The following is a 115,343-nucleotide window of genomic DNA, read 5'->3' as shown; positions in this document are numbered from 1 at the left end:
AAAGTTGATCTGGAAAATCTGTAATAATCGCATCAACTTGAAGATCAACGAAACGTTTCATATCCTGAGTACAATTTATCGTATATGGACGGACCAAAATTCCGTGCTGATTGCACTGCTCAATCATTTCTTCAGTTACCACAGTATAAATGGGATGAAGGGCAGAAGCACCAAAAGTTTTAGCATATATCCAAGGTTTATATAAATGCTCTTCATATAATGCAGCTATGGACCAATTGGGGCGAAATTGATGTAAATAAGCTAAGCTTGTATGATTAAATGAAGAAATGACTACTTGCTTTTCTAACCCAAAATGTTCAACTTTATGAACCACCGTCTCTTCTAAGCCCGAATAAAAAATCACATTATTTTTCAACTCTATATTTAATAATAACTCGGTATTACTTGCTAACTCTAGTACCTCATCAAGTGTTGGTATAATCTGATCTGAATACTCTTCAGAAAACCATACTCCATTCTGGAATTGGCGAAGCTCAGCGATTGTGAAATCTTTAATCCAACCCTGCCCAGTTGTCGTACGATCAATCTTTTCATCATGAATGACCACGACTTCCCCATCGAGTGTTAAATGCACATCAAGCTCAATGCCATCTGCTTTTGTCTTGATAGCCCACTGGAAAGCAGCTAAAGTATTTTCGGGAGCCTTAGCGGAAAAGCCCCGGTGTGCAATGACTTTTGTATTCATTATCAATTCACCCTCAATCGCCCATTTGAAACTCTTCTATAGATTAGTATGTTCGCATCGCTAATTGGATCAAAGTTCGTACAATCGCACCAGTAGCTCCTTTTTCATAAACTCCTTTTTCTTCGGGACGTAATATTGTCCCTGTTATATCCAAATGAACCCATGGAGTTTCCCCTACAAAATGCTTTAAGAAAATCCCACCTTGTATACTGACAGCTCCCCATCCACCAAAGTTTTTTAAATCGGCAATCTCACTCTGCATTAATTCTTCATACTCTTCGTAAAGTGGTAACTCCCAAATCCGTTCTCCAGTAATTTTTGAAGCATATAGTACCTCGCTACTCCAATCCTGGTTATTTGTCATCATGGCAGATACTTCATGACCAAATGTACTATAAACTGTTCCGGTTAATGTTGCTACATCTACCAATTTAGTTGCTCCTAATTGCTTGATATAAGTAAGAGCATCTGCCAAAACCAGACGACCTTCCGCATCTGTATGCGTGATTTCGATCGTTTTGCCACTATAAGTTGAAATAACATCTCCAGGACGATATGCATTGCTATCTATCATATTTTCACATAAAGGAATAACTGCAATCACATTGGTATGAGGCTTAATCGCTCCAATTGCTTCCATTGCTCCCAAAACGGCCGCGCCACCAGCCATGTCCACTTTCATTTCACTGAGAACATGAGCATCTTTTTTGATTTGCAATCCTCCACTGTCATAAGTCACACCTTTCCCTACTAAGCCAATCACATCTGTACAATCTGGAGCTCCATTATAAGATAAAACGACCATTTTCGCTCCATACTTACTTCCAGCAGAGACTGATAATAAAGCTTGCATCTTCTTTGATATTAACTGATCTTCTTCCAAGATCTCGATGGAAAGTCCACTTTTCTCTGCAATTTTTTGGGCATACTGGGTAAAAGATTCTGGGTTTAGGCGATTAGCCGGCTCATTCGTAAGGAAACGTGCTAGATTGGTAGCTTGTGAAAAAATAATTCCTCGTTCTACTCCAATTTCCACAGCTTTTTCTGGAAAGCCCTTACATGACAAAATGATATTTGGTTCACTATCCTGTTTATGCTCTTGATAAGTATGATGTTGATATGTCCCCAATTCAATTCCTTCAACTAACGATTGAATGATATCTACTGGATTAAAGTGTTGAATCATATAGGAAGGGCTGCTTATACTCAGCTGCTTGAGCCCTATTTTTTTCGCTTTACGCGCTGCAATAGCTACCGCATCTTTCAATTTAAAAAGATCTACCTTTTCTTTTTTACCAAGTCCAGTGATGAATACACGTGTCATCGGCTTTTTATTCCAGTCCCGTAAAATCGTCACTTCTCCAAACTTCCCAGTAATTTCTCCATCGATCATCAATCGAGAAATATGTCCTTCTAACATATAGTCCACTTCTCTTAAATCTTCGGATAGAGTGACACAATCTTCCGTATAAAAAAGAATCATCGCGTCGGCAGCCAGCTTGCTGATAGACTCATGCGAAAATTTCCAATTCATGCCTACGCCTCCCTATATTCTTCTTCATAAAAATTTAACGTGTACTTTTATAAAAGTACACGTTACAATTTCGACAAATTTAACCACAAATCCTTTCTATCCTTAGGGAGACAGTCTTTCACATAATAATCATAATGCTTCTAACATTAACATTTCTCTGCGAATTTTTTCTAATCTCTGTTTACATTCATCAACTTTGACCTGACTATTCTCCATCATCGCTTCATATAATTGGGCAAGTTCATAGTCTAACTCTAACCGAAGGACAGGAATTCGTTCTTCAGGGGCTCGACAACGAAAAGCTTTAATGACATCTTCCATAGTTATCATCGCAGCACTGTTACTAAAAACATAGACAAGCGTGGCCATTTTTATATTTTCATTTTATCATTGCTTCTTCTTTTTACTTACCAACGACCTTTATTACTACATCGATTTTATTTTCTAGTCCACTGTCTGTACAAATCTCCGCTTAGCAAAAAATGGTTCTCTGTTTTTTACATACATAGGTTAATCAATAGCCCTATTTAGCTTTCACTTTTCACCCTATTTTAATACTTGTATTATAGAATATTTTTCTGAAAAGGTTGATAATTTATCTTTGTCTGCGGATCATTGTTCATGTTTAAAGTAACAGTATTCACCTCCTTTTCCTCAATCGATCATTTCCTTCCATTCCATTTCAAGGAAATGAACAATCTGGCTACAGGATGCCCCCTATTCTGAGGAAATAAACCTATAAAACAAATTCCATTACTCCTAAGATAGTGTACGAAATTTTAAAGATTACGGAACGGTATTTGTATAGATAGCTTTTTTTTCATTCTTCATAGTAAAGTATTTCTAAATGAATCAATTTATGATTTTCAAGCGTAAAACTAGCTAACAGTCAATAAGATATTCAAATTTTTTTATTTTCGACTTTACTATGGTAAGATAAAAGCAATCTACAAAAAATAGATCGAAAGATCATTTTTGCTAGTTAGACCCAAAGTGATTGATTGAATGGATGGTGGAAATATGTCGATTCCTCGTTTTACTAATACCGATTTTGCAGTCTTTCAAGTAGAAGGTTTAGAGTCGAGAATGGCTAAATTAAAAGAGCATATTCAGCCCAAATTTGCAGCAATTGGTGAAGAAGTGGCTACATTTCTGACCACCCTCATCCAAGATCCATTTTATATACATATTGCTAAACATGCCCGTCGGACTGTGAATCCACCTGATGAGACATGGGTAGCTTGGGCGACAAACAAACGCGGCTATAAAGCTTACCCACACTTTCAGTTCGGTTTAAGAGATTCACACCTATTTATATGGTTTGCTTTAATCTATGAGTGTGATCGTAAGCCAGCTTTTGCTCGTCAGTTCTTAGCAAAGTTTGATGAAGTATGGCCTAATATCCCCAAGTACTTTTACATTTCACAAGACCATACTCGTCCTGAGGTCACCTCTGTTAATAATCTTCAACCCGATGAGGTTAAAACGATCTTAGAACGCTTAGAAAAAGTAAAAAAAGCGGAGTTCCTTTGTGGTACCCTTATTCCAAAAGAAGAAGCAGTTACACTAAGTGGAGAGATGCTAATCAATAAAATCGAAGATACATTTAACAAGGTATATCCCCTCTATCAACTAGCATCTACTTTATAAAAAAAGCCAACGGATCAACCTCCGTTGGCTTTTTGAATGGTTGGTTTCAGTTCTAATTGATCTTGTAATTCTTTGGTCACCCTTGCTAATTCTTGTTCGGAGACTAGTTCGATATAATTTCTCTGAGGGTCCGCAGTTGATTTAAGTTGAATCGTTTTAATTTTATTTCTAGGTATCTCACTGTATATATTCTTAAGATCTAAAAACTGATTAGGCTTAAAACTATAAGTAAAGTTATTACCAACTGCTTGTACAAGCGAATTAAATTTCGCTATCGATTCAAAACTAACCATCTTATCCATTAATTGATGTATAACTTCTTGTTGTCGCATATTTCGTCCTTTATCACCTAAAGGATCTTGTTTTCTCATTCGGACATAAGCTAAAGCTTGAGCTCCATTTAAGTGACTTTTCCCTGGTTTAAAATGAGCCATTTGCCCACCGATCATTTGTTGTTTAAACTCTCTTTGAACTGTTACATCTACACCACCTAATGTGTCAACAATATCGGTAAAGCCTTGGAAGTTAATCCTCGCATAATAATCAATTGGGATATTCAGCCAGTTTTCAATCGTCTTACGAACATTTTGGACCATATCTACATTTTTTAATTTTCCATAATAAGCAGCTGCATTAATTTTGGCTTTTTCATCCGTATTGGCAATTGGAACATAGGTATCTCGTGGAATACTTAACACTTTTGCTGATTTAGTTTTCGGATTAATTGCTACAACCATCATCACATCTGGACGCCAATTCGTTGACTTAGCTCCTCGTTGGTCGGTTCCTAACAGTAACATGGTAAAGGGTTCTTCCATACTGACTTGATTATCTCTTAGGTCTGACTTCCCTTTATCATCATGACCTTTAGCAATTGCTCCCCACGTTTGCGTTACAATATATCCCACTCCAACCAAAATAAGCAAAACAAAAGAAATAGTAACTCTCCATATTGTTTTTTTACTTTTCTTATTATATTTTTGACTTCGTTTTCGACGTGGAGTATATGTATTAAAGTCTTCATGATCATGCTCTCTTTGCTGCCTTGATCGCTTATCTGAGTGCATAAATTAACTCTCTCTCCCTTTTTGAAGTTTAAATAAGCATCATTCCTTGCCGGTTAATTCATAACCAGATTCTAATCTTTAAACTATATCAAAGGAAGGATTATTCTTTTTTTGGGATATCCATAAATTCTAATTTAAATTATAGCTAAAAAATGAACATATCTTTATATAAAATGTGTATATTTTTTATCATTATCGGGGATCCTATGTTCTATTTTGGATATAATAAAAAATATTAAAGAATTAACACCCAATTTTTATATTTATACATAATGATCCCTATTATTATAACCAATATATGTTATATATTATTATAATTCAAGAAAATACATCTTAGTTTTGTATAAAAATACATCGTTTTTTTCTTTTGTTCTTGCCTACTTTCTGTTATACTATCCGTCGTGCTAATTAAAAGAAGGCAGGTGGGGACCTATGAATCCAAAACAATCGACAACACCATTATTTACAAAATTAAGAGAACATGCCAGTCGAAATCCTTATCAGTTTCATATTCCTGGACATAAAAAAGGACATGGAATGGATCCGGAATTCCGTGAATTCATTGGTCCAAATGCCTTATCAATCGATTTAATCAATATCGAGCCATTAGATGATCTACATCATCCACACGGTATGATTAAAGAAGCGCAAGAGCTAGCTGCTGAAGCTTTTGGTGCTGATCATACCTTCTTTTCTGTACAAGGAACGAGCGGAGCCATTATGACGATGGTTATGTCTGTTTGCTCCCCTGGAGATAAAATAATAGTCCCTCGAAATGTTCACAAATCGGTTCTTTCTGCTATTATTTTGGCGGGAGCTCATCCGATTTTTATTCATCCAAAGATGGATAAACAATTAGGTATTGCACATGGAGTAACCGCATATCAAGTAGAAAAAGCAATATCCCAGCATCCAGACGCCAAAGCAGTTTTAGTCATTAATCCGACCTATTTTGGTATTGCTGGACATCTACAAGATATTGTTGATCGTGTTCATCGCTTTGGTATTCCCGTACTTGTTGACGAAGCACATGGAATCCTTACACACTTTCATGATCAACTCCCCATTTCTGCTATGGACGCTGGGGCGGATATGTCTGCCACAAGTGTGCACAAATTAGGAGGATCACTAACTCAAAGCTCTATCTTAAATGTCAAAGAAGGTCTAGTAAATCCTCACCGAGTTCAATCCATCATTAGCATGCTAACAACTACATCTACATCATATATCCTTTTAGCCTCTATCGATGCAGCACGTCGCTATCTAGCAACAGAGGGAAAGGAAGTCATTGATAAAGTTTTACAGCTTGCAGACTATACTCGTAGACAGATTAATGAGATACCAGGGCTTAAGTGTATGGGAAGAGAATGGCTAGATAATGATGCTCTTTATGACTTAGATGAAACAAAATTAACGATTCATCTCAAGTATCTAGGCATCACTGGTTATGAAGCTGAAAAATGGCTGCGTAAACATCATAATATTGAAGTTGAACTAAGTGATTTATATAATATTTTATGTTTAATCACACCTGGGGATAATGAAGAAACAGTCTCGGTATTAATCCATGCCTTAAACGATTTATCCAATCATTTTTATACACCAGAACAGACACTTACGATTCCGATATCCATTCCAGATATTCCAGAATTAGTACTCTCACCTCGTGATGCCTTTTATAGTGAGACCATTAACATCCCACTTAAAGAAGCAGCGGGACGTATTATGGCTGAATTTATTATGATTTATCCACCCGGAATTCCTGTACTCCAGCCAGGTGAGCGTATTACTGCAAATAATATTGAATATATACTAGAACACATTGAGGCAGGACTTCCAGTACAAGGTACAGAAGACCCTACCCTAAAAATGGTAAAAGTTATTAAATAATCGATTAGCGACCTCCAACTATCAAGTGAGAGAGTCGCTTTTTTCTGTTTAACCATAAAACAAAAGCTTGGTTTTTCTTTTATTTATCGAAAAACCAAGCCTTTTTATCAGATCAGTTCACTTTTTCTTCTTCTTCATCACAGTCACAGCAAGTTCCATAAAGGGTTCCTACTTTATTACTTTCCATATAAGAAATCACTTCATCGCATTTTTGACAAACAATAATCTCCATCAATTTAGCCTCCCACCCCAACAGGATATAACATTTGTACCTTCCGTATAACGTCTTATTATATCCAAAGTATAATATGACATACTAATCATGTCAATATGATATATTAATATCTCGTATTAGAAATCATTGGGAGTGTTTTTTAGGCCCTATTCAAAAAAAAACTGTTGACCCGATCAATTGGTCAACAGTTTAAACTACTTCATTCTTTCAGACATCGATTAATCATTAATGTTCTGACTCAGCGTCAATTAATGTAGATGGTAGGTTATTACGTAAAAATACCGCTAGCTCTTCTGCTTCTTTCATCGATTTAAGATTAAAGTTGTCTTTGAGGTACTCCAGATCATCTACATCTTCTATTGAGAGTAACGAGGAGCGACCTGTTTGCATACAAATAACTAACGGTTTCCCAAAAAACATATGGGTATACACTATCCCAAAGTCATATCGACCCAAATCAGAAACAAAACCTACGAAACGGACTCGTGCTTGCTCCGATTCGTCATATAATCTTTCATGGCTCATCCGATCTCCTCCTCGTTATATTTTTTTGAATATTCCCATAAGATTATAAAAAAATCTCCTATTTTATATAGCTATACAATTTCCTTCTTATTTTTTTAAATATACCCGATTCTTTACTTAGTTAAACATATGACCTTAATAATAACTTTCTTTTACCTTTCGCTCAAATAATGTAGCTAGTTCATGGAATAAAGAAAGATCTTCATCATCCATTTCATCTTGCAAATTGCCTTGAACCACTAATTCTCCTATCAATTGATGCCCACGATAAAATGGCGCTACCGCTAATAATCTTGTCCCTACTCGTTTCATCATCACTCCAGCATGTAAGGCTCCCAAACTCAATATCTCTTCACCAAAGGGGATGACTAAAGGGAGTGCATTTGAACCATGACAGATATAGCAGAAAAAAGAATACTCATTTGTTAAATAAATTGAAACAGACTGATATCCCGCCACTTTCTCATATAATCGCTTACAAACAAATTGATATAGCTCTTTAATTTGTCCATGACAATTATCTGATACAACCCCGATTTCCGCGCGGAGCTCATCCAGTAGATCCGCCTTGTTCATCGAGATTCATCCCCTTACATCTTTATTATAAAAATTTTATCACAAGAAAGATTGATAGACAATTGACAAAAATGTGTATTTGACAACCTTATGTGAAATGCTAATATGAGGATAATCATGTTGTTTTAAGGGGAGAAAAAGTTTGAGTAAAAGCGCTTACATCAAATTGGTAGAAGGTTCCAAACAGAGTGAAATTACTTTGGATGATGTAAAAAAATTATTAGCTTATTACAAGGAGATGACAGCTTATACCGGTCAACAACTTGGCTGGGATTATCAACAGGCTGCTTTTCCTTATACCATCGAAGAGAAGGAGCAAGATGGAATTCAGTACTTAATGCTTAAAGGAATTGAACCTTCTCAATACTACTACTTATTAATTGGCGTTTCTCAGGAAAAGGATACAGGATATCATTATATCCAACTCGTTCTACCTGATCGTGCAACTCATGGTGATTGTACCAAAGCCAATGAATATTCTCGCTTTCTAGCCAAACAACTTGAAGCCCAGTTACAATTGTTAAATGGACGTACCATGTATTTTAATACACGCAAATAATAAACGAAGGGGGATCACATTCCCCCTTAAAACTTCTAAATTGATTTTTACTAGAAAGGCTATCCTCTTAGTCCGTCACATATCACACTTCGAACCATAAAATTTTCCATCCTTATCTAGTAAGCTCTAACCACTCAAAGCCATACATTGTAAACATAGCAAAACCACTCCCTAGACAACTGCCAATGAGAACATCTGAAGGATAATGCAAAGCAAGATAAATTCTTGAAAAACCTACTAAGAACGCGATAGGTAAAAGAATATAAACATAATTAGAAAGATGTAAAACAAATGTAGTTACAACTGAAAAGACTGCTGTAGTATGTCCTGATGGAAATGAATAGTCTGTTAAAGGATTAGGAAATGTATGTAGTTCCGAAAACTTTAAGTAAGGACGGAGACGTGGTAGCAAATTCTTAAAAAGCTGAACGATCAATTGACTACCCGCTAAAGATACAAATCCTTCTACTGCCCACATCTTAAATTCTTTCGAGCTAAAGATCAGCCAGCATAATAAAAAAGAAATCGTACCTGTTGCTCCTCCTAAATGAGTAATTCGTGGCATCATGATATCTAATAAGCGACACTTCCATTGGCGATTAAAATAAGATACTATTAACCCATCATATCGAATCAGCCAGGCAACAAAGCTTTTCATTTGCCTAACCTCCGTCCAAAACAAATTTCTTTTATGGCTTTATTATAAGTGGTTTATATAAAGGAAAATTAAATAAATGATCTGATTTTCTTTATTTCAATTCATATAGCTTATCCTCATTTAACAAAACAGAGGTTGCCTTCTAAATCAGCCGCTCATTGCTTCCTCACTCACTCCAACCAATATCATTCCATCAAACTTCTTAAAGGTTCCACTCTTAAAAGCTCTTGTCCCTAGGGAGAGAAGTCGATCCTACACAAAAGTGATTCGCTCTCGTTTTAGGAATGATCCAGGTTTTGGATCGAATGATGCAACTTGCTCAAAACATAGTTCATTTTATCATAAAACCCTATTTCATAGATAATAAAAACAACCCCTTATTCTTTTGAACGAGGGGTTACAGCTTTATCTACCTTATATGGAATTAGTTTTTTCGGAAATACTTTTTCTAGAATGCTACGTCTTTCGTCTAACGTATAATATTTCCAAAACCATTCTCCGTAGATAAATATATCCAAATGAAGATGAAGACCTTCTTTATTTCCTAATACACCATCACTTGTTCCTGAATTACCTACATATCCGATCAACTGCCCTTTTTTAACCTTATCACCAACTTTTACTTTATCCGAAATCCGATCCAAATGAACATAACGAGCTAGGACGCCTTTATCATATTGAATCCACACAGAGCGACCACGGAGCTTATCTAAAATATATTCAGGTGTCCGATCTAATGTAGCAGCTTGTTTAAGCAATTGATCGCGCTCCTCTTCAGACATCTCATGATACTCATGATCAGCTCGAACAATCACTCCATCAGCCATTGAGAGAACAGGAGTGTTTTTGGTAATCTCTACTCCTGTTGTATAACTATACCAATCAATCCCCTCATGTACTCCATTCCTATAGGTTCGAGGAGCGCCTGGTAATTGAGTATCTTTGGTACTAACATGTGCACCATGAATGGGCTTTTCTAAAAAAGAAAGATATGAAACCACTTTATTTAAAGGAATACGTTGATTAGCTATAGCAGGGGAATGAATCGAGTTTTTATCATCCTTCAGCTCTTTTTCAATTTGTCTAATCGACTCATTCGTGATCCAGAATTCATTTTTTTCTTTTAACATTCCTGCCTCTATCGGCACAAAGTGACCATTTATTTGCATAACAGGTATTTCCTGTAATAATATTACTTTTTTCTTATTATGTACAAATGTAACCTTACCATCTATATAATTCATATCCATAACAAATTTCCATCGTTTCTCCAGATTAGAGATCGGTATATAGGTAAAACCGTTTTTTGTTAAGCTTTTGGGCTTCACTAAATGTGTCGTTTTAGCTGGATGTGTTTTAGCTGGATGATCTGAAGAATGAAGCCAAACCACTTGTGGTGGGAAAAAGATAACGATTAACATGATCAAACAGATTGATGTCATTAAAATCATCGTTTTTCTATTCATTTCAATCCCCTTTTATCTTAACAAGGTTATTACTACTATCTTTTACCAAACGTTACGATTGATAGTTAGGCCATATAAAAGGCTTAAACCTTTATACAACAACTGGTTATATAAGTTCTTGAAAAAGAAGTATAGTATTTTTTTTAATAAAATGTCAAATAACATCTATCCTAAATAGTTGACTTCACTATTATATAAAATAATATCCCACTTTCATGAGAAAAAGAAAGTGGGATGCTTACATCAAATATCAGGTACATCAGTTCCTGAGGCGAAGATATCATAATGTTTTCCTACAATTTTAATAATGCTACCTTTTTCTTTAATAATGGAAACTTCTTGTAAATCAATTTCTACCCTTTTGCCATTATTCGTTATGATAGTCACACGCAATTCACTATAAAGAGCTGGTTTCCCTATCCCTTTCTTCTTCAGAAAAACTCCCCCTTTTTTATTCATCTAGGTATAGATTACGAATTCAACAAATTAACATTTGAGTAAAATTATTCCAATTAGTAGTCTATATCTATATGACTAGTTTGACAATACCAAACTTTAAATTTTTTTTGTTTTCGATTAAACTAAGTTTATCCAAATTTTTTAGGGAGGCTACATGAGGTGAAAAAAATGTTTCCCTAATGCTTTTTATTTTAATGAGCTTAAATCCCTACTAATCATGACGGAGGAGTTTTTCAGAAAGTGGTTAGAACTAAATGGCAAGATATTTATCAACAGCTGAGGGAGCGCATACTTCGCGGAGAGTTAAAACCAGGGCAAGCCTTCCCCACTAACTTTGAGTTAATGAAAGAATTTAATGCACACGCAGCTACTGTCCAAAATGCTGTAAATGCCCTAATCCGTGAAGGACTTGTCTTTTCTGAAGAAAATACAACAAAAAAGAGAACTGTACGTTCGATTCCTTATCGATCGCATCGAAGAGGAGACTTTATCCGGGAACATCATGATATAAGTAACGAAATGATTATTCAACTAAAAATCATTGAACATGAAGAAGAACTACCTCAATCTATTCGTACCCAAATCCAACCACCCGTCCTATTTTCTCATACTCAACAACTTCGCGACGAAATGATTGTAACGATTGCACGATCTTATATTACCAATATACTACCTTTAGATAAATTACAATCACGACTAGAGAAGTCTCACGCAATGCTCTATCGTACAATGAAAACACTTGGATTCCGTTCGCTAATCTGTGATGAGACATTGGTCTCAGATCTCCCTTCACCTAATGAAACTGACGAGCTGCAAATTCCCAAGAACACTACTATTCCAATAGTGAGGATTCAACGTAAAGTATTTGATCATCGTGAGCAGCTACTACAAATATGCTGGATGATCAACCGAGCTGATTGTTATGAATTTCAATATCGCTTTCGCTTGTAGATTTAAATAAAACCACCACTTCCCTTTTAGGACGCGGTGGTTTTACCACTTTATAGTCATTTTAATTATATGAATCGTTCCATACAACCCATTACCTCTATTATTTAATAGTCGACAGAGACTAGATAGCATAATGGACCTCGAATGAAGCACGAATCCCAGACTCAATGGCTCCCTGAATCCAGCCATGGTAGTGTGAACCATGTTCCCCAGCAAAGTGAATTCTTCCTTCCGGTGAGATAATATGAGGAAAAAGTTCGGATTCTTGTTCTGGCTTATAAAAAACAAAAGCCCCTGCAGCATACGGTTGATGATGCCAACTTTGGACGACTCCTTTAATATAGTCATCCATAATATCTTGTCCATGGATGACGGCTAAGTTTTGTAAAGCATACTGAATTTTCATTTCATCTGACCAACGATCCCAAAACAATGCATTATCCTCCCATGTATAACTGGCTAAAACAACCCCATTTTTTTGCCCAAAGCCATGACTCGGATAGTAAATAGACTTAATCGGCAAATTGGTTGTTGTCTGTCCACCATACATCCCCTCCTTTTCCCAAAACCGATTCTTAAACTGGATCCCCATTTTGGTAGATGGAACATAATGAAGTTCTCGAATCGCTCTCCATTTATTATGAGAAAAAGAATAAGTTGGCTCTACATCAATCGAGCGTAATACAGAAAATGGAATAGCGACAATCGCATAATCGGCCGTTACTATAAAAGGCTGACGTGTTTTAGTATCAACCGAGTGTATCGTGACTTTCTTTTGATCTTGTTTAATTCTAGTAACCTCTTTTTGAAAAAATAAATTCTCTTCCACTAATGGTATGAATGCTTTTGGCAACTGATCAAATCCGCCTACAATCTCATAGAATCGGATATTAGGATTTGTGAATATCAAGTAATCCCGAAATAACTCTAAAAAAGCAAACTCTGACATTCCTTCATTTGCCGTAAGAATAATAATCTGCTCAATCGCTCCTAATGAAAGTTTAATTCCAAAAGGATTATGCCTAAGAAAGGTGTCCAAAGAATACTTATCAAATTCCTTTATGACAATATAACTATTTCTTTTAGGATCTTGATTGATCAAGTTTACTAAGGGTTGTATCGCCATGTTAAATAGATCAGAAAAAATCTTGTTTCGTTCATGAGGGAATACAGGATATTTTAAAATAGATGGATTCCGCTCATATGTTTGAAGCCTCGTCTTTATGCCATTTAGATGTAAAATATCTCTTGGTGTAGAATTAACAAAGCGATTCAAAGGTAAATTAAACTTACGAATATATTCCATAGTCAAATAATGACTATCTGGAATACGCATAGGACCTAAATCGATATATTGCTCCTGAGTAAAAGGCTGACGTACAGTAAGTACACGCCCCCCCACTCTATTCGTCGCTTCTAGAATCGTTACTCGATGTCCAGCTTCTTTTAATAAGGATGCAGCAACCAATCCTGCCATTCCAGCACCAACAATCACCACCTTATGTGGTCGCTGTCCTTTTTGAAGTCCGTTCCGAATAATATCAATCATTTGATGCAGCGGCAATTGGCTCAACTGGTTCACCTCTCCAAAACATTTATCATATACACCCTCCTTTCTCATCCTATGATTAAAAAAGTTGATTATGTAAAAGGGAGATTCAAAAACTAGTAAAATATAGGAGTGAACATTGATAAAGGAAAAAAGGCTTAGGAAAAACCTCCAAAGCCTTTTTTCTATCTCTTTACTTTTCCAACAGAATACTCCAAAGGAACACACTTTTCCAATATAGTCCTTGTAAATAGTATCGGATTAATTTATACTAGGGTTGTTCAAGAAAGTTTCTCTTTCTCTTTAACTATTGGTTTAATTTAAAAAACAGTCGCAAAAAAGGCAGAGGGGAAGTCCTCCGCCTTTTTTGTTGCAATTAAAGAGAAGGGAAAATTACAACTACCCAAAAATTCTAATATCCCTGTCGTTCGAATCATTCGAAAGGTATTTGATCTTAACAACAACTTGATTGAACTTTGTTCACTTATTTATAGAGCTGATTGCTACGAATTTTCCTATAGCATTAATTTCCGAGAGGAGAAGATCTAATGAATAAAACTGATCAAGAATTCATGTGGGAAGCAGTTTTAGAAGGTGGACTCGCTCAAGGGAAAACAGGAACGAATTCTCCTGTAGGTGCTATCATTGTGAAAGATGGCGAAATCGTTGGAAGAGGTCATACCCTCATGCAGAAATAAATGCACTTATGGCTAGAGATAAGGCGGTAAACTCCACCGTCTTGTACATTGGAGCCTTGTGCACATTGGGGCGAACAGGTCTATGTTGTGAAGCATTCGTACAGGCCGGAGTGAAAAGAGTTGTTATTGGAATTCGTGACCCATACTCTAAAGTTGATGGAAAAGGAATTGAATACCTCCAAAAGCATGGTGTAAAGATCATGGCAGGACTTTATACTAAGGAAATTCAAGAGGACTTAAAATAATTTCTTGAGAGAGTTAAAAAAGGACAACCATAATTATGAGTTGTATTACTCTTATTAGCTAAATATAAAAATGGATCCTTGATTTATACCAAAGACTCATTTTTATTGATATGATTGTATATATATCTTTTAAAGTTGGTATTATATAAACTCAAATAGTTTACTCCGCTCCCCCCTTTACTCTCTCTTAATTTTTCATCTTGTTGTGAAACCCATTTTGATTCAACCTGCTAAAAAGGATCTACCTTAGGGTTACCTCTGAAATATTGTTCCCTAAATACACTCCTTGCCAATTTTCTTGTAATACATTTGAATCCAGAAGGAACTAATAATTTTAGACTAAGATAACAGCTACTTGTTCTTTCGAATTAAATCTTTTTTGTATAGTATTTAGCAAAATCTCTTTAACCATATAGGCATAGTCATATATATTTAATTTTTTTTGATGAGTCAGGAGAGAGAGTATCAACTTTTATAACATGAGTTTGTCCATTACTGAATGTTAAAAGATGTCCTGCTGGTAATTGATAAATATTATAGAAATGACTTTTTTCTGGTGCAACTGAATCTCCCATACAAGTTGATACAAAACTCCGAAAATCAAGTTGATAATCATAAGATTGCTGGAAACAAAGTAAGTTTAAAACATGAGATGACCATATAAGGCTTCTTTCATGTTTGAGATAATATAGGGAAGATTTACAAATTAAGCTTTTATAAAGATATCCTTTCTGTAATGTGTTATCCCAACATGCAAGTTGAAATGCTCCATCTATTTCTCTTAAGATAGAAAAACAAAAGATTTACAACCGAGATCAAAGGAATTTCAGAAAATCTTAGGATTAACCCTGAGCTTCCCACCAAAAGCCGTTGAATACTTTCTTTAGATTGTGTGTATATTAACTAAATATTCTGATGTAATTAACATAAAATTAGGATAAATTTACATAAAAAAATTGGTATAAAGTTTAACAAAAAAAGACCTTACCAATAAAGGCAAAGTCTTTTTAAGGGATATATTATGACTGTATTTTTCTTAGTTCACTTTCACCGTATTTTACAAAAAATCCAAAGCCATTTTCACTTAATTGACTAAGTTGTTTATTTGTATTCTTTTTTTGTTCTGTAAGAGTCACAATGTAACCTTCTTCACGCCAATATTTTGCCTGACTAAGTAATTCTGAGAATTCATTGGGAGAAAGGTTTTTGGGGTATAAAAACGCAAGTCTATTTTCCTTCTTGGGTATTTCAAAATTCGTATCCTCAATTATTGATAGGATTCGCTCAAATCCAATGGATATACCACAAGACGGCTCTGGTTTTGAAAGATACTTTCCTGACATATCATCATACCTTCCACCACCAGCAATTGCACCACCAAATCCTTTACTTTCAATTTCAAAAATAGGTCCTGTATAATAACCCATACCTCTCACCAAAGTAGGATCAAACTTGATAGATGCTCCACCTATTAATTGGTCTTGAACAGTTTGGAATATCTGCTGAAAAGAAATTATTACTTGTTCAGTGATAGACTTTGGTAATAGGTTAATCTGTTCACTTAATGAAGCGGTTGTAAATATTTGATGTACTGCTTCAAAAAAGATGGATACCTGTTTTGAGTTAAATCCTTTATTTAAACATTCCTGCTTTACACCATCTAAACCAATCTTATCTAGTTTGTCTAAAGTGATAAAAAAAGTACTGTGATCTTCAGGTTTGATATTGGCTGCATCAGCAAGACCCGTAAGGATCTTTCGATCATTTAACCGAATTGTATGTTCTTCAAATCCAATTTGTTGTAACACTTCAGAGGCTGCCAAAATCAATTGAATTTCAGCCAAAATACTACTATCACCAATGATATCAATATCACATTGGTGAAATTGTCGGAACCGTCCTTTTTGTGGTCGATCCGCTCTCCACACTGGGCCAATTTGAATACTTCGAAATGGATATGGGAGCTTACTACGATTATTTGCATAAAATCGGACTAATGGAACCGTTAAATCATATCGCAGTCCTAAATCAACTAAATCGTCGATAGCTTCTGCTTTATCGAGCTGTAATTTGTCACCTCTCTTAAGGATTTTAAAAATTAACTGCTCATTTTCGCCACCTTCTCCGCTTGTCAGTAACTCAATTCGTTCAGCATATGGTGTTTCAATTTTATTAAATCCATACTTCCTATATGTATCGATAATGATTGATGAAAGATACTCCCTTAATCTACATCCTGAGGAAGAAGATCGCGCATTCCCCTTGCGGGATTCGGATTAATTTTACTCAACTGTTTTCCACCTTTCTATGACTATACTTTAGTAGCTTCTATTTCTATTTACTATTAATTTTCATACTGCATATTTACTAAGTTATTAAAATTTGCAATTAAATCACGTAAAGGATACGGTTTTAAATTATAGCTATCCAAATCATCTATAGGTGACCAGAAAAATTCTAAATGTGATTCTTTTGAAGTAGGGTTATTTAACAAATGTAAGCTAGGACAGTCAACTTCAAATACTTGATTGATTTCACAATTTAGTTTTCCTTTACTCTCCCATTTATGTTCCACTAGTCCTAAAAAACGAACAATGTTACAATCTATGCCTAATTCTTCTTGAATTTCACGTTTCAAAGCATTTATGGCACTTTCACCAAACTCAATATGACCTCCAGGTAAAAAGGTATGTTCTTCTCCTATATATGGGCAAGTAACACTTTATCCTCTTTCACAATGACTGCCCTAACTAAATGATGAAAATTTGGAATCACTAAAAACCACTCCTTTATTAATTAGAAATATATCATTATTATGACTACATAAACAGCATGATATAATCGCAGAAAATATCTAGAAGAGTCCAATCTCATTTGTTATTAACTAATTCCCGAAAATATTCAGAAACCATTCATTCCCAAACTTGTCTCTTGGTGAATGTTCCAAACCGATATAATTATTAAGACTCTTGCTTTGTTTCTCTTTCCTATCCAATCCTGGAGTAATTTTGGTTGTGATAATAACCTGAGGTTCGTCACCAAACTTTTCTTGGTAAAACCATCCCAACATCTCATTAAAAAGCTGATCTGATCCAATTATGGTTAAGTCAGATTTAAGCATGTATGAATCATATCCTTGAAGAACGGGGTAAATTTTGCTTGTTTCGACATATACTTTATTAGGATAATTGTATCTGGAAACCGATAAAATACAGCTAGCACAAAAAACATTAGAAATAGCAGTTAAGTTGGGTGAAAAGAGCAAGAATAATTTTGTATTTTTGGAAGCACTTGAAGCAATGGGAGATTGCCTCGTAAAACAAAATTTAAATACAAAGGGACAAATCCTATATGAAAAGGCTTTAAAAATAGCCGAAAAACATTCCTTTCTAGAGAAACAAAGTCTTATTTTAATAAAGCTAGCTAAATGTTTCGAATAACGAGACCTGATTCAATATAATATGTAGACCAATATTTCAAAATTGCCGTATAATTACTAGGGAGGAGGAGAAGAAACGAAAAAGTAAAGTTACAAGAAGAAATACTCCCTGCAAAATTATATTCAAATGATGATCCTCCTACAGATTAACGAAATTACAAAGTGAGGTGAGAGTTTGAAACGTTACTATCTTTTTAAATCTTATGCTGGAGATCCTCCTACAGATTGATTTGAACTACTCTAACATAAAAAGTAGAGTATGAAATGTTACTATCCTATAAGCCTTATGCTGGTGACCATCCAATAGATTGATTTGATTTACTCTTTTATAACTATATTTTTCTATTGATCCATTTAAAACTATTTTATCTAATCACTTTCCTTTCAGTTTATTTATAGAAAATTCACAAAAAATATTCCCCACCAGTTGTACCCAGTGAGGAACTTTGTTACATTTATATTAGGTCTTGAATTACTTGGATCGCTCGGTTGCCGCCGAGCGTTTAATTTTTTCTACCATATTCCTTACATTCGAAATCAGCCGATGATAGTCCAGCCCTTCTCGCTGCTTTGTTCTTACATAATGAGAACTTAATGCTACATAGCGAACATATGAATAACCTTGTGGATCAACCAAGAGAAACTTTTGTGTGTCCACATCGATCAACCGACTTCCTACAAATTCTCCCTTCATCACCAAACATAATCAATCACTCCAGTAGAATTAATGTAGGTTCCTCCACTTCCTTTTAAGAATGGATAATCTTCAAGCAAATCGGAAGTAAACTGTATCCACTCTTCTTCATTCAAAACAACTAATTCTTGAATCTTAAAAATCCTTTTTGGTAGAGCTGTTGTTTTCAGCTTTTCATGAATGTCTTTTAAATCAACAGCTCTATAAACAAATTCTCCTCCTTCATAAACTGTTTTGTCTGTGCTTAGAATACTTATCATGGACACAGTCCCTTTCTCAATCTACTTCTGGAAACATCTGTAATTTAACATTATGTAATGGTTATATCAACACATACAACAAAAAAATAATAAGTCGCTTAGCCAGATGCAACCAGTATCGTCATTCCTTCTGATACTTGACTCGCACTATAGGAAGTATCTGATCCTAATTGAATCGCTTGATTTCTTAACTTTTGAAAGTCTTGTGCGGTAGCTCCCGCAAGTGCTTGGACTTTTGACATCTGAGCATCAAAGTCCGCCGTGGTCTTGACAGCACTGCCTAATCCAGCTGCAATTCCCAGACCAGCAGCAGTAATTCTTGTACCTGCCACTTGCATTTGATCAAAGGCATTTCCCATCGATTCTCCCGCTTGATCTGCCATCACTATCACCTCCTCAAATCTGAGTAAAAGTCTGTGAACCTCCCCATGTTTTTGCAAGATGATAGGTTTACAGACTTTTTTGTTTTTTGATATAATGAAAGTGCTTGTAAATGCTGATATTTACAAAAGGGTTTGAATTGTATCCATCGTGGAATTGAAACTGGTTTACATTTCTCATTGAAACCTGCTCGCAAGCAGTTTGAATTGTATCCATAGTGGAATTGAAACATACCTTTACCAAATAAAGACTCAACAGCATACCAAGATAAGAAACATCTCCTTTTATCATAAAACTTGATCAATAAATACAGCCTTTTCTTCCTCAGCCTCGATACTATTTATTCTTTTATGGACTTCAAGTAGTGCAAGCAACTTCCGTTTGACTACATCTCCAAAATGTATCTTCATTGAAGCCTAACATAACCAAACCAACATACATTAACAAAGCCCAATCCCATCCGTGGTCTTCGTGGAGGGTTCGGGCTTTTTTCTGTGCTATCATCCTTTGTTAAATGAAAGTAGCTTCTGAATGAGAGTTCGCTCAAAATCCGTAGGGATAAGATAGCCCCCTGCGGTATTGGTCTGGGCTGCTTGTATTTTTCCTCTTCTTCAGCGGTTAAATCTCTTTTTTCTTCATAGGCTTGATCTAAGATCTTATGAGCTTCACTTACTAAGGCAGCTCGTGCTTGCCGCATCTCTACAATATCTCTCATCTTTTTCCTCCTAATAAAAAAAGCTCTTCTATGGGCTAAGTTTTTCAGCTAACTCTAACCTTTTACACAATAGATTGACATGAACAGATGGCTGTTGCTTAGAAAGGAATTCTGTATATACTTCTTGTATAGACCTTATTCCAACGTATGTAGATGGATAAACGGGAAAAGGAGTAGGGGAGATCTCAATTAAGTTGACATCAATCAAGGTACGAATGATATTCTCTGGATCAGATTGATCCCACTGATCTTCTATGACCTGAGAACCAAAGAGACCCCTTCTACATCTCCCCGCTTAATCGATGCAAATATGTCCTTCCCCCAAGAAGTATCAGGGAGATCCAGCTCAAATCGTAGCCCTTGCTCATCCTATTGGAGTCGCAGCGACCCACTTTTACTACTCCCTAGTGGATAGTTCGAGTCATGATTCCACAAGGCTTTGATGTTATTTTCTTGAATAGATTTAGAAAAAGCCCCGGGTTGAATCTGTTCTCGAAATCCCCATAATGGCATAGGCAACTTATGAAATCTTGCGGCATAACCACCTATTTGCATCTTTCCATTGTTAGTACGGATATCTAAATCTGAAATAGGCGATTGCCTTTGTTCTAATTTCATTGGTTACCACCTTTAAATAGAATAAAGTCTGTGAACCTCCCGGGATTTTTACAGGATTGGAGGAATTGTTTAATTTCCTTAGACTCTATAGACGCTGCAAACTTACCATAATTTTGAATGAAAAATTATAACGATGGAGAAGAAAACGTAAGAAGTATCGATAGCTTGCTCAGTGTATATATCTTAGAAGCGAAAATAAATAAAAATCACAAAATGTTTGAGGAAGCTATTAAATATATTAAAAATGGAGGAATTGCTTATAACAAAATACCTTTTAAATGGCCCACCAGATAACTTCGTGATCATCTGCCTCAAATAATGGTTGATCCACCACCAGATCAACCATTAAGGTGCACTTAACTGATAAAGGGATAGTTCTACATATTGTCTTAAAGAAGAAAAAATAAAATTATCTTTCCTAGTGATCCATTATTTTGATACATGTCTGGATAAAACGGATTATCTATACTGCATCGTTGCATCATCCAGCGTATTTATTACTATCAAATAGGAAAAATCATTATTTACATATCCTTTGAAACTAAAATAGACGAACCTATAAAATGACTGAATAGGTTCGTCTTTTATTTGAAACTCTACTTTTTGATAACACTAGTGCTAAAAAAATATCCCAACATAACCATTTGTCGTTAAATTGGCATTAATTAACCATATTTCCTCTTTTCTATAACTTTCTTTTCCACCCAAATACTTTATCAAGAGCTAAAACATGAGCCGCAATAAGATCCAGTTTCTCGGTTTCTTTTAAAATAACTGAATCACATTCTGAATCAATAAATCCGTTCTCAGTCAAAAGTGCAGGCATGTTGGTTTCGCGACAAACATGAAGATCTTGCTGTTGTGACTTACAATCCTTGAAAAAGGATAGTTTTTCCATGATGCTACCATGTAGTTTAGTTCCTTTAACATATAATCTTTCACATCATTATGTGGTCAAAATGTGGTCATTTCCCCATTTTCGCACTATTTTTCCCAAACCAGCTTCCAAGCATAACAAAAAACCCCTTGAATATCAAGGGATTTGGTTGGTGAGAAGTACTAGGATCGAACTAGCGACCTCTACTGTGTCAAGGTAATTCGCTTACTAACTCTAGCTAATCAAAGTACATCGAAGCCAATATTAGTGCGGACTTTAGTTTTTTCGTAAGTCTCAAAGTTACCTTTAACTTACCAAATTGCGTGGTCATTATGTGGTCATTAAATAGGGTTTACTTTATATAATTAGTTTCTTTAAGCTGTAATTACATAGTCAGAAAGTCGACCGAATAGATCAACAAAAATGATACGTTTATTTTCTTTTATAATATTTTTTCTCTTACCCACTTTTCAGATAGTTATTCTAAAATCAAGAGCCCATTGCTATATTTTTTTATTAGCTCTACACTTAACCCTTCACCTGCATAGGAAAGGAGAGGAGAGATTTCAACTGATTTACCTTTAATCATTTCTAATGGTACACCTGATTGTATTAGCCATTTATGATGTAAGTCTAATATTAACTTTTTAGCTGTACTTGGACTATCTGGTCCCGTTTTATTTTTAACAGGAGCAAATTCTTCTTCTCTAATTACTTGAATACTTGTCATATAATCTGCATATGGAAACAGATCAAATATAAATAACTCAAATTTAAATACATCTACATTTCCATTAGAAATATTCAAGTTCTTTCGAGCAACTCTGTAGGGTAAATCATAATCAGCTATTTCTTCTATAAAATCCTTATGAAATAAGTGCACAGAAATATTTGCTTGGTTAAACATTAATTGTCCTGTAGATATTTGTTTATATTTCATGCTCTCAGGTAATTCGGTATACTCTATTACACAAGGACGACCATTTTTTAGTCCAAATACCCCTACCTTTTCATCTGGATTTCTTTTCTCAACAAATTTACTAGCGATTGGATTACCCTTCATATGAGAATATCCAATAAAACCTGGATCTGCTACTTTTATTAATGCATTATCAATATTATAATAAAATAACCACTCTATTCCCCTTTTATTTAGGTCATTCAATCCTCCAGATCTTTTTAAAGCTGAAAAGCAACAGCCATTCCCATTTGGAACCAAATAAATTTCTTTTGGGCTTTTCATTACTATTTTTCCATTCAAATCCAAAGCTGGTAGAACATCTTGCTGAAAGAAAAAAATATCCTCCTGTGGATATCCAAAAAAAGAATTTAATTCAAAGAAAAGGACAGTTGCTTCATGATTTTCTGGACTAGTCATGATATACCAAGGAATAACTCTATTTGCCTTATTAGATAGATTCAATAAGCGCTCTGCTTGAAGTTGATACAAAGACTTTTTTGAGGGTAGTCCAATATCATAAGTACCTTTTGGACCTTCATATCCCAAACGACTACCTTGACCTCCTGCAACAACTAATACTCCAACTTTTCCTTGTTTGATTAGGTTCATACCTAATTCAAAACAATGATCTTTCATCTCATTACTAAGTTCTTGCCAATTTACAGACTCTAACGGATTAAATACAGCCTCTTCAGTATTATTATTTAAATTATTTTCAACTTGTCTATATAAGTTTTCCATTTGCTTAAAGTCAATACTATCTATTTGGCTTAGCAATATTTCCTGCTCTTCAGGTCTAAGGTCAGATAAATGATTAAGCAAATGTTCTTGTTGATATCTTAATAATATATTTCTGATCTTTTTATATTTCATATGATTAACCATATTTAATACACTCCTTTTTAGTTAACATTCCTCCATAGCTTAACTTTTACTTCTGTAATATATTTGTAATAAAAGGTCCTCTCTGTAACTTATTTGTAATAAAAGATATCCTTATTATATGCTATTAAGCTTAATAACATCAAGAAATTAAAAGTCAGATTATATAAAAAAAACACCGAAATGGTGATTTTTAATTTAGGATAAATAATGTCTAAACATTTTACATCTCATTTTTAGTCTTTAGTGATTATACTGTCCAATTTACCTTTAAAAAATCAGATAATGATTCTATCGATAATTCATATGGATTATATAGAGCAATGCTTAAATCAGCACGACCTATCATCAGATCTTGTGGAGTTCCTAATGCAACATGAACAATAATCTTATTATGTTTGGACAAAATATTCAATAATGAACAAAAGGACTTAATTTCACAATCATCGCAAAAATAAAGATCATATGTTCCAATAATAATATATTTATCATGAGTAAAAAGAGGTGGAATTTCTTTTTTTCTTAGATCAATTTCAAAGTAGTGTCCCGGAAAATAGTTTAGTATTTTCTTGATATTACTTGTACTTTTCCATGAACTATCAGCTCGTGTCTGTTTCATAGGAAGTATATTAAAAACTAATATTTTCTCATTTAGTTTAAGCCTTAATGGTACAATATTTCCCTTATCTTTAAAAACTGTTAGGCATCTATTAGATATTTTCTTAGCTAATCCAGTATGTATCTTGTTAAGCTTATTCAATGAAATATCAGGTAATTTATTAATCCCAAAAGTTTTACGTAACATCCAAACTCTCTTTACTGATTCATTTAATCTCTGTTCTGAAATTTTTCCTGTTAAAATACTCTGTTTTAGTGCTTCATATACCTTAATTTTTAGTGTAGCTGATCTTTCATTACTTTTTTGCATAGCATTAGAATCATACTTTTCCTTAGAAAAGTCTGGATCAATTAATATAATGTCTGCTCCAACTTCAAACGCCCTTACTGCTATTTTTCCAATGTCTCCATAAACTTTATTTAAAATAGGTATACTAATATTTTCTGTAATTATAACACCATTAAAGCCCAAATCTTGTCTTAAATAATCAATAACTTTTTTTGACATAAATGCAGGATAAAAAGGATCAATATCTTTCACAATTAGATTACTAACCATTATACTTGACACATTTGCTTTGATAGCCTCTATAAATGGAATTAAATGTGCAGGAGAAATAGAAGGTATAATAGGAATATCTATATGGGAGTCGACATTGGAATGCCCTAGACCTGGGAAATGTTTAGCTGTTGCGGCGACTCCTTGCTCTTGCATTCCTTTAATAAAAGATGACGCTAAAAGTGCTACTTTTTTAGGATCCTCACTAAAGCACCGATTACCTAATGATGGATTATTTGGATCAAGTACATCACAAACCGGAGCCAAGTTCCATGTTATACCTAAACTACGCAACTGTTGACCAATAGCTACTCCAACTTCATACGCAAGCATGTCATCATTTAAAGCACCTATAGCTCTATTGCCTGCAAACAAAATAAAATTCTCCCAATCAATTGTATTTAACCTCCCCCCCTCTTGATTAATGGTAAGCATGACAGGAACCGAACTAATGTTGATAATATAAGATAAATAAGATTGAAGTTTATCTATATCAGTAATCCGATCTTTGTTAATTTTGTTTAGTCCTATTCCAAATGTGTTTATAAGTCGTTGATCTTCCTTATCATTTACAATTGGCCACTCAAAGCCGGGCTTTATTATTAATCCTAGCTTTTCCTCTAGAGTAAGTTTAGTAACGTCTGTAACTCCTTCCATAAGAGGTGCTTGCTTAATTCCTAAAATCCCTCTTGTAAAGTACCCATAAGGGACATCTACATTCTTTAAATTCCGATGTCCTAGTCCTAATAGTATGGAATTGTTAATAGAAGAGCCCTGAAAATTGCTACCACCAAATAATAATAAGCGATGTTTACGAGCAAACATTTTCCACTTTATTTGTTCCTTTTTAGTTAAACAGGGATGAATAACCTCAACCCCATCTAATCCCATATCAATCAACAGTTCAATAATAGAAGGTATCCTTTCTGAATATGAAAGTACTGAGATACCTTGATAATCTTTGATTAATTGAATAGTTTTTTTAGTTGAGAGAGGAGCGTTTTTTAAGGATTTAATAAATCTTTCTTTTCTTAAACCCTCACCATATCCAATAATTTTTTCTATTTGTCCTAACTCTCTCACTGGTATTTCTATACCAGGGACAACATATATTCCTAATTTTTTTCCTATCTTATTGGCTTCATCTAATCCTTGAACTGACATATAATCTGTAATTGCAATTGCTTCTATCCCTAAAAATTTGGCAGCTTTGACGATTTCAGTTGGACTATATTTCCCCAATCCAAAGTTTGTATGTACATGTAAGTCTACTCTTCCTTTTCGAGCAAGCCAGTCATTATATAGACATGGTTAACTTTGAAGAAGCATGGGAAATATTAGGGGAAATATTAGGGGAGTTGGACATTGATAAAAATAACCTTTTACTCATTGATATTTCTTATCTAAAAGGGAAATACTATGAGGGTCTTGGAAAATGGAATGAATCCATAGAACACTATCAAAAAACGATAAAACTAGTTGATTGTCATCCCGAAAAAAATTGTACTAACCTAAAAGCTGCTAGCTTTAACGGGTTAGGTAGAATCCACCATCGTTTAAACAATCTAGATCAAGCATTATTTTTTGTAGAAGAAGGATTAAAATATTTTGTTCATGATGGGAACCGAAGCTACATTGAGCATAACCTTTATATAAACAAGGTGATTTATCTAGAGAAGTTAAACAGAGATGATGAAGCACTAGCATTAATTGAAAAAATTTGGTCTAAAATACTCCATATCGTCAGCTCAGAAACCGTTCTTAATCTATATCAAATGAGAGCTCACTTATGCAACAAATTGGAACTGTTTGAGCAAGCTATTTGCTATGCATTTGAAGGGATCGAAATGGCACGAATAAATCGAATGTATGATCGTTCCTTTGAACTTTGGGCTACCCTAGCCGATATTTACAGTAAAAAGGGTTACTTTCGAAATGCAGAAATATGTTTCAAATCGTCTTTGGGGCTAAAACACAAGATCAGGAATAAATACCTACTCGCACCAATATATACATCATTAGGTTTATTATACTTAGAAACTGAAAAAGTAGAGCTGTCACAGTCGGCAATAGAGGAAGCCATATCTTTAAGTATCCAATCAAAAAATGACTTTTATATTCTAGACTCTAAAGTAGCAATGGGTGATCTCCTTGTGAAAAAAAAGTCAAACCTAAAAGCTAACAAGTTTTATACAGAGGCATTGAAAATCGCTGAAAAATATAATCTCTTAGAACAACAAAGTAAGATACTAATGAAAATGGCCAAAAGCTATGAAGATCTAAATGTAGATAAGTATAAAAAATGTGTAGACCAATACTTTCAGGTTGCTATACAATTGGAAGTGAAACAGAATATAAAGCGAAAACAAACTACATTTCCCCCAAGAGATTAATTTCAAAATTCATATTCCATTGGGAAGAGGTGAGAACATGAAACTATTACATCAAATAATTGGTGATCCACCACCAGATCAACCATTATAACAGACAGTCTACCTCTTTATCGAAATCATTATTTATTCAAAATACTTAATCCAACCCTACTTTTAATTATAAGAAGGGTTGGATTTTATCTAGTTAACCAAGATCCTAGTGACAGGCTTAAAAATGGAACATAAAAAGAGGGAAACCCATGATTTTTAGAAATATTGTTTATCTCTGCCCATATTATTAGTATTTTAGAATTAAAAAAGACGAACCAGTAAATTGACTGACTAGGTTCGTCTTTTATTTGAAACTCTATTTTTTGATAGAAAAGAGTCCCAACATGATTATTTTAGGGAGACCATATTTTATCAAGTGCTGAAATATGAGCTCTCGCAATCTGTATAACATTCATTGGATCTCTCAAAATAGCCAAGTCTTTCAAACAATCAATAAACCCATTTTCAGTTAAAAGTGCAGGCATGTTGGTTTCGCGACAAACATGAGATCTTGCTGCTGTGGCTTACGATCCTTAAAAAAGGATAGTTTTTCCATGATGCTACCATGTAGTAAATTTTGAAGTACAAGCGTACAATACTTGGTCGAATAATCCCCACTATAACTATAAGATTCTCAACCAATACTACCACCAGCATTAATATGGATACTTAAATAAAAATCGGCTCACCGTCGATTTGCTTTCTTGGTGCGTTGTGACAATGTTAGACTGAACCTAATGGCGTTCGTCAACAATGAAGACTCTTTGCCTTCGGTGAGACGCACCGACGGCACAAGCTGTAAATACCAACGCCCGGAGATTTAGCCTTCACTTTCCAAGTCAGATAACATATCATCGAGTGCCAACTTGATGATTCCAGTAACATTCTCTCCAAGCACCCAAGTAAGCTTAAGATCCCGTATAATCCAAAACATTTCTGGCCAGAGGTGACGGTGATCTGCTTTGCCTCTTTGCTTCCCGGCAACGAAGTTAATTGTTCTATTTTTATCATACTATGATTAATTTTTAATGAAAAAAATGTAAATTTCACTAGAAATATCAAACACTTTTGATGAAGATTTTTATTTATCATAGAAAAATATAGTATAATTAGTATAAATCTACTACTTTAACAAAATGATTTGATTATTCTGATCCGGGGTAAAATTAAACTATAAAAGAGGTGATATGATGATTGGTGCTTCACCTAGCACATAATATGTAGGTAAGGAGAGAATGATATGTTGTTTAAATTTGAGCCTGATCCACCTGATAACTAAAAAGTATGGACTTCTAAGGTAATTAGATAATTAGAGATCCTTCAAACACATAATACGTAGATAAGGAGAGAATGATATGTTGTTTAAATTAGAGTCTGATCTGCCTGATTAAACTAAAAGGTATAAATTCCCAAATAAAAACCCCCTTGATATTCAAGGGGGTTGTCTGGTGGGCAGTACTAGGATCGAACTAGCAACCTCTACCGTGTCAATCTAATGCGCTTATGCTTTCTAGTATACCTTAGTGCAATAAACCCAAATTTAGTGCGACTTTTCAGGATTTCGTAGATCAAACCGCTCCCTTTTATTTACCCAAATTCACGTAAGTGCGTGGTCAAAATGTGGTCTTGGATATCGGGGATACATGGCTGTATATATCCATCGTCACGGCTGTTTGGCTATGCCTTTTGTACCCGTTTGAGTGGTAAATAGGAACGTTTTGTTTTTTTCCGGCTCCTCGAACCTGATAATTTCTTCTCCAAGGTACTTCTCTAGCGCCACATCCAAAGTTGGTACACAACCAAATTGTTTTCCAATGAAATTCTTTTTCATAATTGATTCCCCCTTGTTCTTTAGCTTGTGTGTATATTAACTAAATATTCTGATATTGTCAATATAGTTTTGTTATTTTAATTAAATAAATATATTTTTATAATAAATAGAATGAACCTTACTGAATTACAAAAAGGTGAAAGTACCTGATAAAAGGTTCTTTTCAAGAAGGCAACTAATAATAGCTACAGACAAAAAGAAAATCCCAATTCTCGTTTGAGAGTCAGGATTTATTTCGTAAGCCAGTATACTCATTATCAAAACCGAAAAGGTAAATATATATTTTAATTTAAATTGATATGATAAATATTCTATAATCTAGAGGTTAATAACCTTATCATCTGGTATACGCATGCATTAGTAATATCTATTTTTTAGTTTTTTTATTTTTTGGTCTATTAAATCCAGAACCTCTCTTTTATCTTCATTTTTTAGAATATCATATTTATCCGCATCAATAACTAACATTTCTCGGAAATGAGTCTGTTTATATATCCAACTATCATATTGACTGTGAAGGAGCTTAAAATACTCAATCTTACTTTCTTCTTGCTCATAACCGCGTCCTCGTTTCTTAATTCGCTTTAATGCAGTCTCAAAAGAGCCTCTAAGATAAATTAGTAAGTCAGGCTCTATATCTTCTGTAAATAACTCAAAAGTAAGCATATTATATGCCATCTTTTCTTCGAAAGATATGTTACAGTTCATATAATACCTCAACAATTAAAGCATCTTCATAGATACTTCGGTCTAATATACCATAAGGATGACCTTGTGCACTTTTAATATTCTTCAACCGTTTAGATAAAAAATAGATCTGCAATAAAAATGCATATTGTTTGGGATTTTTGTAGAACATTTCTAACACTGGATTTTGATCTACTGGTTCATAGTATACTTTTCTATCTAAATGCTCTCCAAGGACAGCAGCATATGTGGTTTTACCGATCCCGAACATACCCGCAAAGCAAATCATATTTAACCTTCCCTTTTTTAAATTACCCCTTCGACTATTTAAATCGAAGGGGCTTATACTTTTTAGTTCCAGCCAAAGCTATCAAACCATTGATCTTCCTTGTAATTGTTAATAGCTCGTAGAATATATGGAATGATATTGGTAGGAAGATCATTCAAGGGAAAAAATCTCAAGTCATCACATTTATGAGGCTCTAAATTTTGAATTTCTCCTTCCCAATTTTTTACTACAGCAAAGAAATCTACACGCTCGTCGCCAGCTTTCCGATGCATTACTCCAACAATCTCCACATTTTCTTCTTTAAGATCAACCCCTGCTTCCTCTTTTGCCTCACGGATAGCTGCCTGAATTACAGTTTCTCCTCCATCTAAATGCCCTGCAACTACGGAATAATTTCCATCTTCATAGCCAGTATTAAATCGACGTAACAAAAGAATATTACCATCCTGAATGAAAAAAAGATGAATAGTTACTGGAGCAGTGAAGCGATTTTTTGCCATGTTTGTAATCCCCTTTATTCAGAAATTTTATATCGAACAATTACTATTTTAATAATATATAATCTATTTTGTCTATTGTTTGTTGTGTTAAGTTGACACCAGAAGCTTTAACACTTTGTTGAATTTGATCAGGTTTACTAGCCCCAACAAGGGCATTAGCAAATATAATGAAAATAGGCCAATATCATTAGGGAACTCCTCCCCTACCAATATATATTATAAAACAATGTCAAAATGTAGATTTCTTGATATCAGTAGGCTTAGACTCCTCCCTACCCCACCGAAAGGAGAGAAAAGTCCAAGAAATCGCAAGAAAAGAGTGATTTTGGAACTAAGAAGGGAAGAAGAAAATTATAATCTCTTATAATGGGTGATTTAGGAAAATGGAATTGTTAGTTCGAGGATTGGCACGTCTGCTTGGAGTTAATCCCAATAACTTCCATAGCCATGTACATGATGTTCAGATTGAAACAGTAAGTACGGAAGACTTAACGTCTGACATCTATCAAGGAGACGAGTCAAGTTTATCAATTGATCTTACCAAAATAAAAACTCCTGATGACATTTTTGGAATTGATGATCTTGAAGCACCACGCTGTTATCGTTGCTCCAATGTCAATCCTGGCTTCATTTGGCATAAACGCTATTATTGTGGTAAATGTTTAAGGGAAAAAGATGTCTTACTTGGTGAACTTCATCCAGCAGTCGTTCCTAAGCTTTGGCGTGTCGGTTTAGTAGTACTTAAAAATAGTTTCCGCTTGCCGATCTTATGGAACTATGATGATACCGACACCATTTATATGTTTCAACGAGCCAAGAAAAAAGACAAGCTATGGGAGGTATACGACTTGGCAGAGAGTCGCGTCTATATCGATCCCAGAACCGTTCAAGTGATTAAGGAACCAATAGATCTATATTCTGAAGAGTGGACGAAACCTGTTGGAGTAAAAAGACGCAAGCCAAAACATCCTGAAATAATGGAACTGATGGCGATTAGGGAGCAACAGGATCAAGGGTTGAAAGGTGTACCGAAAAGAGTACCGTATGAGTTGTTGAAAGCATATCAGATGAGTACAGATAAATTTATTAAAGGGAACATCAAATAATGTTTCTTATAAAAAAGGAATACTATTTGTCGGTTAGAATTAAGCATCAATTGCAATTTTATGAATGAATTGTTTCTCCTAAATATAATTGACGTTTTACAGCTTTGGGAGATTTGACCTGTTGCTGTTGTTGTTTACGGAGTGTTTCAATACGCTCACGAAACTCTGGGTGGCTGTACAGATAAGACTTAGAGACCTCTGCTTCGCAGGAGACAGAGTTAAAGTTAATTCGTTCATTTTTTTTAATCAATTGCTTAATTGCTTGCTCAACTTGTTGAGCGGTTTCTTCACGTTTCTTTTTTGCCAGGGCTACAATGGCACCTGTTGAACGCTTATGTGTCATTGTAATACACCCTTTTCTTTAGTAATTTGTGCATCAAAGAGAACTTTCTTGGCACTGTCTCCCCAATGAGACTTGCCTTCGGCAAGTTGATCTCGAATCTTGATGAGATTATCCAGTTGTTACTTGGTCTTCTCATTGTAGATCGGATAGTTCTGCGTCATCTGAATATGCTCTTCAACACGCTGAATTTCCCTCTCAAAGTCAGACAGATTGTCAGGAGTGGTACAGAAGTTGGGGCAAGTCAGACATGGTGTCACTACATAAGGGCATCCTTCTTTTTTAGAAGCTAGACAAAATCCAAGAGGTACTCTGATAGGGGTATATTCGAGATACACACAAAAGCGGTATGATAAATGGATAAAAATGTAAAATCCCGATTTTCAACCAGTTACATAGTGGAAATCGGGTATAAATATATGAAATTATGTAGTTTATAAATAGTAATATTAGGGCATAGAGAATAGTAGAAATCTATATAGAAACTACGCTTGGCTCAACTATTTGAATTTGTACCCCGTTCCTGGATTCTATTTTAACTTCCGCAGGTGGAGCTTTCACATTCTCCCACAACCATTTGCATATCTCATCTCGATCATCCATATTTCCAGCAAATCTGATTCCGTAATAATCAAACACTACTCTTTTAGACCTTAGGCTTATATCTTTTTCAGAATCGGCAAAGAATTCACAAGCGATTGGTGGGTATCCCAATACCTTTCCTAGTAAAATAATAGCTTCTCTAGATTTCTTTTTAAGTCCCTTTGATTCATTGAGGTACTTTTCTTTCATATCTTCGCTTTGAAAGAATAAGGTTCCTCGATCAAATATTTCATCTGGATTATCAAAGTCTTTTAATTCATATTCTATGATGTTGGGATATTTTAGACTAAGAAGTTTTTTGAATATATCATGTTCATATGTATGAGAACATAACAAAGCTGGTTTAATGCCTTTAATAAATGCTTCTTGTTTTTTCAATACTCACAACCTCCTAAGGAGCGTGATTGGATGGCAGCGAAAGAATGGGTTTGTCCAAATGGGTGTGGTATGGAATTTAAATCTGAAAGGGATGACCCAATCTGTCCAGACTGCTCTGACCAAGAGAAAGGAATAAAAGTGTACATGGTTGAAAAATAAAAGCGACTGGGATTACCCCAGTCTTTTTTTATTTCCATCTATTATAGCATTTCTCCTTTGCTTATAAATTAGTGACGAGATGTTTATCTGTATGTTCACAAAGTTGTATATTTCTGAACATACAGAGGTACAGCGAAGGAATCATGGATTTCTCCTTTTTTTGTGTACAAAACCTTGTAAACTTATGTATGTTCATAATCATATGCTGTTTTAAGTTATTTCACACAAGAACGGAGGTATTTAGTTATTATATTTAAGTCTACTAATTTGGTCCATTGTCTTTCGTAAACAGTTAATAATTTTTCAAGAGTAGGTAGACCTAGAGATTTCCGATAAGACATGATAATAGATTTTTGATGATCTACCCAACATCGCTTTGAATTATCAATAAGAATCGAGTTTATTTTTGTATCCTGATCAGCATATTTCACAGGCACTGTTAACCAAAATGGATGATTCGAAGTCATAATTCCATTTCTATTTTGAAATCATCGACGGTTAAACTGTGCATTATCAAGAATGATGTATATAGCACTCACCATAATCTTGTTGAAATATCCACCCCATGCTAGATAAGTCGGTTGGTGAATTGAGAAAATGATCATATTATTCTAACTAAATAAATAAATCATATTTCATTCCTGGCAATACAGATGAAAAGGGATGGACACAAGGTTTCTGATCTAAGCGGGCATCACGTAAAAAGCTACAACGTTTTACAGCTTTCTTGAAATATGTTATCGCTTCATCATGGTATCCCATTTTTTGAAGTAAGATTCCCATGTTCACAATAAGATGCGTCATGTTGGGGAAAGCCTGCATAGTACTTTCTAACCACTCTTTTGCTATACACAGTTCATCTAACCCGATATAGGACAAGGCGATCCCATTCATCGCTTCCAAAGGCCAGATCGGAGAGAATTACGACTCCATATATAAGGATATTTTAATATATTACAAAAAATGAATCTATTCTTTCTCGAGTGGGCACATTACATGATTACGCTAAATATTTAATGATAATAAATAAACAATGTCACACGAATCTTCCGATATTAATTGATAAGAAACATTCCGAAAACAGTTTTTTAAGAAGCGATTCTTTGTTATTTTAAAGACTCTTTTTTGGTGCTTTCTCTTTTATTAGCTCGTGTATCCATGGATGTTGAATATTCATGGGATCGAATACCCTTCTTCTAAGGTTTGTACAGCAATAGACAATACATACCATTTACAAAATACAATCAATTCGTTAAACTAAAAAGCGGTTGTTAAGTTCGTTTTAGGGTATGCCATAACAATTGATTAAACATGAAAATACAGCAAACAGCTAGTGCCAATCTACATATATTCGAAAGAAGATTATATCATAAAATCAAACTCACACTAGATACCATTTTGGCATATATTGTATTGAAATGAACTTTTTTCAAATTTTACCATTTTTATTGGTATTATCTAATTAATTATGGAGGGCTTAACGTGGATAAAATTACGGTTCAAGGTGGAACAAGATTAAAAGGAACAGTCAAAGTCGATGGTTCAAAAAATTCGGTCTTACCATTAATTGCAGCTTCTATATTGGCTACTCGCAATAAAACAGTTATTGATAATGTCCCAAGTTCATTAGTGGATGTAATAATCATTACCCAATTACTGAAGAAACTCGGAATAGATGCAAATCTATCCAATGATCAAGTTGTTATTGATGCAGAGGACTTTGATTTAACCGAAGCATCATATGATTTAGTTAGTAAAATGAGAGCATCTGTTACAGTTTTAGGCCCTCTCCTTGCTCGAAAAAAACATGCTCGAGTCGCCTTGCCTGGTGGTTGCAAAATTGGAAATCGTCCAATTGATCAACACTTGAAAGGATTAGAAGCATTAGGAGCACAATTTAATATCCAAAACGGTTATGTTGAGGGGTATGTTCCCAAAAAATTAAGGGGAAGCAATGTTTACCTTGACATTCCAAGTGTGGGGGCTACTCAAAATATAATGATGGCTGCTACACTTGCAGAAGGTGCAACCACAATTGTCAATGCCGCTTGTGAACCTGAAATCATAGATTTAGCAATTTTTCTAAAGTCCATGGGTGCTAAAATTGAAGGTGCTGGAACACCTTTCATTCAGATTTATGGAGTTGATATTTTACATGGAACAGAATATACAGTAATCCCTGATCGGATTGAAGCTGGGACTTATATGATAGCTGCTGCAATTACTCGTGGAGAAGTTTTTGTAGAAGGGGCCAAATCAGAACATTTAACTTCTTTGATAGTTAAATTACGTGAAATGGGAGTTCAGTTACTAGAGTCAGCAAAAGGTATACATGTTAGTGCAAAAGATGATCTAAAGCCAACCACTGTAAAAACACTTCCTTATCCTGGTTTTCCTACGGACCTTCAAGCACAAATGATGGCTTTACAATTATCAATTAGTGGAAATAGTCTGCTCACAGAAACTGTTTTTGAAAATCGCTTTATGCATGTAGAAGAGTTCAGAAGAATGGGGGCCTCTGTTAAAGTCACTGGGCAAACAGCCCTTATTGAGGGTGGAAAGCCACTTATGGGAACAGAAGTAGAAGCAACAGATTTAAGAGCTGGCGCTGCTATGATTTTAGCTGGATTAGTAGCAAGTGGAACTACTACAATAACTGGCTTACATCATATAGATCGTGGATACGTAGAACTTGTTGAAAAGTTCCGTAGTCTAGGAGCTAAGATAGAACGTGTTCCTTTAAAAAACTCTATTGTTTCTCAGAGTTCACTTTCATAATACATGAAGCCCTTGTTCCGAAAAATATGGAACAAGAGCAAAACTCATTTTTTGTCCATTTAACAATTAGTATAAATGTACTCCTTGATTTTTAAAGCTATTTTTAATGCATTTGTTGCTAACCAATTGACTTAATACTCTATGATCAGGGTGGTAATCGGCAGGATTATGAGTAAAGATGATGTCAGGTCTATTATCGTGGATTAACCCTCTTATTATGTTGTAAGATTTTTGATCATAAATTAATTCCCCGTCTGGAAAATCTAAGAATATAGGTTCAGTGTCCAAAAAAGAAGCTGCATATTTTGACTCGTTTTTTCTTATTTTAATAAGTTTATTTGGCTCTATCTTTCCTCCTTTACTTCCATCCGTTGCGACTACATAACAAATCTCACACTCTCTTTTTTTATATTTCAACAAAGTACCACCCATGAAGTATTCTATATCATCTGGATGAGCTCCGATTGCCATTACTTTTATACCAGTTTTCACGTTCATCACCTTATTTCCTATAAATTTTCATCAATCAAACACGTCATAAACCTTCCCTGCAAACACACGAATCCCTCATTAGATTCAACACAAATAAAATGTATTGAATCTAAGCTATATCATTTAGAATTTCGATTTGGAGAATATCATAAGTCTTCTTCTCCACCTTTCAGCCAACGAATGAGAAATGAATTTTTCCATTTTCCAAAAATATTTAACTTATCTTCTCCCAAAACAGGCCCACGCATATCATCCCAATGATAACCATAAGCTGATAGAAATTGATCAATCTTCTTCCTCCTAGTAATGGTTTTGATCCGATTTGATGATAATTCGAGGATATATAAAGTCTGGGTACATCGATCAATCCAAAACTTGATCAGACTCATTTTTTAACCCCCGGAATATTCAAAATATGTTATAATAATGTTGAATGTATTTTTAAATGGATTGCCTCCCACAATGACGGCAATCATTGTGGGGGACTTACTAATAATTCTTTGCTTTAATTTTTTTCGTTGAGATCAGCTGGTTGGAGCTAACATATTGCTTTTTCTGCTTAATCAATTCCTGTATTTGCAGCAACAGTTGTTTATGGATTATTTCGATCGTTTGGTACCTTACATTTTTCGATTCTTCCTCATCTTCCTTTTCTAAACTCCAAAGAAATCTCGCCTGTAGTTTCTTACCTACTGTTGTATCAAAGAAACGAAAAGCTAAACTATAAAATAGCTTGTTGGCAAGGAGCTCTGGAGCTCGTTCATCTCTTATTTTTTCGACCATGATTTCAACTTGATCTACCTGTTCATTTTGTTTTTCTTTATACCGGACTCTTATGTCGAAATGTTCAGTCAACATAGAGATGACCTTTTGAATATCCTGTGAAGAACCTTTTAATGTCATTTCTACTTTGGGCATCTCTCGATTCTGACCTCCTCTAGGTTATCGAGACATCATATAGTAACTCTCTTTCTACCAGTAGATATCATTTACTTTTCCTTTAATCCATGTCACTCCGTTATCTGATTTAACTACTTGAGCATTACGCAAATCTAGCAAAAGCTCTTTCTCATTTGAGGTTGTAATTTGGAGAACAATCGGCTTGCAAACTGGGTTAATCAAATCAAACACAGTATAACCAATAACATTCTCATCCAAAAACTTGTTGAAAATTGATTCAGTAATAACATGGTACTGAGGAAGTGACTTAAAGTCTTTCATAAATAAATTTACCTTATTACGATCACCAAGCACTTGCATTTTTATCAACTTTCAATTCCTCCTATTATCCAAATATATCGTAGACTTTGCCAATGATGAGCTTAGTTTGATCCATTTCGATGACTTTACCGTCTAAAAGATCCAATTCAATTTTATTTCCGTCCGAAGTGGTTATTTTTACAAGAAGAGATTGACGTGATTTTTCACTCATTTCAATTGTTGCTCCCACTCTGAGGTTATCCGAATAAAAGCAGTCTTTTTCTTTAAAATGCGTGATAACATCGTATTTTTGGGATTTTACATTGTCTAAGAAGGTTTCTACTTCTTGAGGTTCACCTTTTACATACAGCTTCATCTGCATCTCTCCTAATATTTTTCTAGAATAAAGTATCGAGAAACTGCTTAAATCATCATACAAAGTCTAAACAATACTTAATCTATTACATCGAGACCCCCTAAGGCTTATTGCAGTTACTATTCACCAAACTCGCAATTTTTAATTTGTGACCCAATCTCTAAACCATTAAAAATATTCTTACCAATAGTATATAAACAACTAAAATTCAATTCAAATTAATGGTTCGGTTAAATGAATACATTTTTACGTTGTTCAAGAGAAAATTTTCATAAATCAACATATATATATCGTTAATCATTCGAAAAAGTTAAATTATGCGGTTTAATTTTCGTCAAATCAGAAAACTGTTCAAAAAATACAATTTTTTGTACTATGGAATTGGGAGGGGGAACCAATGGAAAACTTTGATATAATAACGCAAGGAAAGATCATTCGAAAACATCGAAAGCAAAAGGGATTACGTTTAAAAGATTTGGCAAAAAGATGTGGCATTTCTATAGCTACACTTAGTAAAGTTGAGAAAGGGAAAGCTCAGACCAAAATAGAAAATCTAGAGAAAATTTTCAAGGAATTGGATATCAACTTTGACAATCTAACACTTATAGATCCAGAAGAAAAAGCTAACAACGAAGAAATTGTTTTCGATTTATTAATCATAGAACAAGATTTAGACATGTATAACAAAGAACAAGCCATCAATGATCTACGAAAATTAAATCTTCAAGAGGACAATCCACATATGGCAGTTGTCCATTACCTAAAAGGAAAATACCTAAATAAAAAGAGAAATTGGAAAAAGGCGAACTTCCACTTCCATCAAGCAATTCGTCTCTATGATGAGAATTACAAGAAAATTTCCCAAACGAATATTAAAGCCGCTAGTTACTGTGAATTAAGTAGGACTTTTTATCATCAGGGATACTTGCAACAGGCATTAAACTATGTTCAAAAGGGTTTAGAAAGCTTCATTTTTAAAGGTGAAAGAAATTACTACTATTTCCATCTACTTATAAATCAAGTAATTTATCTATTCAAATTAAACAATACAGAAGAAGCTTCTCGTATTTTAGACAATATGTGGAAAAAAAGAGATGAAATTGATGGAACAGATGTAATATTGAATATGTATGAAATGAAAGCTATCATACTTAATAAGTTTCAGTTGTACAATGAAGCAATTAAGTATGCCTTGAAAGGTATTGAAATTGCACGTGTATATAAAATGTTCGACCGTTCTTTTGAACTTTGGACTACCTTAAGTACTAGCTATAGTAATCTCGGAAACCTTCACAAAGCAGAAAAATGTCTCTCTAAGGCTCTTAACTTAAAAAAGAAAATTAATAAAAAGCACTTATATACCAAAACCTATCTACAGCTAGGTCTAGTATATAATAAGCTTGGCAATAGCACCGAGGCAAAGAATAATTTGGAATTAGCAGTTAAGTATGGTAAATATGATAAATTTGGATGTTGCGAAGCTTATATTGCATTAGGGGATTGGTATTTAATACAAAAAGTGCATTCTGAGGCTAAAAATTATTTTCATAAGGCATTCGAATTGGCAGAAGTGCATAATTTTAATATAGAAATTACTTTAGATGCTTTGTCTAAATTAATAAGATGTTGTAAAATGACAGGTGATAGCAAATATAAGGATTATACAGACTACTATTTCGAACTTCAAGAAAAGTCACAATCAGGAGGTGATTTTATTATGAATACACAGATCAATAAAAAGTACTCACAACCAGATCCCCCCGAAGGTTAATATTTATTAAATTCAACAGAATAAGCTACTACTTAAATAAAGCACTTACCCAATGCTACTGGTAAGTGCTTTATTTAAGTAACGGATCATTTTTTTCTTTTAATTAATATTTCATGTTCCCTTAAGTTGATCAATTCTGTAATTATATCTATTACCATACTACAATTTGCTGTCAACATTTTCTCTTTCCATTCTCCATTTTCTTTCACAAGAATTTGATATCCTTTTTGTTCTTGAGTTTTCTTTTTCCAGCCAAACGCCTTTTCAAGTGCTATCACATGAGCCTCTGCGATATCACCCAAGCCGTTAAGTCCGAGACAAAGGAAAGATTCAATTCGCCATAACATTGCTTCCCTTTTAGATTTTCTTCCACAACTACTCCAGCGTTTTCATCCCAAAGGCTCAGATTAACCCAGTCCCTATTCAACACCAGCACAATGAATACTATGGAACTGTGGCATAATGACCTGCTTTCACAAGGAATAACCGCTTGTCAAGATTTGTATTTTAGTGGTCAACCTCATCAGATCGAGGCTATTTTGCCATTATATTGTAGTCAGACAGCATTACTTTCTCGTCAATCATCACCAATTCAGCAGGAGGCTGCCAAACTTGCTTCTCTAGCTCATCTATTGGCATGTGAATTATTTGCTGATCGAGAAAATTTCGGTGCAGCAGAACAAGCTGGGAAAACAGCGTTTATGTATGGTCAACTCGCTGGTGACGTAAACTTACAGGTTGCATCACTCATTGGTTTAGGGAATATTGCTTTTCATCGGAAGTTGAGCAGCATCGCATTGCATGTATTTCAAAAAGCAATATCATTGATGGATCATGCGACACCACTGCTGAAAGGGAGGACTTATGCTGGCATTGCGGAGGTATATGCAATGCGTGGACAATTTCAGGAGACCATGCGAGCATTGGGACTGGCTTATCAGTATTTCCCTCTCGAACCCGAAAAAGACCCAGCGTATCCATATTTGCGTGCATCTCGTTACGCACTCTATGTCTTTGGAGATGCTCAATCTCGTCTCTTCCTTAATCAACCAAAAGAAGCTAATGAAGCACTGATTGCTATGGAAAAAGAAACAAATGATCCTGAAATAGAGCCAATCACGAAACTAGATTTGCTCTATTATCAAGCAGAGGTACAAATTCAAAAGAGGGAAATGGACCAAAGTATTATCATTTTGACTGAGGCAGCAACACTTGCAAAAGATCTTGGGTCACGCCTATATTTTGATAAACTTGTTCATAGTTTTAACGAATTGAATGTGAAGTGGCCGAAAGAAAGACGTATAACTGAATTGGAAGAATTGTTTCTTCCATGGGCTATTGAGTTGCCTGATTCTTAAGGTTTGGGGTAATGCCGCCCGCGATGATCGACGCGACTACTAAGTTGATGTGTTCCATTCGTCCAATCCTTTCATCAGGTATTTGTCGACTAGATACATTCGATATGCATCATGTTCTGCATGGGCTAGGGTTATCGAGCTAGGATAATCTGGATAATTGCTCGATTGTAGCCTCACTAATTATGATCCTACACTAATTCGAGGCCGTGCAAGATTACTTATTCAAAAAGCAGAAGCTTATTATGGACTTGGTATCCTTGATGCTTGTGTTCATAACGCACAAGATGCTTTTACCCTTGCCCGCTCAGCTGGATCATGTAAGATTATAAGTAGAATAAGAGCATTACATGATAACTTGTTACAAACTTCATGGAGAAAGGATAGGTACGTTGCTGATTTGAGCGACGTACTTGCTGAGTGTGAGTGAAATGAAAACTATATTGCTTCTTATCAGTTTTATCTTGTTATTACTAGTAGTTTGGTTTTTTTTCTATTTAAAAGGAAGGCAATTTGCATTACGGGATCGTCTTCACAAAGCTGATGCGATTATTGTGCTTGCAGGCACAAGAGGAAATATCAAATTTCTAGATGGTAAGATCTGTACTGCCGTAAGCTTATATCACCAAGGATGGGCTCCTTATATTATCTGTAGTGGTAGATTTAGCGTGAAAAAAGGGAGACCTTTTGTAGCAAGTGTTCAAAGTCTTTGTAATAGTGGATAAATAGGAAAACTTGAGATCGTGATAGGGACTCAAGTTTTTCCATTTATAATATGAAGAAAGACAATATCTCCATATTATTTCATGAGATATTGCCTTTCTATCTGATGCATATTTTCGTTTCAGACTTAAAGAACTAAACAAATCGTTAGTTTTAGATATGTTACCAAGATTATTCCCGTCCAAATTTCGATTTTTATCTCTTTTCCAATTAAATACTTTTTCTAGAACCACAACATGCGATTTTGCAATCCATTTTAATTTATCAATACTCTTCAAAACAACTGAATCATATCCCGAATCAATAAACCCATTCTCAGTCAAAAGCACAGAGATTGATCCCCCGCAATCCTACCAGCTTAGTCGTACCACCAAAAACAGAAGAAAAAGAAAAACAAACATGGACGATTCAAGAAGTGAACCAATTTCTTCATTACACCAAAAATGAGCCTTTACACGTCGCTTACTTACTCGCGATCTATACTGGGATGAGAAAAGGTGAGATTCTAGGACTTCGCTGGAAAGATTGTGATCTCGAACAAGGGAGAATTAGTGTAAAAAACGTACTAGCTCGAACCAGTAAAGAACTGATTTTTCAAGAACCAAAAACAAAAGGCTCCAAAAGAAACATCCAAATTACGCCTGATGTCATCCAAGCTTTAAAACAACACAAACGTAAACAAAATGAAAACCGCTTAAAGCTCGGACACGCTTATCAAGATCACGATCTGGTGGTTTGCACAAGCTTAGGAACACCCATGATCCCCCGAAATTTAACTCGCCATTTTGACAGAATGATCAAAGAAAGCGGTGTACCTAGAATCCGATTCCATGATCTCAGGCACTCGCACGCCACCATTATGCTTCAACTCGGAGAGCATCCCAAAGTAGTTAGCGAAAGGCTTGGACATAGTCGAACTGGCATTACTTTAGACATCTATAGTCATGTAATCCCAACTATGCAAGAAAAGGCTGCTCAAAACTTCAGTAAGGCATTAAATAACAACTAAAAAATTTACTAATAATCAATCCCGGTCTTCCAAGATTCGGGATTAATTGTTCTATCTTTATCATACAATGATTAATTTTAATAAAAAAATGCCCATTTTGTCAGAAATGTCAACCCCTTTTGATGAAGAGTTTTATTTATGATATAAAAATACAACTCAATTAATATAAGTTATTTAAACCAATAAAATAGTTTTACTATTCTGATTAAGAGGAAAATTAAATTATAATATCAAAAGAGGTGATATGATGTTTAAATTTGAGTCTGATCCACCTGATTAAACTAAAAAGTATGAATTTCCAATGTAATAGCTTCGTGGACAAGAAAAATTACTTATGAGGTGAAACGATGATGATTGGTGATCCTCCTAATCCAGTCATAAATTAATTATTAAGTTTCATCATGCTTAAAAAGTCAGTTAGCTCCAATCTTTCACTTAAGTGCGTGGTCAAAATGTGGTCAATTGCCCGATTTCCACCTAATTAAATCCCATGCAAAACAAAAAACCCCTTGATATTCAAGGGGTTTGGTTGGTGGGCAGTACTAGGATCGAACTAGCGACCTCTACCGTGTCAAGGTAGCGCTCTCCCACTGAGCTAACTGCCCGTATACTCATGGTGGGCCCAACAGGACTCGAACCTGTGACCGATCGGTTATGAGCCGACTGCTCTACCAACTGAGCTATAGGCCCGGGCATATGGCGGAGCTGACGGGATTCGAACCCGCGATCTCCTGCGTGACAGGCAGGCATGTTAGGCCTCTACACCACAGCTCCAAGATTGGTTGCGGGGACAGGACTTGAACCTGCAACCTTCGGGTTATGAGCCCGACGAGCTACCAATTGCTCCACCCCGCGCCAGTGATAAGGTATTTGTTTATCAGCAGTGACAATTAATAATATATATCATATTGATAAAAAGTGCAAGCATTTTTTTTATTTTTTTCCCCAAGAGTATCTTACACCAAATCTGCCATTTTTCGAACGAAATACTTCTACTTCTTCAGGACAGTCATAACCATATACCCACCAGTCTTCTAACATACGTGTTGCTAAGCATTTCGCTTGGAAACGAGAATCATATAGTCTAGCCCAATAAACCCAACGATTATTCATTAGCTTTCCTCCTAACTAACCTTACTTTTCATCTTAGATATCTACTCGCATATGATGCTCTACTCTGGTTATTTCTATAACCAAACTAGATAAAAAAACGATTCAACTTGTATCAAAATCACATCCTATGCTCTAAAAAAGAAGCTGTAGCATCATATAGCTAACAGCTTCTTTTTTTCTTATGTTTTATTAAATATCATTCTCAACTAACGTGTTGATCTGTACTCGCTTTCCCCAAATCATTAAGAGACTCTTCCTCATCACGCATACGATGGGCTAATCGACTAGAAGCCGCAGCTGCAATACTAGCCACTAAATCATCCATAAAAGTATGAATGGGGCCACCTTTTTTGGTATCTAGTTGTTTAATAAGCCCTATTTTATGTTTATCCAAATGACCAAAAGTCGTTACAGCAATACTTCCATAACCAAATACAGAACCCAATGCTAAAGTTTCATCACAACCAAACAGACCTTCATCATTACGAACCAATGATAATAACGGCTCTGACAACATATTTTTTTCAGCCAACAAATCCAGTTCAATCCCAACGAGAATAGCATGTTGAATTTCTCTTTTATTTAAAACAGCTAAGACACTTTCTACACAGCTTTCCATCTTTAAATCGGGAGCATAAGGTGACTGCATTTCATGAACGATCTCAGCGATAGCTTCAATAGTCACTCCTCGATCTTTCAGCTTTTGCATCGCTGCCATTTTTACTTCATTACTATGAATGCGTCTCAATGGTCATTCCTCCCAAGTCCATTTTGCTATCGGTATATGTATCTTAACATATTCGAGCCTTTATAAAGTAAAATACTCATTCAAAAGAGGTTATTCTTTGGTCTAATTATTCGTGTGAATAATATGAATTTTATAACCCGAATACAATACGATTGTAAAAAGATTTACCCTTCAATATGAATAACGATTTACGATATAATAGAAAGAAGCAGCGCCTTTTCATTTACTGAGGAGGGATTTTAATGTACTTTGGTATTGCTTTATTTCCACAACAACATGTACAAGATATCGTAAACTCTTATCGAAAAAGATATGATCCTCATTATAACTTTATAGCTCCTCATATTACGATTATCGAGAAGTTTGAGCTAGGTGAAAATGAGATGCTCTCCCTGATTCCTAAGTTTGAGGAAATCGCCAAAAATACGGATTCCTTTACCATTGAAATGAAAAAAGTATCTCACTTCTTTCCAACAAGTCCTACCATTTATTTATCCATTGAAAACCAAGAGCCTATTATCCATCTTCATCAGCAGCTACTTAAAGAATTAGATTCTCACAAGCCAACTTATGACTTTATTCCACATCTCACTATTGGACAAAAGATGTCCGAAGATGAACTTCATGATGTTTATGGAAGCTTACGAATGCATTCTTTTGCGCTGACATCACTCATCGATCGTTTTCATCTATTATATCAATTAGAAAATAAATCTTGGGTCAATTACCAATCCTTTCTGTTGAAGAAACGTTAAATAGTGAAAAAGGAATCAATCTGTAAGATCGAAACAACAAAACCTATATAAAAGAAAAAGGCGTCTAACAAAATGGTTAAACGCCTTTTTCTTTTACATGGGCTTAGTTAAATTAGAATGTTAAACAATTTCAGATGCCAAATTGACCTCTACTTATTCGAGCCAGACTTTTTTTGTAATGCAGCAACTTGACTGATGTCAACTGTACATGTTCCAAGCTCTGCATGATACATGGAACCTTGTCGTTCCCCGTGAAAATCAGAACCTGCCGTTGTAATCAATTGATACTTAGTAGCAATCTCTTGGTAACGTTTACGATCTTCTGCTGTATGATCAGGATGATTAACCTCTATACCTATTAAGCCATGTTGAACTAATTGAGGAATTAGATCGTCTTGTTGATACAGTCCAGGATGAGCAAGTACGGTCACTCCTCCATTTTGCTTAACAAGATCAATTGCTTCAAACGGACTTATCCGCTCCGGAGTGATATAGGCAAGTCCATCTTTCCCCAAATACTTATCAAAAGCTTCATTCATCGACCCGACTATCCCTTTTTCAATAAGTACTTCTGCTATATGTGGTCGACCAACGTTGAGCTCCTTCGAAGAGCTTTTTTTCTTTTGATTCACTTCTTCCAAAGAAATTGAAATACCTAGTTCATTTAACTTCCTAATCATCATTTCATTACGCAATTTTCTAGTATTACGTTGTTTCATAAGTAATGTACGGAAATTTTCATTATCAAATTGAATATAATATCCTAACATATGAATTTCTTTCCCATTCCATAGAGTACTGAGTTCGACTCCGGGAATCACTTGGATACCTAATTTCTTTCCTGCTTCCAGTCCTTCCGCTATTCCACTTACCGTGTCATGATCAGTTATCGCAACAGCTTGTATTCCTAGACTTTGTGCATGCTGTACTAACTGAGATGGAGTAAATAAACCATCTGAAGCTGTTGTATGTGCATGTAAATCTGCTTTTCCCATGTTTCACTTCCTACCTTGTAAATATGATTCATTATTATTTTAAGACTACCCTCTAAATTAATCATTATGGATCTGTTGAACTTACTTCCAGCCTATGATTAGTGAATAGCTGTTTATTTCAAAAATGATCCCATTTTTATATAGTGGCAATTCAAGCTATAATTAAATGTTGAAACATACTCTTAATACATTACCCTTTTTTGATTTTCTCCATCCATAAAAAACGAACAAAGAGCACCTCTGATGGAAAAGGCACTCTTTGTTATCTACACTTAGGCGACTGAACTTCATACGCTTTTTATAATACTTTCATACCTTTTCGTTGACGGAGTTTGTGATTAGTTTTACAAAGTAAAAGCGTTTTTTCTTTCGCCAAGTGTATCTTTATTATGATCATTTTCTTCTATTTCAATCCCAAAATAAAAAGACAGCCAACTACATCACAACTGGCCATCTTTTACTTATGTCCAAGCACTTGATTTTCGTTTGAAGAAGCATCTAGCAACGTTACCATGGGATATAAATTTTCCACTTGTACAAATGAGCATCCATTTTCATCTGACTGTATCAACCCTCTGACCCAAAAGCGGTAGTCTGACCAAATCGTTGGAAACCCTCGCAAATAAATGGGCTTCCACTTATTTTTCACTAATAAGACAGGACCCGCAGAAGAAACAGCTAGCATAAACATATCTGCTGTGAGATTACTATGATCTTCATTGATCGGTCGTAAACCATTCTCCCAAATCCATCTTCTTGCTTCAATTGTAATAGGCAGACTCCGAATTAAGGAAATATACACCTTTTTAAAAGTTAAATATACATTACTTATTCCTTGACTATAAAGCCAGCGAAAAAGATGCTTCGAAGTATTTAGGAAGATTTTAGAGGTAGCAGGAGTGGTTTTTGCATGTTCTAGATACCATACACTAAAATAATGATTTAGATAATCCTCATTTAACGAAGACCAGTCAAACGACTGTCCAAAGCGTAAGGAGAGATATTGATAAAGCATCTCTAGTGAGTGACTATAAAAGGTTTGGGTTATTTTTTGCAGTGGTGCAACTTGCGTAACATAAAACTGTTCCAATTGTTGTATGATTTGAATCGGTAAACCCGGATGCTCAGACTTTGCTTCAATCGTTGTTAGTAACATTTCTTCACGCATACTTTCGAACATTTCTGGAGAAGCAGAGACAAGCTTTTCGATTTTTTCTAGTTCTTTAGCCCGTTGAATTGACCAGCCGAGTACCTTCCAACCGTGTTCCCTAGCCGAGAGTTCTTGATGTTCTTCTTCTAAATGATTGTATTTCTCTAGCTGCACGAGTATCTCCCCTCTCATCTCATGCATAAAGGATATAAATGGTCCACATATCTCATATCGTTTACCTATACGAATCAACCGGGTAAAAAGAATGCTTTCTTCTGAAATAAAATCATTCTCTTTTATCACTTCATATTCTACCTGATCCACTAGTGATCGGAAAACCATACTTTCTTTCCCGACTTTTAAAACTTCGTAACAGGTAAACTGAGCATTTATTAAACTATTAACCACCCTTTCCTTTCCTAGTAACTCTTCACGCTTGTGTAACATCCAAAATTCCACAGGTCTTCTTTTCAAAATACACGGGGCATCAAATATAAGCCAAGATTGAAAGGAAGAAACGAAATTTTGGGGGATAGATTGGTCAAGAGGCAGATGTAGGAGCTGTTTAAAATGGTTAGCCCATTTTATTTGTTCCTTTAATTTCACATTCCCTTTAAACCAATTAGTTAAATCCAATAAAAAACTATTTTTATACTCTTTGTCTCTTTGCTCACGTTTTTTTTCGGCTTGTACAATCGTAATTACTCTCTCACGGCAATAATTATGTTTGTGACCGTTACCATATGGACAAGGAACATTACGACCTACCATGGATACACCTCAAATGCAGATTTCCTTTCTTCCAGTATATATGAAAATTTCGCATTAGACAAAGATATTTTAGAAAAGTGTATCTAATTACAGTAGGATCGACTAGCATAATAATGAAAGAGGTAGAGAGCATATTTTCGTCATTTGACCGATGATGTAAAACAGAGATGAGTCGAGTTCGCTACGTATTCTGGTTAATCGACACTACTAATCCAAGTATTTTTGGCAAAAAAAAACCTACAATGTATTTTTTACATTGTAGGTAGCGAGTGATTTATTTAGGTGGACATACTTTTAAGGTGAGATTGTATTTCCGACCCCATTTTCTGGTTTTACTTGGATCTACCATAAATACATCTATAATTTTACCCTTAATAACACCACCAGTATCTAGAGCTTTTCCCCAACCGTAACCAGGAACATAAACTCGAGAGTATAGTGGAATCACACTGGGGTCAACAGCGATCACACCATGACCTACTGGTGCACCTGTTGCTGTTATACTACCAACAGATCCATCATATGCGGTTGATTCAAACCCGCTCATCACTTTACAACCTGATTCATCTTGTTTTGGCTCATCTTTCTTTTCAACTTTTTCCTGTTCTTGCTTTGTTCCAATTTTAACGACTTTAGCGACTGGTTCCACTTTTTCAACCAATTTCTTTTCAACGACCGGTTTCCCATCCTTTTCAACAGGCTGGCCATTTTTAAAGAGGCTAGTTACTTGATAAATCTCTTTTCCTTTTTTCCCTTGCGTTTTTTCAACTTTTTTTCCTTTGGAAAGTTCAGGATCTTTTTCTTCTTTTACTTCAAATGGGATTTCTTTTACTTCTTTAGTAATCTTCGTCTCAACTCGATCAATCGTAATGGTGAGTCCATTCGTTATTTTCTGGTCTAATGCTGGTTTAACTTGATCCCATTTGCTAACAGTTAACTTTTGCGATTGTACAAAGGCTCCAACAGTGAGTTCGGTTGTTTTAATTTTTCCCTTATCTGTCCCATTTTCCTTTAAGGTCACTTCACAATTACAAATAAAGTTTACCTTGGTATTACTACTTAATTTTTGGTCCCATGGAACACTGGGCTTATATTGACTTTTTAGCTGATCGACATTATGTCCTTCACCTTTGAGTGCCTCAGCAAGTGTGTCATAATACCCACTAATTTTCACCTGTTCAGCTTTATCACTAAACGTAATCTCAACATTTTTCTTCATGGCGAATGCTGCGGCAGTTCCAGAGATCAACACGATTACAAGTACTGCTACACCAATGATTACACTTTTTTTCATCACATTCCCCCTGATAGAAAACCTTTTGAAATAAAAGGAAAAGATTCCCTTTATTTTCATTTCCAATATGGAAATAGACCAAGCATTTTGATTAATATGTATAGCCTGGCATCTAATCTTTAAACAACTATTTGTATTTTATACCATTAATATTAGTCGGACAAGTCGAGAACGTATGATTTGAACTAAATCTACAAAATCGCAATAAAGTATTCTCCATTTGGACAAAATAAGTACAAAAAATACCTGTAATAGTGTTTATTACAGGTATCCTAGTACAACTTATGCATCATCATTGATTCCTATGTTATTTAGGTGGACAAACTTTAATCGTTTTATTAGGTTTACCCCAGTCAAGTGCTTCTTGTTTTGATTCCATAAATACGTCAATAATATTTCCTTTAATTCTTCCTCCTGTATCTAGTGCTGTCCCCCAGCCATAACCTGGGACATAAATACGCGAATGAAGCGGAATCACCTTTGGATCTACAGCAATAACTCCTCGTTTTACCGGAGCTCCAGCATAAGTAATATTTTCACCTAGATAATAAGTATATGCGGTTACTTCTGCACTTAGAGTACGACAACCCGCTTTACTAGAGGTTACTTTCTTTGAAAGTGATTTTGATGTTTCCTTTTTAGTTCCTATTTTAATCACTTGATGAACAACATCCGTTTTTTCAATACGTTTTCTTTGTTCAATAATCTTCCCATTTTCTTTAATCGGTTGATTATTCTTATACAATGTTGTGACTTGAAAAATTTCTTTACCTTCTTTTCCGACCGTTTGTACTTTGGTTGTTCCCATAGGTAAGCTCGAATCTTTCACTTTTTTCACTTGATATGGAGTTACTTTTACCTCTTTTTTTACTTTTGTTTCTACTTTATTCATGGTAATAGTCATACCATTTTCAATTTTCTGCTTCGGTTTTGGATAAACATCATCCCATTTAGTCAACTTAATATTTTGTGCTTCTAGAAGTTTACCTACTGTTGGTTGTGTTGTTTTGATTTTTTCTTTGACTTTTCCATTTTCTTTGATGGTTACTTCACAGTTACAAGCAAGAAATACCTTGGCATTATCATGCAACTCCTGTTCCCAAGAGATATTTGGTTGATATTTCTTCTTTAACTGAGCTGGGTTATAGCCTTCACTTTGTAATGCTTCGGATAGTGTATCATAATAACCACTTATTTCTACTTCTCCTGATTGATCACTAAAAGCAATTTCCACTTTCTTTTCCATGGCTATCGCCACAAAAGCTCCCACAAATACGAGTAAAAAAGTCACAGCTAAACTTATACCAATCCTTCTAGACATCCCATTCCCCCTAAGTCCATATTTTTTTCTTTAAGGAGGTTGTTGCATAATTCGCCAGCCATTCGCCCATAGAACCCCAGTGACAAATGACTTATCATGTATTCTATAATCCTGGTGCTTTATGCAACAATCTCATTAAGGAGAAGACGGGAGCTATTATAACAAAGTCTTTTTATAAATTCTATGTAATTCTAGTAAATTGATAGGATTTACCATTTTATAGCCTTTTTTTACTTTTTTAGATAGATATTTCTTTCCTAAGCGATGTATTACCCCTATTTTTAATTCAATAATAAGACAGACTTTGGAGGAGTAGGAACTTTTTTAGGTGTATACCGAATGGTTTTCGAACTAAATATCTCAATCGTTATTTTCCCTTTTTTTACTGTTGAAACAATTAAAACCGGTTTATTTAATTGATTTTGAAATCGAAAATCAGGTCCTCCCCAAGAAACTGTAGCATCTCTATTTTTAGGAACATAGGCTACCTCTTTACTATGGCTAATACGTTCTATAATCTTTAAGCCTGCCTGATCTACACTATTGAAGAGAGTAGAAGATGTTTGGCAAATTCCACCTCCAATACCTTCACTATACTCTCCTTTCACAATAATGGTAGCAATACGATAACCACGTTCTAATGACCGAATTCCCACCACCTTATTAAAAGAAAAAGTTTCTCCTGGTAATAGAATATGATGGTCAATTGCTTTTGATGATAAATATATATTTTTTGATCGACTTTCATTTTTTTCATCAAATATTGTACTATAAGAACTTAGCTTTTTCTCCTTTAATTTCTTTAATTTCTCTGTAGTGATTAGAGGTTTTGTATAGATGATGGGTAACTCTAATCGCCGATCCATATATTCATGGATATGATCTAACCAATATTCGATTTTCTTCCGATCTACTTTTCTTCCCAGTTTATGTGGGACAATATGGCGATTATGAAAAGTAGCTGATTTCGGAGGATGATTCACTTCTTTTTCTACAACCAAATGTAACCAACTACGAAACGCTTGTCGGTCAAGGGTAGTTGGGTCGATTCCATCAAAGCCAACATCATTCAAAGAAAGAGACCACTCCTGATCCTGAAAATATAATGTAAAAATAGGCGAATAAGGGTAAGAGAACGGGGTATATACAATGTTTTGACTTAATAAAAAAAGCATCACAATTATCTTAAGTATCATCCGTACCACTTCCTTCGCCCTTAGTTTGTATCAATTTGGGTAAGGTTAAACCTATTACTTTAAGAGGATGTTTGCATTAATCAGCCACTCATTAAAACAGCTTAAACGATTATATTACCCGATTATGTTCATAATTAAACAATATGGCCATCTAATTTATGCTATTTATGAAACTTAAGTGACAAAGAACGTGAAATAATGTACAAAGTAACACCTATTTCATATGATACAAGTGTAATGGAAGAAATAAGGTAGAGGGAGGTCGAATACCCATGGATTCAGTTATGTGGAGTCGACTGTTAACAGCGGAAACATTAGGCTTTCATATTATTTGGGCCACGATTGGGGTAGGTGTCCCTATTTTTATCTCTCTGGCTGAGGGATGGGGAATCTACAAAAAAGATCCACATTATATCTTAATGGCCAAAAGATGGACACGTGGTTTTGTCATCACTGTTGCTGTAGGTGTTGTAACGGGTACTTGTATTGGATTGATGCTTTCGCTATTATGGCCACAATTTATGAAGTTAGTCGGAAATATTATCAGTCTCCCCCTTTTTTTAGAAACGTTTGCTTTTTTCTTTGAAGCTATTTTTCTTGGAATTTATCTTTACACTTGGGATCGTTTTAAAAATCCTATTTATCATTGGCTTACATCCATACCAATTATAATTGGTTCAACCCTCTCAGCAGTCTTTATTACTACTGTTAACGCTTTTATGAATACACCCCAAGGATTTAAGCTAGATAAAATAACGGGGAAAATATCAGATATTGACCCCATTGCTGCTATGCTTAATCCTTCAACCCCGAGCCAAGTCGCTCATGTCGTCTCATCAGCCTATCTTACCAGTGGCTTTCTGCTCGCTGGAATTGCTGCTTATCACATTCTCAAAGGTCGAAAGCATGATTATTATAAAAAGGCACTTCGTTTAACGATGATTTCTGGATTTGTGTTAGCGATTTTAACCATCATCGCAGGTGATCTATCCGGTAAATTTCTAGCCAAACATCAGCCAGCAAAACTAGCTGCAGCAGAATGGCATTTTGAGACACAAACACATGCACCACTTATCATTGGTGGTACACTTGATGAAAAAACACTTGAAGTTAAAAATGCGATTGTGATCCCAAATGTATTGAGTATTCTAGCTCATAACACACCATCCGGTAAGGTAATCGGTCTCAAAGATATTCCACGTGATGAATGGCCGCCTCTTTATATTCATTACTTATTCGATATTATGGTTCTAATCGGTGTTTATTTACTAATTGTTTCAGGACTCTTCCTATTTTGCCTCATACGAAAAAAGAGAAATGAGTGGAATAAATGGTTACTTCGGTCCATTGTGTTAGGCGCACCACTTGCTTTTATCGCTATTGAAGCAGGATGGATCTATGCTGAGGTAGGTCGCCAACCATGGATTATTAATAAAATCATGCGTGTAGATCAGGCAGCTACGACCGCTACCCAGGTTGATTCCATGTTTTACTTGTTTACAGCCCTTTACATTGCTTTAACTTTGATTGCGTCAATGGTATTAATTCGCCTATTTCGAAATAAAGGTCCCGAGGCTGAATTAGAAAAAATAGCATCCCATTCGTCTGGAGGGATGAAAAATGCCACTTGAACTGATTGGAATTACCGTTCTTTGGACTTTTCTTTATGGTTATGTCATTATTGCTTCAATCGACTTTGGTGCAGGCTTTTTCAGTTATTACAGCATGTTAACCAAAAAAGAACACATTGTCAGTCAAATTATTGATCGCTATCTTTCTCCTGTGTGGGAGGTAACAAATGTATTTTTGGTCTTTTTCTTTGTAGGTCTAGTCGGCTTTTTTCCAGATACTGCTTATTATTATGGAACAGCCCTCCTCATTCCTGGGGGAATTGCTTTATTACTCCTTTCTATACGTGGTTCATTTTATGCTTTTGCCAACTATGGAGCACGTAAAAGCCGAATATATATGTTTCTGTATGGAATAACAGGTCTCTTTATTCCTGCCTCTCTCTCTACAGTACTTACCATCTCAGAAGGAGGCTTTATTGAAAAAGTTGGGGAAAATGTAGTTTTTCACGCAGACCGCCTATTGATGAGCCCTTACTCATGGTCGGTCGTATTCCTTGCTTTAGTAAGTATTCTTTATATCAGTGCTAGTTTTCTTACCTTTTATGCAGATAAAGCTAATGATATCCAAGCTCGAGACTTACTACGAAGATATGCCTTATTTTGGAGTGGTCCCACTATTTTAGCCAGTTTATTGGTTTTTTGGGGAATATCCAAGCATAATCCAGAACATTTTCGTTCTATGTTAGATATTGCTTGGATGTTTGTGGCTTCTCTGATCTGCTTTTTCGTTGCTATCTATTTGATCTGGAAAAAAAAGCGACTCGGGCTGGCTTTTACTTTTGTTATGTTACAGTTTGCCTTCGCTTTTTATGGATATGGATTTGGCCACCTTCCTTATCTACTTTATCCATATATCACGATTCAAAGTGCCTTAACGAATTCCACAATGGGATGGGCCTTAGTGATTGCCTTTATCGCAGGGCTATGTTTATTAATACCTTCTCTATATCTACTTCTTCGCTTATTCTTATTTAATGCTAAATATGTCCAAGGACGGAAATAGCGCCATATAAAAAGGCGATACCATAATCCGATAGGTATCGCCTTTTTAAATTCTTTTTTGATCTATTTTTCCTGCTGATTATTTACAGACTCTCGTTGATTAAATAAGAATTTGATCGCATACAATCCTGCCAGTCCGACCAATGTATAGATTAGACGTGCGAGCGGAGAAGATGAACGAATCATATCTCCACCAAAAATCGCAGCAACTAAATCCCATTGGAATATTCCAACTAGCAACCAGTTAATCGCACCAATAATAACTAAAGAGAGTGCAAATCGCTCCACGATGTCCCTCCTTCTCCATAGGTCCAACCATAGTATGCGGATGCACTCACTTCATTATCCAAAATATACTTATCTTTTTTTACCAGCTATAGTACCATAACGCTTATATTCTTCAGCTAGTTTATCAATTTCTTTCTTCAACTCTTCAACCATTTTAGATTCAGGGATTTTACGAATGGTTTCCCCATGTCTAAATAACAATCCTTCACCACGAGCCCCAGCAATACCAATATCTGCTTCTTTGGCCTCACCTGGACCGTTAACAGCACATCCAAGGACTGATACTTTAATGGGGGCTTGGATTTTTGAGATATATTCTTCAACTTCATTGGCGATCCGAATAAGGTCAATCTCAATCCGACCACAAGTTGGGCATGAGATCAGAGTTGCTGCATTTGCAGCTAAGCCAAATGACTTTAACAACTCACGTGCAACCTTTACTTCTTCAACTGGATCTGCACTTAGTGAAATTCGAACTGTTGATCCAATTCCCATGGATAAAAGAGCTCCAAGACCAGCAGCGCTTTTTACCGTTCCAGAAAATAGTGTTCCTGATTCAGTAATACCCAAGTGAAGTGGATAATTAAATGTCTCAGCCGCTTTTCGATAAGCCTCAATCGCCAGACGTACATCTGAAGCTTTGAGTGAAACAATGATATCATGAAAGTCCAGTTCTTCTAATATTCCTATGTGGTATAAAGCACTTTCTACCATTCCATCAGCTGTAGGATATCCATACTTTTCTAATATTCGTCTTTCTAAAGAGCCCGCATTTACCCCAATACGAATAGGAATCCCACGATCTTTAGCAGCTTGAACCACAGCTTCTACTTTTTCCCGCTTTCCAATATTCCCTGGGTTAATGCGAATTTTATCAATACCACCTTCGATTGCTTTTAATGCTAAGCGATAATCGAAGTGGATATCTGCTACCAACGGGATAGAAATCTCTTTTTTAATTTCAGGGATTGCTTCAGCTGCTCGCATATCTGGGCAAGCTACACGAACAATTTGACATCCCGCTTCTGTCAAACGATGAATCTCTGCAACAGTTGCTTTTACATCATGTGTCTTGGTTGTAGTCATACTTTGAATAACAACTTGATCATTTCCACCGATTTGTACATTCCCCACTTTTACCGCTCTTGTTTGGGTACGGTGGGTTATTGTCTTGACTTCTGTACCATAAGTCATGAAGCATTCGCTCCTTTAATTCCTCACATCAAATTAAAACCATGAAAATCAATTACTCGCCATACAGTATATCATATCTTCTCAATCAAAAAAGGAGCCATTTGCTCCTTTTTTATCAAGAAAGTTTAACTTTTTTGTTCTTTATCTATATATGCTACCAAAGCAACATTTCCTTTTACCGCATCATTTAACTCTCGCTCAAACTCGGTGATCATCTTTAGTGCATCTGGGTGTTCTTTTACATTCAGTAGTTGAAAAGGTTGTTTTGCTTTTTCTCCCATCTTTATCCACCTCGGATTCGCGAACGCTGTTTATGAACATACATTTTAATCGATAAAGGAATTAAACCAAACCAACGAACAGACCAACTTTCCTTTTGTGATTGTTTCACTTCTTTACGTTGTTCTTTTGGGGTCTCCATGTACCAGATGATCCGTCCAAGTAAATATTGAATCCAATCTTTAAAAGACATTGTATTCCACCTCATCCATTAGGATGACCCATTTATTTATCGCTTAAACTTCTGCCACTCTCGAATGATTTCTTGTATAACACCATCAATGGTCTGCTTGCTAGTATCAATGGTTATGTCTGCAAAATCATATTTTCCTTTTCGCTCCTTTATCAATTGCCATATTTTGTCCGCTACATTTCCCAAGAGAAGTGGACGTGACTGATCATGAGACAGACGTTGAATCAGTACTTCTGGATGAGCAGTAAGATGAATAACCCAACCCTTTTGCCGCATCCATTCACAATTTTCCTGTCTAAGCACAATACCTCCTCCTGTGGTAATGATTGAAGGTGGTCCATCCAATATTGCTTTTAATATGGTTGTTTCTTCCTTGCGAAATGCCTCTTCTCCGTATTGGGCAAAATACCTAGCAATTGAAAATCCCCATTTGCTTTCTAGTGCTTGATCCGTATCCACCCATGGATAAGCGATTCGTTTATGTAATTCTTGTCCAACCGTTGTTTTACCCGTTCCCATTAGTCCGATTAAGATCACATGTTGTTTAGTCATAGATCCATTTCTCTTCTTTCTTTTTACGCTCATATTACCGCATTACACGTAAAATCTCTAGCGTATCCGGTTCGAGCAAAGCAATGACTGTTTGATTTACTCCATAACGAGCAAATGCAGTTGCCTTGACCTGAAACGAATGGACATTTTCCAAATAGGTTACTTCTGTTTTTACACGAATATCATCTGTTTTTGTATAAGCGACTTTTAAATCTTGGCTATTTCTTGCAAGCTGAGCTTGTCTCCAAGCAATTCCACTCTCTGCTGCATACTGAGCTCGGGATGATTCAATATATAACTTTTTCACTTGATGACTGCGAGCAATTTGAGATAAAAAGGAAGTAAATAGGATAAATAGCAGTATAGAGACCGCCAGTACAATAGGAAGGATCATGCCCTGTTCATTTTTTCTCATAAATCTCTCGATCTCTCCCATAAATAAAGATTTTCATTTCGAAGTCTGCATACCAATTCTGTAATCCTATTTCTAAACTCACTCCTGAGCGCTCAGGTTTAAAAAGAACAAAATAGACATGGCTTAAAAGAATAGTTCTTCCTTGAAACCTTACTTCATCTTCTTTTTTGATACTACGAATTATTTGCCTTTTTTTAAGCTCATAGCGAACGGTATCACCTGTGGGCAAATCAAATAATAAGGCTCCTTGTACTGTACGAAAGTTTGTTCCTTGTTTAACCTCATCTTGAAAATCATGGAGAAATTGTTGATACTCCATAGAGAGACGAGCTTGTCCCATCATTTGTTTTACTTCTTTTTCTAATAATTGTGCACAAAAATAAAATGCAGGGATCAAAAGCAACCCAATCGATAATGAAATGATCAGTTCGATATAAGTAAATCCTTGCTCTTTCATATAGGTATATAGCGAGATGTTTGTAGATTTAGTTTTCTCTTTCGCTTGGATGGATCTTCCCATTGTACCTCCACATGAATTTGCCATAGCCCAGTTCGTCTAAGTTTTTTATACCAATGAAGTTGATATGTTAAATTGGGCTTAATTTTACTTCGTTGAAACTCATTTCCTTTATCCTGTTTATTTTCGAATGAATCCGCTAAGATATTTTCCAACTTTTCTTGTAATTTTATCTGAGCTTCTACTTCAATGATATGCTCATCACTTTGCTTTTTGAGATTTTGGTAGATAGGAACAACAAATGAAAGAACCAAACCGAATATCATCAATGAAGTTATGACTTCGGCTAAGGTAAACCCTTTTTCCCCTTTTCTATGATCATTCATTCCCTTCCCACTCTACCTTTGATCGTCCTGAAGCAACTTGTATTTTAATCATTCCCACCATGTGCTTGCCCTGAAATAGCTTCATTGTCCCTCCTCGTACTTGACCTGTTTTACGAAAAACGATTCTTTGTTTAGGGTAATTACTTTTCAGTTGATATTGTTTGGGGAGTTCCACTAAGCGTATTGAGCGCTCGGCTTGAACTATCTGAATCTTTTTTGCCGAATGAATAACTTCCACCTCTTGCTGTCGACTCTTTGCTTCCGTTTGTGCTAATTGGAGTTCTGATGCTAGTAATTCTAACAACATTTCACGCTCTAAACGATCTCCAATATGACTTACAGTAGGATACACCATCCAAAGCCAGCTACCCCATAAGAATAAAATCAGAATAATTTCAATCAGAGTCCAACCTGATTCATCTTGAATCAACTTATTTTCCATCTTTTTCACAAGTGACTCGCTTTTCACTTGAAATATTTGGTGAACGATGAATAATATATTTTCCCTTACCACCAGGGCATTCTGGTTCTGAACGAAGAAAATTTCTCTTCACTAATTCTTGAACCGATGCTGGATACTCACCATATTCGAGATAATAGTTATCTGCTTGAGCACTAATTAGCTTTCGGTTCATTTGATCCACTCTCTCCCTCGCTGTCTCTCCAGCTGCCTTTAAATTAGGAATCGCACAAGCTACAACTAAACCAATAATAAACAAAACAACGATCATCTCTACCAAAGTAAATCCCTTTTCATTTGAATTGGATCGTATTTTTTTCATAAGACATAATCAACCACCTTCTAAAGTCCTTTAACTACTTGCAACATGGGCATAAAAAGGCTAATCACAGTGATCGATATAAAAACCCCAATAATTAAAATAAGAATCGGTTCTAAACTACGAGTAAATTGTTCCATTCGCTCCTTAAATATCATTTCAACTCCGTTTGCAAAGTTGAGTAGTGATTCATCAAGCCGCCCACTTGACTCTCCTAAGGCTACCATTTTAGAAAAGGTTGGCAGGAAGTAGGAGTGGCATATATTTTCAATTGATTCACAAAGTGAATATCCCTGTGTAACCTGATCTTTGATCGCTCTTATTTGTTTAGATAGTTGACTCCAAGGTGATAAGCTTTCAATGAGTTCAAGTGCAGTAAGTAACGGAACACCAGCTTGTAATAATGCCCCTAACTGTATGGCTACATAATGTGTTATACGAAACCGAAAAAAACGATTTACAAATGGTAAATGTAATAAAATTAAAAACCATTGCTGCTTTTTCGAAGTTCTGATCCATAAGTAAGCAATAAGTAGGAATGTAAACACTACTCCCATGCAAATGCGAATCAGCTCAAAAGAGTGCAGCATCCACTCTGTCATCACTGGCATTTGAATACCCATAGTTTGATAAAGTTCATGAAAACGGGGCAAAACAAACACCATTAAAAACAGAAATGCCCCCATCACTAGTAATAAAACAATGGCCGGATAAGTGGTTGCTTTTTTTATTTCCCGAGAAAACTTAGCTCGTGATTGATAATAAGATTGACACTGTTTAAGTCCAAATGGATAGTCCCCGTGCTCTTCCGCAGCTCGAATAAACGATACAAATAAACTAGGAATTTGTTCTTGCATAAGAGCATTTGAGAAGCTTTGTCCTTCTTCCAAATGGTGGATGATTCGTTTACCAAATGGATAGGAAATAACTTCTTGCTCGATGAGTATATTTAAACTGGGGATAAGTGGAATTCCACTCGTTAATAAATTGGCCAATTGACTACTAAAGACCACAAGTTGGTCAGCTTTCCATCGATCCCATCTCTTCCACATGTTCAATCACCCGATAATATTCTTCCATTGTGGTATACCCTAACTGAACTTTATTCATAGTCGTCTCACTTAAAGAAATGATCCCATGTTGTTTCAGATATTTTCGCAATGACGTATTTGAACTCATGTTAATGATAAAATGTTTCAATTCTTCACTAACGACTGTAATCTCAAAAACACCCGTTCTGCCTAAATAACCCGTTCGTTTACACTCTATACATCCATTACCTAAACATTGAATACACCTTAGTCGAATGAGTCGTTGAGCTACAACGCCAACCAGTGCTGCAGCAATTCGATAAGGCTCTATTTTCATATCTAGCAATCTGGTCACTGTACTGGCACAATCCGAAGTATGCAACGTTGTTAATACAAGATGCCCAGTTAATGCTGCTTGGATAGCAATATCAGCTGTCTCACGGTCGCGTATTTCACCGATCATAATCACATTGGGATCTTGCCGCATGATCGCTCGTAAACCCTGAGCGAAAGTTAATCCAGCTTTTGTATTAATTTGGACTTGATTCATACCTGGGATTTGCAATTCTACAGGATCTTCTAAAGTAACTAAATTTCGATGTTCCTGATTTAACTTTTGTAAAATAGCATATAATGTCGTAGTCTTTCCGGATCCAGTTGGACCTGTTACAATCAACAGTCCACTTTCCCGTTTGATTAACTTTTCAAGCCGCTCTTGTTCATCTGTATCGATCCCTAGTTGCTCTAAAGTAATATTTTCAAATTGGTTACGAAATAGCCGCAAAACCACTTTCTCACCATAAAGTGTAGGTAATGTAGAAATCCGTACATCATAAGTTGCTTGAGCTTGTGTGAGTGTCATCGCTCCATCCTGGGGAATTCGCCTCTCACCAATATCCAAATGCCCCATAATTTTAAGTCGAGAAAGAATAGCCAACGAATGCTCTGTAGGCACCTCATCTGTTTGTACCAAAAAACCATCGATTCGCTGTCGTATTCGCAAATGATCTGCTTGTGGTTCAATATGTATATCACTCGCACGATTATCAATCGCTTGAGTAAGTAATTCTGAAATATAAGCTACTACATCCAATCAATCCCCACCTTTCGAACAATCTTTCGTCCCACCTTTCTTTTTCGACCTTAACTCTTAAAAACCTCCTGTTTTTTACAATTTTGTTTATCTTTATACAAATAATATGGATAAAAATTTCATACACAAAAAAGTGGATTCTTCAACTCTCTTTGAGAACTGAAGAACCCACTTTTACAATCAACGAGCCGTACTATACTGTTTTTTGATTGGCTTGCATTTTTTTTCTCCAAATCGCCCCGATGATCACAACTAAGATAGCCAGCGCAATTGGAATTACTCTTTCTAAAATATCTATTTCAATCCATCTCGCTACTAGCTTATCTCCTACAATTAAATCGCCTGCTGTATAGCCTAAAATAGCTGAACCTAAATAGACAATCCAAGGGAACTTATCCATGATTGTAGCAATGAGTTTACTTCCCCACATAATAATCGGAATACTTAAGGCTAGTCCAAATAATACCAATATAATATTACCATGAGCAGCTCCAGCAACTGCGAGTACATTATCTAAGCTCATCACGACATCCGCGATAATAATTGTCTTAATGGCACTACGCATATTATTTCCAACGGAAATTTCGGTTTCTTTTTCTTCTTCAATCAGCAATTTCACAGCAATCCATAGTAATAAAAGCCCTCCAATTGTCATTAAGAATGGAATTTTAAGGAGATAAGCAGCGATCGCTGTAAGGGCTGCCCGCAAAACAATCGCCGCAGCAGTTCCAAACATAATTGCTTTTTTTCGCTGTTCAGCAGGTAAAGAACGCGCTGCCATCCCGATGACTACAGCATTATCACCGCTTAAAATTAAATCCAACACAATAATATTAAAAAAACCAATCCAAAAGTTCGCATCCATAATTGGCCTGCTACCTATTCACATAGACAAGCTCTAAGAATAAGTTCATTCTTCATTCTTGAACCTTACCTGTCCATGTATAATCATCATGTAGCAGTATTCCCTCCTTTATTTGTAAACTTAAGCGAATAAATTTGTCTTATTCTTAAGAGCTTATCTCATTATCCCGGATTACATGTGATGAAAATATTGCTGGTTCAAATTAAGTTAACAACTTTAATGGTACATGCTAGTGCTATGTAAAACTTATGATTGAAAAAGGTTTTGAATGACTAGATAAGTCAAATTTGGAACAATTTGCATCGAGTAGTCTATTTCCATTCGTTCCCATTTTCCGTGTGGATCTTTACCATAAGGACCAATATTGATCACAGGAACATTGAGCTTGCGAATCTCTTCCATATCAAATGGATATTTAATTCCCCAAGCAGGCATATTTTTCTCAAAGCTTTGTTGTTCGATTTCCTTATCACTCATTGCAACAAAGTTCATTTCAGAGGCATAAGGATAAAACTTTCTAATTTGTATTGTTTTATTCCAACTCTTCTTTAACTGTTGAACGGATGCTTGTATCACATGAATAAGTCGTTGACTTAAATCATCATCTTCATTAAAAACAATACGTGGAACATAGTAAGAAGAGTAAAATAAAATAATCGCTGGTTCGTTATCTCCTCCCCACTTCCATAGCTCTTCAACCATTCGCTTTGAATACTCTTGAAGATCAATGGACTCATCATTTAATAAATTCATAGCAAAATATAATATTTGCTTTTCAAAATCAGGATATTTCCTTCTACATCTATTATAAAACTCTTCATAAGTATATACACGTGGTTTTATTTGAATCGGCTGATAGGGTCTACCGCTCAATTCGCAAAACGCACGGTATCTCGACTGATATTTGGAAATGGCAACTTCAAAAGCTGTCATGGCTAATTTACGTAAACGTTCCAGTACTTCTTTTGGAGACCAGCTGTGTACAAAAAGATTATAAGAAGCAAATGCTGTATTTGATATAACAGGATCACTACATCTTTTTAAGTCAGTTTGCTCGATGGAGACAGGAGGTAATGTTACTTCACCAAACATCTCATCACAATATTCTGGGTTGTAATCCAATCGGTGAGTCAGCTCTGCAAGTAATAAATTCGGATCAAAGCCTGCAAAAGCTTGCTCCACATGTGAAACTTTACCTACAACAAAAAAGGAAGGGTTTAGTTTTCCTGTCGCACCTAAATAAATATAATGAGAAGAATCCCCTTCATAACGTGGAGTAGTATAATTTTGATTAATGGCTGTAATATAAGTAAGATTTTCTTTCTTAGCCATATGATTAATTTCTTTTAAAAGCGATAAAATCCCCCTAGAATGTCTTTTACCATCACAAGTTGCTATAAAAAGAATGTTTCCATTTAATTGTTTAACATGCTTGGCAAAATATTTCATTACAGCTAATTGAATAGCTATACCACTTTTCATACTTAGTACACCACGACCCGGAAGCCAATTATTGGTGTTTAAATCTTCTTGGATCGGGGCTGGCAGATTTTCTTTATTCCACTGATCTAAGAGTTCAGATGGTGAAAAAGCAAGACGCTTCCATTCCCCATAGTTTTCAATATCATGGGTATCCATATGCCCCATTAAGATCACTGTTTCCTTTTTAGATCCGTCTGCCCCTTTTAAAAGTGCCATGACGTTAAAACGGTCATGATCATCTTGGATCGTGGGTACTAATCGTAAATAAGCAGGGTGATCCTGAAAGTAGGGTATTTCTCCAAGCATTTCGTAGATCTGAGCTGCTATATTACGTTCACCGATGGTACCGACAATACTTGGATGTTCCACAAGCTCTTGGGTCATTCGATAGACTTCTTCACGAAATTGAATCATCCTGTTTCCTCTCCCTATTCGAAATAGGAAAATTCATCCTCTTGTTCTGCTGATAATACCATGACTTCAGTACCTTCTACTGCTTCCCTAACTAATCGCTCCATCTCCAGCCTTGCTTCTTGTCTTTCTGCTGTCTCTTGATCTGGTTTTGTTTTGGGAGCTTTGGGCAAAAAGACTGTACAACAATCTTCATAAGGTAAAATGGATGTTTCATATGTACCAATTTGCTTAGCCAAGGACATGATTTCTTGCTTGTCCATTCCAACCACTGGGCGTAAAATCGGCATATTGGTTACTGCATTAATCGTGTTCATACTTTCTAAGGTTTGACTAGCTACTTGCCCTAAACTTTCTCCAGTAACTAAAGCTAAAGCACCGTTTTGCTTTGCGATTTCTTCCGCAATACGTAGCATAATCCGACGCATAATTGTAATCGAATAGGATTCATAACAGTGCTTATTAATCTCCGTTTGTATTTCAGTAAACGGGACAATATGAAGGCGAATCGAACCACCGAAACGTGTTAAGATCTGAGCTAAGTCAATTACTTTTTGTTTCGCACGCTCACTCGTAAAAGGGAAACTGTGAAAATGAATAGCTTGAAGCTCAACGCCTCTTTTTAAAGCTAAAAAGCCAGCTACTGGACTATCGATCCCGCCTGACAATAACAATAATACTTTCCCGCTTGAGCCAACTGGTAAGCCACCTAATCCTACTATGTCATTTCCATAAACATATGATGCTTTCGAGCGAACTTCCACATGAACGAATAACTCTGGGTAATGTACATCAACTTGAATGGGCTGAGCATTTTTCAGCACATATCCGCCAATTTGATGATTCAACTCTTGTGAGCCAATCGGAAAGCTTTTGTTAGCTCGTTTACTAATCACTTTAAACGTGCGTTTATTAGGAGCATGTTGTACAATTTGCAGGGCTGCTTGTTGTAGAGATTCTAACTTTGACTCAACTCGTAATGCTGGACTAAATCCCACTAAACCAAACACATCCCTTAATTTCTCCAGAACGGGCTCCATCTCTTGCCCATTTAATTCAACAAATAGTCGACCCTGTTCTTTCGTAATACGCACTGCTTCGAACTCTATTAATTGTTGACGAATATTTTGTATTAATTTTTGTTCAAATGCCGCCTTATTTTTTCCTTTTAATGCCAACTCACCATATCGTAATAAAATCAAATCGAACTTCATGTTTACCGCACCTTCATGACTTGTTGTAGTTTTGGAACAACTTGAAGTAAGACCTGGGCTAATTGTTCCATCTCTTCTTGCTTGGTTTGATAGCCCATACTGATCCGAATGGACGAAAGAGCCTCCTGATCTTTTCTCCCTATGGCCTTTAAAACACGACTTGGTACTTCTAGTTTTGAGGAGCAAGCTGATTTAGTGGAAACCATAACTCCCTCATTTTCAAGTGCATGGACAAGGACCTCTGATTTTAGACCGGGGAAGGATAAGTTAATGATATAAGGAACTGCTTTTTCTGTAGTAGTATCTCCATTAATTAATATATGATCTAAGTTACGAGTAACATTGTCTAAAAAGGCTTTTTTCCACTCGTAACTTCTCTGTAAAAAATCGGGGTGTCTATCAGTTAACATTGTGGCTTTGGCCATACCGACAATTCCTGGGACATTCTGAGTTCCTGAACGTAATCCTTGCTCCTGACCACCACCGACTAAAAGAGGTGCTAATTGGATATTTTTTTTAACATATAAAGCACCTATCCCTTTGGGTCCATGAAACTTATGAGCAGAAATAGATAAAAGATCCACCTGCGCCATATCGATAGCTAACTGTAATTTGCCAAAGGATTGAATAGCATCGACATGAAAAAGAACTTTTGGATATTTAGCAAGAAGCTGTCCAATTTCCGCGATGGGCTGAATGGTACCAAGTTCATTGTTTACATGCATAATAGAAACCAAAACCGTTTCCTTTGTCAACGCTTTTTCTACACTTTCGACTGATATATGTCCCCACTGATCTACATCCAAATAAGTTACTTTCCAACCTCTTTGTTCCAACTGCCGCATCACATCATATACAGACGGATGTTCTATTTTGGAGGTAATTAAATGCCTTCCACGATGTTGAAGTTGCTCTGCAACCCCTTTAATAGCTAAGTTATTTGCTTCGGTGCCACCTGATGTAAAAATGATCTCTGCTGGGTGACAATTTAATTTTTTAGCTATTACTTTTCTCGCCTGTTCCATCAGGCGTTCTGCTTTGACTCCTTCTTTATGTAACGAAGAAGGATTACCATATAAATTTTGCATGACATCTGTCATCACCGAAATGACATCAGGGTGTGTTTGTGTTGTTGCACTATTATCAAGATAAATCAATGAATGACTCCTTCCTATACTTAACCTACACTGCCAACATGATACCATAATCTATAGAAAAGTGGTCACAAAAGAAAAAAAGTAGGAAAAGGTTCACCTACTTTTTCTAGTATGACCTTAGAGTGCTCATTAAATCAGCTACATCTTCGCTTTCGATCTTACACCCAACCAATTATCGATCTGAGCGACTGATAGAACCTTAAAGGAAACAAGATTAATCTTTTGAAAGAAGGGTTAAAACAGGCATTCTACTAATATAATCCGAATTAGCTTCCATTTCTTTGCCGTCATTACCATCCTGTTTGACATTCACCTTAGAAACAGGGCTTCACCTCCTTCGATAATTAAAACAAATTACTTCTTGCAACTTGATTCAATAAGGAGTGAATAATTACTTATTTTTTATTATTTAGCGTTTTAACCAAAAAATTCCAAACCACATGGTTGTGGTTTGGAATCATTCTTTTTCTTCAAAAATTTTTACTTAGAAGTGGCAAGAACCTAAGCCTCTTTTTTGTAAATAACGTTGATGATACTCTTCAGCACGATAAAAAGTAGCCGCTGGGACAATTTCAGTAACAATCGGCTTTGAAAATCTACCCGATTGATTCAGATTGTTTTTAGATGCTTCTGCAAGCTGCTTTTGTTCGGGTGTATGATAAAAGATGACAGAGCGATATTGGGTACCAATATCAGGCCCTTGTCTATTTAAGGTAGTCGGATCATGCATCGTCCAAAACAGGTTTAATAGTTCATCATAAGAAACCTGCTCGGGATCATACTCTAACTGAATCACTTCTGCATGTCCAGTTCGATCTGTACAAACTTCCTCATAGGTTGGATTTTCGGTATGACCACCCATATAACCCACTGCTGTTTGAGTAACTCCGGATACATTACGGAAAGCTTCTTCTACTCCCCAAAAGCAACCAGCCCCAAAGGTCGCTAGACCCAATTCTTATCTCTCCTTTCCTAAAATAAATGTACAAATTTACAGCTGATCTTGATGAAGAAGTGTTAACTCCCCTGTCTTGGGATCAATCGTTAAACCATGTACGAGTGTATTTGGTGGTAAAAGTGGATGATTTTTAATAAGTTTCACCGTATCTAACACACCTTGCTCAATTTGGTCACAGCCATCTAGCCAATGATCTACATCGATACCAGCATGACGTAACGTTTCTATTTTTTCCTTGGCTACGCCTTTCTCCTCTAATTGGCTTACCACCTGATCACCATGTAAACCGATCATCCCACACTCCAAATGACCGATTACCAACACTTCTTCTGCTTTTAACATAGTTAAAGCGACTAAGACACTCTTCATCGCACTACCAAAAGGGTGTGTAATCAGAGCTCCTGCTGTTTTGATCATTTTGGCATCGCCATTTTTGATATGAAGTGCTTTAGGTAACAGTTCAATCAAACGTGTATCCATACATGTGACGATAACCAGTTTTTTATTAGGATATTTTGAGGTAATAAAAGGTTCATATTCCTTACCTTCGATAAATTGACGATTATAACCCATGATTTCTTCTAGTCTACTCATCAATCACTTCCCCCATCTATACTATTCTATTTTCTTTATATCACACCTCTGATAAGGATTCGATATGTTGATTTATTTGGTATTTATCTAGCTTTTTTAATTCATCTGTTGTGAGTGTTAATACCTCTTTCGGATGTGGAAATGGTTCGATTACGATATCCAAAAATATCTTTTCTTCTCTGATCACTTCTTGAATTATCTTTAATTCAATAAGTAGCTCCACCCATTCTTGAATGGTTTTTGGATAGGTATAACCCGACCGTTCTAAAACTTTATAAATTCTTTTTTCCTGTCGAGAAATGGTTAAATACACCTGTTTTTCTTCTTCGGTTTTATAAGTAAAAGGAACGGTAAAGTTAAATGGAGTCAAAGACAATTCTTCTTCTTCCATTATCATTAACTCTAAAATCTCTGCTTTACTATATCCTTGTAAAATATATGTCATAACACTAAGCATGATCGAAATGGTTCCTTTTGGTAAAAACAAATTCCATCCATTTTGTAAAAAGCTGGCTGGAAGTGTAATATTGCTTACTTCACCGCTCTGACTTAACATGATTTGCTTCATACCTAACCCCTCTTTTACTGTACCCATACTTCAAAAAAGTAGTGTATTTCTCATGAATAGAAAGCCTCATTTCTAATTAATTGACAAATCATTTATTTGGTTTAGTAACATTTCGATAACATGCCCTCCTTATACTTAGTGATGCAAATCAACACTACTAATAAAGAGGTTTCTAAATTCTGGGAATGGTCTAGGTTTTGAGATCGGATTATGCAACCTTCTCTATGATCAATATGTTTATATAATATAGATATCTCTTTAAAATACATAGTAACATTTTTATTTAATAAATTGGAATTAGTTTATTTATGATTGCTCTATATTTTCAAAATCCGCCTCTATTTACATACTTACCAACAAAGTTAATTAAGGTTTTGTTCATTGATTGATATTCCATTTTCAAGATATACTAAATATAAGTGGAAAGTCGAAAATTAAGGGGTTTAACATGAAACCAGCGAAATGGAAAACAATTGGATTCACTATCTTGGGATGGATCTTTATCGTAATCGGGATAATTGGATGCTTTCTTCCTATCTTACAAGGTTGGTTATTTATTCTCATTGGATTATATTTCTTATCGTTTAGCTCTACATGGGCCAAAAGTATATTAAATAAGTTACGAAACCGTTTTCCTAAAGTTGCAGCGAAAGCTGATCAGTTTATTAGTCGTTGGAAAAAAAAATTTAGTTAACGGGTTTTTTGTTTAGTAAAGCGACACCTAGAAAAGACGGGTGTCGCGTATTTAATCCCTCTTTCTTCTCATTCTTTAACCCTGGCAATCCCTAATCCATCTCCAATGGTAAGAAGCATCGATTCTAAGCGTGGATCTTGTGCTATCATTTGATTGACTTGTCGTACAGCAGTAGGAGCAGGATTCTGATCTGCTTCATCCAATATACGACCACCTAGAAGTAAATTATCCAGTGTAATAATGGCTCCCGGCTTGGACAGCTGAATAGCTTTTTCAACATAGTGCACAAAATTGAGTTTATCAGCATCTATGAAAAAGAAATCAAATTTCTCCCCATTCTTTTCTAACCGATCTAGAATTTCCGAAGCATCTCCAACCAGCAAGGATACTTTCTGATCCAAGCCTGCCTTTTGGATATTTTCTATGGCAAAATCGGCGTGTTCTTGTTTTAATTCCAAAGAGATAAGTTTGCCATCTAGAGGCAATGCTTTAGCTAACCAAATCGAACTATAACCACCTAAAGCTCCTATTTCCAGTATTTTTTTTGCTCCTGAAATTTTAGCAAGTAAATATAGGGTTTGCCCTACCTCTGGTGGTACAGAAATCTGTGGCATATTTCTTTCAGTTAGTCCTTGTTCAATTGATTTCTGGACTTCATCTTCTTTCACAAAAAGCGATCGAATATAATCATTGGCTGTCATTATTCACCCTCCTTTTATAAATGACACCTATCGCCGTGATCCCTGATCTTGATGTCCTTTACTTGACCATTTAAGGCTTAACGCAAAACACCTGCTTAGACAAATCCACATTTTTCATAAGCATGAATTGCTTGTTTATTTCCTATAAAGGACAAAGTAAGCTCCCATCTGGGAGCTTACTCATCTGGGTCGTATTAAAATATGAGACGAAATGGAAAGGCAATTACTGCAAAAACCAGTGCGACTAGTCCAATCCCAACTGCCCACCAACCATATGAACTTCCACGACGAATCGAAATAGCCCCAATAATAATCCCTGCTGGTGCCAAAATAAATGGCCAGATAAAAAATGCGATAATGGAAAGAATTAATCCTGTAATTCCAAGCCCTCTACCTTTATCGCCGGTAACATCATCATCTCTATTTTTTAGCCGATCTACTTGATTATCAGGTAATGCTGTACCATAAGCTTGTGCAAATTCTACATCATCTTTATCCACTCTGTTTCGTCTTTCTTCATCTGTGTAACCAACGTTTCTTTTATTTTGGTCATTGTCCATTTTTCTTCCCTCCATTGCTTAGATCTACAGATAGTATTTGTATCTGTGAGGGAAGATCATTCAATTATTGATATCCAGTTTTTATCTAGCATATAAGCCGATTCGACGTTCAATTTGCTCTATTCTTATTAGTATGTCGCGGATAATCTGATCATATTGACTCATATCTTTTTCCATTACTTGATACCTACCTGTATTTTGAGGAACATGCGGTTGGTCCTTTTCTAACTTTTTTAACTGTTCTTTTAAACGTTTATTCTCTTCTAATACATCTTCATAATTGCTAATAACTACATCTAAAAACTCATTTACTTCATTTACATCATAACCACGAATTGCATTCTTAAACTCTTTATTATATATATCCATTGGGGTCAAACGTCTCATGATGTCACTCCCTAAAAACTTGTATCTAAGACATCATTATATATGAATTCTTCTATACTTTCCGCAAAAATAATAGAAAAAAAACTAGATATTATCATGGAGTTAAAATAATACATCATCTAAAAAGCCGTTGGGGAATCAACGGCTAAAGGAAGTAAAAAAAGATTTTTATATTAAAATTTGACGGTTTTACTATTTGGATTCTGGAAAAGTACGATGGATTAAATCGGTTAATCGGTCCATTAAACCTTGTACAGGACGACCGGAACGTACATCATCAGCATAGCCAGTTAACTGCTTAGCAAAATCGGGATTTGCTGAAACATAAACATTTCGAATAGCCGGCTCTGCTTTTCTAGCTTGATTAGCAATTTTTTGTTTTAGTGCATCGGTTAAACGACCATTTCGAACTTTCTTATCCAAAGTTACAGCAACATACGCATTATGCCCCATATTCAATGCCGCCGCTGATCTTACTTCAGGTAACCTTGTAACTGAGTGAACAATTTGATCTGCGGCACGAACATTGTAGGATCGTACTGGTGTAGGTGTAGCCAAATTTGCCCGGTTATTGATAATACGATCATTTGCTACCCCATTACGATTATTGATAGTACGATCATTTACTGTCCCAGCACGATTCCTCATACGATCACGATCATTTACATATTTAGATGGAATATCATTGGTGGGGTAGACAACTCGTGTAGGTGCAGGACGTGTATCTTCCGCTCCTTTTTTCGTTTGACCCGCACAACCAACAGAAACACATAAAAAAGACAGAATAATAAATCCATGTAGTAACCAACGCATAAATAGCTCCTCCTTCAATATTTCAATTTATCGATATATCGATAGTATTGAAGTCGGTATCTAAAAATATGTATGGATATGATCAAAGGAGGAATCCAGAAAAAGGGAATGGATTTCTTTTAGCAAGAAATCCATTCCCTTTTTGTATAATTGAACGTCTTATCAATCATCATTTCCTTGCAAGAGGAACGACAGGTAATATAATAATTGCCCTAAAGCTACTACTGCACTACCTACATACGTCAGTGCAGCTGCATTTAACACACGATCAACCCCACTCTTTTCGTTCAGAGCTACCATTCCTTGGTTCACCAGTATATCTTTGGCACGAGCACTTGCATTAAATTCCACAGGTAACGTAACCAGATGAAATAAAACTACAGCGGCAAATAGAATAACACCTAACCAAATCAAATTGGTCATTTTGAGTAATATACCACCCATAAATAACCAAGGAGCTAGTCCAGAAGAGAAATTAAGCATTGGAACCAACCGGTGTCTAAATACGAGGGCACCATATTCTTCTTTATGTTGTATCGCATGACCGCATTCATGAGCTGCTACAGACACAGCTGCAATAGAGCTTGAACTGTATACTGGTTCAGATAAGCGAATCACTCTGGCAGTCGGATCATAGTGATCCGTTAATGTTCCTGGCACCATATCTACATGAACATCATAAAGACCATTCATATCCAAAATTCGTCTAGCAACTTCTGCACCCGTCATTCCCGAGTAAGCAGGAATTTCAGCATAGCGACGAAAATTAGACTTGACTCTAAACTGCGCCCATAAAGATAAAGCCATTCCAATAAAGGCTAAACCTAACCAAATCATTTTTTCCCTTCCTTATTCCGTATTTTTATTTAGGAGATTGTTTATATTTTATTGTAGGCTTTTCCATTGTTATTCATTTAGGTTATTAATATCATACACTTAATAAAATAATATCATATTTGATAAAGGTGGTGAGCATCTGCTGAGCAGGGAAATAATTCCTATTGGCAGACTAGGATGCAATGGATGGACAAGTTTATTGACTTTACTTCCCTTAAGCATTTTCATTATTTATTTGAGCTTGCATTAATCTGGTTTTTCGTCAAAATCGCAGGTCATCTAAGTAAACGGATCGGTCAACCTTCCGTTATGGGAGAGCTACTCGCTGGTATTATCTTAGGCCCAACGATCTTAGGCTGGTTACATCCTACTCCTCTGATTAAAGAGCTGGCAGAGATTGGTGTTATTTTATTAATGTTTATTGCTGGGTTAGAAACCGATATGAAAGAATTTAGGAAGTCTGCCTTCGCTTCTACATTAGTAGCTATTCTTGGTGTATTGTTGCCTTTTCTGGGGGGGTTTTTAACGGGAATATGGTTGGGATTTAATACATCTACTTCTGCCTTTATCGGTACACTACTTGTGGCGACAAGTGTTAGCATTTCAGTACAAACACTTCGTGAGATGGGCAAATTACAGTCGAAAGAAGGAGTAACCATTCTTGGAGCTGCTGTACTTGATGATATACTCGGTATCATTATCCTTTCCCTCGTTATCGGTTTTACCGCAGATACCAATGGCGGTGGAGTCGTTGATCTATTCATTTTATTTTCCAAAATCATCCTGTTTTTTGTTTTCGTTTGGGTGATGGGGAAAAAAGTACTACCATGGGCTTTTCATAAATCGACTGACTTAATGACTTCAGAGATCATCTTAACCTTTGGATTGATAACAGCTCTGGGATTTGCCTATATCGCCGAAATGATGGGGATGGCTGGAATCGTTGGATCTTATTTTGCAGGACTTATGTTAAGTTTGACTCCTTATCACGAAGAGTTATTTGCAAAAGTGGAAACCCTTTCCTATTCTTTCTTTGTTCCCATTTTTTTCGTTAATATTGGACTCGTTGCCAATATTTCTGAGATCAATTCAACTCTCTTGGGACAAATGATCCTTCTAACGATAGTCGCCATTTTAACAAAGCTAATTGGAGGAGCAATAGGAGGAAGATTAGCTGGATTTAACCAACGAAGCGCCTTTGGGATTGGTGCTGGAATGATTGCTCGTGGAGAAGTTGGATTAATCGTGGGTAGTATCGGGCTATCAAAAGGACTCATTCCTCATGATTTGTTTACAGCCACCATTGTTATCGTACTTATCACCACTTTGGTAACACCACCATTATTAAAAGCATTCTTCTCCAATCATAAGAAAATAGCGAGTCCAAAATAAATGTTTTTTAGTCAGAAATGAAATATAAGCTTCATTGGCGACGCTTATTTGAGGTAAAATCGGTATTTCTTTTCCAGATGAACAGCTTTTACTTGTTTTTTAACCGTGGGAGTAAAACGGAAAAGGAGTACCAAAATACATAGAAGTGATAGTTCAAGTGATAAGAGGTTAATTGATAAAGCATTTACGAAGCACTTTATTAATCTTCATCTATGTCTGGTGTTACATCCATCTGTTCTAACTCCTCTACGATTTTGCAAATCTCATTGAGTCGAATCCCTTTGGGATTCTTCGCAGATACATGTAAAGTAACATCCATACTAAACGATGGTAAATGTTCTTTCACCTCTACCTCTAACCCATGAAATTTCTTTCGATAAATATGCTGCCTAGGGACTTTTACCCAACCATGTTTGACTAGATGCTGTTCCAATAAATTATAGTCATACTCCTTTACTTGTAGGGTAAGGACAGTAATTTTCAAAGCAAACACATCCCTATACTTTTTTCTTTATTTTAAACCTAAAGGATTAAACACCATACTTCGAAAAATATGACAAAATTTGCACTAAATAAACAGGAAAAAATCAATTCTAAGAGAACACCCATACATAAACGTGTAATTGCTAGCAAAAGTGGAAACCATAAAACTATAGATATGTTATGATAAGTTACAAATTAGTGAATTTGTGTAGATTGGAGATTCCTTATGAAACAAGAACAGCTAAAACGTGAAAAACCTGACTATTGGCTGATTCTGGTTACGTTTTTACTATTAGGCTTTGGACTCGTTATGGTATTTAGTTCAAGTTATTACAAAGGACTTCTCGACTATCATGACTCCTATTTTTTTATTAAAAGACAGCTCATTTATGCTTTATTAGGCTTATTGTTGTTTTTCATTGTTTCAAATATTAATTACAATTTCTACAGAAAACATGTAGGGATTATGCTTCTTCTCTCGATAGGGTTTCTTGCTGCTGTTCTCCTTTTAGCTGATCGGATTAATGGAGCTAGACGCTGGCTTGAATTGGGAGAATTCTCTTTTCAACCTTCTGAATTTGTAAAATTGGTCGTGGTTATTTATATGGCCTCCATCATGGTAAAAAAACAACCTATTATCGATCAATTTAAACGTGCACTTATGCCTCCTCTTATCGTTATTGGCATCATTTGTTTGTTTCTTGTTAAACAACCCCACTTTAGCGCAACGGTGGTTGTGCTAACAACAAGTATTGTCATTATCTATTGTGCAGGGGCAAAATTGAAGCATCTATTTTTTCTTTTTCTTTCGGGTATCCCCATTATGATTGGCATTTTATATATGGATGATTATCGAGTCAAGCGCTTGGCCACTGTCTTTAATCCATTTAGTGATCCCCAAAACTCGGGATACCAAACGATATCCTCGTTATATGCTATCGCTCCTGGTGGTTTAACAGGTGCAGGCCTTGGAAATAGCATTCAAAAAATGGCTTATCTTCCAGAAGCGCACAATGACTTTATTTTTTCGATTATAGCAGAAGAATTGGGTTTTTTTGGAGGTGCTGCTTTAATTTTACTATTCATTGTCTTTGTCGTTCGAGGCATTCGGATCGCGGTACAAGCTCCTGATCAATTTGGCACCTTGCTCGGAATTGGGATTGTCACTTTACTTGCAGTAGAAACCATTTTTAATTTAGGTGTTGTCACAGCTTTATTACCTGTTACCGGAATATCCCTCCCTTTTATTAGTTATGGAGGTACATCTTTATTATTTAAATTGGTTGCGATGGGTATTTTGCTGAATCTCTCACGCTATCGTAAGGTAAAAAAAGGACAAGCCAAGCACGTCAAAGTTAGCTAACACAAGGAAAAAGAGAGATATCCTTAAAGGTACTTTAGCGCCCTTTAAGGCCATCTCTTTTTTTATAAATAAAAATTATTTTATCAAGATTGAGCGTGTTGCATAATTGGAACCAAAACCTAGATCATTCCTAGAATTAGAGCGAATCATTTTTTAACCACATTAGAATCGCAATCAATGGAAGAGTAGCCAGCCAACCATTAACGATATAACATAATTGTAATATAACTTTACAGTTATATTACAATTATGTTATATTCAATTATATCAATATGTCAAACATCAGAAAGGGGATGCGATGAAAATAGAAATTGAATTAATGAGGTGAACAACATTGTTGGGTAAATTTAAAAGCTTAGATACATCTATGCTGAGCGCATTGGCTGAACCTAATCGGATGGCAATCGTTGAGTTGCTACGCGATGGACCTCTAACGGTGGGAGAAATCGCTAATCAGCTGGAACTGAGCCAACCGCATACCTCAAAGCATTTAAAGGTGCTGAGTGACAATGGAATTGTAGAAGTAAAGCCAGAAGCTAATCGTCGATATTACAAGCTACGACCTGAACCCTTCCAAGTAATAGAATATTGGGCAACTTCCTTTCAAAAGCATATGGAAAAGAGACTCGACAACTTGGACGATTATGTACAAGAATTGAAAAACAAACGAAAAAGAGAAGAGTGAAAAATAAGGAGGAAAAATTATGTCAAATAACAAAATGGTTTCAAGAGTAGAGAATGAAAGGTTTCTAGTTTTAGAGCGCGTTTATGATATGCCGCGTAATCAACTATTTCAATTATTTAAAGAACCAGAGCATTTAAAGCGCTGGTGGAGTACGGACGGTTGGGAACTATCTGTCTGCAACATGGACTTTCGCTCGGGAGGCGTTTGGCACTATTGCATGAAATGTATCGATAAGAATCAAGAAGAATATGGAATGGAATCTTGGAGCAAAACCATTTATAAAGAAATTATTGAGCCTGAAAAGATTGTCTATAACGATTATTTTTCAGATGCAGAAGGTAATATCAATGAGTCTATGCCTTCTCCAGAGGTCACGATGGAATTCATCGATTTAGGCAGTCAAACAAAATTGGTCAGTCGTTCTGAATTCGATTCAGCGGATTCCCTGCAAGCTGTTTTGGACATGGGAGTGTTGGAAGGTATCACGCAAACGTGGAATAATTTAGATGTACTGGTAGAGAAAATAAACCTCTCTCACTTACGCTAACGCTAAGAAGTGGGAGAGGTTCTTACCATCAGAATCAAGAAGCTCTCACGTATCGAAGTGATCGGAAAGTCATCTGGATTCCTAAGTAGGTACAAAAGGGATGTACCAGGGTCGGAACAGACCATCTACTACTTCTCGCTAAGCGATCCGTAGATACGTTTGTTTCGTGGAAACATCAAGATGCTGAATCGCTCCATGTGTGTCTCGATGTTCTTGATACCCACAGGAACAACGATAGCTTCTAGAAGAGACCTTTTTTCTCTTCTTGCAGACAGGACATGTCTGACTGGTATAAGGTCACTTCGCTTTCTGTCCCTGTGATTCCATGTATTTTTTGTGATTATACATCAAGGTGAAATGAATAGACAACAAACGATTCTGAAAAACGAAAAAATGGTCAGACTTGCGAGAGGGGCAAAAAACCTCCCTCCCTCGTCTGACGCGTCATTCATCTCACCTCTTATAGAAGCGGGAGACTTCTTACACAAGTATGTTAAAATAATGCAATAAATGCAAATCACAGTTTAGAATTATCACTATAAATATTTGATATCTTAAACAAGAGACGTTTCAATTGAAGCGTCTTTTTTTATGGAAAAATCGAGTGATAAAAGTATAAAACTTCAATTTATACTATGCATTCTTATGATAATTAAATAAATCTTAAATGTCATTTAAACGGTAAGCGTTGACAAATGACATTTTTTATTGTGCAAATTTGAGGTGATAAAAATGAAATATAACATTATCTATGCTGATCCGCTGTGGCAATATCGACAAAGAAAAGAAAATGGAGTGACAGAAAACCATTATCAAACAATGAATTTAAAAGTTTGGGTCACTGGACACGCTCAAACGCTGAAGTTTGTTTATTACTCTTCGACAAGCATCTCCAAATGTATTTCTAATTCTTCTTTTATCTCTTGTGCTTCAGAGTTATTGCAATTCATCTTCCACATGATTTGGAGATATGCTCCTATTCTCTCATACCAATAATCTCCCTCGTGTAGTCACTCTAACAACAAGCGCATTTACTTTTTGCCATTCTTCTACTTTTTGTTTATACAACTCTTTACCATTCTCCGTCAGAGAATAATATTTTCTTTTCTTTCCTGCTTTTGTTTCTTGCCAATAAGAAACTAGATATCCTTTTCCTTCTAGACGCTTAAGTGCTGGATAAAGGGTTCCTTCACTCATTTTGTATAAATGATTGCTCTCTTTTTTTATCCGTTTAGCAATATCATAACCATACATATCTTCTTGTGCCAATAAAGCCAAGATTAGGAGATCAATACTCCCTTTCATCATTTCTTTATCCATATTGATCCCTCTCATCACTACTTTTTGTATTCCGATACATTATATACATAGTAACACGATATAAAATCGATAAACAATGAATGTTTAACAAAAAAAGGACACCAACTTTGTGATGTCCTTCCAAAATCTATTCCAGCATCCCTTCGAGTGGACTACTTGCTGTAGCATAACGTTTCTTAGGAATACGACCTGCTTCATATCCTAAACGACCGGCAATGATTGCCCATTTCATCGCTTCAGCCATTTTTACAGGGTCTTTGGCTCCTGAGACAGCTGTGTTTAATAATACGCCATCTGCTCCTAGCTCCATCGCTTGTACCACATCCTGTGGTGAACCAATTCCCGCATCAATAATAACAGGTACTGGTGACTCATCGATTATAATTTCTAAGTATCTTGGATTTAGAAGTCCAAGCCCAGAGCCAATCGGTGCCCCACCAGGCATAATTGCATGCGCCCCAGCTTCTACCAATTTCCGAGCCAATACAGGATCATCGGAAGTATAAGGCAAAACCGTAAATCCTTCTTCAACCAATAGCTTGGTTGTTTCTAAAGTGGCTAATGGATCAGGTAATAAAGTTTTGGTATCCGCAATCACTTCGACTTTAATCATATCACATAAACCAGAAGCCTTCGCTAATCGTGCAATCCGTACTGCTTCCTCAACAGTTGTAGCTCCGGCGGTATTAGGTAGCAGTTTATATCGCTTTAAATCTAATTTTTCAAGAAAATTCGGTTGATCTGGATCTACTAGATTCATCCTCCGCACTGCGAACGTTAATACTTCCGTTTCTGATACATCTACAGCTTGCTTTTGTATATCGAGCGAAGAGAATTTACCTGTTCCCAAAAATAATCGGGATTGAAATTGATATTTGCCTATTTTAAGCATTGATTTAACCTCCCCCAACAAAGTGAACAATTTCTATGATGTCCCCAGAGGATAATAAGGTCTGAGGATAGTCTTCACGTTGTAAAATATTTCGATTATGTTCGATCACAAATACACGTTCTTCAATCTTTAGTTGTATGACTAACTGCTCAATGGTCTGCACTTCTGATGGAACTTGATATGGTTTACCATTCAGTTGAATTTTCATATGAATTCCCCCCTTCCGCTCATGACACGGTCCACTTTAAAGTCAGAGGAAATATCAACAGATTTACCCATGACCATTTCCGCCATAATTTTCCCAGTTATTGGACTAAGTAAAATACCATTACGACGATGTCCACAAGCTACAAATAGATTCTTAAAATCTGGAATCTTCCCGAGATACGGTTTCTGGTCAATCGTATCAGGTCGAATTCCAGCCCAACACCGTCCCCATTTTGCTTGAATTAATTCAGGCACCAATTGAATGGCAGCTTGTAGTAATGACATAATCCCTTTTGCAGATACATCAGCACTTCGTTCACTAGGAATTTCAGTGGCTCCTATAATGATTTGATCATCTGCCTTAGGAACTAGATAACCGTTTTCAGCAAAAATCGTATGATGAATCATCGGATATGGAGGTATGATCGATAATGACTCTCCTTTTAATGGAACCATCGGTAGATGAAAACCACACAATTTGCCGATCTCACTACTCCATATACCTGCAGCTATAATAACTTGGGCTGCAAAAAATGTTGTGCTTTTCGTCCGAACCGAAATAATTTGATCTTTATCTCGTTTGATCTCAATCACTTCAGATTGCTCAATCAGACGAGCACCACACTGCATAGCCCCTTTTGCCAACGCAATCGTTAATTTAGGAGCAGATACTTGATGATCATTAGGTAAAAATAAAGCTCCTTGCGCTCCCTTTAATTTCGGTTCTTTTTCACACAATTCCCTTTCATCTAACCAATATGCTTCTTGGCCTATTTCGCGTTGCCATTTTCCACGCTGTTTCAGACGCTCTTTACTCTCATCTGTAGTGGCTACTTTTAAAATCCCAGCTGGATTAAGCTCAATATCAATTCCTGTCATATTAAATAGTTCTTCTTGCAAAGAAGGGAACATCTTTCTGCTTTGCAAAGATAGATCTACCAAAGGATCTGGCTTTTCCATCTCCGACTGTGCTCCAAGCATCCCTGCAGCTGCGGATGATGAATGGGCTGCTATATGATCTCTCTCCAATATGGTCACACTTATTCCTTGCTTCGCCAAGTGGTAAGCAATCGAGCAACCAATTACCCCACCACCGATAATTAAAACATCTTGCTTCACTCGGTCCATCTCCTTTTTAGGTCTTGCACCACCACTTGCGGATCATCCTTTAAAAGTGCAGAGATAATGGCTATACCAGCACAACCTGTTTTTGCGACATCTGCTACATTTTCTGCATGAATACCACCGACTGCGATTACAGGAATCTTTACAGCTTGTACTATTTGAGTGAGCTGTGATAAGCCTCTTGGTATCTGTCCCGGTTTTGAAGCAGAAGAAAAAATGTGCCCAAACATAACATAGTCCGCACCAACTTGTTCAGCCCACTTAGCACTTTCAATCGAATGAACAGAGCGCCCCCATCTAAGACCACTTTTCTGGACCTGATTAATAGTGACTGCCTCTGGTAAGTGAACCCCAACACAATTCAACTTCAGTGCTACTTCTATATGTTGGTTGATTATAAATGAAGAAGATGGAATCACATTTTTTTTCAAAATTTGCCTACCTAATTGTAACACTTCATCGGGAGTCTTCTCTTTTTGCCGTAAATGAAAATAGTCAACCCAAGGCGCAGCTTGCTTCCAGCGAAATGATAAATCGTCAAACTGTTGTGCAGAATGAGAGATTACATGTAGTTCCAAGGGATTTAACCTGCCCTTCACCATCAAAAAACCCGATATCCAAGGGGATATCGGGCAAACATTCCTATGTCCAATTCATCCCCACATTCCTTACGCTGGTATCAACCAGATCAAGTTCAAAGGGTCAGAGCAATTGCTCCTCTCAGCATCTTTTGATGCACCCCTAGTGGTGTTTGTTATGCAATTTCTATATGTTCATTTTATCAATCTATTTTTTCATTCGTCAATATCATCTAGCATCGACCATAATCACTCTCAAACGTAAATCCTCGTTTATGTTTTCCCTGCGAAGTTTTTTTTACGCTTCCAAATCCACCAGCCAATTCCTACTAAAAGAAGGGGTAAAATAGCTAGAAAAGCAGTTAGTCCATATTCGTGTATCATTTTAAAAGCCATTTTCCAATTAGCTCCTAAAATATGCCCCAAACCAATAAATACAGCACACCAAAACATGGCTCCTATATAAGCAAAAATAGCAAACCGGTAATAAGTAAGATTAGAGATCCCAGCAATATAAGCTGTAATGTGACGAACACCTGGTACAAAATAACCAAAAAATAATAACCAACTACCGTATTTACGAAAAAGTAATTGTGTCATTTTAAGCCTTCGTCGTGTAATAAAGATTTTTTCACCATATTTCATTAAAAAAGGTAGACCTAATTTTTTCCCTAATATATAACTAAGGGTAATTCCAGCACATGAACCTAAAAATGCACTTAAATAAGTATATGTCAAATTTAACTTTCCAATTGATGTTAGATAACCTATAAAAGTCATCATAAATTCATCGGGCAAAGGCAATCCAGCAATTCCCAACACTAAAAATAAGAATATACCGATATAACCATATTGGAGTAATAATTCTAAGAATGTTTCTCCCATCATCTACCCTCGTTTTTCGCGCAATTCCTTATCCGTCCTTTCAGATAGACCAGGTCATTTAGAGCGAAATATAATAAAACAACTTCACTGCCTTTTAGGACTCGTTTCCTATCTAAAAGCTAAATTACGTTTCAATCGACGAAACCACTTGAATACCATTTAGTTTCATATGGTATAAGAAAAACTGATCTATCACTTCATGCGGATGCGCTAGAATATTCAATTGCTTTGCCTGCTTGACACTCACATCATAAGTTCGTACATGCTCTTTTGAAACAACCACTTGTGTCTGAGCATTCCTCTCATTAGCTAAGAGTCGAATTCCCATTGCATTTTGATAAATACATAAGTCGGTGCAATCTCCAACTACAATAAACAAACTATCTCTTTTAGTAAATACCTCTTCTAGCCATGAGTGAAAAGCTTGTCCTTGTTGGTTGATTCCAAACAAACCAGTGGTCGCATTTTTAGAAAAAGTTTGTACACCTGGGAGATCTTGTAGCGGCTTTAGAGTAGCTACTACTTCCTCCTCCCCTGTTCCTCGTACACAGTGTGGGGCAAAAGCAGAGAATTCCACTGCATCTTTAGGGTGTGCATCATTTAGAAATACCACATTTTGATGAGGAATTCCTTTTTTTAACAATGACTGCGCTAAATTCCAAACAGGTTCCACCATTTCATTCACTTTCTCACTGGATAAGGCACCTGTTTCGCAAAACCCTTTGATAATATCTACTAATACGAGATACACATGATCTATATGATTAACTTGTTGAATCAATTCTTCTACATGAACTTTTGGCAACTCTTTGGATAGATTATCCATATACTCAAAAAAAGAAGCGCGTGTTTCCAAGGTAAGACCTCCTATTTTATCAATTGATCTTTCTAATAGAGATTTCTCTCCTAATCTGCTGCTCATTTTTCCCCATTTAAAATCCCATACAGTTAATTAGTCTATGGAGATTCTTAGATTTTTGGTCGAATTATGCAGCATACTTGTTTTTTTACAGCCTTCTCTAACAAGTTCATTTTAGCATAATCAACAAATAAAGTATTGCCCACCGATTTCTATACTCGGAGGGCATGGATACCTTACTCATATCGAACGATAGGGAAAATTATCTGTTCCATCAGCTACAGCTAACATATTTTCTAAACCATTGATTACTTGTTGATAATAGTTGCGCGCTTCTTCTCGATGCCCCATCTCTGCCAGCTCATTATAAGCTTGATAGCTCTCTTTTAGCAAATCAAAGTAATATTGAAATTGATCTTCAGACAAAATAGGTGGGCGACCATCTCCTTCTTCACAATAAAACATCTTATATCTTTCTAAATAAGCTTCATAAGAAGAAAAGTCCTGGATCATATTAGATTCAACCTTTACTTTTTTGTTCCTATCTTTTGTTGGCGAAAGCTAAACTATGCAACGAAAATCCATGAGATCAGAATACAAAAAGCTAGAATAACTGAATGAATCCTTTCCTATTTACACAAAAAATGCGATTGATGTACCTTCATCCTTCGATCCCAACTTTTTTAATTGTTATCCATTGACATACTAAGTGATCTCTTCATAACAAAAATGGGTACCCCATATGGGGTACCCATTTTTGTTCTAAGCAAACAGAAAAGCAAACAATAAGCCGAGTTCTGTACTCCGAGTGGTATTAGCGATGGCTTATTCATCTTCCACCCATTGGAGTGGCAATCATCTATCTAGGCCATATATTGCTATATGGCTCCAGCGACCTACCCGAGATCACTGCGGGCAACAGCTGTACACCTCGTGTACTGATCTCCTATTAGGTCTTGCTCCAGGTGGGGTTTACCTAGCCAGCATGTCTCCATGCTGCTGGTGCGCTCTTACCGCACCGTTGCATCCTTGCCTGTGAGGAATAACTCCTCCATCGGCGGTCTACATTTCTGTGGCACTTGCCTTAGGGTCGCCCCCACCGGCCGTTAGCCGGCACCCTGCCCTATGGAGCTCGGACTTTCCTCCCGTGGGACCTTGCGGTACCCACCGGCGATTGCCTTGTTTACTTTTCCTTCAGCAGAAATATATTTTAACAAAAATACACATCAACATGCAAGTGGAATTGATTGGATTAGACAAAAGTAAAAGGGTTGGTATCCACTTGTGAAGCATAAATGGTAACTCTTCCTTGCAAACGTTCTTTTAACTCTCGACATACTTGCTCAACCACGAGATGCTCTACATGATGCCCAGGATCTAGTAAGCAGATTCCTACCGCTAATGCATCTTGAGCAGTATGGAAATCAATATCTCCTGTTATGTATACATCAGCTCCCATTCGCTTTGCCTCCATGAAATACCGTGAACCTGACCCGCCAAGTATAGCTACTTTTTTAATGACAGTTGCTGGATCCCCTACCATTCGCAATCCAGAAATACGGTAAGCTTGTTTAACTTGTTCTGCAAACTCTTGAAGCGAAAGAGGCTGTTTTATTTCGCCAATCCTTCCATATCCCCATTCCTCACCTTTTAGATCCAACGGATAGATATCATAAGCAACTTCCTCATATGGATGGACTTGTAGCATAGCCTGAATCACTTGTTGTTGATTATTTTCGGTAATAATTGTTTCTAGGCGAATCTCATCCACTTTTTCTAGTTTTCCTTGCTGACCTATAAATGGGTTGGTTCCTGCTTGAGGCTTAAATGTACCTATACCTTGTAGATTAAATGTACAATGGCTATAATTCCCGATCCATCCCGCGCCTGCTTTTCCCACAGCCTCTAATACTTGTTCATGATAGTCGACAGGGACAAATACGACTAATTTTTTTAATTTAGCTGATCCCTCAGAAACAAGTACCTTTGTTTTTTCTAGCTTTAACTTAGCTGCCAATACATCATTCACTCCACCCAAGGTAGCATCTAAGTTAGTGTGGGCTACAAATACCTGAAGATCATGTTTTAATAGTTTGGCCATGAGTCGTCCCGAAGGCTGATCGAGCCGTAGATTCGTCAATGGATGAAAAATTACTGGATGGTGTGCAACAATCCAATTCGCCCCCTTGGCAATGGCCTCATCAACAACCGCTTCAGTAACATCTAAAGTCACAAGTACTCCTTGTACTTCCGCATCGGGCTTTCCTATTTGCAGACCAATTCGATCTTTTGACCAAGCATATTTTGGTGGTGCATAAGCTTCCATCTGCTTCATTAATTCATATCCTCTAAGAGACATGTCATCATCCTTTCCCAGATTCGTAATTCTTGTAACACTTTTGCTCTTTTTTGTTGTGCTTGTTCGGTTTTCCCCTCTTCTAATTGCTCCAAAATCCGCTTTTTACTCATCAACTCTTGAGCAGCTTTTTTCCTAAGTAAAGGATGTCGTTTTTTCCATAAAATAGGCCCTATTATCATTAGCTCTTCCACGCCAAATTGATCATCCAAGTATGCATCAGAGGTGATATCCTGCTCTGCTACCAAGATTTCATATAAGATTTGAGCCTCTTCTACAATGGTTTCATCAACTAACTGCCAACGATGATGATGTAACCATTGACGAACTCGATGTCCACCAATGTTCGGTTGAAGAATTAATCGTTTTACATGTGACAGCTTTTCTTTTCCTGTCTCCAAAATCTGTACAATGAGCGAACCACCCATCCCTGCTATCACAATAACGTCTACTTCTTCCGGATGAATAATCGCAAGTCCATCACCCAAGCGAGTATCGATCAACGATGCATATCCCTGTTGCTCAATTTGCTGACGAGCATTTTCAAAGGGTCCCTTATTTAATTCCCCAACAATTCCCTGTTTCAATCTACCTTCCATTGCTACTGATAAAAGAAGAAAAGCATGGTCAGCACCAATATCTGCTACTTTAGCATAATCAGGGATATAGGAAGCAATCTTCTGCAATCGTTTGGATATATCAAACTTCATCCAATATTCGTCCTTCCTGCTCTATAAATCCATCACTTAATCCACCGTTCTAAGCTATATTCCTAAATATACTTATCTTGTATCAATCAGGAGTGATTTTCAAAATGAGAAGCATTGATCCTTATTTCTTGCTGCTGATAAGAAACTCCCATCTCTTCAGATGGGAAAGGCTTATAGGGTATCTTCTTAAAATACAAATCTATTATAACGAAAAGCCAACGGATAAAAAAGAAGAGAGCAATCTGCTCCCTGTAAACAAAAACAACAAGTATAAAATTATTACTCCTTAAAATAAAGCCACTTTTCAAAGAAAGATGTTAAATCCTTATTAGCTACTTCGTTCGCTGTTTGAATAAAGTCCTTCGTTGTCGCTATATGAAAACGATATTTCTCATAATACTTACGGAGAATCTCTAGGACTTTATCTTCTCCAATCTGATCCATCAAATCAAATAGCATGGCTGCAGGTCGAATATATACCATGAGTGCATAAATTGAATCAGGGTATTTATATAAAGATTCGGCGGAGGTAATACCTACTGCTTGATAAATTTCATTTGTGCGTTGGGTAGCACGTTTTAGGAGTTCTCTTTCATCTTCTTTTTTCTCTTTTTGCATATAGAAAAACTCAGAGAAAGTGGTTAGTCCTTCATCTAGCCAAGGCTCCTTCGCTTGGTTATTACCTACAACTCCATACCACCACTGATGTGCTAATTCATGTACTACCACATTTACAGCAGGCTTTTCTCCTTTTTCAGTAGGAACTTTAGGGATAGAGGTGACAAGTCCGGGATATTCCATACCAGCAATTCCATACCCTGTCTCACCCAACACGACGTCTACCTCAGGATAAGGATAAGCTCCAAATTTTTTACTATAAAAATCCATTCCTGAAATTGCTGCATCATGCAGATCTTTTACAACATCTTCCATTTCTTTTAAATACCAGAGATTCACATCTACATTTCCAGCTTTTCCTCTTTTAACTTGATAATCCTTAGTCAGAACAGCTGCAAAGTCTCTTACATTTTTTTGTTTTAGCGTAATAGGTGAGCGATATTCTAATTTTGGATCTTGTGCTGACGAAATAACTCGATAGCCTTGGGGCAAGCGAAACGTAATTTCAAAATCAGACATCTGTGAATAAAATGGATCACCAATGGTGGTATAAGGCTCAACATGCCAACCATCTTTATCTTTCACCGCTAGCATTGGATACCATTGGGCTAGAAAAGCGGTATGTTTAAATGTATTTAACCGAGAACCACCATGAGGTAGTTTCAATTGAAAGTCCATGTCTATTTTGACTTGTTCCCCGCTACTTACAGGTTTCGGAAATGGTACCTTTAAAATGGTATCTTGCACTGATTGTTTTGCTACAACATCATTTACCTTTACTTGGCTAACTTGGATATTTCCTGGCTTTGTTGGTTTGGATTCATCCCCATATTTCCAGTCATGAAATACTTTTGGATAAAGGTGAAAATAAGCTTCTTTCATTGTTTCTTGAGAAGTAACTGGTATGGTTAAAGTCATATGTGCTATAACTTCATCTTGGTCAGGCTGATAGGTTACATCCATTTGATATGTCGGGCGAACATTCTTTTCATGCGCCCAAACAATCCCGCCTGAGCTTTGTAATACCAATAAAAAACTTAGTAAACAGCCCACCATCTGAATAAGACGATGAATCATGGAAGTTTCCTCCTATATGTTGGTTTTTCCGTCCTAATTAGGATGATCCAACAAGAGGAAAAATATAGCTTTAAAATAAAATGGCGTATTTACATTTTTTCATATTATTTTTATTGATTATTGTCATCTTCTTTTTTTATCACATAACGCTCTACGTCAATCCAAAATTTTAGTAAGTTAACCACTTCATGGTGATCACGAGTACATTCTACCTTTTGACCCGTATTTTCATTCTCTTTCAAAACAATAAAGATGATCCAGTCACCAGGAATTTGAAGTCGTTTACCAACTACACCATCTATATACCAACGATAGTGAACTCTGATATTCGTTGAGCCTAACTGCAATTTTAATGGATAACCTTTCTTTACCTTCTCTAGCTTTTCATATAGTACCTGCAGCAAATCTTCTCCTAAGAGCGGTTGAACATCTTTAAATTTAAGGATTTCCCATACAGGACCACGTATGGGTCCACGCATATTCGACACTCCCCTTTACATTCTAGTAAAAAACATATACCCTTCTAGCTTATATCTCTAGGATTTTAATGTACACCAACAAATCAAATTAGTTTTTAAAGATCCATGAAAAAAGGAGCGACGAAAACCATTCATGGTTTCCAGATCGCTCCATAGCATTTTCTTATCCACTTATTATAAAAAAGCAATTTATTTACAGAGATTATCACATGAATCTGATGCTTATCACTTCCCCATTCACTTCTGTTGTTTCCTTCTTAAATCAAAAGTCGATCTACAGAAAAAACGATTGACGGCTTCGTTTAGAAATAACCTATGTCTTTAATCGAATGATGCAACATGCTTATTTACAAATTACCTCGACGAGCTTGTTCACGTTCAATCGCTTCGAAGAGAGCTTTAAAGTTACCGTCCCCAAACCCTTTTGATCCTTTACGTTGTATAATTTCAAAAAATAAGGTAGGACGATCCACAATTGGCTGGGTAAATATTTGTAGCAGGTAACCTTCATCATCTCGATCCACCAAAATACTTAACTTTCGAATATCTTCGATCGGTTCATCAATATTACCAACACGATCACTTAGTGCTTCATAATACGTATCTGGTGTTTTTAAGAAGGGAACTCCGTTTTCTTTCAAAGCTGCAACCGTTTTCACAATATCATTTGTAAGTAAGGCGATGTGCTGAACACCTGCACCTTTATAAAAATCCAAGTACTCTTGAATTTGCGATTTCCTTTTCCCTTCAGCTGGCTCATTAATCGGAAATTTAATTCGTCCACCATTATGCATTACTTTCGACATTAAAGCGGAGTATTCCGTACTAATATCCTCATCATCAAAATGAATCATCTGTTTAAATCCCATCACTTTCTCATAATAAGATACCCATTCTTCCATGGTCTCCACATTTCCTACTACATGATCAACGGCAACTATTCCAGTATCTCTGCTTTCAATCTCTAAGTCACATGGGATAAAACCAGGTGCAAACAACCCTTTATACCCTTTTCTTTCAATTAGCGTATGGACCGTATCCCCATACGTTCCAATTACCGCTTTTTTGATAACACCAAACTCATCTTTTTCTTCAAACGGCTCACGAATAACAATCGCACCACGCTCTTTTACTTCGCTAAAGGCTTTTTCTACATCTGGAACACGTAAAGCAATATCCTTGATACCATCTCCATGATTTTTTACAAAGTCTGCGATTTCATGATCAGGTGTGTAAGATCCACTAATAACCAAATGAATATTACCTTGTTTCACTACATAAGATACTTTTTCGCGATTGCCTGACTCTAATCCGCTATAAGCAATGGGCTGAAAACCAAATGTTTGGCAAAGGAAAAAGCAGGCCTGTTTAGCATTTCCGGTATATAACTCTAAGTAATCTACATCCTGAATAGGCAAAAAATCATTTTGAATAGCGAAATTATCTTTCCTTCTCATGAAATCTCCTCCATATTTTATTTAATTTTACCTATCTTCAGATTAACTTAACTAAAAAAATCAACGCAAGCATCTACTGTGATGCGCCACTGCGTTGTTGTAGTGTTTGCTGTTTGAAATCATCAGGAGTCATTGAGTAAATACAAGTATTCTCTATATGATCATCAACTGCTAAACGGAAGTTACGTAAAATTCCTTCCAACTGATAACCAAGGCGTTCTGCTACTTTTCGACTACGTATATTACGCTCATCACAACGAATTTCTACTCGTTTCGCACCCAAAATTTCAAAGGCAAATACTGTTAATCCTCGGACTCCTTCTGTGATTAGACCTTTTCCCATTTCACTTTTGCGACACCAATATCCAATTTCAAACTTCGGAACACTCCAATCAATCCGATGTAAGCCACTACTCCCGATAAAACGTTTACTTCTTTTCTCAAATAAATGAAAACGTAAATCGACTCTCTCTAAGAAATGACAATACGCTTGCCTTACATTTATTTCAGTTTCATCAAGACTAGGTGTACGATTTGCCCATTGCATCCATGGTCTTAAATGTTCTAAGGATTCAATAATTGCTTGATTGATATATACACCATCACCTGGTAAAGGTAGCCGAATTAATAACCTTTCCGTTTCAAATGAGTGCGGAAACTCTTTCAAAATAGGAGGAACTATATCCATATCTCTTTTCTCCATTTCTGGTGAAACTATTTATATCTTTATTTTACAAAAGTCATCTTTATTCAAACAAGGATTTCAATGATTTAGACTGGGAGGTGTAGAAACAACGGATTGATTTGGAAAGTATTCTGAAGTAGGAAAATACTAACTATGAACTGAGTTATATTTTTATTAGCATTCGGATTATCACTGTTTAAGGTTTTCAAATACACTATTAAAAAAGAGGATCAACGAAGTTGATCCTCCTTATTTATTTTGCTGCTTCTTTTGTAAAATCATTTCACTAATCTTATACTTTTGTATTTTACCACTTGCTGTCATGGGATACTCTTTCACAAAATAGATTTCGCTTGGGATTTTATGACGGCTAATCTGCCCTTGGCAATAAGTTAGAATCTCTTCTTTAGTTAAATGTACTCCTTCTTTTGCTCGAATCACTGCAGCTACAATTTCACCATAATATTCATCAGGAACACCAACAACTTGAACATCTAATACTTTTGGATGTTGATAGATAAATTCCTCAATTTCACGTGGGTATATATTTTCTCCACCACGGATGATCATATCCTTAAGACGACCGGTAATACGAAAATATCCATTTTCATCTAGCACCGCCAAGTCACCTGTGTGTAGCCATCCATCCTGATCGATCACTTGCTCGGTTTCCTTAGGCATCTTATAATAACCTTTCATAACATGATAACCACGTGTACATAACTCTCCTTGAACTCCTGGCGGTAATATTTGACCTGTCTCTATATCTACAATCTTCACTTCTACTGCATCATGCTTCTTGCCTACTGTCGTTACTCTTAATTCAACAGGATCATCTGTTTTCGTTTGTGTGATCACAGGCGAAGATTCAGTTTGTCCATAAGCAATGGTTAACTCTTTGATCCCCATCTCTTCTGTGACGCGACGCATTACTTCAATTGGACAATTTGATCCTGCCATGATGCCCGTTCGTAATGTATGAAAATCATATTGTACAAAATCAGGATGATTTAACTCTGCGATAAACATGGTTGGCACACCATGTAAAGCAGTACATTTTTCTTGTATGACTGCTTTTAAAACCATTCCGGCATCGAATTTGGTAAGCGGAACCATGGCAGCTCCTACACTAACACAGGTAAGCACTCCTAGAACACAGCCAAAACAGTGGAAAAAAGGGACTGGAATACACAATCGATCTTTTTCCGTCAGTTTCATACATTCGGCAATATTTCTAGCATTGTTTACAATATTATAGTGACTTAACATAACACCTTTAGGAAAGCCAGTTGTACCTGAAGTATACTGCATATTGATGACTTCATCTGGTTCTAAGAGAGATGATCTTGCTTCCAGTTCTTCCTCTAATACTTCTTTTCCCATCTCTAAAATATCTAGCCAAGAAAACATTCCAGGATGATTCTGTTTTCCCAAAAGAATCACATTTTTTAAGCGAGGTAAACGTGCTGAGTGCAAGTGACCAGGTTCTGAATGGGTAAGTTCTGGACATATTTCTAGCAACATATCAATATAACTCGTACCATCTATTCCGTCCATTAATATAAGCGTTTCAGTATCTGAATGTGAAAGTAAGTATTCAAGCTCTTTGGTTCGATAATTCGTATTGACTGTAATAAGTACGGCTCCAATTTTTCCTGTTGCAAATTGTGTTAAAAGCCACTCAGGTTGATTGTTAGCCCAAATCGAAACATGATGGCCCTTATTCATCCCTAATTTCATAAATCCTTTTGCAACCTGATTACATTGATCCCGAAATTCTCGATAAGTCCACTTCAGATCATACTCTGGATAGACAACTGCTTCACGTTCACCAAAACGGGTGACTTGCTTATCAAGCAGTTCGCCTACAGTCAAACGTATTAGCTCAGCCACAATACTCCTCCTAACACCCCACTTCACGGGCGATAATATTTCGTTGGATCTCAGATGTACCCTCGCCAATTTCAGTTAGTTTGGCATCACGGAAAAAGCGCTCTACTTTATAATCATGCATATAACCATATCCACCATGGATTTGTACGGCTTGACTACATACACGCATTGCTACTTCAGAAGCAAATAGTTTACACATCGAAGCTTCTTTGGTAAATTTTCGTCCCTGATCTTTAAGCCAAGCAGCTTTGTAAACCATCGTTCTCGCTAATTCTATCTCCATCGCCATATCAGCTAACTTATGTTGAATCGCTTGAAATCTAGAAATAGACTGACCAAATTGTTTTCTCTCTTTGGCATATTTAAGTGCTAACTCATATGCACCTTGTGCAATTCCTACAGCCATCGCTCCAATCCCAATTCTCCCACCATCTAGAGTTACTAAAAATTGTTTGAATCCTTTTCCTCTTTCACCTAAGATGGCCTCCTCGGAAACACGTACATCCTCCAAGACTAATTCCGTTGTATTAGAACTATGAAGACCCATTTTAAAATAATTATCAACAACCGTAAATCCTTGGGTATCTGTTGGTACAATAAAGGCAGTAATCTCATCTTCTCCTGTTAAAGCGGTTAATGAAACAAAGTTAGCAAAACTGGCATTCGTAATAAAACATTTTGACCCATTAATAATCCAATCCTTCTGATTTTTGATTGCCTTTGTTTTTGTTCCTCCAGCATCTGAACCAGCCCCTGGTTCTGTTAAACCAAATGCACCTAAAGTTTCTCCTTGACATAATGGTATTAAATAACTCTTCTTCTGTTCTTCAGTACCAAATAAAAAGATAGGGGCACATCCTAGAGAAATGTGTGCAGAATAAGTAATTCCTGTCGAAGCACAAACACGACTTAATTCCTCTACTACAATAGCAAAACTAATTGTATCCGCTCCTCCACCCCCATACTTTTCAGGAAAGGGTAATCCCATCAAGTCTAATTCAGCCATTTTCTCCATAATTTCTTTGGGAAACCGTTTATCTCGATCTCTTTCATCAGCATCAGGAGCTACTTCTCCTTCGGCAAAGTCACGTAAGAGTTTTCGTATCATTTTTTGTTCAGCAGTCAAGTCAAAATTCATGTCCACATTCCCCTATCTCATCAAATTTGTTAACGCTTTCATTACTATTATAGATGCATTTATGCATTATCTTCAATAATTTTAAATTTAATAGTCATTATGACTTGTAAGCGCCTCCAAAACGATTTGCATTAAGATTGGAAAAGGGATAAAATTGAATCAATAAAGCAAAAAGCACTCAAATATGAGTGCTTTCCTGATTAACGATATAATTTATTCTAAGAAATCTTTGAGTCGCTTACTTCGACTTGGATGACGTAGTTTTCGTAATGCCTTCGCTTCAATTTGGCGAATCCGTTCACGTGTCACTCCAAACACTTTTCCTACCTCTTCAAGGGTACGTGTACGACCATCATCTAACCCAAAGCGTAAGCGAAGTACATTTTCTTCTCTCTCAGATAGAGTATCAAGTACTTCTTTGAGCTGTTCCTTAAGTAATTCATACGCAGCGGCATCAGCTGGAGCTTGAGCTTCATCGTCAGGAATAAAATCACCTAAATGGGAATCATCTTCTTCACCAATGGGAGTTTCTAACGAAACAGGCTCTTGGGCGATCTTCATGATTTCACGTACTTTTTCTGGGCTAAGTCCCATTTCTTCAGCAATTTCTTCTGGTATGGGCTCTCGTCCAAGTTCCTGTAATAAATGCCTAGAAACGCGAATCAACTTATTAATCGTTTCTACCATATGAACCGGGATACGAATGGTACGCGCTTGATCTGCGATCGCTCGTGTGATCGCTTGCCGAATCCACCAAGTCGCATAAGTACTAAACTTAAAGCCTTTACGAAAATCAAACTTTTCAACCGCTTTTAGTAGACCCATGTTACCTTCTTGAATTAAGTCCAAGAATAACATCCCACGACCGACATATCTTTTTGCAATACTAACAACGAGTCGTAGATTGGCTTCAGCTAAGCGACGTTTTGCAGATTCATCATTTTGTTCAATTCGTTTTGCAAGCTCTACTTCTTCTTCAGCAGTTAAGAGCGGTACCCGACCAATTTCTTTTAAGTACATGCGTACAGGATCATTAATCTTAACTCCCGGTGGGACAGAAAGATCCTCGTGAACGAAAGGATCAATTTCTTCCCCATCATCAGAAGGTTCAAAGTCATCATCTGTTTCATTATCCACTTCAATACCTAGCTCATTTAGCAGTTCAAAAAAATCATCAATCTGTTGTGAATCTTGGTCAAATGGGGCTAATTTCTCCATAATTGCTTTATATGTTAAAACGCCTTGTTTTTTCCCAGACTCAATTAACTGAACTTTCACTTGATCCAGATCCAGCTCAGTATCAACATGTTGTTCATTGGCCAATGTACTTTCCTCCTTTCTGATCAATCCATAGATATACCGCGCTGAACACTCCTCTTTAATTGAGTGATTTCTTGACCTAGTTGCGCGGCTCGAATGGATTCACCAGCTTGAATTAATCTTTGTAATTGCTTTTCCTTCCGCTCTATCTCTGCGAGTATCATGCCACTTTTGATATGTCGTACATAATCTTTTAAAGCCGTTTCAGAAACCTCATCTGGTAGATCTAACATGGCGAGCTCACTTACTTTAGCAATCAATGAAGGATCTGTCTCTTCTAAATAACGAATAAACTTACTGACATCTTCAGGATGACCAGCTTGATAATATCGATAAAGATGAGCAGCTAATGCTCCAATCATTTCTGTTTGAAATTCTGCACCCAACTCTTTCTCTACCCAGTCTGTTATCGAACGATCTTTTAACATATAAGCTAATAAATGCATTTCTGACAACTCAACTCGCGAAGGAGGTCGATGAGTAGCGATAAAGTGTTTGGTGCCTTCTTGCTTTCCATTATTCCACTTAGCTGCTTGTTTATCCCTCTCAATCGGTTTCTTCTTACGTCTTTTCATTCGCCGCTGCTCTGCTTTTAACACATCTAAGGGCATCTGAAATTCATCAGCAATTCGTCTGAGATAGTGATCCTGTTCAATGATTAAGGGTAACTCACTTATGAAATCAATGGCAGCAGTTAAGTATTTTATGCGATCATCTTCATCTTGTAAATGGTAATTCTTTTTTAGCATTTCAAGCTTAAAAGCAGTTAGTGTTTGAGCTCCAGCCAAAACCTCTTCTTGAAACTGAGATGCTCCATAGCGACGTATATAATCATCAGGGTCCATCTTCTCAGGCATCTGAGCAATTTTTACTGTGCAATCCACTCTTTTTAGCACTTCCGAACCTCGTTCTGCAGCAGATAATCCGGCACGGTCAGCATCATAGCATAAGATAACAGATTCTGTATTTCTCCTAATCACTTTGGCTTGTTGTTCAGTCAGTGCAGTTCCTAAGGTAGCTAAACAAGTATGAATACCTGCTTGCCATGCAGCAATCACATCCATATATCCCTCGAAAATAATGGCCTGCTGCTTTTTACGTACGGATTTACGTGCTCGGTGAAGATTAAATAAATGATTTCCTTTATAAAACAAAGGCGATTCAGGGCTATTTAGATATCTAGGTTCCTGACTTCCTAAACTCCGTCCACCAAAAGCTATCACGCGACCTTGTGAATCATGTATAGGAAAAATGATCCTACCACGGAAACGATCAAAACTTGTATTTTGAAAGGAAGAAGTACGAGTAATCACTAAGCCGATTCGCTCCAGTAAATCAACTGAGAATTGTCGACGCGTCAGAAAACGGAGCAACAAATCACGATCGGAAGGTGGTGCAAACCCTATCTGAAATTCCTTGATCGTCTCTATATGAACTTGTCGTTTCTCTAAATACTGTCGTGCTATACGTCCATGCTTTTCATGAAGTAATAAGTGATGATAAAAACGTGCGGCTAAGTCCATCGCATGGAACATCTTTTTTTGCTCTTCATTTTCTTCGTTTTCCGTCATGCTCATCTTAGGAAGTGGAATCCCTGCTTGCTCTGCTAAATGTTTCACTGCTTCGACAAAAGTGAGTTGTTCGATCTCCATCATAAAGCGGATAATATCGCCACCTACACCACAACCAAAACAATGAAATATTTGCTTATCGGGAGAGACAGAGAAAGAAGGTGTTTTTTCTGAATGGAATGGGCACAACCCAAAGTAATTTCGGCCACTTTTCTTTAATTGTACATAGGTTGAGACCACATCAATCAAATCCATCTGTGTCCGGATCTGGTCTAATACTTCATCTGGAATGCGTCCCCCCATGAAAATCACTGCTTTCTATTCTATTACCCTAAACAATGCTACCAAAAAATATAAATTTCTCCAGACATCTAGTATCTATTCGCCATGATTCGTCAAAGTCCTTCATGACTCCTTGCATTTCCTTATGGTAATAATTCCCTATAATTATGTAGAACTTTGTTTTTATATATCCCTTTTCTTCCTATTCTACAAAAATGATTGTTCTCCTTCCCATTATAGCAATGAACTAACAGAAAGAACGAAATGGTAAATATTGTCGAATTGAAAAGCCAGAAATACCATTGCTCACTTTTATTTTAGAATCATTTCAATTAAAAAATACCCTGTTTAAATAAGGAACGAGAAATTTTTTTAAGTTGCTCACAAAAAGACCATTTTTTCTGATTGGTTCATGAAAAAATGGTCCAAGTTCTCCAGCTTATCCGTTTTTTCTCGAGAATATTGCTTATTTCAGCTACTTATTTCTCTCTTTTCTTGCAATGATCTAATTTTCCGATCGCACTATAACAAAGATGACCTATTTCTTTAATGCTGCTTGTGCCGCTGATAGTCGCGCTAAAGGTACACGATATGGAGAACAGCTGACATAATCCAGTCCAACATCATGGCAAAATTGAATGGACCGTTTTTCCCCACCATGTTCACCACAAATACCTGTTTTCAAGTTTGGTTTCCTACTTCTTCCTTCATGAATCCCTAGGCGTACTAACGAGCCCACACCTTCTATATCCAAAGTAATAAACGGATTTTCAGGAAGGATTTTATTTTCTACATATGTGTGAAGGAACTTCCCTTCAGCATCATCTCGACTAAAACCAAAAGTAGTTTGGGTAAGATCATTCGTTCCAAAAGAGAAGAAATCGGCTTCAGCAGCTATTTCCCGGGCTGTAATGGCTGCTCGAGGTACTTCGATCATTGTCCCTACAGTATAAGGAATAGTTTCACCTGTTTGCGTCTGAACTTTTGTAGCAACTTCATTGACCAGTTCACGCATCGTTTTTAATTCATTAACATGTCCAACAAGTGGTATCATTATTTCGGGGATTACCCGGATTCCTTCAGTTTGGCACTGTGCCGCCGCCAAGAAAATCGCTTCGATCTGCATCGCATAAATCTCCGGATATATAAGTCCCAATCGGCATCCTCGATGCCCTAACATCGGGTTAAATTCTTGTAAGTTCCTTACTTTTCTAAGTAATGTTTCTTTCTTATTTAGTTCCATCCGATCCATTGATTCATCGCACTGTAGCTTGGCAATTTCTACAGCCAGCTCCTCAGTATTAGGTAAAAATTCATGGAGAGGCGGATCTAAAAGACGAATATTAACAGGCAGCCCATCCATGGCTTGGAAGATCCCATAAAAATCTTCTTTTTGCATGGGCAATAACTTTTTTAATGCCTCTTCGCGTTCTTCTAGCGTTTCGGCCAAGATCATTTGTTGAACAATCGGAACACGACTTTGTTCCATAAACATATGCTCTGTCCGACACAGACCAATCCCCTCAGCCCCTAATTCTCTTGCTTTCTTTGCGTCAACAGGATTATCTGCGTTTGCACGTACATGTAAATGACGAACTTCATCTGCCCAAGCTAGCAATTGCTTAAATTCCTCAGATAAAGTCGGTTCAATCAGCGGGACTTCACCCAGAATCACATGACCTGTACTTCCATCAATTGTAATAAAATCCCCTTCATTTAAGGTGAGAGATCCGATAGCCATTTCTTTTTTACGAAGATCGATTTTAATCTGTTCACAACCACAAATACAAGCTTTTCCCATTCCACGTGCTACGACAGCTGCATGGCTTGTCATTCCACCACGACTGGTTAGTACACCTTGTGCTGCGAGAATTCCATGAATGTCTTCAGGTGTGGTCTCTGGGCGAACTAATATGACTTTATATCCTTGCTTGGTTAAATATTCAGCTTCATCCGCTTCAAATACAATTCGTCCTGAAGCTGCTCCAGGTGATGCTGGCAGCCCTTTGGCAATGACGTCGAGCTTAGCATCTTTGTCCAAACAAGGATGTAACATTTGATCTAATTGTTCTGGCGCTACACGTAGGAGAGCATCGTGCTTATCAATCAAACCTTCTTCTACCATATTACAAGCTATGGTTATAGCCGCTTGTGCTGTCCGCTTTCCAGCCCTCGTTTGCAAAATATATAATTTACCGCGTTCAATCGTAAACTCAATATCTTGCATATCTGAGTAGTGGGCTTCAAGCTTTTGAGCAATCTCACAAAAACTTTCATAAATCTTTGGCATCTGCTCTTTCAGTTTGATAATCGGCTCTGGTGTACGCACTCCAGCTACGACATCTTCTCCTTGAGCATTGATTAAAAACTCACCATATAGTTCTTTTTGCCCTGTAGATGGGTTTCGCGTAAATGCTACTCCTGTTCCCGAATCATTTCCCATATTACCAAATACCATGATTTGTACATTAACCGCTGTTCCAAGATGATCTGGAATTTGATGAATACGGCGATAAATTTGTGCACGCTGATTATTCCAAGACTTAAATACAGCAACAATCGCTTTCTTAATTTGCTCTTGAGGATCTTGAGGAAAACTTTCTTTTGTATACATATAAATACATTCTTTAAATTTATGAATAACTTGCTTCCAATCTTCAGTTGTTAAATCCGTATCTAACAATACACTCCGCAATCCTTTTTGCTTTTCAATTAAATGTTCAAAATGGTAGTGATCCACTCCCATCACTACATTACCAAACATCTGTATAAAACGGCGATAACAGTCATAGGCAAATCGTTGGTTTCCTGTTAGTTTAGCTAATCCTTCTACTGTTTCATCATTTAGCCCTAGATTTAAAATCGTATCCATCATACCTGGCATCGAATGAACCGAACCTGAACGAACCGAAACAAGTAATGGTTGCTCCTTCTGGCCAAATACTTTTCCCGTTGTTGCCTCTAGTTCTGTAAACGCCGTTCTTACTTGGTTAAATAATTCTTCTGGTAATGTATGATTGTTTTCGTAAAATGCTGTGCACGCTTCTGTACTAATTGTAAAGCCAGGAGGAACTGGCAAACCTATTTTTGTCATTTCGGCAAGATTTGCCCCTTTACCTCCTAGTAAGGACTTCATTTGTGCGTTTCCTTCACGAAATAGATACACCCACTTTTTTGCCATCGTCATTTAGCCCCTTTTTTCAACAAGTCAAGAATGATACTAGCTGTTTCTTCTACTGCTTTGTTAGAGACATCGATTCTTGGACAGCCAACACGGCGTATAACTTGTTCAGCATACTCTAGCTCTTGTAAAATCCGCTGTAAGCTTGCATAGTTCGCACTAGAAGTAAGCCCCAACGCTTTTAATCTTTCGCGACGAATATTATTTAGTTGACTGGGGCCAATCGTAAGCCCAATACATCGACTTGCGGGAATTAAAAATAACTCGTCAGGGGGCTCCACTTCCGGAACTAAAGGGACATTAGCAACTTTAAGTCGCTTGTGTGCTAAATACATGGATAATGGTGTTTTTGATGTACGAGAAACACCGATCAAAACCACATCCGCTCGTAAAAGCCCTCTTGGGTCTCTTCCATCATCATACTTAACGGCAAATTCAATGGCTTCTACTTTGCGAAAATACTCATCATCTAATCGATGAATCAGCCCAGGTTGTCCTTTTGGATCTTCTTGATAAACTTTCGCTAAACCATCAATCATAGGTCCCATAATATCCACAACAGGAATTTCCAATTTTCGGGCTTCCTCTATGAGAATTTTTCGCAATTTAGGAACTACGATCGTAAAAGCAACTAAAGCGTTTTCTTCTTTTGCAGCATAGAGTGTTTCTAAAATGGTCTCTTTATCGATGACATAAGGGATTCGACGTAATGTCACTTTTTCCCCATTAAATTGGCTACATGCTGCTTTAACCACTAACTCTGCTGTTTCACCAACAGAGTCAGATACAACATAAACGATAGGTTGAATCATAGTCTCCTCCCTCACAATGTCATATTTTCTCCTAGTTCAACAAACGCTTTCATAATGGTTGTTTTAGTTATACGTCCAATTGCTTCCAATTGTGTAGGATCGCCTTTAAACGGACGAACAACAGGCAATGAGTCAACCTGTGCTCTCATCATTAATTTTGCAGCATGATAGAGAGTATCTTCCATGGTGCAGGTAACGATATTTGGCATACGAGACATCACAATCCCTACAGGAATCGATGCGAGGTCTTGTTTCCCCATTGTTGCTTTGAGTAAATCTTTTCTTGATACTACACCACTTAAAAATCCTGCTTTTTTAATGATAAATAAACTTCCTACATCTTCCAAGAAGATCGTACAAATAGCATCGTAAACCGATGTCTCTTCATCGACTACAACAGGAAGAGATTTATAATCTTTGACAAGTAATTTGCGAATCCGCTCTCCTAATAACTGATTGGCCGACTTTCCCGAATAAAAGTATCCCACCCGTGGGCGCGCATCTAGTAAACCAGACATGGTTAGTATAGCCAAATCTGGACGCAATGTAGCTCGAGTCAAATTTAATCTCTCCGCAATATGTTCCCCCGTGATCGGTCCTTCCGCTTTTACAATTTCTAAGATCTTTTCTTGACGTTTGGTCAGTTCGATGTCGGCTCACCTCCCGACTAATAACAGGATTTTCTATAATATGTTATACTATTAACATATATAGTATATACTATATGACTCTACTCCTAAATAGCAAGTCCCTAAACATAGCATGAAGCTTTAATATACCATATTCGTACATTTTCTAAGTAAGTTGGTCTTTGATTATCACGCTAAAACCTCTTTTTAGGTAAACTACCATGTATTTATTTCCCTTTCTGCTTAGATTATAATGCCAACACATCCATATTACGATGGATAAATAATAAATGAATTTTCTATTCAATATTGTTTTTAAAAACCCTTTGATAAAAAATGAACCTACTGTCTTCTTTTCACGACTAACTAAATAGAAAGACGATAAACAGATGAAAGGGATGATTCGCATGGTTTTGCAAAAAAAGGCGCTATCCATCGAGATCAGCGCCACCGGTACCTATTAACTAAAATCTCTGAAGGTGATACATCTTCTTTCGAAAAGCTCTATTTCGATTTAGTCGATGAAATCTATGCTTATTATCGGATACGAATTCAAGATGAACATTTTATTAAAGATCTAATACAAAAAGTCTTTTTAGCTGTTTGGGAAGGTGCTGGTCATTTTTCAGGCTCATCAACAGTTATCACTTGGATTCTACGTATTGCACGTAATAAATGGATGGATACTCTTAGACATAAGTATCGACATCTAGAGGAATTAATGGATATTCAAGAAGAAGAGATAGGACTAGAGAATGATTTTGTAGACCAATTAGTCAACCATGTGACTCTTGAAAATCTACTTGACTCTTTACCACCCACATCGAAAGAGCTTGCCCATCTAGTTTTTATCCAAGAGTTATCTTATCAAGAAGTGGCTCAGATCTTATCCATACCTGAAGGGACAGTAAAAAGCCGGATGTACCACTTAAGGAAACAGTTAAAAAAGCAATTGAGAAAGGAGGTTAAACATTGAATACCCTATGTCAGGATATTGTCTTAAAACTGCCGTGGGTAGTAAATGGAAGACTGGAGACAAAACAAAAAACTTTTGTTTATCGTCACCTTGCTACCTGTCAATCTTGTCAAAAAGAACTTCTTTTCTACTTACAGCTCAAAAGGAATATGACTCAACTCTCCAATCAACCAAGTAAACATTTTAAGCAAGAGCTGTTCACAGACTTACAAAATACGCTCGTCGCTATCTCTCCACAATTATCTACTCCTACTTATTCTTATACAATGACAGAGCAAATACTCATTTCACCTTTAGGTATAGCACCTTTCTTAATCTCATATATTAAAGATTTATATCAAAAAAGTTTCAATCAAACTACTACACAACTCAAAATGGCTTTACAAAGCAAATGATAATTTGAGAGGAGAATGTTAAGTGAGTAAAAACTCTTTTGATCATATCCCTGTTAAAGAAATTTCCGAGTTACTTGAAATAAGTACTCAAAAACTCCCTGAGCTTATTCGCCAAATCATGAAAACTTTTTACTCTCCTGAAGCAGCTAGTGAAATGGGTAAAGCAGTGGGAAGCTTATATAAAGAGTTAGTTCATGCAGGAATACCACAAGATATCGCTATTAAGATGGCCCATGACTATATGGTCTCACTAAAAGATTTAATTCAAACCTCCAGCTTTAGTAATAAAACCTTCTACGATGAATCATCTGAATAGATGGCCTATCAAGATGCAACTCGTTCAGCTAATTATTCGTAGCATTCAGCTTTTATGGCAACTATACCCTACTCTTTCACATAGCTACTTTCAGAGACGAAAAGCCGGTAAATTATTCCAAGATCAGCTCATAAAACATGGTATTTCACAAGAAGAAGCCAAACGCTTAGCACAAACCTATGTTACGTTCCTTCATCTATATCAGAAGTAAAGCTATCAATCTCTCTATGTTTCATATTTATCATCTATGAACATAGAGATTTTTTCATTTTATGAACCAAGGATTCTTCTAAAATAATCATACTTATTGATCTATCATTAATCTCATTTTAATTTTATATTAAGTTTAGTTAAATTTGTTGATTCCAGTAAACTTTTTTAGATACACTAAAGAAAAGAATATAAATAAACAAATTTTGTCTCTTTTGATATGATTTACTAAATAAGGAGGGAACAAATCATGTTCCTCAAATCTTATAAATCAGTCCTTACTTTTTCTCTATCACTATCCATGCTTCTATCTGGTTGTACTTCTGATGAATCATCTTCTAACCAAGAAACTAGCCCAAGCAAAAATTTAGTAGTTCCTTCAAAACAGATTTTTGTTGTTGCAGGTGACGTTTTAAAAGTGAAATGGAAAGACAAGGAAGAGACTGTTCATCTCTTATCAATTGACACACCTGATCTCGATCATCCACGATATGGTAAGGAGCCTTTTTCAGAAGAGGCTAAAACATTTACCGCAACCTTGATCAACTCCGCGAAAAAAGTAACTCTTGTCAAAGACCAGCAAAAACGTGACCAGCAAGGAAACCTCTTAGTGCATGTTTATGTCAACGGAAAAAGCATTGAAAAGGCTCTATTAGAAAATGGCTTAGCTCGAGTAGATACTCATACGGCATCAAGTAAAAAAATCATGAGTGAATTTCTGAACATTCAGGATAAATCTCGCGATAAAAAACTAGGAATCTGGTCCATTGCTAACTATGTACAGTCAGATGGATATCATCCAGAAGTCCAAGGAGAGTTTATTGCTTCTAAAAATAGTGATGTTTATCACAAAGTTACTTGTAGTGAAGCGAAGAGTATTCAAGATACTAATAAAATTTATTTCAAAACAGAAGAAGAGGCCAAAGCAAGTGGCCGCAAGCGAAGCAAATCACCTAGTTGTTGGCAATAATAGGATCTAAAATCACTTAGTATCATTAATTTGTTCGTAATTGAGAAAGTAAAGAGGAGGCTTTTATTATGTTCAAAAAGTTTCTCGCTAATTTAGGCCATGGTGGAGCGAAAGTAAATTTGGTTTTAAATAGAGATCAATTTAAGCTCGGTGAATTAGTTGACGGTGAAATTCATATTTATGGTGGAAATGTCGAGCAGCAAATTAATCATATTGAAGTTTCCCTAACCGTAGAATCTTATCACGATGAACATTTTTATACACATATCATCCAAAAAATCCCTTTTTCTTCATCCTTTGTCATTGAGTCACACGAACATAAAGTATTACCTTTCCAATTGACTTTACCTAAACATGGTTTGATCTCAGGAAACTTTGTCTCTTATTACTTTAAAACGCATCTGGATATCATGGGGGCAGTGGATCATAAAGATAAGGATTATATCTACATCCATCCTTCTTTTGAGTTACAAAACATTTTAAATGCCTTAGAACAACTGGGCTTTCGTGAAAAGCATGACTCCAGAAAACCCAAAAAATACGGCCAAGAGTTTGAACTATATCCTACTCATGTTTATCGTAATCAAATTGAAGAAATTGAATTTATTCCGATTTTACATGAAGATGGAATACAACTCATGTTCGAAGTAGATCTCTACTCTTTTGGTCATGAACGAGAATTAAAACGAGATCTCTTTATTGCTAACTCACTTCTACAAAATGTAAATGAGCTAATCTCCTATTTCCAACAAGTATTAAATGAAATGATTGGGCATAACTCTAAACTGGGGCATGGTATTTCATCAACGATTTCCTATGGACATCATTATCCAAATCATCATCCTTCACATCACAAAGGTTTGGGTGCTGCGGCTGGTGCGATAGGGGGATTTGCAGCAGGAATGTTAGGAGGTATGGCATTAGAGAAAATGCTAGATGACGATGAAAATGATAACGACTTTTTTGCAGGCGATAGTGACGATTCATTTGATGATTTTTTTGATGGAGATAATGAATAAATTACAAAAAGCGACTAACTATTTTGAGGTTAGTCGCTTTTTTCTCTTACAAATAAGGTTATATTGAAGCAAATACAATCAATTCAAAGGCAGCGAATTGTTTCACCAATTTTGTAATGTCTCTTAACAATGCCAGCCTATTTAGGCGTACTTTTTCATCATCTACCATCACCATGACATGATCGAAGAAAGAGTGAATTTGTGGTACTATTTGTGCAATTGATTGATACATAGCGAATGGATCTCTTTGTGTAGAAGCTTGCTTAAATCGCACTTGTGCTTCATCAAAAGCTTGCATCAAGTTATGCTCTGCTGGCTCTTGGAGACTTGAACGATCAAATGGATTGTCTCCTGCTTTAGCTGCGAGATTCGCTGTACGAGTAAATCCTTCTACCTCCAATTTAAAGGTTTCACGTTCTATTTGCTCCATTAATACTTGTGCTTTTCTGACTACTAAGCGAGGCTCCGCGATATCTGAAGCAAGGACAGCATCAATCACATCATAACGAATACCATGCTCTTGCATATAAGCTTTAAGACGCAAAGTAAAGAATTCCCAAATATTCGCTTCAACATCCATTCGAGGTAACTGAAGTAAGCCATCATCTTCAAGTCGATCCAATGCACACTGAATCAAGGCATCAAGAGGAATTCCAACCCACTTTTCCTGTAACAAGATTTGTACGATCCCTGCTGCTCTTCTCCGGAGTCCATATGGATCTTGCGAGCCGGTTGGCTGAATTCCTACACCAAAACTACCTACGATCGTATCCATTTTATCGGCTAAAGCAATGACCGTTCCAAGGCTACTTTGCGGAACTTTATCTGTTGCATGACGTGGCAAGTGGTGATCAAAAACAGCTTGAGCAACTAGTGGATCTTCTCCCAGATGCTCGGCATATACCTGCCCCATATACCCCTCAAGCTCCGAAAACTCACCAACCATCTGTGTAGCAAGGTCAAACTTACAAATTTCTGCTGCACGTTTAAGCTGAATCAACTGTGTCTCGTCCCAATTTAATCGCTTCCCTAATTGTAAGGCGAGTGATTCGATCCGACGTACACGCTCACTCATCGTTCCGAGCTCTTCTTGGAATACAATACGCTCTAACTTTTCAAGTGAAGTTGCTATTGGTGTTTTTAAATCTTCTTCAAAGAAAAAGCGAGCATCTTGGAGTCGAGCACGTAAGACTTTCTCATTTCCTTTCCGTACCCATTCAATGCCATGTTCATCCCCATTACGGACTGTCACAAAAAAAGGAAGCATTTGGCCATCCTTGGTTGTTACAGGGAAGTATCGTTGATGCTCTCTCATGGTAGTGATTAACACTTCTTTAGGCAAAGAAAGATATTCTTCTTGAAATGAACCGTATAATGCGGTGGGATATTCAACTAAAAATGTGACTTCTTCTAATAACGCTGGATCAATCGGAATAACCCAATGATGCTTCTCTTCGATGGTGTGTAGTTGATTGATGATTTGTTGCTGTCTTTCTTCTATATCTACAATCACATATTGTTTTCGTAGGGCTTCTACATATTCATCTGCTTTAGTAAGTGAAACTCTCTCTCCTAAAAAGCGATGTCCTTCGCTTACTCGACTTGCTGATACCCCAGCAAATTGTATAGGTACCACTTCTGTTCCAAATAAGCATACGATCCATCGTACTGGACGAATAAATCGCGTTTTATCCTGACCCCAACGCATCATTTTGGGAAAATGAATTCCACATATAATCTCAGAGAACCCTTGAGTTAATTCATCGACAGTTCGATTTCCAGGTAAGTGCTTTTGTGCAAATACATATACTTCACCTTTAAATTCTCTGAGATCCAGCTGATCTAAATCGACTCCTTGTTTTCTGGCAAACCCTACAGCTGCTTTACTCCACTCTCCGTCCTCTGTCTGGGCTATCCGCTTTGCAGGTCCACGTACTTCCTCATAGAAATCGGCTTGTCTTTCAGCCACTTCACGAACTAGAACTGTTAAACGGCGTGAAGTGGCATAGGTATCTATGGATGCGAAAGAAATACGGCGACTGGTTAACCATTCAGCTATTTTTTTCTTAAATTGTTCTATACCCAAATTGACAAATCGTGCTGGTATTTCCTCACACCCGATTTCTATTAGAAGGTCTTGGTGTTTCATTGTTTTCCCCCCTCCTTTTGCTTTAATAATGGAAATCCTAGCTTTTCCCTTTGCTCGATATACACCTTCGCACAACGGCGAGCCAAATGACGAACCCGACCAATATAACCTGTTCTTTCCGTTACACTGATCGCCCCACGTGCATCAAGTAAATTAAAAGTATGTGAGCATTTCAAAATATAATCATAAGCTGGGAAAACGAGCTGCTCATCTAATGCCCGCTCTGCTTCTTTTTCATAAGCCTCAAAAAGCTGAAATAATAGTGATACATCAGAAACTTCAAAGCTATATTTGGAGTGTTCATATTCCTGTTGTAAAAATATATCTCCAACAGTTACATCATCAATCCAAGTTAAGTCATAAACAGATTCTTTATCTTGGATATATAATGCCAATCGCTCCAAACCGTATGTTAATTCAACAGAAACTACATGAGTCTCTATTCCACCCACTTGTTGAAAATAAGTAAACTGGGTGATCTCCATTCCATCAACCCAAACCTCCCAACCTAGACCTGCTGCTCCGAACGTAGGATTTTCCCAATTATCCTCAACAAAACGGATATCATGCTCACGTGGATCAATTCCTAATGCTCGCAAACTACCAAGATAAACTTCTTGAATATTTGCAGGTGCTGGCTTTAAAACAACCTGAAATTGATGATGTTGATATAGTCGGTTTGGATTTTCACCATATCTCCCATCTGCAGGTCGACGAGATGGCTCTACATAAGCCACTTTCCATGGTTCAGGTCCTAATGATCGTAGAAAAGTCATTGGATTTAGTGTACCAGCCCCCTTTTCAACATCATACGGTTGTACAAGAGTACAACCTTGTTTTGACCAATATTTTTGCAGCTCAAGAATCATGCGTTGCAAATCCATACATGTCACCTCCGTATTGACATACAAAAAACCTCTCTCCTTATGACATTCCAATCACAGATTCGCTGTCATAGGGACGAGAGGTTGATTTCCCGCGGTTCCACCCTAATTGGTTAATGAAGTGAAAATACATTAACCCACTTAGATATATTACTATTACGCTCCAGACCGCCCTTCATTAGGACTGAGATCAGGCTCACACCCCCCCTGAATCGCTTTACACAGCTACCCTAATTACTCCTGTCTGTCATCGCGCCAACACAAATAGATATAGAAAGATATAACAAAGAAATAGTGATTTGTCAATAACTAGACTTCCCAGGACTTCCGTAGTTGTTTTAGTATTTCACGTGCCTTCCATTGAAGAGGCAAATACTCATCCATAAAAGATTGAACCACTTTTTGTAAAACCTCTTTAGTCTCGGGCTTAACTGTAATTTCGCCTAGTCTTCTTAAATCAATCACTTGTAAAATCGGCAAAATACGAGCAGTAGCAGGGGTTAACTGTATCGCTGTATGGTCAGTCATTCGACACTTTTCACATAAGAATCCACCTTGTTTGAGACTAAATAGAACAGGTGTCAAGGTAGAATGACAGTGTACACAGTGATGTAATACCGGCTGGTATCCTGCTATTTTCATCATTTTCAGCTCAAAAATTCGTGTCAAAATATCAGGGTCTGTACCTTTTTCTAATAAGTCAAAGGATTGATCTAGCAAACGATATATCACTGGTTGAGGTTCTTTCTCTTCGGTTAACTTATCCACTAATTCAAACCAATATGCTCCATATGCTGTAAGTAGTAAATCGGAACGAATCGAATGACGTGACTTAAGTATATCTGCTTGCGAAAGAGTTGGCATACCACTCCCTGCAAAGCAAACAAAAACAGCTTGTGTAAATGGCTCAGTAACAGCTCGAAATCGACTCTTCGCTTTTTTCGATCCACGAGCCATTACAGTAAACTTGCCCATATGCTCTGTAAATATCAGCACGATTTGATGGCTTTCCCCATAATCTTTCGCTCTTAAAACCATTCCTTCAAACTTATTTAACATATGAAGAAAACCTCTCCCTAATTCTCTTCCTTCTCTTCTTCCTCACTGATCGAAGTCTGATCTTTAGCAGTCAAAGCCTCTATATCCTTATATAATAAATATGCCTCAATATTACCTGTTATTTCAAAACATCCCCACAAAAAATTACGCAATTAGCCTCATCCCTTCCACATCATGTTTTCCGGTACAAGACTTAGGATGAGCGAATGGAAAGAGGAGTATAAGATGGAAAAATTGTCAATAAAAAAATGGACCAATTCTCTTGACAACAGCTTGAAAATACGTTCAAAACCTTTTATTGCTCTTCTTGATAGCCAAACTGACGTAATAGCATCTCTTCATTACGCCAATCTTTTTTGACTTTCACCCAGAGATCTAAAAAAATACGACTTCCAAGCAGTCTCTCCATTTCTTCTCTTGCTCTTTTCCCCACTTCTCTTAATAATGACCCTTTTTTTCCGATTAGTATTCCTTTTTGTGAAGATCTTTCTGTAAAGATGGTAGCTCGAATATCAATGAGATTTTTATTTTTTCGTTGAGACATTTCTTCAATAACGACTGCAACCGAGTGAGGGATTTCTTCTCTTGTTAACTCAAGTACTTTCTCTCGTATTAACTCAGCCACTATAAATCGTTCAGGGTGATCTGTCACTTGATCAGCAGGATAGTACTGAGGTCCAGCTGGTAATTCTCGTAAAATTAGATTAAGTAGTGTTGATGTGTTATTTCCTTGTAATGCTGAAATGGGTATCACTTCTTTAAAAGAGAATAATTTTCGATATTGATCAATGAGTGGTAATAAATCATCAGGATGAACTTGATCAATTTTATTCACAACTAAAAAGACAGGTGTCTTCACTTTTTGTAAATTCTCGATAATAAAGCGGTCCCCTGAACCGATCCCTTGACCTGCATCAACAAGAAAGAGAACCAAATCAACCTCTTCTAATGCATTTTGGGCAGTTTGAACAAGCAACTCTCCTAGCTTCGAATGAGGTTTATGGATTCCAGGTGTATCGAGAAATACAATCTGTCCACGCTCCTCTGTATATACTCCACGAACCTTATTACGAGTTGTTTGCGGCTTGTCTGACATGATCGCAATCTTTTGACCGACTAGATAGTTCATTAACGTAGATTTTCCTACATTTGGCCGTCCAATTAAAGCTACAAAACCTGAACGATACTTATCTTTCATCCATATCCTCCTTACGAAAGGAACCTGGTAATAATTCAGTCACTGTTGTCTCGGTTACTTCTCGATTAAGATTCGTCAGCCATACTTTCATATCAGGTTCACAAAACTCTGCAATTACTTGACGGCAAGCTCCACATGGTGATACTGGACCCGGTGTATCTGCAATAACGGCAAGTCCTTTAAATTTTGTATGCCCTTCTGAAACTGCTTTGAATATAGCAGTTCTTTCTGCACAATTTGTAAGTCCATAAGAAGCATTTTCTATATTACAACCCAAAAATACTGTACCATCTTCAGCTATTAGCGCAGCTCCAACTGGAAATTTGGAATAAGGTACATAAGCTTTTTTACGAGCTTCAAACGCTTTCTGAATCAGATCATTCATATTTTACTCTCCTTTTTACTATAACGTTATTCTCATTTGTACTTAGGTACGAAAAAGTAGTCTCCTACATGAATCGAACCCCAACAACTGCTACCACAATACCGATTAGCGCACCAAACAGAATGGCTTTACGATTGCTATCTACTCGAAAACGCAAGCCTAATAATAATGTCGTTAAAAAGTAAACCAGTAAAGTAATGATTAAATTACCAATCACTGCAACAATTAAGGTAGCGACACAAAAAGCAACCGAGGTAATCATACTCGGCTCTAAACTCGTCTTGCCCCTCCTATGAAGCCATGCTTTTAGCATCAATGTCAAAAAGAAGTCAAAAGCAATAATTGCTGCAAGTCCCATACTAGGTTTATGGGGAGAGTCAATCCAAAAACGGTGGAAAAGTTGATTTAAATACGGATAAAAAACACTAAGACCAACGATAACTGCTAAACCAGCTGTTAATAATACAGCACCAGCAGCAACATCTTTGGCGACTTTTGCTAGTGGATGATACTCTTTTGTAACCATATCAACAACCGCTTCAATAGCCGTATTAATTAGTTCAGCAAAGATAACCAAAATAATAGTGACAAATAGTACAAGTACCTCCGTTTTGCTTAGCGGGAGGTACAAACTAAATATTAATACGATCAGCGCCACCAAAAAGTGAATGCGCATATTTCGTTGTGTCACCACTGTATATTTTAAGCCTTCCAGAGCATATCGAAAACTTTTAATTACTTTTATCATCCACATCGCGGACTCCTACTACTTTAAGAGCAAAGACTCCTCTCCCCTTTTTATGTCGTGCATCTTATATATTTAGCCCTTTAAGTAGTAGATTTCCTCCTCTCCCCTATTCTTTATGCTCTCTAGTTAAACCAACTCCACTTAAAACCTCTTCTTGACGAGCAAACATTTCTTCCTCTTGTTCTTTAGTTTCATGATCATACCCTAATAGATGTAAAAAACCATGAACAGCCAAAAAGCTAATCTCCCGTGCTAAGGAATGTCCATATTCTTTAGCTTGCTCTTTGGCTTTCGGAAGGGAAATAACGATATCTCCTAAGGGTACAGTCTCTTCTTCATCTGTGATGATCCATTCCTCATCAGGTTCCCATAGTGGAAAAGAAAGAACATCTGTCGGACGATCTACTTGACGATGTTCTTTATTTATGTGTTGAATGGTCGCATTATCAACAATCATGATAGAAACATCAATAGGAGGTAATTCTTCCACTCTGGCTGCTTGCTCTAAAACAACGCGTATCCAAGAAACCGCTTTTTCCTCTTCTTTATTCAGATCTATATTTACTTGTAAATCCAACTGTATTTTCATCCATGTTTAACTCCTTTAACTACCGTGACCTCTTCTGGATATTCAATCCGTGAATGGAAAATCCCTTGTAAAGTTTCACAAACAGAGCGAGCAATCAAGTCTAGCTCTTTTAAAGTTAAATGACATTCGTCAAACTGTCCATCGTCTAATCGATCATGAATTATTTTTCGTACTAAATTCTCGATTCGCGCCGGAGTAGGTCGCGCTAATGATCGAACTGCAGCCTCCACACAATCACATATTCCAACAATCGCCGCTTCCTTAAACTGTGCTTTGGGTCCTGGATATCGATAATCTTCCTCTAATACTTGGGTCCCATGGCTCTCTTTTTGTGCCTTATGGTAAAAATATTTAATGAGTGTTGTACCATGATGCTGTGCAGCAATATCTTGAATCGGCTTAGGAATCTTATGTTGTTTTAACATTTCTACACCATCTCTCGCATGAGACACAATAATTGTCTTACTTAAATTTGGAGAGATTTTATCATGAGGATTTTGGCGATTAATCTGATTTTCGATAAAAAATTGAGGTCGCTTAATTTTTCCTACATCATGATAATAAGCTCCAACTCGAGCTAGCAGTCCATCAGCACCAATTGCTTCTGCTGCTGATTCAGACAAATTACCAACAATAATAGAATGATGGTAAGTTCCAGGCGTTTCAATTAATAGCTTACGTAACAATGGATGATTTGGATTTGCTAATTCCAGTAATCTTAAAGGTGATAAAATCCCAAACAACGATTCAAAAATAGGAAGGAAACCAATGGTAAGTACAGCTGAAAACAACCCATTGGTAATTCCAAAGCCTAAAGACATCAGTAAGATTCTCCAATCCATTTCTGAAGGATTCAAACAGAAAAATGCTAGAATAGGCACAACGCTGGTAAGTGAAGCAATAAGACCTGCCTGTAGAATAGAACTTCGTCTTTTAACACCTGCTAAAGAAAAAGCACTTGTTGCTCCGCTAATAAAAGCAACGAGAGCAAAGCGAAAATCAAATAGCATGTGGTTTTCGTTATTAAATAGAATCGATGCTGCTACACCTAAAATAAAGGCACCACCAAATGCTAATTCAACATTTAAAAGAAGGGTAGATAGCATAGTACCAAAGGCTACCGGAGCTAAATAACCCAAAGTACTCCATTTTAAGTCTTGGCCAATAGCGAGTACTTTCATACTAAGCAAGGTAAGTAACAAAACTAATACAAACATCAATAGCTTAGCAGGATCTTGATGCATATATGAATGGAAGCGACGAATGTAAAAGTAAAGTAAGGTTATCATTAATCCAATAATTAAGGCCAACCCCAGATATGGCCATGGATTATTCTTTTGCTTAATAAGTCCAAGCACTTGTAGCTTTCGGTACTGATCTTTGGTGATCTCTTCACCCACCGAAACCAAGATCTGCCCTTTACGAATCTGGACTACTTCTTGCTCATCACGAGCTACCTCACGCATTTTCTCTGTTTTCTTTTCATCATATACTTCATTAACTATAATACATTTACGTGCCAACTCCCGTACAATAAAACGTGCATTACTACTTAAGCTCGAAAGAGTTAGCCTTCTATCGACTAAATCTCTTTTATCTGCTAAGTTTTCTTGTTTAATTCCATCTGCAAGAATTTCATTTACAATATTTCTTGTCTCCAAGCGAAGGCTTTGTAATTCTTCTGGAGGTATTCGAACCAATTTTAAATAAAATTCTTGAGATAGGTCTTTAGAAATAGCATCTTTTAAGTTCGCAATTTTTTCTTCTTCTTTTAATGACTTATCTGCAATATTTCTACGTGCATCAGCAAAAATATTATCAATTAATTTGATCTGATTTTCTGTAATCTTTTCATCCTTATGATATTGTGGTTCGACTGCATTCGCTGCACGCTCTCTCGCTTCCTTGGTAGCCACTTCATCAATTTTTGTCACAGGAGATATGATTGTCTCCCTGCTGATCATTCCGACCTTTAAAGCATATTGCTTAGGCAGTACGTGGCTTAAAAGCAATAAATAGAACGCGACCCCAAAGATCGCGTAAATAACAAATGGAATATAACTTTTATATCGATAATATTGTATACCGAACCTACTAGGTAACGGTTCGTTTAAATCTTTCATGATTATCTGCTACTCTAACATGCTCCAACCTGTAAGTCGTAGCGTTATGTTTTGTGTAGCAGTCTGACACCTCCTGCTAGATTATGCATTGGTACTTTGTTCATATGCATCGATAATTTTTTGAACCAATGTATGACGCACTACATCTTCTTGCCCCAAGTAAACAAAACGAATTTCTGAAACCTCTTTAAGTATTCGTTCCGCTTCTTTTAGCCCTGACTGTTTTCCCTTAGGTAAGTCCACTTGAGTTACATCACCAGTGATAACCATCTTGGAGCCAAATCCTAGTCGAGTTAAAAACATTTTCATTTGTTCTTTGGTGGTATTTTGAGCTTCGTCTAAAATAACAAAAGCATCCTCCAAAGTACGACCTCTCATATAAGCAAGCGGCGCTACTTCAATCAATCCACGTTCCATCATCTTATTTACTTGTTCAACACCCAGCATAAAATACAGACTATCATACAATGGTCGCAAGTAAGGATCTACTTTCTCCTGTAAGTCTCCTGGCAAAAAGCCTAAGTTTTCTCCGGCTTCCACTGCAGGTCGTGTTAAAACAATCTTTTTAACACGGTGCATCTTTAATGCAGTAACCGCCAACACTACAGCAAGAAAAGTTTTCCCTGTTCCAGCAGGGCCAATCCCAAAAACAATATCTGATTTTTGAATTGCTGAGACATAATGGCGCTGTCCTAATGTTTTGATGCGAACTTTATTTCCTTTATAGCTTATACCTACTTCTTCATGATAAAGTTCACTTAGCTCATCTTCCAATCCTTGTTCAGCTAAACGTTGGGCATAAATCACATCACGCTCTGTCAATTGTACACCTTTGCGAATTAGCGACAACAATACGCGAAATAAATTATTCAGTGTTTCACATTCTTCTGGAGAACCTACAATCGTCAGTTCTTCTCCGCGTGTAAATATTTTCGCTGAAGTTTGTGCTTCGATCAGTTTTAAATAAGCATCATGAGGTCCAAATAAACTTAATGCTTCTTGTGTGTCTCGCAAACGGATCTTAACATTTCTCTCTTGTTCAGACAATATTCATTCTCCTTGTAAAATAGGTTGTGAAACAGCAATGTTTTCCAAGACATCA

Annotated in this window: 126 protein-coding genes, 4 tRNA genes, 1 other RNA gene, 5 pseudogenes and 1 riboswitch (2 of these 137 only partly in view); of the genes and pseudogenes, 29 read left to right on the top strand and 107 right to left on the bottom strand. The window is 36.5% G+C overall.

Going from position 1 to position 115,343, the window contains the following annotated elements; translation table 11 throughout:
* The 3 genes from DL897_RS07925 to DL897_RS07915 all read right to left on the bottom strand — a co-directional run.
* Positions 1 to 706: the 5' portion of a glycerophosphodiester phosphodiesterase gene (locus tag DL897_RS07925; RefSeq protein ID WP_113658596.1), read on the bottom strand. 38 nt of this gene lie to the left of the window's left edge; the window shows 706 of its 744 coding nt (coding positions 1-706); the start codon lies at positions 704 to 706; its stop codon lies off the left edge, out of view.
* A gap of 43 nt (positions 707 to 749) precedes the next feature.
* Positions 750 to 2,240, bottom strand: coding sequence for a leucyl aminopeptidase (locus DL897_RS07920; RefSeq protein WP_113658595.1), 1,491 nt, complete (start codon positions 2,238 to 2,240; stop codon positions 750 to 752).
* Between the two features lie 129 nt (positions 2,241 to 2,369).
* The gene (locus DL897_RS07915) at positions 2,370 to 2,561 is read right to left on the bottom strand and encodes a hypothetical protein (protein WP_113658668.1); all 192 of its coding nucleotides are present in this window, start codon (positions 2,559 to 2,561) and stop codon (positions 2,370 to 2,372) included.
* A 684-nt stretch (positions 2,562 to 3,245) separates the two neighbouring features.
* Here DL897_RS07915 and DL897_RS07910 point away from each other — a divergent pair.
* A complete protein-coding gene (locus tag DL897_RS07910) occupies positions 3,246 to 3,890 on the top strand; it encodes a YktB family protein (RefSeq protein WP_240627299.1) in 645 nt (214 codons plus the stop codon).
* A 14-nt stretch (positions 3,891 to 3,904) separates the two neighbouring features.
* Here DL897_RS07910 and DL897_RS07905 read toward each other — a convergent pair whose 3' ends face one another.
* On the bottom strand, positions 3,905 to 4,957 hold the full coding sequence (locus DL897_RS07905) for an LCP family protein (protein WP_113658594.1): 1,053 nt from the start codon (positions 4,955 to 4,957) through the stop codon (positions 3,905 to 3,907).
* Between the two features lie 432 nt (positions 4,958 to 5,389).
* On the opposite strand from DL897_RS07905, the gene DL897_RS07900 reads away from it, so the two are divergent.
* The gene (locus DL897_RS07900; RefSeq protein WP_113658593.1) at positions 5,390 to 6,847 is read left to right on the top strand and encodes an aminotransferase class I/II-fold pyridoxal phosphate-dependent enzyme; all 1,458 of its coding nucleotides are present in this window, start codon (positions 5,390 to 5,392) and stop codon (positions 6,845 to 6,847) included.
* Between the two features lie 112 nt (positions 6,848 to 6,959).
* Here the strand turns inward: DL897_RS07900 and DL897_RS07895 are convergent, their stop codons facing one another.
* The 3 genes from DL897_RS07895 to DL897_RS07885 all read right to left on the bottom strand — a co-directional run bounded on the left by DL897_RS07895 (position 6,960) and on the right by DL897_RS07885 (position 8,183).
* A complete protein-coding gene (locus tag DL897_RS07895) occupies positions 6,960 to 7,079 on the bottom strand; it encodes a GapA-binding peptide SR1P (protein WP_113658592.1) in 120 nt (39 codons plus the stop codon).
* 228 nt (positions 7,080 to 7,307) lie between these two features.
* Positions 7,308 to 7,607: a DUF3055 domain-containing protein gene (locus DL897_RS07890; protein ID WP_113658591.1), complete on the bottom strand. Its 300-nt coding sequence runs from the start codon at positions 7,605 to 7,607 to the stop codon at positions 7,308 to 7,310.
* 135 nt (positions 7,608 to 7,742) lie between these two features.
* Positions 7,743 to 8,183 carry a hypothetical protein gene (locus DL897_RS07885; RefSeq protein ID WP_113658590.1) on the bottom strand — a complete coding sequence of 147 codons (441 nt, stop codon included), beginning with the start codon at positions 8,181 to 8,183 and terminating at the stop codon, positions 7,743 to 7,745.
* Between the two features lie 142 nt (positions 8,184 to 8,325).
* On the opposite strand from DL897_RS07885, the gene DL897_RS07880 reads away from it, so the two are divergent.
* Positions 8,326 to 8,742 (top strand): DUF1885 family protein, encoded by a 417-nt coding sequence (locus DL897_RS07880; RefSeq protein WP_113658589.1) that lies wholly within the window; start codon positions 8,326 to 8,328, stop codon positions 8,740 to 8,742.
* A 112-nt stretch (positions 8,743 to 8,854) separates the two neighbouring features.
* Here DL897_RS07880 and DL897_RS07875 read toward each other — a convergent pair whose 3' ends face one another.
* From DL897_RS07875 to DL897_RS18195, 3 genes are all read right to left on the bottom strand, one after another.
* Positions 8,855 to 9,400: a phosphatase PAP2 family protein gene (locus DL897_RS07875; RefSeq protein WP_113658588.1), complete on the bottom strand. Its 546-nt coding sequence runs from the start codon at positions 9,398 to 9,400 to the stop codon at positions 8,855 to 8,857.
* A 377-nt stretch (positions 9,401 to 9,777) separates the two neighbouring features.
* Positions 9,778 to 10,866 carry a M23 family metallopeptidase gene (locus DL897_RS07870; RefSeq protein ID WP_113658587.1) on the bottom strand — a complete coding sequence of 363 codons (1,089 nt, stop codon included), beginning with the start codon at positions 10,864 to 10,866 and terminating at the stop codon, positions 9,778 to 9,780.
* Between the two features lie 243 nt (positions 10,867 to 11,109).
* On the bottom strand, positions 11,110 to 11,325 hold the full coding sequence (locus tag DL897_RS18195; RefSeq protein ID WP_113658586.1) for a hypothetical protein: 216 nt from the start codon (positions 11,323 to 11,325) through the stop codon (positions 11,110 to 11,112).
* 240 nt (positions 11,326 to 11,565) lie between these two features.
* Between DL897_RS18195 and DL897_RS07860 the strand changes: the two genes are divergently transcribed.
* Complete coding sequence (locus DL897_RS07860; protein WP_168188707.1) at positions 11,566 to 12,276, top strand: GntR family transcriptional regulator; 711 nt, start codon at positions 11,566 to 11,568, stop codon at positions 12,274 to 12,276.
* Positions 12,277 to 12,397: 121 nt separating this feature from the next.
* Here the strand turns inward: DL897_RS07860 and DL897_RS07855 are convergent, their stop codons facing one another.
* Positions 12,398 to 13,825 carry a flavin monoamine oxidase family protein gene (locus DL897_RS07855; RefSeq protein WP_240627312.1) on the bottom strand — a complete coding sequence of 476 codons (1,428 nt, stop codon included), beginning with the start codon at positions 13,823 to 13,825 and terminating at the stop codon, positions 12,398 to 12,400.
* 548 nt (positions 13,826 to 14,373) lie between these two features.
* Between DL897_RS07855 and DL897_RS07850 the strand changes: the two genes are divergently transcribed.
* Positions 14,374 to 14,523: a hypothetical protein gene (locus tag DL897_RS07850; RefSeq protein ID WP_113658584.1), complete on the top strand. Its 150-nt coding sequence runs from the start codon at positions 14,374 to 14,376 to the stop codon at positions 14,521 to 14,523.
* Positions 14,524 to 14,531: 8 nt separating this feature from the next.
* Positions 14,532 to 14,768 (top strand): hypothetical protein, encoded by a 237-nt coding sequence (locus DL897_RS07845; protein ID WP_168188706.1) that lies wholly within the window; start codon positions 14,532 to 14,534, stop codon positions 14,766 to 14,768.
* A gap of 1,019 nt (positions 14,769 to 15,787) precedes the next feature.
* Here DL897_RS07845 and hisS read toward each other — a convergent pair.
* The 11 genes and pseudogenes from hisS to DL897_RS07770 all read right to left on the bottom strand — a co-directional run.
* Positions 15,788 to 16,990 (bottom strand): annotated as a pseudogene (gene hisS, locus DL897_RS07840) (histidine--tRNA ligase); the annotation flags it as partial.
* 122 nt (positions 16,991 to 17,112) lie between these two features.
* Positions 17,113 to 17,406, bottom strand: coding sequence for an NUDIX hydrolase (locus DL897_RS07835; RefSeq protein ID WP_240627298.1), 294 nt, complete (start codon positions 17,404 to 17,406; stop codon positions 17,113 to 17,115).
* 246 nt (positions 17,407 to 17,652) lie between these two features.
* Positions 17,653 to 18,033, bottom strand: coding sequence for a tyrosine--tRNA ligase (locus DL897_RS19025; protein WP_420824118.1), 381 nt, complete (start codon positions 18,031 to 18,033; stop codon positions 17,653 to 17,655).
* 646 nt (positions 18,034 to 18,679) lie between these two features.
* A complete protein-coding gene (locus tag DL897_RS07820) occupies positions 18,680 to 18,907 on the bottom strand; it encodes a hypothetical protein (protein ID WP_113658579.1) in 228 nt (75 codons plus the stop codon).
* On the bottom strand, positions 18,901 to 19,161 hold the full coding sequence (locus DL897_RS07815) for a hypothetical protein (protein ID WP_113658578.1): 261 nt from the start codon (positions 19,159 to 19,161) through the stop codon (positions 18,901 to 18,903). Before DL897_RS07815 ends, DL897_RS07820 begins: the two co-directional genes overlap by 7 nt.
* Before the next feature lie 98 nt (positions 19,162 to 19,259).
* Entirely contained in the window at positions 19,260 to 19,544 is a 285-nt protein-coding gene (locus DL897_RS07810; RefSeq protein ID WP_113658577.1) for a phage tail tape measure protein, read from the bottom strand.
* 404 nt (positions 19,545 to 19,948) lie between these two features.
* The gene (locus DL897_RS07800; RefSeq protein ID WP_113658575.1) at positions 19,949 to 20,257 is read right to left on the bottom strand and encodes a hypothetical protein; all 309 of its coding nucleotides are present in this window, start codon (positions 20,255 to 20,257) and stop codon (positions 19,949 to 19,951) included.
* Positions 20,258 to 20,285: 28 nt separating this feature from the next.
* Positions 20,286 to 20,812 (bottom strand): annotated as a pseudogene (locus DL897_RS18620) (HK97 family phage prohead protease).
* 748 nt (positions 20,813 to 21,560) lie between these two features.
* A complete protein-coding gene (locus DL897_RS07780) occupies positions 21,561 to 21,776 on the bottom strand; it encodes an N-acetylmuramoyl-L-alanine amidase (protein WP_338067080.1) in 216 nt (71 codons plus the stop codon).
* Between the two features lie 454 nt (positions 21,777 to 22,230).
* Positions 22,231 to 23,598, bottom strand: a complete 1,368-nt coding sequence (locus DL897_RS07775) for a UTP--glucose-1-phosphate uridylyltransferase (RefSeq protein WP_240627297.1) — start codon at positions 23,596 to 23,598, stop codon at positions 22,231 to 22,233.
* 247 nt (positions 23,599 to 23,845) lie between these two features.
* On the bottom strand, positions 23,846 to 26,014 hold the full coding sequence (locus tag DL897_RS07770; protein ID WP_113658571.1) for a glycoside hydrolase family 3 N-terminal domain-containing protein: 2,169 nt from the start codon (positions 26,012 to 26,014) through the stop codon (positions 23,846 to 23,848).
* Here DL897_RS07770 and DL897_RS07765 point away from each other — a divergent pair.
* A complete protein-coding gene (locus tag DL897_RS07765) occupies positions 25,996 to 27,165 on the top strand; it encodes a tetratricopeptide repeat protein (protein WP_113658570.1) in 1,170 nt (389 codons plus the stop codon). The two genes, DL897_RS07770 and DL897_RS07765, sit on opposite strands and share 19 nt — an antisense overlap.
* Before the next feature lie 383 nt (positions 27,166 to 27,548).
* On the opposite strand, the pseudogene DL897_RS19020 reads toward DL897_RS07765, so the two are convergent.
* The 5 genes and pseudogenes from DL897_RS19020 to DL897_RS07740 all read right to left on the bottom strand — a co-directional run.
* Positions 27,549 to 27,692 (bottom strand): annotated as a pseudogene (locus tag DL897_RS19020) (N-acetylmuramoyl-L-alanine amidase); the annotation flags it as partial.
* Positions 27,693 to 28,858: 1,166 nt separating this feature from the next.
* The gene (locus DL897_RS18190; RefSeq protein ID WP_168188705.1) at positions 28,859 to 29,026 is read right to left on the bottom strand and encodes a hypothetical protein; all 168 of its coding nucleotides are present in this window, start codon (positions 29,024 to 29,026) and stop codon (positions 28,859 to 28,861) included.
* 357 nt (positions 29,027 to 29,383) lie between these two features.
* Positions 29,384 to 29,692 carry a deoxynucleoside kinase gene (locus tag DL897_RS18835; RefSeq protein ID WP_168188704.1) on the bottom strand — a complete coding sequence of 103 codons (309 nt, stop codon included), beginning with the start codon at positions 29,690 to 29,692 and terminating at the stop codon, positions 29,384 to 29,386.
* Positions 29,693 to 29,723: 31 nt separating this feature from the next.
* On the bottom strand, positions 29,724 to 30,002 hold the full coding sequence (locus tag DL897_RS18830) for a deoxynucleoside kinase (RefSeq protein ID WP_113658566.1): 279 nt from the start codon (positions 30,000 to 30,002) through the stop codon (positions 29,724 to 29,726).
* A gap of 62 nt (positions 30,003 to 30,064) precedes the next feature.
* Positions 30,065 to 30,502 carry an NUDIX hydrolase gene (locus DL897_RS07740; RefSeq protein WP_113658565.1) on the bottom strand — a complete coding sequence of 146 codons (438 nt, stop codon included), beginning with the start codon at positions 30,500 to 30,502 and terminating at the stop codon, positions 30,065 to 30,067.
* Between the two features lie 383 nt (positions 30,503 to 30,885).
* On the opposite strand from DL897_RS07740, the gene DL897_RS07735 reads away from it, so the two are divergent.
* Positions 30,886 to 31,608, top strand: coding sequence for a hypothetical protein (locus DL897_RS07735; protein WP_113658564.1), 723 nt, complete (start codon positions 30,886 to 30,888; stop codon positions 31,606 to 31,608).
* A 58-nt stretch (positions 31,609 to 31,666) separates the two neighbouring features.
* On the opposite strand, the gene DL897_RS07730 is transcribed toward DL897_RS07735, so the two are convergent.
* Positions 31,667 to 31,951: a DUF6262 family protein gene (locus tag DL897_RS07730; protein WP_240627296.1), complete on the bottom strand. Its 285-nt coding sequence runs from the start codon at positions 31,949 to 31,951 to the stop codon at positions 31,667 to 31,669.
* Between the two features lie 471 nt (positions 31,952 to 32,422).
* Complete coding sequence (locus tag DL897_RS07720; protein WP_113658563.1) at positions 32,423 to 32,929, bottom strand: hypothetical protein; 507 nt, start codon at positions 32,927 to 32,929, stop codon at positions 32,423 to 32,425.
* A gap of 30 nt (positions 32,930 to 32,959) precedes the next feature.
* On the opposite strand from DL897_RS07720, the gene DL897_RS18825 reads away from it, so the two are divergent.
* Positions 32,960 to 33,088, top strand: a complete 129-nt coding sequence (locus DL897_RS18825) for a hypothetical protein (protein WP_276308564.1) — start codon at positions 32,960 to 32,962, stop codon at positions 33,086 to 33,088.
* A 215-nt stretch (positions 33,089 to 33,303) separates the two neighbouring features.
* Here DL897_RS18825 and DL897_RS19015 read toward each other — a convergent pair.
* Positions 33,304 to 33,693: pseudogene (locus DL897_RS19015) on the bottom strand (WbqC family protein).
* A gap of 10 nt (positions 33,694 to 33,703) precedes the next feature.
* A complete protein-coding gene (locus tag DL897_RS07700) occupies positions 33,704 to 33,982 on the bottom strand; it encodes a tetratricopeptide repeat protein (RefSeq protein ID WP_145962207.1) in 279 nt (92 codons plus the stop codon).
* A 588-nt stretch (positions 33,983 to 34,570) separates the two neighbouring features.
* On the opposite strand from DL897_RS07700, the gene murA reads away from it, so the two are divergent.
* On the top strand, positions 34,571 to 35,866 hold the full coding sequence (gene murA, locus DL897_RS07695) for a UDP-N-acetylglucosamine 1-carboxyvinyltransferase (RefSeq protein WP_113658559.1): 1,296 nt from the start codon (positions 34,571 to 34,573) through the stop codon (positions 35,864 to 35,866).
* A 66-nt stretch (positions 35,867 to 35,932) separates the two neighbouring features.
* Here the strand turns inward: murA and DL897_RS07690 are convergent, their stop codons facing one another.
* The 5 genes from DL897_RS07690 to DL897_RS07670 all read right to left on the bottom strand — a co-directional run bounded on the left by DL897_RS07690 (position 35,933) and on the right by DL897_RS07670 (position 37,934).
* Positions 35,933 to 36,364 carry a PIG-L deacetylase family protein gene (locus DL897_RS07690; protein WP_113658558.1) on the bottom strand — a complete coding sequence of 144 codons (432 nt, stop codon included), beginning with the start codon at positions 36,362 to 36,364 and terminating at the stop codon, positions 35,933 to 35,935.
* Positions 36,365 to 36,504: 140 nt separating this feature from the next.
* Positions 36,505 to 36,747, bottom strand: a complete 243-nt coding sequence (locus tag DL897_RS07685; protein WP_113658557.1) for a hypothetical protein — start codon at positions 36,745 to 36,747, stop codon at positions 36,505 to 36,507.
* Between the two features lie 100 nt (positions 36,748 to 36,847).
* Positions 36,848 to 37,276 carry a hypothetical protein gene (locus DL897_RS07680; RefSeq protein WP_113658556.1) on the bottom strand — a complete coding sequence of 143 codons (429 nt, stop codon included), beginning with the start codon at positions 37,274 to 37,276 and terminating at the stop codon, positions 36,848 to 36,850.
* Between the two features lie 54 nt (positions 37,277 to 37,330).
* On the bottom strand, positions 37,331 to 37,627 hold the full coding sequence (locus tag DL897_RS07675) for a hypothetical protein (RefSeq protein WP_113658555.1): 297 nt from the start codon (positions 37,625 to 37,627) through the stop codon (positions 37,331 to 37,333).
* A 16-nt stretch (positions 37,628 to 37,643) separates the two neighbouring features.
* Positions 37,644 to 37,934, bottom strand: coding sequence for a hypothetical protein (locus DL897_RS07670; protein WP_113658554.1), 291 nt, complete (start codon positions 37,932 to 37,934; stop codon positions 37,644 to 37,646).
* Positions 37,935 to 38,331: 397 nt separating this feature from the next.
* Here DL897_RS07670 and DL897_RS07665 point away from each other — a divergent pair, with 397 nt between their 5' ends.
* Positions 38,332 to 39,705 carry a helix-turn-helix transcriptional regulator gene (locus tag DL897_RS07665; protein ID WP_113658553.1) on the top strand — a complete coding sequence of 458 codons (1,374 nt, stop codon included), beginning with the start codon at positions 38,332 to 38,334 and terminating at the stop codon, positions 39,703 to 39,705.
* Positions 39,706 to 39,791: 86 nt separating this feature from the next.
* Here the strand turns inward: DL897_RS07665 and DL897_RS07660 are convergent, their stop codons facing one another.
* A complete protein-coding gene (locus DL897_RS07660; RefSeq protein WP_113658552.1) occupies positions 39,792 to 40,052 on the bottom strand; it encodes a hypothetical protein in 261 nt (86 codons plus the stop codon).
* Between the two features lie 99 nt (positions 40,053 to 40,151).
* On the opposite strand from DL897_RS07660, the gene DL897_RS07655 reads away from it, so the two are divergent.
* The 3 genes from DL897_RS07655 to DL897_RS07640 all read left to right on the top strand — a co-directional run bounded on the left by DL897_RS07655 (position 40,152) and on the right by DL897_RS07640 (position 42,792).
* Complete coding sequence (locus DL897_RS07655) at positions 40,152 to 41,063, top strand: hypothetical protein (protein WP_145962206.1); 912 nt, start codon at positions 40,152 to 40,154, stop codon at positions 41,061 to 41,063.
* A 428-nt stretch (positions 41,064 to 41,491) separates the two neighbouring features.
* On the top strand, positions 41,492 to 41,785 hold the full coding sequence (locus DL897_RS07645) for a YdcF family protein (protein WP_113658549.1): 294 nt from the start codon (positions 41,492 to 41,494) through the stop codon (positions 41,783 to 41,785).
* 332 nt (positions 41,786 to 42,117) lie between these two features.
* Positions 42,118 to 42,792, top strand: coding sequence for a site-specific integrase (locus DL897_RS07640; RefSeq protein ID WP_113658548.1), 675 nt, complete (start codon positions 42,118 to 42,120; stop codon positions 42,790 to 42,792).
* A 530-nt stretch (positions 42,793 to 43,322) separates the two neighbouring features.
* Here DL897_RS07640 and DL897_RS07635 read toward each other — a convergent pair.
* The 6 genes from DL897_RS07635 to DL897_RS07610 form a co-directional block, all read right to left on the bottom strand.
* Positions 43,323 to 43,397, bottom strand: a tRNA-Val gene (locus DL897_RS07635).
* Positions 43,398 to 43,406: 9 nt separating this feature from the next.
* Positions 43,407 to 43,482 (bottom strand) — tRNA-Ile (locus DL897_RS07630).
* Between the two features lie 7 nt (positions 43,483 to 43,489).
* A tRNA-Asp gene (locus DL897_RS07625) sits at positions 43,490 to 43,566 on the bottom strand.
* A 5-nt stretch (positions 43,567 to 43,571) separates the two neighbouring features.
* Positions 43,572 to 43,647: transfer RNA gene (locus tag DL897_RS07620), tRNA-Met, on the bottom strand.
* A 78-nt stretch (positions 43,648 to 43,725) separates the two neighbouring features.
* Positions 43,726 to 43,905: a hypothetical protein gene (locus DL897_RS07615; protein WP_113658547.1), complete on the bottom strand. Its 180-nt coding sequence runs from the start codon at positions 43,903 to 43,905 to the stop codon at positions 43,726 to 43,728.
* 202 nt (positions 43,906 to 44,107) lie between these two features.
* A complete protein-coding gene (locus tag DL897_RS07610; protein WP_113658662.1) occupies positions 44,108 to 44,623 on the bottom strand; it encodes a phosphatidylglycerophosphatase A family protein in 516 nt (171 codons plus the stop codon).
* Between the two features lie 272 nt (positions 44,624 to 44,895).
* On the opposite strand from DL897_RS07610, the gene DL897_RS07605 reads away from it, so the two are divergent.
* A complete protein-coding gene (locus DL897_RS07605) occupies positions 44,896 to 45,408 on the top strand; it encodes a 2'-5' RNA ligase family protein (protein WP_113658546.1) in 513 nt (170 codons plus the stop codon).
* Between the two features lie 149 nt (positions 45,409 to 45,557).
* Here the strand turns inward: DL897_RS07605 and DL897_RS07600 are convergent, their stop codons facing one another.
* The 5 genes from DL897_RS07600 to DL897_RS07580 all read right to left on the bottom strand — a co-directional run bounded on the left by DL897_RS07600 (position 45,558) and on the right by DL897_RS07580 (position 52,135).
* On the bottom strand, positions 45,558 to 46,403 hold the full coding sequence (locus DL897_RS07600; protein ID WP_113658545.1) for a PHP domain-containing protein: 846 nt from the start codon (positions 46,401 to 46,403) through the stop codon (positions 45,558 to 45,560).
* A 457-nt stretch (positions 46,404 to 46,860) separates the two neighbouring features.
* Entirely contained in the window at positions 46,861 to 48,324 is a 1,464-nt protein-coding gene (locus tag DL897_RS07595; RefSeq protein ID WP_113658544.1) for a hypothetical protein, read from the bottom strand.
* Between the two features lie 274 nt (positions 48,325 to 48,598).
* Positions 48,599 to 49,618: a 3D domain-containing protein gene (locus DL897_RS07590; protein WP_168188703.1), complete on the bottom strand. Its 1,020-nt coding sequence runs from the start codon at positions 49,616 to 49,618 to the stop codon at positions 48,599 to 48,601.
* Between the two features lie 307 nt (positions 49,619 to 49,925).
* On the bottom strand, positions 49,926 to 50,939 hold the full coding sequence (locus tag DL897_RS07585) for a 3D domain-containing protein (protein ID WP_113658542.1): 1,014 nt from the start codon (positions 50,937 to 50,939) through the stop codon (positions 49,926 to 49,928).
* Between the two features lie 281 nt (positions 50,940 to 51,220).
* Positions 51,221 to 52,135 carry a VanW family protein gene (locus tag DL897_RS07580; RefSeq protein WP_240627295.1) on the bottom strand — a complete coding sequence of 305 codons (915 nt, stop codon included), beginning with the start codon at positions 52,133 to 52,135 and terminating at the stop codon, positions 51,221 to 51,223.
* 272 nt (positions 52,136 to 52,407) lie between these two features.
* Between DL897_RS07580 and DL897_RS07575 the strand changes: the two genes are divergently transcribed.
* Positions 52,408 to 53,766 (top strand): cytochrome ubiquinol oxidase subunit I, encoded by a 1,359-nt coding sequence (locus DL897_RS07575; protein WP_113658541.1) that lies wholly within the window; start codon positions 52,408 to 52,410, stop codon positions 53,764 to 53,766.
* Positions 53,756 to 54,769, top strand: a complete 1,014-nt coding sequence (locus tag DL897_RS07570) for a cytochrome d ubiquinol oxidase subunit II (RefSeq protein ID WP_113658540.1) — start codon at positions 53,756 to 53,758, stop codon at positions 54,767 to 54,769. The genes DL897_RS07575 and DL897_RS07570 overlap by 11 nt, the downstream gene beginning before the upstream one ends.
* Positions 54,770 to 54,831: 62 nt before the next feature.
* Here DL897_RS07570 and DL897_RS07565 read toward each other — a convergent pair whose 3' ends face one another.
* From DL897_RS07565 to DL897_RS07480, 19 genes are all read right to left on the bottom strand, one after another.
* A complete protein-coding gene (locus DL897_RS07565) occupies positions 54,832 to 55,056 on the bottom strand; it encodes a DUF378 domain-containing protein (RefSeq protein ID WP_113658539.1) in 225 nt (74 codons plus the stop codon).
* 69 nt (positions 55,057 to 55,125) lie between these two features.
* On the bottom strand, positions 55,126 to 56,250 hold the full coding sequence (ispG, locus tag DL897_RS07560) for a flavodoxin-dependent (E)-4-hydroxy-3-methylbut-2-enyl-diphosphate synthase (protein WP_113658538.1): 1,125 nt from the start codon (positions 56,248 to 56,250) through the stop codon (positions 55,126 to 55,128).
* Between the two features lie 125 nt (positions 56,251 to 56,375).
* Entirely contained in the window at positions 56,376 to 56,531 is a 156-nt protein-coding gene (locus tag DL897_RS18185; protein WP_168188702.1) for a hypothetical protein, read from the bottom strand.
* Positions 56,532 to 56,533: 2 nt separating this feature from the next.
* A complete protein-coding gene (locus tag DL897_RS07555) occupies positions 56,534 to 56,722 on the bottom strand; it encodes a YqzE family protein (RefSeq protein ID WP_168188701.1) in 189 nt (62 codons plus the stop codon).
* 36 nt (positions 56,723 to 56,758) lie between these two features.
* The gene (locus DL897_RS07550; protein WP_168188700.1) at positions 56,759 to 57,274 is read right to left on the bottom strand and encodes a shikimate kinase; all 516 of its coding nucleotides are present in this window, start codon (positions 57,272 to 57,274) and stop codon (positions 56,759 to 56,761) included.
* A gap of 34 nt (positions 57,275 to 57,308) precedes the next feature.
* Positions 57,309 to 57,689, bottom strand: coding sequence for a hypothetical protein (locus DL897_RS07545; protein WP_113658535.1), 381 nt, complete (start codon positions 57,687 to 57,689; stop codon positions 57,309 to 57,311).
* On the bottom strand, positions 57,676 to 58,209 hold the full coding sequence (locus DL897_RS07540; protein WP_145962205.1) for a competence type IV pilus minor pilin ComGF: 534 nt from the start codon (positions 58,207 to 58,209) through the stop codon (positions 57,676 to 57,678). The genes DL897_RS07545 and DL897_RS07540 overlap by 14 nt, the downstream gene beginning before the upstream one ends.
* Complete coding sequence (locus tag DL897_RS07535) at positions 58,143 to 58,532, bottom strand: type II secretion system protein (protein WP_113658533.1); 390 nt, start codon at positions 58,530 to 58,532, stop codon at positions 58,143 to 58,145. Before DL897_RS07535 ends, DL897_RS07540 begins: the two co-directional genes overlap by 67 nt.
* Positions 58,525 to 58,983, bottom strand: a complete 459-nt coding sequence (locus tag DL897_RS07530; protein ID WP_113658532.1) for a hypothetical protein — start codon at positions 58,981 to 58,983, stop codon at positions 58,525 to 58,527. Before DL897_RS07530 ends, DL897_RS07535 begins: the two co-directional genes overlap by 8 nt.
* Entirely contained in the window at positions 58,964 to 59,314 is a 351-nt protein-coding gene (locus DL897_RS07525; protein WP_113658531.1) for a competence type IV pilus major pilin ComGC, read from the bottom strand. The genes DL897_RS07530 and DL897_RS07525 overlap by 20 nt, the downstream gene beginning before the upstream one ends.
* Before the next feature lie 20 nt (positions 59,315 to 59,334).
* On the bottom strand, positions 59,335 to 60,363 hold the full coding sequence (locus tag DL897_RS07520; RefSeq protein WP_113658530.1) for a type II secretion system F family protein: 1,029 nt from the start codon (positions 60,361 to 60,363) through the stop codon (positions 59,335 to 59,337).
* Positions 60,332 to 61,435: a GspE/PulE family protein gene (locus DL897_RS07515; protein WP_113658529.1), complete on the bottom strand. Its 1,104-nt coding sequence runs from the start codon at positions 61,433 to 61,435 to the stop codon at positions 60,332 to 60,334. Before DL897_RS07515 ends, DL897_RS07520 begins: the two co-directional genes overlap by 32 nt.
* A gap of 193 nt (positions 61,436 to 61,628) precedes the next feature.
* Positions 61,629 to 62,300, bottom strand: a complete 672-nt coding sequence (locus DL897_RS07510) for a TerC family protein (protein ID WP_113658528.1) — start codon at positions 62,298 to 62,300, stop codon at positions 61,629 to 61,631.
* 246 nt (positions 62,301 to 62,546) lie between these two features.
* The gene (locus DL897_RS07505; protein WP_113658527.1) at positions 62,547 to 64,196 is read right to left on the bottom strand and encodes a M20/M25/M40 family metallo-hydrolase; all 1,650 of its coding nucleotides are present in this window, start codon (positions 64,194 to 64,196) and stop codon (positions 62,547 to 62,549) included.
* Positions 64,197 to 64,210: 14 nt separating this feature from the next.
* A complete protein-coding gene (thiI, locus tag DL897_RS07500; protein WP_113658526.1) occupies positions 64,211 to 65,407 on the bottom strand; it encodes a tRNA uracil 4-sulfurtransferase ThiI in 1,197 nt (398 codons plus the stop codon).
* Between the two features lie 2 nt (positions 65,408 to 65,409).
* On the bottom strand, positions 65,410 to 66,564 hold the full coding sequence (locus DL897_RS07495) for a cysteine desulfurase family protein (protein ID WP_113658525.1): 1,155 nt from the start codon (positions 66,562 to 66,564) through the stop codon (positions 65,410 to 65,412).
* Positions 66,565 to 67,048: 484 nt separating this feature from the next.
* Positions 67,049 to 67,519: a peptide-methionine (S)-S-oxide reductase MsrA gene (gene msrA, locus DL897_RS07490; RefSeq protein ID WP_113658524.1), complete on the bottom strand. Its 471-nt coding sequence runs from the start codon at positions 67,517 to 67,519 to the stop codon at positions 67,049 to 67,051.
* Positions 67,520 to 67,555: 36 nt separating this feature from the next.
* Positions 67,556 to 68,116: a beta-class carbonic anhydrase gene (locus tag DL897_RS07485; RefSeq protein ID WP_113658523.1), complete on the bottom strand. Its 561-nt coding sequence runs from the start codon at positions 68,114 to 68,116 to the stop codon at positions 67,556 to 67,558.
* 40 nt (positions 68,117 to 68,156) lie between these two features.
* On the bottom strand, positions 68,157 to 68,684 hold the full coding sequence (locus tag DL897_RS07480) for a DUF6042 family protein (protein ID WP_113658522.1): 528 nt from the start codon (positions 68,682 to 68,684) through the stop codon (positions 68,157 to 68,159).
* A gap of 448 nt (positions 68,685 to 69,132) precedes the next feature.
* Here DL897_RS07480 and DL897_RS07475 point away from each other — a divergent pair, with 448 nt between their 5' ends.
* The gene (locus tag DL897_RS07475) at positions 69,133 to 69,378 is read left to right on the top strand and encodes a PGPGW domain-containing protein (RefSeq protein ID WP_113658521.1); all 246 of its coding nucleotides are present in this window, start codon (positions 69,133 to 69,135) and stop codon (positions 69,376 to 69,378) included.
* A 68-nt stretch (positions 69,379 to 69,446) separates the two neighbouring features.
* Here DL897_RS07475 and DL897_RS07470 read toward each other — a convergent pair whose 3' ends face one another.
* The 5 genes from DL897_RS07470 to DL897_RS07450 all read right to left on the bottom strand — a co-directional run bounded on the left by DL897_RS07470 (position 69,447) and on the right by DL897_RS07450 (position 72,676).
* Positions 69,447 to 70,079 carry an O-methyltransferase gene (locus DL897_RS07470; RefSeq protein ID WP_113658520.1) on the bottom strand — a complete coding sequence of 211 codons (633 nt, stop codon included), beginning with the start codon at positions 70,077 to 70,079 and terminating at the stop codon, positions 69,447 to 69,449.
* A 194-nt stretch (positions 70,080 to 70,273) separates the two neighbouring features.
* Entirely contained in the window at positions 70,274 to 70,639 is a 366-nt protein-coding gene (locus DL897_RS07465) for a DUF4190 domain-containing protein (RefSeq protein ID WP_113658519.1), read from the bottom strand.
* A gap of 81 nt (positions 70,640 to 70,720) precedes the next feature.
* Positions 70,721 to 71,026 (bottom strand): DivIVA domain-containing protein, encoded by a 306-nt coding sequence (locus DL897_RS07460; protein ID WP_113658518.1) that lies wholly within the window; start codon positions 71,024 to 71,026, stop codon positions 70,721 to 70,723.
* Between the two features lie 192 nt (positions 71,027 to 71,218).
* Positions 71,219 to 71,839, bottom strand: coding sequence for a YhcN/YlaJ family sporulation lipoprotein (locus DL897_RS07455; RefSeq protein ID WP_113658517.1), 621 nt, complete (start codon positions 71,837 to 71,839; stop codon positions 71,219 to 71,221).
* A gap of 162 nt (positions 71,840 to 72,001) precedes the next feature.
* Entirely contained in the window at positions 72,002 to 72,676 is a 675-nt protein-coding gene (locus DL897_RS07450; protein ID WP_113658516.1) for a zinc metallopeptidase, read from the bottom strand.
* 186 nt (positions 72,677 to 72,862) lie between these two features.
* On the opposite strand from DL897_RS07450, the gene DL897_RS07445 reads away from it, so the two are divergent.
* Entirely contained in the window at positions 72,863 to 74,068 is a 1,206-nt protein-coding gene (locus DL897_RS07445) for a cation:proton antiporter (protein WP_338067078.1), read from the top strand.
* Positions 74,069 to 74,267: 199 nt separating this feature from the next.
* Here DL897_RS07445 and DL897_RS07440 read toward each other — a convergent pair whose 3' ends face one another.
* Entirely contained in the window at positions 74,268 to 74,552 is a 285-nt protein-coding gene (locus DL897_RS07440) for a hypothetical protein (RefSeq protein ID WP_113658514.1), read from the bottom strand.
* Positions 74,553 to 74,777: 225 nt separating this feature from the next.
* Between DL897_RS07440 and ftsW the strand changes: the two genes are divergently transcribed.
* From ftsW to DL897_RS07425, 3 genes are all read left to right on the top strand, one after another.
* The gene (gene ftsW, locus DL897_RS07435; protein WP_113658513.1) at positions 74,778 to 75,914 is read left to right on the top strand and encodes a putative lipid II flippase FtsW; all 1,137 of its coding nucleotides are present in this window, start codon (positions 74,778 to 74,780) and stop codon (positions 75,912 to 75,914) included.
* Positions 75,915 to 76,248: 334 nt separating this feature from the next.
* A complete protein-coding gene (locus tag DL897_RS07430) occupies positions 76,249 to 76,599 on the top strand; it encodes an ArsR/SmtB family transcription factor (RefSeq protein WP_420824117.1) in 351 nt (116 codons plus the stop codon).
* 19 nt (positions 76,600 to 76,618) lie between these two features.
* Positions 76,619 to 77,146 carry an SRPBCC domain-containing protein gene (locus tag DL897_RS07425; protein ID WP_113658512.1) on the top strand — a complete coding sequence of 176 codons (528 nt, stop codon included), beginning with the start codon at positions 76,619 to 76,621 and terminating at the stop codon, positions 77,144 to 77,146.
* A 138-nt stretch (positions 77,147 to 77,284) separates the two neighbouring features.
* On the opposite strand, the pseudogene DL897_RS07420 reads toward DL897_RS07425, so the two are convergent.
* A pseudogene (locus DL897_RS07420) lies at positions 77,285 to 77,428 on the bottom strand (zinc ribbon domain-containing protein); the annotation flags it as partial.
* A 450-nt stretch (positions 77,429 to 77,878) separates the two neighbouring features.
* On the opposite strand from DL897_RS07420, the gene DL897_RS07415 reads away from it, so the two are divergent.
* Positions 77,879 to 78,142, top strand: a complete 264-nt coding sequence (locus DL897_RS07415) for a hypothetical protein (RefSeq protein WP_113658511.1) — start codon at positions 77,879 to 77,881, stop codon at positions 78,140 to 78,142.
* Here DL897_RS07415 and DL897_RS07410 read toward each other — a convergent pair.
* From DL897_RS07410 to ccpN, 22 genes are all read right to left on the bottom strand, one after another.
* Positions 78,131 to 78,466, bottom strand: a complete 336-nt coding sequence (locus DL897_RS07410) for a PadR family transcriptional regulator (protein ID WP_113658510.1) — start codon at positions 78,464 to 78,466, stop codon at positions 78,131 to 78,133. The two genes, DL897_RS07415 and DL897_RS07410, sit on opposite strands and share 12 nt — an antisense overlap.
* A 127-nt stretch (positions 78,467 to 78,593) precedes the next feature.
* Positions 78,594 to 79,358: a thiazole synthase gene (locus DL897_RS07405; protein ID WP_113658509.1), complete on the bottom strand. Its 765-nt coding sequence runs from the start codon at positions 79,356 to 79,358 to the stop codon at positions 78,594 to 78,596.
* 4 nt (positions 79,359 to 79,362) lie between these two features.
* Complete coding sequence (thiS, locus tag DL897_RS07400) at positions 79,363 to 79,566, bottom strand: sulfur carrier protein ThiS (RefSeq protein ID WP_113658508.1); 204 nt, start codon at positions 79,564 to 79,566, stop codon at positions 79,363 to 79,365.
* Entirely contained in the window at positions 79,563 to 80,684 is a 1,122-nt protein-coding gene (gene thiO / locus DL897_RS07395; protein WP_168188699.1) for a glycine oxidase ThiO, read from the bottom strand. Before thiO ends, thiS begins: the two co-directional genes overlap by 4 nt.
* On the bottom strand, positions 80,681 to 81,268 hold the full coding sequence (locus DL897_RS07390) for a thiamine phosphate synthase (RefSeq protein WP_168188698.1): 588 nt from the start codon (positions 81,266 to 81,268) through the stop codon (positions 80,681 to 80,683). Before DL897_RS07390 ends, thiO begins: the two co-directional genes overlap by 4 nt.
* A gap of 69 nt (positions 81,269 to 81,337) precedes the next feature.
* Positions 81,338 to 81,443, bottom strand: a riboswitch (TPP riboswitch).
* Between the two features lie 98 nt (positions 81,444 to 81,541).
* Positions 81,542 to 82,153 carry a DedA family protein gene (locus DL897_RS07385; RefSeq protein ID WP_113658505.1) on the bottom strand — a complete coding sequence of 204 codons (612 nt, stop codon included), beginning with the start codon at positions 82,151 to 82,153 and terminating at the stop codon, positions 81,542 to 81,544.
* A gap of 124 nt (positions 82,154 to 82,277) precedes the next feature.
* A complete protein-coding gene (locus DL897_RS07380) occupies positions 82,278 to 83,009 on the bottom strand; it encodes an isochorismatase family protein (protein ID WP_168188697.1) in 732 nt (243 codons plus the stop codon).
* A gap of 243 nt (positions 83,010 to 83,252) precedes the next feature.
* The gene (locus tag DL897_RS07375; RefSeq protein ID WP_113658503.1) at positions 83,253 to 83,525 is read right to left on the bottom strand and encodes a hypothetical protein; all 273 of its coding nucleotides are present in this window, start codon (positions 83,523 to 83,525) and stop codon (positions 83,253 to 83,255) included.
* Between the two features lie 258 nt (positions 83,526 to 83,783).
* Positions 83,784 to 84,202, bottom strand: an RNA gene (gene rnpB, locus DL897_RS07370) — RNase P RNA component class A.
* Between the two features lie 62 nt (positions 84,203 to 84,264).
* Positions 84,265 to 85,371 carry a Nif3-like dinuclear metal center hexameric protein gene (locus DL897_RS07365; protein ID WP_113658502.1) on the bottom strand — a complete coding sequence of 369 codons (1,107 nt, stop codon included), beginning with the start codon at positions 85,369 to 85,371 and terminating at the stop codon, positions 84,265 to 84,267.
* Complete coding sequence (locus tag DL897_RS07360; protein ID WP_113658501.1) at positions 85,347 to 86,078, bottom strand: tRNA (adenine(22)-N(1))-methyltransferase; 732 nt, start codon at positions 86,076 to 86,078, stop codon at positions 85,347 to 85,349. Before DL897_RS07360 ends, DL897_RS07365 begins: the two co-directional genes overlap by 25 nt.
* 279 nt (positions 86,079 to 86,357) lie before the next feature.
* Positions 86,358 to 87,773 (bottom strand): M1 family metallopeptidase, encoded by a 1,416-nt coding sequence (locus DL897_RS07350; protein WP_113658499.1) that lies wholly within the window; start codon positions 87,771 to 87,773, stop codon positions 86,358 to 86,360.
* A gap of 110 nt (positions 87,774 to 87,883) precedes the next feature.
* Complete coding sequence (locus DL897_RS07345; RefSeq protein ID WP_113658498.1) at positions 87,884 to 88,252, bottom strand: hypothetical protein; 369 nt, start codon at positions 88,250 to 88,252, stop codon at positions 87,884 to 87,886.
* A 347-nt stretch (positions 88,253 to 88,599) separates the two neighbouring features.
* Positions 88,600 to 89,709, bottom strand: coding sequence for a 4-hydroxyphenylpyruvate dioxygenase (gene hppD, locus DL897_RS07340; RefSeq protein ID WP_113658497.1), 1,110 nt, complete (start codon positions 89,707 to 89,709; stop codon positions 88,600 to 88,602).
* A 73-nt stretch (positions 89,710 to 89,782) separates the two neighbouring features.
* A complete protein-coding gene (locus DL897_RS07335; protein WP_113658496.1) occupies positions 89,783 to 90,397 on the bottom strand; it encodes a GNAT family N-acetyltransferase in 615 nt (204 codons plus the stop codon).
* Between the two features lie 246 nt (positions 90,398 to 90,643).
* Positions 90,644 to 92,287, bottom strand: a complete 1,644-nt coding sequence (locus DL897_RS07330; protein ID WP_113658495.1) for an AMP-binding protein — start codon at positions 92,285 to 92,287, stop codon at positions 90,644 to 90,646.
* A gap of 10 nt (positions 92,288 to 92,297) precedes the next feature.
* Complete coding sequence (locus DL897_RS07325) at positions 92,298 to 93,425, bottom strand: acyl-CoA dehydrogenase (RefSeq protein WP_113658494.1); 1,128 nt, start codon at positions 93,423 to 93,425, stop codon at positions 92,298 to 92,300.
* Between the two features lie 213 nt (positions 93,426 to 93,638).
* On the bottom strand, positions 93,639 to 94,748 hold the full coding sequence (gene rpoD / locus DL897_RS07320; protein ID WP_113658493.1) for an RNA polymerase sigma factor RpoD: 1,110 nt from the start codon (positions 94,746 to 94,748) through the stop codon (positions 93,639 to 93,641).
* Positions 94,749 to 94,768: 20 nt separating this feature from the next.
* Positions 94,769 to 96,619, bottom strand: coding sequence for a DNA primase (dnaG, locus tag DL897_RS07315; protein ID WP_113658492.1), 1,851 nt, complete (start codon positions 96,617 to 96,619; stop codon positions 94,769 to 94,771).
* Positions 96,620 to 97,136: 517 nt separating this feature from the next.
* Positions 97,137 to 99,779, bottom strand: coding sequence for a pyruvate, phosphate dikinase (gene ppdK, locus DL897_RS07310; protein WP_113658491.1), 2,643 nt, complete (start codon positions 99,777 to 99,779; stop codon positions 97,137 to 97,139).
* A 2-nt stretch (positions 99,780 to 99,781) separates the two neighbouring features.
* Positions 99,782 to 100,591, bottom strand: a complete 810-nt coding sequence (locus tag DL897_RS07305) for a pyruvate, water dikinase regulatory protein (RefSeq protein WP_113658490.1) — start codon at positions 100,589 to 100,591, stop codon at positions 99,782 to 99,784.
* Positions 100,592 to 100,602: 11 nt separating this feature from the next.
* Complete coding sequence (ccpN, locus tag DL897_RS07300; protein ID WP_113658489.1) at positions 100,603 to 101,235, bottom strand: transcriptional regulator CcpN; 633 nt, start codon at positions 101,233 to 101,235, stop codon at positions 100,603 to 100,605.
* Positions 101,236 to 101,650: 415 nt separating this feature from the next.
* Here ccpN and DL897_RS07295 point away from each other — a divergent pair, with 415 nt between their 5' ends.
* From DL897_RS07295 to DL897_RS07270, 6 genes are all read left to right on the top strand, one after another.
* The gene (locus DL897_RS07295; RefSeq protein WP_113658488.1) at positions 101,651 to 102,196 is read left to right on the top strand and encodes an RNA polymerase sigma factor; all 546 of its coding nucleotides are present in this window, start codon (positions 101,651 to 101,653) and stop codon (positions 102,194 to 102,196) included.
* A complete protein-coding gene (locus tag DL897_RS07290; protein WP_113658487.1) occupies positions 102,193 to 102,591 on the top strand; it encodes a zf-HC2 domain-containing protein in 399 nt (132 codons plus the stop codon). Before DL897_RS07295 ends, DL897_RS07290 begins: the two co-directional genes overlap by 4 nt.
* Before the next feature lie 22 nt (positions 102,592 to 102,613).
* Complete coding sequence (locus tag DL897_RS07285) at positions 102,614 to 102,907, top strand: hypothetical protein (protein ID WP_113658486.1); 294 nt, start codon at positions 102,614 to 102,616, stop codon at positions 102,905 to 102,907.
* Positions 102,908 to 102,920: 13 nt separating this feature from the next.
* A complete protein-coding gene (locus DL897_RS07280) occupies positions 102,921 to 103,118 on the top strand; it encodes a hypothetical protein (RefSeq protein WP_113658485.1) in 198 nt (65 codons plus the stop codon).
* Positions 103,119 to 103,367: 249 nt separating this feature from the next.
* A complete protein-coding gene (locus tag DL897_RS07275) occupies positions 103,368 to 104,087 on the top strand; it encodes a thermonuclease family protein (protein ID WP_113658484.1) in 720 nt (239 codons plus the stop codon).
* 68 nt (positions 104,088 to 104,155) lie between these two features.
* Complete coding sequence (locus DL897_RS07270; RefSeq protein WP_113658483.1) at positions 104,156 to 105,106, top strand: sporulation protein; 951 nt, start codon at positions 104,156 to 104,158, stop codon at positions 105,104 to 105,106.
* A gap of 58 nt (positions 105,107 to 105,164) precedes the next feature.
* Here the strand turns inward: DL897_RS07270 and glyS are convergent, their stop codons facing one another.
* From glyS to yqfD, 11 genes are all read right to left on the bottom strand, one after another.
* Positions 105,165 to 107,255 carry a glycine--tRNA ligase subunit beta gene (gene glyS / locus DL897_RS07265; protein WP_113658482.1) on the bottom strand — a complete coding sequence of 697 codons (2,091 nt, stop codon included), beginning with the start codon at positions 107,253 to 107,255 and terminating at the stop codon, positions 105,165 to 105,167.
* A complete protein-coding gene (gene glyQ / locus DL897_RS07260; RefSeq protein WP_113658481.1) occupies positions 107,252 to 108,139 on the bottom strand; it encodes a glycine--tRNA ligase subunit alpha in 888 nt (295 codons plus the stop codon). Before glyQ ends, glyS begins: the two co-directional genes overlap by 4 nt.
* A gap of 309 nt (positions 108,140 to 108,448) precedes the next feature.
* Complete coding sequence (gene recO / locus DL897_RS07255) at positions 108,449 to 109,198, bottom strand: DNA repair protein RecO (protein ID WP_113658480.1); 750 nt, start codon at positions 109,196 to 109,198, stop codon at positions 108,449 to 108,451.
* 17 nt (positions 109,199 to 109,215) lie between these two features.
* On the bottom strand, positions 109,216 to 109,350 hold the full coding sequence (locus tag DL897_RS07250; RefSeq protein WP_113658479.1) for a YqzL family protein: 135 nt from the start codon (positions 109,348 to 109,350) through the stop codon (positions 109,216 to 109,218).
* Positions 109,351 to 109,493: 143 nt separating this feature from the next.
* Positions 109,494 to 110,396 carry a GTPase Era gene (era, locus tag DL897_RS07245; RefSeq protein ID WP_113658478.1) on the bottom strand — a complete coding sequence of 301 codons (903 nt, stop codon included), beginning with the start codon at positions 110,394 to 110,396 and terminating at the stop codon, positions 109,494 to 109,496.
* Positions 110,386 to 110,781: a cytidine deaminase gene (locus DL897_RS07240; RefSeq protein ID WP_113658477.1), complete on the bottom strand. Its 396-nt coding sequence runs from the start codon at positions 110,779 to 110,781 to the stop codon at positions 110,386 to 110,388. Before DL897_RS07240 ends, era begins: the two co-directional genes overlap by 11 nt.
* A 64-nt stretch (positions 110,782 to 110,845) precedes the next feature.
* On the bottom strand, positions 110,846 to 111,535 hold the full coding sequence (locus DL897_RS07235; protein ID WP_113658476.1) for a diacylglycerol kinase family protein: 690 nt from the start codon (positions 111,533 to 111,535) through the stop codon (positions 110,846 to 110,848).
* A gap of 100 nt (positions 111,536 to 111,635) precedes the next feature.
* Positions 111,636 to 112,118: an rRNA maturation RNase YbeY gene (ybeY, locus tag DL897_RS07230; RefSeq protein WP_113658475.1), complete on the bottom strand. Its 483-nt coding sequence runs from the start codon at positions 112,116 to 112,118 to the stop codon at positions 111,636 to 111,638.
* A complete protein-coding gene (locus DL897_RS07225) occupies positions 112,115 to 114,082 on the bottom strand; it encodes an HD family phosphohydrolase (protein WP_276308566.1) in 1,968 nt (655 codons plus the stop codon). Before DL897_RS07225 ends, ybeY begins: the two co-directional genes overlap by 4 nt.
* Positions 114,083 to 114,322: 240 nt before the next feature.
* A complete protein-coding gene (locus tag DL897_RS07220; RefSeq protein ID WP_113658473.1) occupies positions 114,323 to 115,288 on the bottom strand; it encodes a PhoH family protein in 966 nt (321 codons plus the stop codon).
* Between the two features lie 3 nt (positions 115,289 to 115,291).
* Positions 115,292 to 115,343, bottom strand: partial view of a sporulation protein YqfD gene (gene yqfD / locus DL897_RS07215; RefSeq protein ID WP_113658472.1) — the 3' end only. 1,151 nt of this gene lie beyond the right edge of the window; only the last 52 of its 1,203 coding nucleotides appear in the window; its start codon lies beyond the right edge, outside the window; it ends in the stop codon at positions 115,292 to 115,294.

The organism is Thermoflavimicrobium daqui, assembly GCF_003313465.1.
GTDB lineage: Bacteria > Bacillota > Bacilli > Thermoactinomycetales > Thermoactinomycetaceae > Thermoflavimicrobium > Thermoflavimicrobium daqui.
The sequence above is the reverse complement of the archived record's forward strand: the minus strand, read 5'-3'. Positions and strand labels throughout refer to the sequence as shown.

Bases quoted from the DNA above. Each gene is read 5' to 3' on its own strand.
- DL897_RS07920 (WP_113658595.1), bottom strand. From the start codon at position 2,240: ATGAATTGGAAATTTTCGCATGAGTCTATCAGCAAGCTGGCTGCCGAC.
- DL897_RS07915 (WP_113658668.1), bottom strand. From the start codon at position 2,561: ATGGAAGATGTCATTAAAGCTTTTCGTTGTCGAGCCCCTGAAGAACGA.
- DL897_RS07910 (WP_240627299.1), top strand. From the start codon at position 3,246: ATGGATGGTGGAAATATGTCGATTCCTCGTTTTACTAATACCGATTTT.
- DL897_RS07905 (WP_113658594.1), bottom strand. From the start codon at position 4,957: ATGCACTCAGATAAGCGATCAAGGCAGCAAAGAGAGCATGATCATGAA.
- DL897_RS07900 (WP_113658593.1), top strand. From the start codon at position 5,390: ATGAATCCAAAACAATCGACAACACCATTATTTACAAAATTAAGAGAA.
- DL897_RS07895 (WP_113658592.1), bottom strand. From the start codon at position 7,079: ATGGAGATTATTGTTTGTCAAAAATGCGATGAAGTGATTTCTTATATG.
- DL897_RS07890 (WP_113658591.1), bottom strand. From the start codon at position 7,607: ATGAGCCATGAAAGATTATATGACGAATCGGAGCAAGCACGAGTCCGT.
- DL897_RS07885 (WP_113658590.1), bottom strand. From the start codon at position 8,183: ATGAACAAGGCGGATCTACTGGATGAGCTCCGCGCGGAAATCGGGGTT.
- DL897_RS07875 (WP_113658588.1), bottom strand. From the start codon at position 9,400: ATGAAAAGCTTTGTTGCCTGGCTGATTCGATATGATGGGTTAATAGTA.
- DL897_RS07870 (WP_113658587.1), bottom strand. From the start codon at position 10,866: ATGAATAGAAAAACGATGATTTTAATGACATCAATCTGTTTGATCATG.
- DL897_RS18195 (WP_113658586.1), bottom strand. From the start codon at position 11,325: ATGAATAAAAAAGGGGGAGTTTTTCTGAAGAAGAAAGGGATAGGGAAA.
- DL897_RS07855 (WP_240627312.1), bottom strand. From the start codon at position 13,825: ATGATTGATATTATTCGGAACGGACTTCAAAAAGGACAGCGACCACAT.
- DL897_RS07850 (WP_113658584.1), top strand. From the start codon at position 14,374: ATGAATAAAACTGATCAAGAATTCATGTGGGAAGCAGTTTTAGAAGGT.
- DL897_RS07845 (WP_168188706.1), top strand. From the start codon at position 14,532: ATGGCTAGAGATAAGGCGGTAAACTCCACCGTCTTGTACATTGGAGCC.
- DL897_RS07815 (WP_113658578.1), bottom strand. From the start codon at position 19,161: ATGATAAGTATTCTAAGCACAGACAAAACAGTTTATGAAGGAGGAGAA.
- DL897_RS07810 (WP_113658577.1), bottom strand. From the start codon at position 19,544: ATGGCAGATCAAGCGGGAGAATCGATGGGAAATGCCTTTGATCAAATG.
- DL897_RS07800 (WP_113658575.1), bottom strand. From the start codon at position 20,257: ATGAGAGATATTGTAGAGATGCGGCAAGCACGAGCTGCCTTAGTAAGT.
- DL897_RS07775 (WP_240627297.1), bottom strand. From the start codon at position 23,598: ATGGTTAATCATATGAAATATAAAAAGATCAGAAATATATTATTAAGA.
- DL897_RS18190 (WP_168188705.1), bottom strand. From the start codon at position 29,026: ATGAAAAAGAATTTCATTGGAAAACAATTTGGTTGTGTACCAACTTTG.
- DL897_RS18835 (WP_168188704.1), bottom strand. From the start codon at position 29,692: ATGCTTACTTTTGAGTTATTTACAGAAGATATAGAGCCTGACTTACTA.
- DL897_RS18830 (WP_113658566.1), bottom strand. From the start codon at position 30,002: ATGATTTGCTTTGCGGGTATGTTCGGGATCGGTAAAACCACATATGCT.
- DL897_RS07740 (WP_113658565.1), bottom strand. From the start codon at position 30,502: ATGGCAAAAAATCGCTTCACTGCTCCAGTAACTATTCATCTTTTTTTC.
- DL897_RS07735 (WP_113658564.1), top strand. From the start codon at position 30,886: ATGGAATTGTTAGTTCGAGGATTGGCACGTCTGCTTGGAGTTAATCCC.
- DL897_RS07730 (WP_240627296.1), bottom strand. From the start codon at position 31,951: ATGACACATAAGCGTTCAACAGGTGCCATTGTAGCCCTGGCAAAAAAG.
- DL897_RS18825 (WP_276308564.1), top strand. From the start codon at position 32,960: ATGGCAGCGAAAGAATGGGTTTGTCCAAATGGGTGTGGTATGGAATTT.
- DL897_RS07700 (WP_145962207.1), bottom strand. From the start codon at position 33,982: ATGAATGGGATCGCCTTGTCCTATATCGGGTTAGATGAACTGTGTATA.
- DL897_RS07690 (WP_113658558.1), bottom strand. From the start codon at position 36,364: ATGAACGTGAAAACTGGTATAAAAGTAATGGCAATCGGAGCTCATCCA.
- DL897_RS07685 (WP_113658557.1), bottom strand. From the start codon at position 36,747: ATGAGTCTGATCAAGTTTTGGATTGATCGATGTACCCAGACTTTATAT.
- DL897_RS07680 (WP_113658556.1), bottom strand. From the start codon at position 37,276: ATGCCCAAAGTAGAAATGACATTAAAAGGTTCTTCACAGGATATTCAA.
- DL897_RS07670 (WP_113658554.1), bottom strand. From the start codon at position 37,934: ATGAAGCTGTATGTAAAAGGTGAACCTCAAGAAGTAGAAACCTTCTTA.
- DL897_RS07665 (WP_113658553.1), top strand. From the start codon at position 38,332: ATGGAAAACTTTGATATAATAACGCAAGGAAAGATCATTCGAAAACAT.
- DL897_RS07660 (WP_113658552.1), bottom strand. From the start codon at position 40,052: ATGTTATGGCGAATTGAATCTTTCCTTTGTCTCGGACTTAACGGCTTG.
- DL897_RS07655 (WP_145962206.1), top strand. From the start codon at position 40,152: ATGGAACTGTGGCATAATGACCTGCTTTCACAAGGAATAACCGCTTGT.
- DL897_RS07645 (WP_113658549.1), top strand. From the start codon at position 41,492: ATGAAAACTATATTGCTTCTTATCAGTTTTATCTTGTTATTACTAGTA.
- DL897_RS07615 (WP_113658547.1), bottom strand. From the start codon at position 43,905: ATGAATAATCGTTGGGTTTATTGGGCTAGACTATATGATTCTCGTTTC.
- DL897_RS07610 (WP_113658662.1), bottom strand. From the start codon at position 44,623: ATGGCAGCGATGCAAAAGCTGAAAGATCGAGGAGTGACTATTGAAGCT.
- DL897_RS07605 (WP_113658546.1), top strand. From the start codon at position 44,896: ATGTACTTTGGTATTGCTTTATTTCCACAACAACATGTACAAGATATC.
- DL897_RS07600 (WP_113658545.1), bottom strand. From the start codon at position 46,403: ATGGGAAAAGCAGATTTACATGCACATACAACAGCTTCAGATGGTTTA.
- DL897_RS07595 (WP_113658544.1), bottom strand. From the start codon at position 48,324: ATGGTAGGTCGTAATGTTCCTTGTCCATATGGTAACGGTCACAAACAT.
- DL897_RS07590 (WP_168188703.1), bottom strand. From the start codon at position 49,618: ATGAAAAAAAGTGTAATCATTGGTGTAGCAGTACTTGTAATCGTGTTG.
- DL897_RS07585 (WP_113658542.1), bottom strand. From the start codon at position 50,939: ATGTCTAGAAGGATTGGTATAAGTTTAGCTGTGACTTTTTTACTCGTA.
- DL897_RS07580 (WP_240627295.1), bottom strand. From the start codon at position 52,135: ATGATACTTAAGATAATTGTGATGCTTTTTTTATTAAGTCAAAACATT.
- DL897_RS07575 (WP_113658541.1), top strand. From the start codon at position 52,408: ATGGATTCAGTTATGTGGAGTCGACTGTTAACAGCGGAAACATTAGGC.
- DL897_RS07570 (WP_113658540.1), top strand. From the start codon at position 53,756: ATGCCACTTGAACTGATTGGAATTACCGTTCTTTGGACTTTTCTTTAT.
- ispG (WP_113658538.1), bottom strand. From the start codon at position 56,250: ATGACTTATGGTACAGAAGTCAAGACAATAACCCACCGTACCCAAACA.
- DL897_RS18185 (WP_168188702.1), bottom strand. From the start codon at position 56,531: ATGGGAGAAAAAGCAAAACAACCTTTTCAACTACTGAATGTAAAAGAA.
- DL897_RS07555 (WP_168188701.1), bottom strand. From the start codon at position 56,722: ATGTCTTTTAAAGATTGGATTCAATATTTACTTGGACGGATCATCTGG.
- DL897_RS07550 (WP_168188700.1), bottom strand. From the start codon at position 57,274: ATGACTAAACAACATGTGATCTTAATCGGACTAATGGGAACGGGTAAA.
- DL897_RS07545 (WP_113658535.1), bottom strand. From the start codon at position 57,689: ATGAGAAAAAATGAACAGGGCATGATCCTTCCTATTGTACTGGCGGTC.
- DL897_RS07540 (WP_145962205.1), bottom strand. From the start codon at position 58,209: ATGGGAAGATCCATCCAAGCGAAAGAGAAAACTAAATCTACAAACATC.
- DL897_RS07535 (WP_113658533.1), bottom strand. From the start codon at position 58,532: ATGAATGATCATAGAAAAGGGGAAAAAGGGTTTACCTTAGCCGAAGTC.
- DL897_RS07525 (WP_113658531.1), bottom strand. From the start codon at position 59,314: ATGAAAAAAATACGATCCAATTCAAATGAAAAGGGATTTACTTTGGTA.
- DL897_RS07520 (WP_113658530.1), bottom strand. From the start codon at position 60,363: ATGTGGAAGAGATGGGATCGATGGAAAGCTGACCAACTTGTGGTCTTT.
- DL897_RS07510 (WP_113658528.1), bottom strand. From the start codon at position 62,300: ATGGATGCGAACTTTTGGATTGGTTTTTTTAATATTATTGTGTTGGAT.
- DL897_RS07505 (WP_113658527.1), bottom strand. From the start codon at position 64,196: ATGATTCAATTTCGTGAAGAAGTCTATCGAATGACCCAAGAGCTTGTG.
- thiI (WP_113658526.1), bottom strand. From the start codon at position 65,407: ATGAAGTTCGATTTGATTTTATTACGATATGGTGAGTTGGCATTAAAA.
- DL897_RS07485 (WP_113658523.1), bottom strand. From the start codon at position 68,116: ATGAGTAGACTAGAAGAAATCATGGGTTATAATCGTCAATTTATCGAA.
- DL897_RS07480 (WP_113658522.1), bottom strand. From the start codon at position 68,684: ATGAAGCAAATCATGTTAAGTCAGAGCGGTGAAGTAAGCAATATTACA.
- DL897_RS07475 (WP_113658521.1), top strand. From the start codon at position 69,133: ATGAAACCAGCGAAATGGAAAACAATTGGATTCACTATCTTGGGATGG.
- DL897_RS07470 (WP_113658520.1), bottom strand. From the start codon at position 70,079: ATGACAGCCAATGATTATATTCGATCGCTTTTTGTGAAAGAAGATGAA.
- DL897_RS07465 (WP_113658519.1), bottom strand. From the start codon at position 70,639: ATGGACAATGACCAAAATAAAAGAAACGTTGGTTACACAGATGAAGAA.
- DL897_RS07460 (WP_113658518.1), bottom strand. From the start codon at position 71,026: ATGAGACGTTTGACCCCAATGGATATATATAATAAAGAGTTTAAGAAT.
- DL897_RS07455 (WP_113658517.1), bottom strand. From the start codon at position 71,839: ATGCGTTGGTTACTACATGGATTTATTATTCTGTCTTTTTTATGTGTT.
- DL897_RS07450 (WP_113658516.1), bottom strand. From the start codon at position 72,676: ATGATTTGGTTAGGTTTAGCCTTTATTGGAATGGCTTTATCTTTATGG.
- DL897_RS07445 (WP_338067078.1), top strand. From the start codon at position 72,863: ATGGACAAGTTTATTGACTTTACTTCCCTTAAGCATTTTCATTATTTA.
- ftsW (WP_113658513.1), top strand. From the start codon at position 74,778: ATGAAACAAGAACAGCTAAAACGTGAAAAACCTGACTATTGGCTGATT.
- DL897_RS07425 (WP_113658512.1), top strand. From the start codon at position 76,619: ATGTCAAATAACAAAATGGTTTCAAGAGTAGAGAATGAAAGGTTTCTA.
- DL897_RS07415 (WP_113658511.1), top strand. From the start codon at position 77,879: ATGAAATATAACATTATCTATGCTGATCCGCTGTGGCAATATCGACAA.
- DL897_RS07410 (WP_113658510.1), bottom strand. From the start codon at position 78,466: ATGGATAAAGAAATGATGAAAGGGAGTATTGATCTCCTAATCTTGGCT.
- DL897_RS07405 (WP_113658509.1), bottom strand. From the start codon at position 79,358: ATGCTTAAAATAGGCAAATATCAATTTCAATCCCGATTATTTTTGGGA.
- thiS (WP_113658508.1), bottom strand. From the start codon at position 79,566: ATGAAAATTCAACTGAATGGTAAACCATATCAAGTTCCATCAGAAGTG.
- DL897_RS07385 (WP_113658505.1), bottom strand. From the start codon at position 82,153: ATGGGAGAAACATTCTTAGAATTATTACTCCAATATGGTTATATCGGT.
- DL897_RS07375 (WP_113658503.1), bottom strand. From the start codon at position 83,525: ATGATCCAGGACTTTTCTTCTTATGAAGCTTATTTAGAAAGATATAAG.
- DL897_RS07365 (WP_113658502.1), bottom strand. From the start codon at position 85,371: ATGTCTCTTAGAGGATATGAATTAATGAAGCAGATGGAAGCTTATGCA.
- DL897_RS07360 (WP_113658501.1), bottom strand. From the start codon at position 86,078: ATGAAGTTTGATATATCCAAACGATTGCAGAAGATTGCTTCCTATATC.
- DL897_RS07350 (WP_113658499.1), bottom strand. From the start codon at position 87,773: ATGATTCATCGTCTTATTCAGATGGTGGGCTGTTTACTAAGTTTTTTA.
- DL897_RS07345 (WP_113658498.1), bottom strand. From the start codon at position 88,252: ATGCGTGGACCCATACGTGGTCCTGTATGGGAAATCCTTAAATTTAAA.
- hppD (WP_113658497.1), bottom strand. From the start codon at position 89,709: ATGAGAAGGAAAGATAATTTCGCTATTCAAAATGATTTTTTGCCTATT.
- DL897_RS07335 (WP_113658496.1), bottom strand. From the start codon at position 90,397: ATGGATATAGTTCCTCCTATTTTGAAAGAGTTTCCGCACTCATTTGAA.
- DL897_RS07325 (WP_113658494.1), bottom strand. From the start codon at position 93,425: ATGAATTTTGACTTGACTGCTGAACAAAAAATGATACGAAAACTCTTA.
- dnaG (WP_113658492.1), bottom strand. From the start codon at position 96,619: ATGGGGGGACGCATTCCAGATGAAGTATTAGACCAGATCCGGACACAG.
- ppdK (WP_113658491.1), bottom strand. From the start codon at position 99,779: ATGGCAAAAAAGTGGGTGTATCTATTTCGTGAAGGAAACGCACAAATG.
- DL897_RS07305 (WP_113658490.1), bottom strand. From the start codon at position 100,591: ATGATTCAACCTATCGTTTATGTTGTATCTGACTCTGTTGGTGAAACA.
- DL897_RS07280 (WP_113658485.1), top strand. From the start codon at position 102,921: ATGCAACTCGTTCAGCTAATTATTCGTAGCATTCAGCTTTTATGGCAA.
- DL897_RS07275 (WP_113658484.1), top strand. From the start codon at position 103,368: ATGTTCCTCAAATCTTATAAATCAGTCCTTACTTTTTCTCTATCACTA.
- DL897_RS07270 (WP_113658483.1), top strand. From the start codon at position 104,156: ATGTTCAAAAAGTTTCTCGCTAATTTAGGCCATGGTGGAGCGAAAGTA.
- glyS (WP_113658482.1), bottom strand. From the start codon at position 107,255: ATGAAACACCAAGACCTTCTAATAGAAATCGGGTGTGAGGAAATACCA.
- glyQ (WP_113658481.1), bottom strand. From the start codon at position 108,139: ATGGATTTGCAACGCATGATTCTTGAGCTGCAAAAATATTGGTCAAAA.
- recO (WP_113658480.1), bottom strand. From the start codon at position 109,198: ATGTTAAATAAGTTTGAAGGAATGGTTTTAAGAGCGAAAGATTATGGG.
- era (WP_113658478.1), bottom strand. From the start codon at position 110,396: ATGAAAGATAAGTATCGTTCAGGTTTTGTAGCTTTAATTGGACGGCCA.
- DL897_RS07240 (WP_113658477.1), bottom strand. From the start codon at position 110,781: ATGAATGATCTGATTCAGAAAGCGTTTGAAGCTCGTAAAAAAGCTTAT.
- DL897_RS07235 (WP_113658476.1), bottom strand. From the start codon at position 111,535: ATGTGGATGATAAAAGTAATTAAAAGTTTTCGATATGCTCTGGAAGGC.
- ybeY (WP_113658475.1), bottom strand. From the start codon at position 112,118: ATGAAAATACAGTTGGATTTACAAGTAAATATAGATCTGAATAAAGAA.
- DL897_RS07225 (WP_276308566.1), bottom strand. From the start codon at position 114,082: ATGATCAGCAGGGAGACAATCATATCTCCTGTGACAAAAATTGATGAA.